Source organism: Mesorhizobium sp. M0659 (assembly GCF_040320605.1).
Lineage (GTDB): Bacteria > Pseudomonadota > Alphaproteobacteria > Rhizobiales > Rhizobiaceae > Mesorhizobium.
The window spans coordinates 165,173-252,503 of the sequence record NZ_JAMYPY010000009.1 but is presented as its reverse complement, the minus strand read 5'-3'; the positions used below and the strand labels follow the sequence as shown (position 1 = coordinate 252,503).

The following is an 87,331-nucleotide window of genomic DNA, read 5'->3' as shown; positions in this document are numbered from 1 at the left end:
CCGCCCGCCCCCCCCCCCGGGGGGGCGGGCGGCGCCCCCCCCGCGCGGCGGCCACCCCCCCCCCCCCGGGGGGGGGGCCCGCGCCCCCCCCCCCCCCCGGGGGGCCTGGGGGGGGGGGGGGGGGCCCGGTGCAGCCTCGCCGACCCCACCCCGTCTCGCAGTCTCCGCTTCGCTTCGACTACTCGCCGACCCTCCCCTCGAGGGGGAGGGTAAGGCGCTGCACTTTAAATCGCAGCCGTAACGATAATCTCGACCACATATTCCGGCCCTGCAAGCTTGGCCTCACCCGTGGCGCGGGCGGGCGTGTTGCCTTGCGGGACCCACTTGTCCCATTCCTTGTTCATCTCGGCGAAGGTGCCCATATCGGCCAGCCAGATGATCGCCTGCAGGATCTTGGTCTTGTCGGTGCCGGCCTTGGCCAGCAGTTCGTCGATAGATGCGAGGATCGACCTGGTCTGTTCGCCAACGCTGGCGCCGGGCGTTCCGACCTGGCCGGCGAGATAGGCGGTGTTGCCGTGGATGACGATCTGGCTCATGCGCGGGCCAACATCGATGCGACGAATGCTCATGGGATGGTTCCTTCGTTTGTCGGTGCGCTTGTTTAGAGTCGCTGCCGGCTTCGGGCAAGGCCAACAGCGCGAAACCTCTTGAGCCTGGGTTGGATCTTAGACCGCAAATGTCTATCTGCGCCGAGGTATTTCTTTCCGGCGCGGATTGCCGACCTCGTGTGAGAGTGGCAGACTTCGCGCCAAACCAGGTTGAGAGGATGAGAGCCATGGAATATCGAGAAATCAGCGAGGACTATTCGGTCTCGGGCCAGATCCAGCCCGAAGATGCCGCCGCCATCAAGGAAGCCGGTTTCAAGAGCGTGATCTGCAACCGGCCGGATGACGAGCAGCCCGACCAGCCTTCGGCCGACAGCGTCAAGGCGGCGGTCGAAGCCGCGGGGCTGGCCTTCCGCTACATCCCGGTAATCAGCGGCCAGATCACAGCCGAGAATGTCGAAGATCAGGCCGAAGCGCTCGACGCGCTCGAAGGCCCGGTATTTGCTTATTGCCGCTCCGGCGCGCGCTGCACCAATCTCTACGGGCTGATTCAGCAGTCCAAGGGGTGAGCATCCTGAGGCGCTGGCGATCCCTCACACCCCCCTCTGTCCTGCCGGACATCTCCCCCGGGGGGAGATCGGATGTCGCCTTCGCTCTTCGCCAATCGCCGACGTTGCAGGATGAGCGCTGGACAAAGCTGCTGATCTCCTCCTTGCGGGGGAGATGGCCGGCAGGCCAGAGAGGGGTGCTGTCCCGCCGACGTATCAACTGAAACTCTCTCAAACTAGATCGGCAGCGCGCCGGTCTCCTTCAGCGTCTCCAACACGATCGCCGTCTTCACATGCTGCACGAATTCGTGCGGCAGGAGCACACCGTTGACGAATTCCGACAATGATTTCAGATCGGGCGTCACCACCTTCAAGATATAATCCATCTCGCCGGTCAGCGCGTGCGCCTCCTGCACCTCCGGCAGCCGCGCCAGCAGCTCGCCGAAGCGCCTGGCATTGTCGCGGTTATGGGTGGCGAGCGTCACCGAGATGACGTTGACCAGCGAGAAGCCGAGCTTGTCGCGGTCGAGCACGGCGCGATAGCCCTTGATGTAGCCGTCTTCCTCCAGCCGCTGGCGGCGGCGTGAGCATTGCGATGCCGACAGGTTCACGCGCTCCGAGAGATCGTTGTTGGTGAGCCGCGCGTCGCCCTGCAAGAGAGCCATTATCTTGCGGTCAAATTGATCGATGCGCGCTTCATTCATCGATTCATCTCCAATCATGCATGAATTACGCACGAGATGATCATTTCGAGCGTTTGAATGCAAGCACCGTGCGGTCACTTCGCACTATCATGAGTCATCTCGTGGTCCGATGCGGCCACCATCCGTTTGGAGGAATGCCATGGGTCCCTTTCCGCACGACGCCCCGCCCGCAAAGATCAGCAAGGAAAACCCCGCCGGCACCGACGGTTTCGAGTTCGTCGAGTTCGCGCATGCGGAGCCGCAGAAGCTAGCAGAACTGTTCACCCGCATGGGCTATGTCGCGATGGCCAAGCACCGCACGAAGGACATCACCGTCTGGCGCCAGGGCGATATCAACTATGTCGTCAATGCCGAACCGGGCTCGCATGCGATGAAGTTCGTCGACAAACACGGCCCTTGCGCCGCCTCGATGGCCTGGCGTGTTGTCGATGCCAAGCACGCATTCGAGCATGCGGTATCGAAAGGCGCCACGCCCTACGACGGCAACGACAAGGCGCTCGACGTGCCGGCCATTGTCGGCATTGGCGGCTCGCTGCTCTATTTCATCGAAGTCTATGGCAAGAAGGGCTCGGCCTATGATGCCGAGTTCGAGTGGCTGGGCGAACGCGACCCGCGGCCGCAAGGCGTCGGCTTCTATTTCCTCGACCACCTCACCCACAATGTCTATCGCGGCCAGATGGACAAATGGTGGGACTTTTATCGCGAGCTGTTCGGCTTCAAGCAGATCCATTTCTTCGACATCGACGGCAAGATCACCGGCCTGGTCAGCCGCGCCATCACCTCGCCCTGCGGCAAGATCCGCATTCCGCTAAATGAATCCAAGGACGACACCAGCCAGATCGCCGAATACCTGAAGAAGTACAATGGCGAAGGCATCCAGCATATCGCCGTCGGCACCGACGACATCTACGCCGCCACCGACAAGCTTGCCGACAACGGGCTGAAGTTCATGCCCGGTCCGCCGGAGACCTACTACGACATGTCGTACAACAGGGTGAACGGGCATGACGAGCCGATCGAGCGGATGAAGAAGCACGGCATCCTGATCGACGGCGAAGGCGTGGTCGACGGCGGCACGACCAAGATCCTGCTGCAGATATTCTCCAAAACCGTGATCGGCCCGATCTTCTTCGAATTCATCCAGAGGAAGGGCGACGAAGGTTTTGGCGAAGGCAATTTCCGCGCGCTGTTCGAGTCGATCGAGCAGGACCAGATCAAGCGCGGCGTAATCAAGGTCGATGGCAAGGCGGCGTGAACCCCCGTTTGCGGCTCGATCGGCCTTGATCTAAGTTTCGATCAAAAGGGTCAAGCCGTGAACGTCTCCATAACCGAAGCAAAGGCCAACTATCGGAACTCGTCGGCCGCGCGGAAGCCGGCGAGGAGATAGTCATCACTCGTCACGGCAAGATCGCGGCGCGGCTCGTGCCACCAGTTCGAGAAGACTTGTTGTCGCGCATAGGTGCCCTGAAGGGCAAGATTTGGATTTCAGACGATTTCGACAAACTCGGCCCTAATGGAACGAGTACACCAGATAAAGGTCAGAGGCCCAACCGCTCGACCTCTTCTTTCCTCACCTTCAAATCATAATCGAGCAAAAACTCGTCCAGCTGCGGCGGCGCGACCGAGCTGCCCGAGAGCATCGCGTGCACCTGGCCGCGATGATGGATGTCGTGCAGGAAGACATGGGCGAGAATGTCGCCGATCTTTTCGGGGATCATGCCGTCCTCGCGCCGGTCCGTGATGACCTGACGGTCGAGATCCGCCGCCGACAGCTTCTCGCAAAAGGCGATTAGGCGTCGATCTGCTGCGACCTGGGCGGCAAACAGCGCCTGCGGCACATCGAACGGCACGTAGTCGTCATAAGCGGCCGCACCGACGCCGCCTTCTTCGAGAAAATCGAGATAGAGATGATCGACCGCGAGGATGTGGTTGAGCGTCGCCTTGATCGACGGGAAGAAGCTTGTGCGCTCGGCTTCGAATTCGCCGGGGTTTAGCTGCAGCACGGCGCGATAGAGCCGGTCGTTCGACCAGAGATTGTTGCCGGCCATGCGGCTGAAATGCTCGAGCAGGGTCACGCGTTCATTCGTCTGATCAGGCCAATGCCAGCCGCCATCACCGCGAAGCCGGCGACAACGATCAGCAGCAGCCGGTTCATGCGCCGCCGCATCGCCTGCGTCTCCTCGTCCCGCGCCACATTGGTGTTGGTGATGGTGTGGAACATCATCGCCTTGCGCGGGTAGCCGCTGCGGTTGGTCAGATCGGGCGAGCGCGCCTCGATGCGGTAGCTCAGCCGGATCGCCTGGATAAAGACCACCAGAATGGCCAACGCCCAGACGCCGGCCAGCAGGTAGAACGCCTCGCCCGTCATTGCATTGCCCCCTCTTATGCCTGGGACTTCTCGACCTTCTGCTCGATGGCGCCGAAGATCGAGTTTCCGCTTTTATTCTTCATCTCGATACGCACCGTATCGCCAAAGCGCAGGAACGGCGTCTTGGGCTCGCCAGACTCAATGGTCTCGATCATGCGCAGTTCAGCGATGCAGGAATAGCCGGCGCCGCCGGCCGCCACCGGTTTGCCCGACCCGCCATCCAGCTTGTTGGAGACGGTGCCGGAGCCGATGATGGTGCCGGCAACCAGCGGCCGTGTCTTTGCGGCATGGGCAATCAGCGCCGGGAAGTCGAAGGTCATGTCGACGCCGGCATTGGCACGGCCGAACGGCTTGCCGTTGACGTCGGCGAGCAGAGGCAGGTTGACCTTGCCGCCATCCCAGGCGTCGCCGAGTTCGTCCGGCGTCACCGCCACCGGCGAAAAAGCCGAGGACGGCTTCGACTGGAAGAAGCCAAACCCCTTGGCGAGCTCGGGTCCGGTGAGCGCGCGCAGCGTCACATCATTGACCAGCATGACCAGCCGGATCGCAGCGCGCGCCTGGTCGAGGCTGGCGCCCATCGGCACATCGTCGACGACGACGGCGACCTCCGCCTCCATGTCGATGCCGAAGGCTTCGTCCGCCGCGCGGATCGGATCGCGCGGCGCGATAAAGGAATCCGAGCCACCCTGATAGATCAGCGGATCGGTCCAGAAGCTTGCCGGCATCTCGGCGCCGCGGGCTTTGCGCACCAGCTCGACGTGGTTCACATAGGCAGAACCATCGGCCCATTGATAGGCGCGCGGCAGCGGCGAATGGGCGTCATGCTCATGGAAGCGTGCCGACGGCACCGCATTGTTCTCCAGCGATTCGGCGATCGTCGCCAGGTGCGGCGAAATCCGCTGCCAGTCGTCGAGTGCGGCCTGCAGCGTGCGCGCCAGGAACGAGGCGTCGGTGAAGCGCGTCAGGTCGCGCGAGACGACGACAAGCTTTCCGTCGCGCGTCCAGTCCCTCAATGTGGCAAGCTTCATGCGGTTTCCTCTCCTGATGCGGCTTTGGCGCCGTCTAAGTTCACAACAAGGCCGTCGCGGGCAATCGTCAAGTCACCCACCCACGATTTCCTGACAGCAGCCTCCCAGTCGGCCTCGCCGATCTCGGGATCATCGGCCGGAATGAGGTGGTTGAGCACCAGCCTCTTCACCCCGGCATCGCTGGCAATGCGGCCTGCCTGCTCGGCAAATGAGTGGCTGGCAAGCAGATGCTCTTTCAGCCGCGCGCCATTGCCGGTCCTGGCGACCAGCCGCTCGATGCCTTCTTCCAGCATGGCCTCATGGACGAGAATGTCGGCATTTCGGGCAAAGCCTGCGAGCGGCGGAAAGAAGGCTGTGTCGGCCGAGAACACGACGCTATTCGCACCATGCTCGAAGCGCAGCGCGAAACAGTCGGTCACCGGCGGATGGTCGACGCGCAGTGCCGAGACCTTCAGGCCGCGCTGCGCAAAAATCTCGCCCTCGCCGAATTCCACGATCGAAACCATTTCGCGAATGTCCGGCCTGCCCTCATCGACGATGCGAATTTCGATGTCGAACTCCATCGCCTGGCAGAAGCGCCGCCAGTAATGGCCGGTGCCGGGCGGTCCGAACAACGTCACCGGATTGGCCAGACCGGCGGTCCAGGCGGTGTGGAGCAGCGCCCCCAGTTCCAGCACATGATCGGAATGCAGATGGGTGACGAAGATCAGGTCGAGCGCCTTCAGGCTGACGCCGGCATCGACCAGGCCACGCGTGACACCCAGCCCGCAATCGACGACGATGGTCCGCCCGCCAAGCTCCAGCAGCGACGAACTCGGCCACGGCCCGCCCGGCCGCAATGCCGGGCCGCCTTTCGAGCCGAGAAGCACCAGCCGGTCGCTCATCGAGCTGATCTCAAGACCAGTCGCCCTCCGGCGTGCCGTTGAAGCGCTTCTTCAGGTCGGCCCAGCAGTCAATGTAATTGTCCTGCCTCGTTTCAAGCTCGGCGCCGTAGCGGGTGAGCATTTGCGGGAATCGGGTCTCGAACATGAAGGCCATGGTGTTGTCGAGCTTGACCGGTTTCAGCTCGGAGCGCGAGGCCTTTTCGAAGCCAGGCGCGTCTGGGCCGTGGGCCAGCATCAGATTGTGCAGGCTGATACCGCCCGGGACAAAACCTTCTTCCTTGGCGTCGTACTGGCCGTGGATCAGGCCCATGAACTCGCTCATGATGTTTCGGTGGTACCAGGGCGGGCGGAACGTATCCTCCGCCACCAGCCAGCGCGGCGGGAAGATGACGAAGTCGATGTTGGCGGTGCCCTCCTCGCCGCTCGGCGCCGTCAGCACGGTGAAGATCGACGGATCGGGATGGTCGAACAGGATGGCGCCAACGGGAGAAAACGTCGCCAGATCATATTTGTAGGGCGCGTAGTTGCCGTGCCAGGCGACGACGTCGAGCGGCGAATGGCCAATCTCGGTGACATGGAAATTGCCGCACCATTTCACCGTCAGCCGGCACGGCGTCTCCTTCTCCTCGAACCAGGCGCAGGGCGTCTTGAAGTCGCGCGGATTGGCGAGGCAATTGGCGCCGATCGGACCGCGGTCGGGCAGCGTCAGCTTGGCACCATAGTTTTCGCAGACATAGCCGCGCACTTCCTTGTCGATGAGCTCGACCTTGAACACCAGCCCGCGCGGCAAAACGGCGATCTCGCCGGGCCGCAGCTCGATGACGCCCATCTCGGTGACGAAGCGCAAGGCGCCGACCTGGGGGACGATCAGCAACTCGCCATCGGCATTGAAGAAATGATCGTCGACCATCGATCGGTTGGCGACATAGACATGCGCGGCCATGCCGCTTTGGCCCAGCACATCTCCGGCGCTGGTGATGGTGCGCATGCCGGCGATGAAGTCGGTCGGCTCACTCGGCATCGGCACCGGGTTCCAGCGATACTGCCCGAGCGCCAGTTCGTGGTCGCCGACATTGGGTGCTGTCTTCCACAAGGGATAGCTCGCTGCCTTGAAGCGGCCGGTGTGTTTTACGCTCGGCCGGATGCGGTAGAGCCAGGAACGCTCATTGGTGCCGCGCGGCGCGGTGAAGGGCGAGCCCGAGAGCTGCTCGGCATAAAGTCCGTAAGCCGGCCGCTGCGGGGAATTGCGCCCTTGCGGCAGCGAGTCGGGCAGCGTTTCGGTCTCAAAATCATTGCCGAAGCCCGGCATGTAGGAAAAGGCCATCCGATCCTCCCTGATCCCGACCGCCGCGAAGCGCGGCCTGCCGGCGATGTTGACCAAACTGGTTTCATTTGTAACCATCGAAAATGTAACTATCAACGGCTGATGCCGCATCCACGGTGCGCATATGGAAACCCTCGAACTCGAAAATTTCCTGCCCTACCGGCTTTACCGGCTGGCCGACGCCGTCAGCCGCGAATTTTCAAAAATCTACCGCGACCGCCACGGCCTGACGCGGCCGGAATGGCGCACTCTTTCGGGGTTGGGCCAGCGCGGCACGATGACGGCGACAGCGCTTGGCGAGCAGTCGGCCATGCACAAGACCAAGGTGTCGCGCGCGGTGGCCGAGCTTGAGCGGCGGCGCTGGCTGGTACGCACAACCGACGAGAATGATCGACGTGTAGAGCATCTGGCGCTGACGAAGGCGGGGCTGGCGGCCTATGGCGAAATGGTGCCGCTGGCGAAGGCGTTTGAACGGGAGTTGCTGGAGAGGCTGAGCACAGAGGAGCGGACAGCGATTGTGAGCGGCGTGGCGGCGCTGGAGGGAGCGTTGGGTGAATAAAGAATCTGCTCCGCCGTGATCCTTCACACCCCCCTCTGTCCTGCCGGACATCTCCCCCGCAAGGGGGGAGATCAGATGTCGCGAAGGCTTTCGCCAATCTCCAATGTTGCAGAGGTTGGCGAGCCGTCAAAGCTGCCAATCTCCCTCCTTGCGGGGGAGATGGCCGGCAGGACAGAGGGGGGTGCTGTCCCGCCGGCTTCTCCAGCTAGAACGTGCCTCTGCGCCTACCAATCCATCACCACCTTACCCGAACTGCCGCTCCTCATCGCATCAAACCCCACCTGAAAATCATCAATCCCGATGCGGTGCGTGATCAGACCCGATACATCCAGCGGCCCCTGCACCAAGGCGATCATCTTGTACCAAGTCTCGAACATCTCGCGGCCGTAGATGCCCTTCAAGTGCAGCATCTTGAAGATGACCTTGTTCCAGTCGATCTCGAAGCCGGTCGGCGCGATGCCGAGAATGGCGATCTTGCCGCCATTGTTCATGGTGTCGATCATGTCGCGGAAGGCGGGCGCGGCGCCCGACATTTCGAGGCCGACGTCAAAACCCTCGGTCATGCCGAGCGCCGGCATGACGTCGCGCAGCTTTTCCTTGGACGCATCGACGACATGCTGGACGCCGAGTTTTTTGGCCAGCGCCAGCCTCGCCGGGATGATGTCGGTGATGACGACTTTTCGCGCACCCACGCATTGGGCAACGAGCGCGCCCATGATGCCGATCGGTCCGGCTCCGGTGACCAACACGTCTTCGCCGACGAGATCGAAGGACAGGGCGGTGTGGACGGCATTGCCGAGCGGATCGAAGATCGCGGCGATTTCGTCGGGCACATCGTCGGGGATCGGCACGACATTGTGCTGCGGGATCACCAGATATTCGCCGAAGGCGCCGGGACGGTTGACGCCGACGCCGAGCGTGTTGCGGCAGAGGTGCCCTCGCCCGGCGCGGCAATTGCGGCAATGGCCGCAGACGATATGGCCTTCGCCCGAAACACGCTGGCCGACCTTGTATTCGGTGACCGCCGAGCCGAAATCGGCAACGGTGCCGACGAATTCATGGCCGGTCACCATCGGCACCGGCACGGTCTTTTGTGCCCACTGATCCCAATTGTAGATATGCACGTCGGTGCCGCAGATCGCGGTCTTCTTGACCTTGATCAGCACATCGTTGGGGCCGATCTCCGGCACCGGCACCTCTTCCATCCAGATGCCCGGTTCGGCCTTGGCCTTCACCAGCGCCTTCATCATGTTCGACATGCTACAACTCCTTACCCTCCCCCTTGTGGGGAGGGTGGCCCGAAGGGCCGGGTGGGGGTCAAAAACTGGCGGAGGTCGTGACCCTGCAGACCCCCACCCCGCCTCCCGCCCGCTTGCTTCGCAAGCGGTCGGAAGTCGACCCTCCCCACAAAGGGGGAGGGTAAAACTCTCAGCCAATCACGCCCAGTTCCTTGCCGACCGCCGCGAACGCTGCCACGGCGCGGTCGATGTCGGCGCTGGAATGCGCCGCCGACATCTGCGTGCGGATGCGCGCCTGGCCTTTCGGCACCACCGGGAAGGAAAAGCCGATGACATAAATGCCGCGCTTCAGCATGCGCGCCGCCATTTCCTGCGCCAGGCTGGCATCGCCCAGCATCACCGGAATGATCGGATGATCGGCGCCGGCCAGCGTGAAGCCGAGCTTGCCCATTTCGGAGCGAAAGCGCGCCGCATTGGCATAGAGGCGTTCGCGCAGGGCGTCGCCATTGCGGATCAGCTCGAACACCTTGATGGAAGCGCCGGCAATCGCCGGCATCAGCGTGTTGGAGAAGAGATAAGGCCGCGAACGCTGGCGCAGCCAGTCGACGACCTGGCTTTTGCCGGAGGTGTAGCCGCCGGAGGCGCCGCCGAGCGCCTTGCCGAGCGTGCCGGTGATGATATCCACCCTGCCCTCGACGCCGCAATGCTCGGCCGAGCCGCGGCCGTTCTTGCCGACGAAGCCGACGGCATGGCTGTCGTCGACCATCACCATGGCGCCGTACTTTTCCGCGAGGTCGCAGACGCCTTTCAGATTGGCGATGATGCCGTCCATGGAGAACACGCCGTCGGTGGCGATCAGGCGGAAGCGGCAGTCTTTCGCCTCTTTCAGCCGCGCTTCGAGGTCGGCCATGTCGTTGTTGGCATAGCGGAAACGCTTGGCCTTCGACAGCCGCACGCCGTCGATGATCGAGGCATGGTTCAGCGCATCGGAGATGATCGCATCCTCCTCGCCGAGCAGCGTTTCGAACAGGCCGCCATTGGCGTCGAAGCAGGAGCCGTAAAGGATGGTGTCGTCCAGGCCGAGGAAGGATGAAATCGTTGATTCAAGCTGCTTGTGCTCTTCCTGCGTGCCGCAGATGAAGCGCACCGAGGCCATGCCGTAACCGTAGCGGTCGAGCGCGCCTTTGGCCGCGGTGCGCAACTCGGCGCTGTCGGCGAGGCCGAGATAGTTGTTGGCGCAGAAGTTCAGCACCTTGTCGCCGCCGACTTCGATCTCAGCCGACTGGGTCGAGGTGATCACCCGCTCGGATTTGTAGAGCCCGGCGGATTTCAGCCCTTGCAGTTCGTTGTCGATATGGGAGAGGAATGCCGCGCTCATGATCAGGTCCTGTTGAGATTGGCGCGACTGTCGCGCTACGCGCACTAAAAATCCATCGCAAAAGCGACCGTTTCGGTGGCACGGCGGGCTCAACCCTGGCGCGATCCGATCGCATGGCCAGCATGCTGGAGTAGCAGGCACGCGAATACGGCCGTGCCGCGAAAGAACATGATAACCATTTCAGCAGCTTTCGTTTACTGCGGAAGCAACAGTTCCGCCGGCTTCCAGACCTGTTAACCCTTTCAAGCCAATGGTCTTCTCGCCACGAATCGGTGGCAGAATCAGTCGACCGAGGGGTCACCTAGAATATGTCGCAGCAGCCGGCGCAAACCGTCTCGGGCAAACTCATCCTGCTGATCAAGAGCGGCTACTGGCTGGCGCTGCTGATCATCGCCGCCATGGTGATGGCTTCCTTCATCCTGCTGCAGCAGATGATGGCGGCGCAACAGCACAACCATACTCTGCTCGACATCGTCAGCACCCAGAAGGCGCTGTCGCAGCGCATCGTCTTTTTGACCAGCGCAACCGGCTCCGCCGCGCGTGACAAGCAGCCGGCCCTGGTTGCCGCGCTGAAACAGGCGACCGCCGAGTTCGAGACCAACTACGACCTGCTCCTCAAACAGACGGGAGCCGACCCGCTGTCGCCGGCATTGTCCGACCCAAAGTCGATCGAGAGCGTCCTTTACGGCAAGCCGTTCCACCTCGACTATTTCTCGGTCGGGCTGGTCGCCAATGGCGAAAGGCTGATCTCGTCCTTCGAATCCCAGCTCTCCGGCAATGCCGCCTACAAGGGCGGCGGCGAGCGCGTCAATCTCGATGCTTCCGTCGCCAATGCGACGCTGTCGGGTTATGCCGCGCTCGGCCAACGCATCGCCGCATTCGCCGACGAGCGGTCGGAAAAGCTCCTCGATCTCCACCGCACCTTGTTCTACGCCACCATCGGCGTCATCGTGCTGGTGGCGCTTTTCATCTTCCGGCCGATGTCGAAGGCGATCCTGCGCAAGACGCACGAGCTTGTCGATGCCCGCAACTCGATGGCCTTCATCGCCGTACATGACGGGCTGACCGGCCTGCACAACCGCACCTTCCTGACCGATCACTTCGAAACGCTGATCAAGGGCGCGCATCGCCGGCGTGAGAGGCTGGCGGTGATCCAGCTCGACCTCGACCGGTTCAAGCAGATCAACGACACACTCGGCCATGCCGCCGGCGACTATGTGCTGGTCGTCACCGCCCAGCGCATGCGCGATTCCTGCCGCGCGTCGGATCTGTGCGCGCGCCTTGGCGGCGACGAATTCGTGATGATCCTCAATGGCGCCGGCGGCCCCGAGGACATCAACATGCTGGCCCGTCGCATCCTGGAGGAGATCAACGAGCCGATTACCTTCCAGGGCACGACCATCCTTCCGGGGGCCAGCGCCGGCATTGCTGTCTATCCCATCGACGCCGACAATGCCGAGGATCTGCTCGTCCACGCCGATCTCGCGCTCTATTCCGCCAAGAAGCTCGGCGGCGGCAGCTTCTCGTTCTTCTCCGAGGAACTCAGGCGCGAGCTAGACTACCGCAAGCAGCTCGAGCACGACATCAAGGTCGCGATTTCGGAGAACGCCTTCCAGGTCTATTTCCAGCCGCAGGTGTCGCTGAGCAACGGCGCCATCAGCGGCATCGAGGCGCTGGTGCGCTGGAAGCATGCCGAGCGCGGCATGATTGCGCCGGGCGAGTTCATTCCGGTCGCCGAAAAATGCGGCTTCATGCCCGAGATCGGCCGCATCGTCTTTACCAAGGCGATCGAGCAAGCAGCCGAATGGGATCGCGCCGGCATTGCCTTCGGCCGGCTCGCCGTCAACGTGTCCGGCACCGAGCTGCGCGAACCCGACTTCGACCGCTTCCTGTTCGCGACGCTGGAAAAGGCCGGCCTGGCGCCGCAGAAACTGTCGCTTGAAATCGTCGAATCCGTCATTCTCGACGACGAGAAGACGGGCATCGCGGCGAAGCTGCGCCACATCCGCGCTGCTGGCGTCCATCTTGAGCTCGACGATTTCGGCACCGGCTATGCCTCGCTCAGCCACGTCAATCCCAACGAGATCGACCGGCTGAAGATCGACCGCCGCTTCGTCCAGAACATCAACGAGAATGGCGACAACACCAAGATCGTGCGCGCCATCACCGAGCTGGCGCGCGGTCTCGGCATTTCGATCGTCGCCGAGGGCGCGGAAACCGAAGCCGAGCTCGATTCGCTGATGGCAATCGGCTGCGACCAGGTGCAGGGCTATTCCATCGCCTTCCCGATGCCGCAGGACAAAGCGCGCGAATGGCTGCTGGCGCGCAGCCCGAAGAAAGCCAAGCTGAAGGTGCTTCAGGGCAATTTAGCCTAGACTATTGCCCACCGGTGCCGGTCATTTGGCCGGCGCGACATTCGCCCGCAATGCCGCCAGCACCTCGGCGAACTCCGCCAGCCTGTCGTCCGGCAATCCCGCGCGCAGCCGCTTGTCGAAGATGAGAGCCGCCGCCCGCAGCTTCAGGAACATCGTTTCGCCCGCCTGCGTCAGCTCGACCAGATGAACCCGGCGGTTGTCCGGATCGCGGCGGCGCGTCAGCAAGCCTTGCGCCTCCATGGCGTTGAGATGGTGGGTGAGCGTGGCGCCCTGGATGCCGATCATGCCGGCAAGTTCGCGCTGGTTGGCAAGCTCGCTCGACTTGACCGAAAGCAAGGTCAGCCACACCGGCAGCGTGCCGCCGGCCTCGACCAAAGCGGCGTCAAAGGCCTGCGCCACCAGCTTGGAGGTGCGCGCGAGATTCATGCCGATTGGCGGACGGTCAAAGGGAGTCATGCGCCGACAGTAGAACAAGGCGCCGAGCGATGGAACGTTCATTATACATTGACATCGAACCATTTGATACCTAACTATCATGCGTGTCGATCTGCCGAGTTCGTATCATCCTGCATTCGACAGGGATCCGGGGACGGGCGGCGGGCAAGGAGGAAGCGGTCATGCAATATGTCTACATCGTCGTTATCGGCCTTCACGTCATGGCCGGTGTGTTCTGGGCCGGCACCACCATACGCTTGCCCGCGACCCCGAGATCAGGGCGGAGCGCTTTATCGGACCGCAAATGGGCTCGGCCGGCATGGTGTTCGTGACCGGCGCCCTGCTCTGGTATTTCTTCCACGGCGCCTATTTCGGCTCGATGGAAATGGTGCTGGCGCTGGGCATCCTGGCCGCCTTCGCCGCTGCCGGCGTTCTCAGCGTCGTCGTCCGCAAGACCAGCCGGCAGCTTGCCGGCGCGGACGCCGCAACGGAAGCGGCGCTGCGCACCAAAATGGCCCGCGGCGAGCGCATCGCCGCCTGGCTTCTGGTACTCACCGTACTTTGCATGGCGACGGCCAGGATGATTTGAGCCCTGCCGCGCGTTGCCTCCCGGTTGAAAAGCATTCCGCATCGTGCGTCGCCTGGCTCTCGGCTGGTGGCGTACGCGGCGCGCAGTTCGGACGGATGTGCAAGGTGGCTCTCCGCACAGAGGTTTGGCTGCGCGCCACCCATCACTTTGATCGATCGAGTTGCGCCCGCCGGAAGGGTGAGATCGAGCTTTGGAACAAACCGTAGGCCGGCTTGTAGGCTCAAACCCGCAAGCCGAACCTGATGCCGTCATAGATGGCGGCATGGATGTTGCGCGAGGCGACTGCATCGCCGATGCGCAACAGCACGAAGCCGCCTTCGGGATTGCGTGAAGGAAAAATATCGCCGCCGCCGACCAGCCGCTCATAGTCGACCGCGCCACCATTCTTCGACAGCGGTTTCAGCTGGAGATAGAGATCGTCGAGCGGCGCCGTGCCGTGCTCGACCACCACCTGGTCGACCCGCCTCTCGCCGCGCCAGCCGTCGGCAAAGTCGGAGGCGAGTTCGGCGACCAGCTGGTTGCCCTCGCGCCGTACCGAGCGCAGCCTGGTGTTGATGGTGATGGTGACGCCCTTCTCCTGGAAGGCGCGCATATAGGGCACGTGGTTCATGCCGCCCATTTCGGGGGCGAAGAAGCGCTCCGGCGAAACCAGCTCCAGCTTCGAACCGGCATTGGCGATCAGCTCCGCCGCGCCCATGCCCTGATGGCCGCCATTGTCGTCGAAGAGCACCACGTTCTCCGCCGGCTTGACGCTGCCGGCCATGATGTCCCAGCTCGACGTGACGAGATTGTCGCCTGATGTCAGCGGCGGGTTCTGCGGCAGGCCGCCGGTGGCGATCACCACCACGTCGGGCGAAAGCGCCAGCACATCGTCCTGCTCGGCCCAGGTGTCGTAGCGGATCCCGACGCCGAGCCGGTCGAGTTCGGCCAGCCGCCAGTCGATGATGCCGATCAACTCCTTGCGGCGCGGGTTCTGCGTCGCCAGCCGAACCTGGCCGCCGGCCTGACCGGAGGCTTCAAGCACCGTGACATGATGGCCGCGTTCGGCCATCACGCGAGCTGCCTCGAGCCCGCCAGCGCCAGCGCCAACGACAACGACGTTCCGCCTGGGCCCTTCGGTCTTCAGGATGATATGCGGAATCTCGGCCTCCCGGCCGGTCGCGGCATTGTGGACGCACAGCGCCTCGCCGCCTTCATAGATACGGTCGAGGCAATAGGTGGCGCCGACGCAAGGCCGGATCTCGTGCTCGCGACCTTCCATGACCTTCTTGATGATGTGCGGGTCGGCGATATGGGCGCGGGTCATGCCGACCATATCGAGCTTGCCGGTCGCGATGGCGTGGCGCGCCGTGGCGACATCGGAAATCCGCGCCGCATGGAAGGTCGGGAACTTCGTCGCCGCCCTCACCTCGCCGGCGAAATCGAGATGCGGGGAAGAGCGCATGCCGGTCACCGGGATAACCTTGGTGAGCGCCGCGTCGCTTTCGATCGAGCCGCGAATGATGTTGAGGAAATCGACCTTGCCGGAACCGGCCAATCGCCGGGCGATCTCAACGCCCTCCTCCTTCGACAGGCCTTTGTCAAAATCCTCATCGGCGACCATACGGATGCCGACGACGAATTTTTCGCCGACGGCAGCCCGCACGGCATCCAGCACCATGTCAGTGAAGCGCAGCCGGTTGTCGAGCGAACCGCCGAACTCGTCGTCGCGATGGTTTGTGGCCGGCGACCAGAAGCCGTCCATCAGATGGCCGTAGGATTCGAACTCGATGCCGTCGAGGCCGGCGGCCTGGCAGCGCTGCGCAGCGGACGCATAGTCGGCGACGATGCGCTCGATATCCCAGTCCTCGATGGTTTTGGGGAACGCGCGGTGCGCCGGCTCACGCACCGGCGAAGCCGACAGCACCGGCAGCCAGTCGGCCTTGTTCCAGCCGGTGCGGCGACCAAGATGGGTGATCTGGATCATCACCTTGCAGTCATGCTCGTGGCAGGCGTCCGCCAGTTCGGCCAGCCACGGCACGATGCGGTCGTCATAGAGATGCAGATTGCCAAAGGCGGCCGGGCTGTCGCGCGAGACGATCGCCGAGCCCGCCGTCATGGTCAGCGCCATGCCGCCCTTGGCCTTTTCGGCGTGGTAGAGCCGGTAGCGCTGTTTCGGCATGCCGTCCTCGGAATAGGCCGGCTCGTGGCTGGTCGACATCACCCTGTTCTTCAGCGTCAGGTGTTTGAGCTGGTAAGGCTGGAGAAGCGGGTCGTTGCTGGTCATCATCTTCCTGCCGATTCCAATTTGTGTCGGAGCAGCGCGTGCTGCTCCAGTTCTTGTCTTAAGCATCGAATTTATTCGAAAATCGCTGCACACTTTTCGGTCCGGTGCTAATGAGCGCGGAAATCCCCAGGAAAACCGCGATGATCGATACCAAAACCCTCACCCAGCTCGGCGCCCACGTCGAGACGCCACAGAGCCCGGAGACTGCGGTCCTGGAGACCGTGCCGTTCCAGCGCGGCGACGGACCGCCGGCGATCGTGCGCTTCACCTGCCCGGAATTCACCTCGCTCTGCCCGGTAACCGGACAGCCGGATTTCGCTCATATCGTCATCGACTACGCACCCGATACCACGCTCGTGGAATCGAAGTCGCTCAAACTGTTCATGACCTCGTTTCGCAACCATGGCGCTTTCCATGAAGACTGCACGGTGATGATCGGCCGCCGCATTGTGGCGGCAACGAAGCCGCTGTGGTTGCGCATAGGCGGCTATTGGTATCCGCGCGGCGGCATTCCGATCGATGTCTTCTGGCAGACCGGCGCTCCGCCCGAAGGCGCCTGGTTGCCCGACACCGGCGTTGCCCCCTATCGCGGAAGGGGCTGAAGCTATTTTGCGGAACTTTAGCGGGACAGCGCCCCCCTCTGTCCTGCCGGACATCTCCCCCACACGGGGGGAGATTGGCCGCTACGCCGGCTTTAGCTAATCTCGAATGATGCGGAGCGGGCGAGACGTTGGAACTGCTGATCTCCCCACCCGTGGGGGAGATGTCCGGCAGGACAGAGAGGGGCGCGAAGGATCGCAGGCGCTGATCCTCAATCAACATTATTCGCACTGGTACTGGCTGAGCGCCCATTCACCGGTCACCGAAAGCAGATCGGATATCTTCCAGTCGCCGTCGACCTTCCTGAACTTCCATTCAAGGCGATGTGGATTGCCGGCGACGACGAAGGCGACAATGACCTTGGCCTGGTCGCCATTGATCGCTTCGAGTGTCTTCAGGCTCTTATCGATCTCGGTCTTGTCATAGTCGGCATTGTCGAGCGCCATGTTGGGGTCGAGACATTCTCCCTGCCCGGATGTGCGCAACGCGTCGCTCTTGTCGAGAACGGTTTTTGCCGGGTCGATGAAGTGGCTGCGCTGCGCCGGATCGATCTCCAGTCCCACCTGATCGTAAAATGGCCGCACCACCGCCGTCGGGGATCCCGGCAGAATGGGTGCGGCCGGTGGGGCGTCGGCCGGCGGCCACCCAACCGGCGGTGTCGCCGGTTCCACCGCTGTCCCGGGTGGATTTGCGGGCGGTGCTGCGCCGGCCGGTGCCGTCACGGCCGGCGCATTGGCTGGCGGCGGGCCCAACAGGCCTTGTGCTGCGGCTGCGCTCATACCCACCGACAGCACGCACATGGGCGACAGCGCCAAGGCAAGACGGCGGAGCACGGGATCACTCCGGCGCTTTGTCGGGCATGCATTCCAGCGCGCTTAGCGTCCAGTTGCTGGTCTTGGAGGTGATGTCGGCGACCTTCCATTTGCCGTCGATTTCCTTCAGCGACCACAGCATTTCGCGTTTAGAATCATCGCCTTCCGCAAAAAGGCTGAAGGTGGCGGTGACTTCGGCCGTATCGCCATTGACGGTCTCGGCCAGCTTCAATGTCTTGGCAATCGACTTCTGGTCGAAATCCTGCGCGTCGAGGCCGGGATCGAAGTCGAGGCAGGCGACTTCGTCGGGCTTGTTCTTCGTGGCCTGGTCGTTGAGATCGAACAGCTTGGTCACCGGCTCGGTGAAGCGGTCGCGGTACTTTGCATCTCCCTCGAATTTCACCTCGGGCACATAAAAGAACTTCACGGCGTTGGAAGCCGGCCCGGCCAGCACCGTCGCTGGCAAGGCAATCGAAAAGACAGCGGCAAGCACTATCGGTTTCATGCAGGATCTCCGGACGGTTCGGCGGCAAGGCGGCAATACCAGACATCCTGCATATCGGCTTTTTTGCGGCTCATGAAGCCCCGGCTTGCACCGTCTCAGCCATCCAGCCAGACGTTCTGCAGGTCCATCTCGAAGGTCTGATGGACGCCGTAGTTTTTCACCTTCTTGTTCATGTGGCTGTAGAGCTTCTGCCAGAAGGGTTGAATGATGACGCCGGAATCCTGCAGGATCTGCTCGACATCCTTCATCACCTCACGCCGTTTCTCCACGTCGATCAGCGACAGCGCCTGCTTCAGCTTGGCGTCGAAGTCCGGGTTGGAATAGGCCGATTCATTCCAGGCTTCGCCGGTGCGATAGCCAAGCGCCAGCACCTGGACGCCAAGCGGGCGCATGTACCAGATGGTCATCGAATAGGGATACTTCGTCCAGTCGTTCCAGAAGGTCGAGCCCGGCAGCACCGTGCGCTTGACCTTGATGCCGGCGTCGCGCAACTGGCCCGCAATCGCGTCGCCGGTGTTCTTCTGCCAATCGTCCTCGACGGTGATCAGCTCGTGCTCGAAATCGGCCTGCCCTGCGTCCGCCATCAGCTTTTTGGCGCCGGCCGCGTCGCGCGTCTTCTTGGGCAGCGCAAAATATTCCGGATGGATCGGGCTGACATGGTGGTTTTCGCCCACCGTCCCTCGCCCGGCATAGCCGAGTTCCAGCACCGCATTGTTGTCGACCGCCATCTGCAGCGCGTTGCGCACCCGCTGGTCGTCATAGGGCTTGTGGGTAACGTTCGTGCGGGCAACCAGCGTGGTTGCCGTCGCAACCTCGGACTTCTCCAGCCCCATCTTATCCAGGATGTCGATGAAGTCGGCCGGCGTCTCGAAATTGAGGTCTATCTCGCCGGATTCGAAGGCGTTGATCGAAGCGTTGAAGTCGGTGCCGTAGTCGATGAACTCGACGCTGTCGAGCGGCGCTTCACCACCCCACCACTTGCCGTTTTCACGACGCTTGACCACCGCCTTCTGGCCGACATCGTAGGAGACCAGTTCGAACGGGCCCGTGCCGATCGGCTTCTTGACCGGGTCGGCGCCTTCGGCGTCGAAATTGCGGTGGACGACGAGCGCGGGATAATCGGTGAGGTTCGGGATCAGCGAAATGTCGGGCGCGCTGAGCGTCAGCTTGACCGTATTGTCGTCGACCTTGGCGATCGCGCCTTCCCTGGCCTTGCCCGAGTTTTCGTCGATCAGCCCGCCGACGCGAGCGGCCATGGAGTTGCCGGCGACCTTCTTCTCGCACCAGCGGGTAACATTGAAGACCACGTCATCGGCGTTGAAAGCATCGCCATTGTTCCAGGTGATGCCCTTGCGCACATGCAACGTGTATTCCGTGGCGTCGTCATTGATGTCCCAGCTTTCGAGCAGCACTGGCTCGAAGGTGAATTCCCTAGTGTAGCGGACCAGCGGCTCCAGCCAGCAGCGCGAGATGTTGGCGAGTTCCACCCAGTCATAGGTGCGCGGATCTTTTTGGGCCTTGACCGACATCGATATGTGCAGCGTGCCGCCCTTCTTCGGCTCCTCGGCAAAAGCCTGTCCCGGCGCGGCAAGGCCGATCATGCCGTAGGCCAGCGCCGTCGATGCGCCGAACGCACTTGCCAATGCAAGAAACTCGCGCCGGTCCATACGGCCAGCACGCGTCTCTTGCGCCATCGCCTCGATGGCCGTTGGCACGCGATCGCCATTGCTTTTGAAAACTGTCATGTCTTTCTCCCTTGCGGTTCCCATCGGGTCTTCGCCCGTTATCAACTCATTCGTCGTTCTCTTAGCTAACGCTGTCGGGCAGCCTCTCTTCGCGCTGCGCGATAAAGTCCCTGAGGCCCTCGGCAATGCCCTCATCGAGTTTCGGCTCTTCATAGTCGGCCAGCATGTTGCGGGCTTTCTCGCGGCCGCGCGTGTCGTGGTCCTTCGCCCCTCCAGCCTTCCATTGTTCGTAGGAGTTGAAATCCATGATGGTGGGCATGAAGAATGCCGACTCGTAATGATCGAGCGTGTGCTGGGTGCCGAGGAAATGGCCCTGCGGCCCGACTTCGCGGATCGCCGCCATGGCCTCCTTGAAATCGTCGAACGGCAGGCCGCCGGCATATTTATACCAGCCGACAAGCTGCTCGCAGTCGGTGGCGAATTTCGAATAGCCGCATGTCAGCCCGGCCTCCAACCAGCCGGCGGAGTGCCAGATATAATTGGCGCCGGCGAGGATGGCGGCATGCATCAGCATGTTGGATTCATAGCCGGCCTGGGCGTCGTTGAGCTTGGAGCCGACATGGAAGCCGGAGGTTCGCCAGGGCAGTTTGTATTTCCGCGCCAGCGCGCCCATCAGATACATCATCTGGGCGGCTTCCGGCGTGCCGCCCATCGGCGCGCCGGTCTTCATGTCGACCGTCACCATGAACTGGCCGTAGATTTGCGGCGAACCCGGGCGCAGCAGCTGGGTGAAAGCGACGCCGGCCAGTGCTTCGGCATTGACCTGCGCCACCGCGCCGACGGCCGAGGCCGAAGTCGATGCGCCGCACAGCGCAAAGGGAGCCAGGATCAGCGGCTGATTGCTGCGCGCATAGACCTTCATCGCGTCCAGCATGGTGGCGTCCCACACCAGCGGCGAGTTGCAGTTGGTAATCGACACCAGCACCGGGTTGTCGCGAACGAAATCTTCGCCAAAGACGATGCCCGCCATCGCCATCGTGTCTTCGGCGCGGTCTTTGGAAGTAACGATGCCCATGAACGGCTTGTCGGAATGCTTCAGCGCCGAATGGATGATGTGGAGATGCCGTTTCGGCACCGCGATCTCCATCGGCTCGCAGATGATCGAACTCGACGAATGCAGCGCCGGGGCCATGTAGGCGAGCTTGTGGAAATTGTTGAGGTCTTCAAGCGTGCCATAACGCCGGTTGTTGTCGAGGTCGCGCACGTAAGGCGCGCCATACATCGGCGCGAAGATGGAGTTCTTGCCGCCGACGCGCACGGTGCGCTCTGGATTACGCGCATTGAGGGTGAATTCGGACGGAACCTTCGCGACCAGTTCCATCAGCAGGCCGCGGTCGATGCGGACGCGTGTCTCGGACACGTCGGCGCCCGCCACCTTCCACATGGCGATCGCCTCGTCGTCGCGGAACTCGCAACCGACCTCTTCGAGGATGGCGAGTGACTCCTGGTGGATCAGTTCCACCGCCTCGTCCGGGACCATCTGGTAGGTGGGGATCTCGCGGACCAGCGTCGGGAACGAGGTGACGGGGGCGCTCCTCAGCGCCTTGCGTCCGAGGCGACCGCCGCCGCGGCGGTGGGTTTGCTCGGTCAGTTCAGCGGCCGGTGCGTTCATGGAGCCTCCTCATTCCGTCCAACCAAGTTAGCGAGAGGAAATATGGATGTGATGCTGGAAAATCCTGATCTCTTGTATAAGCTCAGCTTATGCGAAGCCTGCGCCACCTCCTGCCCTCGGCCGGCAGCCTGATCGTCTTCGAGGCGGCGGGCCGGCTGTCGAGCTTCACCGCTGCCGGGCGCGAGCTCGGCATGACGCAGGCCGCCGTCTCCTATGCGGTGCGCGGGTTGGAGGAACAGCTTAGCGCGCAGCTGTTCCAGCGCCGCCACCGCCAGGTCGTCCTGACAGAAGCGGGCGAACGCTTCCATGCCGACGTCTCGCTCGGTCTGTCGCATATCCGCAAATCGGCCGAGGATCTGCGCCTGCAGGCGAGCGGCGGCCATGTCACGCTGGCGGCGTCGACCGCCTTCGGCTCGTTCTGGATGATGCCGCGCCTGCAGCAGTTCCGCGACGAACTGCCGGGCATCGACTTGCGCATCCAGACCGCCGACCGTGATCTCGACATCATCGCCGAGGGCATCCCGCTCGCCGTTCGCGGCGGCGAACCGCGCGACTGGGCCGATTATCATTCGCTGCCGCTGGCCGACGAGGAGATTTTTCCGGTGGTTGGCGCCAGCTATCTCGCGAAATTCGGCATGCCAAGGAGCGTCGCGGAGCTGGCGACGCATCGCCTGATCCACCTCGAGGAGCCCTACCGCGAGGCGGCTAGCTGGGACGAATGGTTCCAGTCTGCGGGCGGCAGGCTCGACAACACCGCGCGCGGCCTGCGCATCAACGATTACGGCCTCGTGATCCAGGGCGTCATGGAGGGCCAAGGCATCGCGCTCGGCTGGCGGCATCTGGCCGAACGGCTCCTGGCGTCGGGGCTGCTGGTGCCGGTGACCGACCATGTGCTGAGAACCGGCAAGGCGTTCTATGTGGTTTGGCCGAAGAACCGGGAGTTGAGCGAGAATGCGCGGAAAGTCAGGGACTGGCTGGCGGCGCAGGCTTGAAATCGGTTGCAGCGTAGTCACTATCGCGGAGTTCCTTCACACCCCCCTCTGTCCTGCCGGACATCTCCCCCGCAAGGGGGGAGATTGGCAGTTCATATGTCGCGTCACCCTTCAAGCATTGAAGATTGGCGAAAGCCGTCGTGACATCTGATCTCCCTCCTTGCGGGGGAGATGGCCGGCAGGCCAGAGGGGGGTGCTGTCCCGCTGGCGTCTCCAATGTCCGGCATTCATTGAAGCCTTCCGCACACCCTTCGAATCCCCCTATAGTACCCCAATGCCCATTCGTCAGCTTTCCGAAACGATGATCAACCAGATCGCCGCCGGCGAAGTCATCGAGCGTCCGGCGAGCGTGGTGAAGGAACTGGTCGAAAACGCGCTCGACGCCGGCGCCTCCCGCGTCGAGGTCGTCACTGCCGGCGGCGGGCTGAACCTGATCCGCGTCACCGATGACGGCTCCGGTATCCCCGAACAGGAACTGGCGCTGGCCATTGCGCGCCACTGCACCTCGAAACTTGCCGACAACATTCACGATATCCGCTCGCTCGGGTTCCGTGGCGAGGCATTGCCGTCAATTGGTTCGGTGTCGCGACTGTCGGTTCGCTCGCGCACGGCCGCAGGCGACGCTGCAGCCGAGATCGCCATCGAAGGCGGCCGCGTTTCGGCGGTCAAACCGGCGGCGGCCAACCGCGGCACCACGGTCGAGGTGCGCGACCTGTTCTTCGCCACGCCGGCCCGGCTCAAGTTCATGAAGGGCGAGCGCGCCGAAAGCTCCGCCACCAGCGACGTGCTCAAGCGCATCGCCATCGCCTTCCCCGCCGTGCGCTTCACGCTGGCCGGCTCGGACCGCTCGACGCTGGAATTGCCGGCGACCGACGACACGGCGGAAGGCAGCCTGCGCCGCGTCGCGCAAGTCATGGGCGCCGAGTTTCCCGACAATTCCATCGCTATCGACGCCAGCCGTGACGGCGTGCATCTGACCGGCCATGTCTCGATCCCCTCCTTTACCCGCGCCAACGCGCTGCAGCAATATGCCTATGTCAACGGCCGTCCGGTGCGCGACAAGCTGATTGCCGGCGCCATCCGCGGCGCCTTCGCCGATGTGCTGCCGCGCGACCGGCACGCGGTGACCGTGCTGTTCCTGACGCTCGATCCGGCGACCGTCGACGTCAACGTCCACCCAGCCAAGGCCGATGTGCGCTTTCGCGACCCCGGCCTGGTGCGCGGGCTGATCGTCGGCGCCATTCGCGAGGCGCTGGCCAATGCCGGCATCCGCGCCGCCACCAGCGGGGCCGCCGGGATGGTGGCGGCGTTCCGGCCGGGAGCCGCCTCCTACGCCCATGCGGGTCCTGCCAACGGTCATCGCAGTTATGACGCGGCCTACCGGGCCTCGGGCTTTTCGGGCTTTGACCGCTCGCCACAGCGGCCGCTGGATATGGGATTTGACGGCGCCGGCTTCCGCGAAAACGACCAGGCTGCATTCGACGCCGGTCCGCTCGCCAGCGCCGATGCGCGTGCCGGCTTAGCCGAGCCGGCCGAGACGCTGCTCGGCACCGCGCTGGGCGCCGCCCGCGCGCAGGTCCACGAGAACTACATCGTCGCCCAGACCAGGGATTCGCTTGTCATCGTCGACCAGCACGCGGCGCATGAGCGGCTGGTCTACGAGGCGCTGAAGAATGCCCTGCACTCGCGCGCGGTGCCCTCGCAGATGCTGCTTCTGCCGGAGATCGTCGACCTGCCGGAGGAGGACGCCGAGCGGCTGGCCATGCATTCCGAAACGCTGGCCCGGTTCGGCCTCGGCATTGAGCGTTTCGGTCCCGGCGCGGTGGCGGTGCGCGAGACGCCGTCGATGCTCGGCGAAACCAATGTCCAGCAATTGGTGCGTGATCTTGCCGACGAGATCGCCGACAACGACACGATCGAGACGCTGAAGGAACGACTGGACAAGATCGCCGCGACTATGGCCTGCCACGGCTCGGTCCGCTCCGGCCGCCTGCTCAAGCCTGAGGAGATGAACGCGCTGCTGCGCCAGATGGAAGCAACGCCGGGCTCCGGCACCTGCAACCACGGCCGCCCGACCTATATCGAACTCAAGCTCGCCGATATAGAGCGGTTGTTCGGAAGGCGGTGAGCACAAGCCAGGTCAGGGCACACGCTCAATTCACCAACAGGCGATAATCCTTGAACCTATGAGAGAAAACGTAATCCCTTGAGTAACCGGCGCTACCGCCGCGAAAATTCACGGAGATTATCTCGAAGCTTCTCCCAACCTGTTTTTGAACATTCATGTAGATGGGAGTCATCAGCATGCCGGCATCGCAATCGTCGTCATCGAAAGCGATCTCCTGAACGACCTTCTTTTTCTTCTTATCGATGACCCGCAGCTTATTCATGCAGACGAGAAAGCCCGCTTTCTCGTAGACCCCGGCAAATCTGTGGGTGGCTGTCTGCGCCCAGAAGGGAATCTCGACGGTGCCGTCAACCTTCGCCTCACCGGTATCGTCGAGGTTTGCGACCTTCTTCAGCGTGATCGGGAACTTGTCCGAGCCCTTGCTCCAAGTCCCTGTTGCGCCGCTTTCGCCAAGGTCGAGAGAAAACGGACATCCGGTGGTGCCAACGGGCGTTTTCGATCCCATGACCAGCACCCGGTCGAACTCCCTGTCGTCCGCAATCTCGCAAAGGAAGACGCTGGTGCCACTGATCTTGCCGTACACCGCTATCGGGCTTTGCTTCGCGTCGTGGAAATAGCTCCCCTCGACCGTAATCCCGCTGCCGAAACTGTCATATCTCTGCAGCGATAGGTGGACGGGGTTAGGTCCGATGGAGCCTTCGTAGTTTTCGACCTGATACCAGCCCGCGGCGGCTTTCCCGGTCAGCAGCAAAACGCAAAACATTGCCGATATGAACAGTCTTCCCATTCCGTCCCCCAGTGAAGGCAGCGTACCATAGCTGTCCTTCCTCTGGGTGTCTGCATTCTGATGGAAGCGGTTCCCGGTTTGAGTCCGAAAACAGCTCCAATCATTTGTTTTAACGCATCAAATTCACGACGATGACGCCGCCGAGCGCCAGCGCACCGCCGATTATGCCGAGCAGCGTCGGCACTTCGCCCAGCCAGAAGAAGCCGATCAGGGCTGACATGGGCGAGACCAGATAGAGGAAGTTCGAGGCGCGCGCTGCCGGGAGGCGCGACAGTGCGGTTGCCCATGCGGCATAGGCGATCAGGCTGGGCACGATGCCAAGAAAGATCACGGCGCCGATACCGGCCGTGTTGGCGGCAGCGGCCTGCGCAAAGCCGCTTGGCAGAAAGGGTGCCAGGCAAAGCGCGCCAAGGATCATGTTGGAGGCCGAAATGGTCAGCGGGTGATGGCGGGCAAAGAGCGGCTTCTGGACGATCGTGTTGACGGCCGAGCACAGCGCGGAGCCAAGAACCAGCAGCGCGCCGGTGTCGAAACTCAAGCCATTGCCGTCGGCCACGGCGATGATGCCGATGCCGGCGAAAGAAATCGCCGTGCCGAACCAGGCCCAGCTTGAGAAGCGCTCGCCCAGCAATGCCATTGCCATGATGGCGGTGAAGATCGGGCTGACATTGATGATGAAACCGGCGGCACCCGCCGACACGGTCAGTTCGCCGAAATTGAGCATGACAGTGTAGAGCGCGACGAAGATGGCGCCGCCAAAGACCAGGCGCCACACTTCGTCGAGCCTCGGCAGCGCCGGGCGCTTGACGGCAAGAAAGATCGCCGCCGGCACCGCGGCAATGGCAAAGCGCAGCGCACCGAGTTCCAGCGGCCCGAAAGCGGCGAGGCCGGCACGGATCGCGGGAAAGGCCGAGGCCCAGCCGACCACCGTCAACGCCACGGCGATGGCCGCCGTGGTGTCCATCCGCTGTGTCGGATTCGACGTGCTGGTCGTTGCGCTCATCTGCCTGTCCTCGGGTTCCCAGAGTGTTGAAAGGCAGAAAGCGCCTTTTCGGCGCCGTTGACAAACGATCAAATCGAGGATCACCTGTGACTATGGATCACAGCTCAGACACAATGGTGCCGCTCGAGACCCTGCGCGCCTTCGATGCGGCGGCGAGAACGGGGAGCTTTTCGGCCGCGGCCGAGAAGCTCAACATCACCCACGGCGCCGTCAGCCGGCAGATCGCCAAGCTGGAAGACTGGCTGGGCCTGAAAGTGTTCGACCGCGGGGCCCGCGGCGTCTCGCTGACCATCGAGGGCAACCGCCTGCATCTGCGCACGGCGGAAGCCTTTGCGCTGATCTCCAGCCATTCCGACCGCTGGGTCGAGCCGCGCGGCACCGCCGTGGTGCGGCTGACCTCGATACCCTCCGTCAGCGGGCTGTGGCTGATGCCACGCATGGCGGCGCTGGAGAACAATCCCACCAAGCTGCGCATCGTCCTCGACGTCGACATCCGCCAGGCCGACCTTGCCGATGAAGGCATCGACCTGTCGGTCCGCTGCGGCCGCGGCGGCATTCCGGGCCGCATCTCGGTGAAGCTGTTCGAGGAACATGTCTTTCCCGTCGCCGCGCCCGGCCTTGCCCGCGAGATCGGCCGCGGCGACCCGGCCCGGCTGCTGAGGTTTCCACTGATCAACGATTCCGACGCCTCCGGCTGGCGTGCCTGGTTTGCCGCGCAAGGGATGGACTACCGCCCGCGCCCGCAGGACCGCCGCTTCGAGGACTATAATCTGGTGCTCGACGCTGCCGCCTATGGGCTCGGCATCGCGCTGGCGCGGCCGCCATTGACCCGACATCAGCTGGAGGCAGGCCGCATCGTCGCCGTCGACGAGCGCACGGCGCTGAACCCGGTGTCGTACTGGCTGGACCGGCCGCTGGGGCGGCCGCGTACGGCTGCCGCCGAACTTTCACGCCGTATCGCTGTCGAGGCGGGGCTGGCGATGGACAAGATGGAAGCTTTCCTCGAAGCCGAGCGATAGCGGCGATCGTTCGGTGCTCAGCGAAGCACCAGCAGGGCTAGACCGACAATGGCGACGGCCAGAAACCCGGTTGCCAGCGCCATCAGACCGACACGCGTCTGCTGTCGGCCTTCCGGCTGGGCCGCATCATTCGGCCCAGACGTCGCCTGCTCCCGCTTCATTGGCATATCGGTGGTGGCAGCGCGGCGCTGCGGCGAAACCACGGGTGCGAGAAGCGCAAACCAGGGCAGTCCTGCGGGCTTTGCGGCAGCGCCATCTTCGGCCCTTGCCGGCGGCAGCGGCAGACCGCGCTGTGCATCGTCGTTCGCTGGCGTCGCCTTGCCTATCGCAGCGGTTGTCGGCCCGGTATCGTCGGGCGTGGCGTCACTAGGCTCGGCAAGGGCCAGATAGGCCTGGAGGATCTCGGCAGAACCCGTCTGCTGCCCCTTTGCCGTTGCCGCGGACAACAGCGCCTGCAGCGCCGGCGCCGCTGCCGGCTGCAAAGGCGCGCCGGACGGCGTCGGCGGCTGCACCACCGCCTTTATAAGTGCTGCTTTCGCCGGATCGGCCTTCGCCGACGGCAACGCTGCCAACATCATGGCCTCACGCAGCAGCGCGGTCAGGCGGGCGGATGAAATGTCCATACCGGTCCCATAAGAATGGTTTGGAGCGACAATAGCGCCTCAGCATTGCGTCAAGCTTGACCTTGCCGGCAATTTATGGCGATGAAATCAGCATGAACCTTGGCACCACTCCATGATGAACCGCTTCGAAGGCCCCGGCGGCAAGGAAGCCCGTATCCGCTATCTCGACGGCGACTTCCAGGTCACCAGCCCCGGCGCCTTCGTGCGCTGCGCGGTGACCGGCGAGAGCATTCCGCTGGACGAGCTCAAATATTGGAGCGTCGCCAGGCAGGAGCCCTATGTCAGCGCCGCCGCCTCGCTGCGCCGCGAGATCGAGATGCATCCGGACCTGCGCAGCCGGCGCTGACACCATTAGAACCCTAGGCGGGACAACCGGAAAGCATTTCCGGCTAACGTTCTTGTCCGGGCATTAGCCGGCGCTTGTATATCGATACTATTGGTGATTGACTTGTCCCCAGGGCTGAGTGGGGGAAAAATATGCCAAATTTTGCGAAAGACGACATAACCGCCAGTAGCAATCAAAATGGGTCCAAAAGCAACACTGCGCAATCATCACAAAAGCCTAACGGCAAAGTAAGAGAATACACCGCGTCCGAAAAGATTGCCATAGAAGCACTAAATCGGCACGACAAAAATATAGATCACATTGAGCCGTACGATGAGATAGAAAACTTTGGAAATTCGACTCTAGTATTAGCAGAAGTTTTTTGGCCTCCGGCCGTTGGCAAGAAGGATTTTGATGGACCATATGAATATCAGGTTGTGGTGAGGAATGGCAGAGGCTCGGTCTACTCCGACTTCTCTCAAACTGTCCGAGAGGGATCGAAGCAAGCAGAAATAATTTCCAGGCTGGCTTCACCCGACGTGGAGACGGCAATCCTAACGTTTATCCTGGTCCTCGCATACATCTGCCTTGTTGGGTTGAAACTAGCCACACCAGAGGCCTCACAGGCCTTAGGTACAGCGCTATCAACCGTACTAGGGTTTTGGTTTGGCAGACAAACAAAGTCAGTCTAGCCTTCCGCCACCAACTCATTTGCGGATCGAGTCCGATATGGTTTGCTTGTCGAACACCATCAGCCATTCAGCTTGCGCTGTCTCCAGGCATCCAGCGTCTCGTCGATGATGCGCTCCGGCACAGTGTCGAGTTCGAACGTGGCGTCGATCTCCAGCACGGCGAGTTCAGCGAGGAAATTGGCCGGGGCAGCGCCATGGCGCAGCCGGGCGGCGTCCTTGGCGGTGGTGACGAGGCCCAGTCCATCGCGGCGCGCGGTTGCCGCCAGTTCCGCGAGCTCATCAGGGGCATAGAAGTGATGGTCCGGAAACGACCGGGTCAGCGCCACTTCCGCACCGGTGCCGCGCAGCGTCTCGAAGAATTTTTCGGGATGGCCGATGCCGGCAAAGGCGAGGAACCGCCGGCCGGCGAACCGCTCCTTGCCGCCCGGTTCAGCATGCGCCTCGAAGATCGGCCGGCCGGCGCGCGCCGCCTGGCGCACGACCTGGTCGGCGGCGGTGCCCTCGCCCATCTTCAACAGCCCATCGGTGAACACCAGTTGGTCGACGACGTTGGCGCGCAGCGGCCCACCCGGAATGACGCGGCCATTGCCGATGCCGTAGCGGGCGTCGACGACGACCAGCGCATAATCAATATGGATGCGCGCGCTCTGAAAACCGTCATCCATGATCAGGAAATCGCAGCCATGGGCTTCCATGAGCAGCTTGGCGCCGGCGGCGCGGTTCGGGCTTACCGCAACCGGCGCATGCTCGGCCAGAAGCAGCGGCTCGTCGCCGACATGCTTGGCGGCGTCGTGACTGGCATCGACAACATGCGGCTGCGCAAACAAGCCGCCATGGCCGCGCGACAGGAATCCGGGATTGAGCTGCATGCGCCTGGCCTGCTTGGCCAGCGCGATGGCGACCGGCGTCTTGCCGCTGCCGCCGACGGTGAAGTTGCCGACGCAAAGCACTGGTGCGTCGATCTTTTCACGTACCGCCCGGTGCATACGGCGGCCGGCGACCATGCCATAAATCGCTGATAGCGGCGACAGCGCAAAGACCCGCCAGTCCGGCGCTTCCCACCAGAAAGGTGGTGCTTCGGACGCCACCTATCGCCCGTCGGCGCCCTTCAGGCGCGACTTGACGATCAATGGCTGGATATAAGGCTCGAGCGACTTCAGCGTGTGCGCCAGCGCACCGCGCATCTGGTCGACTGTGGCGGCACCGGCCGCCATCATCTCATGGCGCGCAACTTCATTGCTCAGCAGGAAATTGACGGCGCCGGCCAGCATGTCGCGGTCGCGCACCAGCTTGGCGCCGCCGCTGTCGAGCAGGCGCTGATAGGCCTCGCGAAAATTCTGGACGTTGCGGCCGGCCAGCACAGCGGTGTCGAGCATGGCCGGCTCCAGCGGGTTCTGGCCGCCTTCCGAGGTCAGCGAGCGGCCGACAAAGGCGATTTCCGTCAGCCGGAGATAAAGCCCCATCTCGCCGATCGTATCGCCAAGGAGGATATCGGTGTCGGCGGTGATCCGGTCGCCCTTGCTGCGCCGCGCCAGCTTCAGGCCCATGCCGGAAATCTGTGCGGCCAGCGCTTCGGCGCGGTCGGGATGGCGCGGGACGATAATCGTCAGCAGGCCATGGTGGCGCTTGTAGAGCGTGGCGTGGACTTCCGCCGCGACCACCTCCTCGCCGTCATGGGTCGAAATTGCCGCCCAGGTCGGGCGGCCGGCGATCTGGCGCTTCAGCGTCGCCAGCGCCCGTTCGTCGACGGGCGGCGGCAAGGTGTCGACCTTGAGGTTGCCGGACACGGTGACCGGCCGGGCGCCAAGCGCGCGAAACCGTTCGCCGTCGACATCCGACTGGGCAACGACATGTGCAAGGTTCTCGAACAGCGCCTCGGCGATGTTGGCGCGCTTCTTCCAGGATTTGAACGAACGGTCGGAGAGCCGGCCGTTGACCAGCACCTGCGGCACGTGGCGGGCGCCGAGCTCGAGGATCGTCATCGGCCATATCTCGGATTCGGCGATGATAGCCAGGTCCGGCCGCCAGTGATCGAGAAAGCGGCTGACGGCCGGCTTGAGGTCGAGCGGAACATATTGGTGGATGATGCGGTCGCCCAGCCGTTCGTCGGCAACCTGCGCCGAGGTCACTGTTCCCGTCGTCAGCACGATGTTGACACCGTAGTCGAGGATGCTTTGCACCAGCGGCACGACCGCAAGGGTCTCGCCGACGCTTGCCGCATGGATCCAGATCACCGGCCCTTCGGGGCGCGGCCGCCCGGCAACGCCGTAGCGCTCACGGCTGCGGCTGCGGTCTTCCTTGCCCTGCGATGTGCGCCAGGCGACATAGGGACCCATCAGCGGATAGGCGGCTGCACCGGCAAGGCGGTAGGCCGCCAGGAAGGCGCGCGCCCAGCCGACACTCATGGCCTGCCGTCCACGAGCCGATAGGCCTCGGCGGTCGCGGCATTGAGCGCGGCCGTGACTTCCTGGCGCTTGCGCTCCATTTCGGCCTCGTCGGCGTTGGCCGGCACGAAAACCGGCGTTCCGATGACGATCGAGGAGCGGCCGAACGGCAGGTTGATGGTGGTCTTGTCCCAACTCCTTTCCAGCACCTTGCGGCGGCTGGTGGCGATGGCGGCAGGCATGATCGGCCGGCCGGAAAGGCGTGCCAGCAGAACGATACCAAGCCCCGCGTCGCGCGGCGTGCCGTGGGGAATGTCGGCGATCATGGCGACGTTCTTGCCGGCGACGAGTGACTTTTTCAGGGCGATGAGCGCCTTGGCGCCGCCCTTGTCGAGATGCTTCGTGCTTTCACGCCCGCCGGAGCCGCGCACCGCCTCGATGCCGAATTTTTCGATCATCAGCGCGTTGAGTTCGGCGTCGGCGCTGCGCGAGACCATGGCGACCAGCGGCCGTCCCTTGGGATAATAGGCTGGGGTCAGCAGATGCTGGCCATGCCAGAGCGCGATGATGCCGGGTTCGAATTCGGCGTAGTCGCCGCCTGAAAATTTAGCCGAGCCTTCGACCACGCGGTTGGTCAGGCGCACCAGGCGTACGAACTGGGCGAGCAGGCTGACGATCATGCTCTTGACGATTCGCGACTGCGCCAACGGCTCGCGGATCTTGCGCCAGAATGTCTTCGAACTGCCGCCGCGTCTTCTTCGGACCGCGGCGCCGGTGGGCTGCCCTTTCACCGCTTCATGCTCCATCGCTGTCAACCGGCGGCCTTGCTTTCAGGGTCGAGCAGCCGGTGCAGATGGACGACGAAATAGCGCATATGGGCATTGTCCACGCTGGCTTGCGCCTTGGCCTTCCACGCGGTGTGCGCGGTTTGATAGTCCGGATAAACGCCAACGATGTCGAGCGCGTCGAGATCGCGGAACTCGGTGCCTCCCAGCTTCTTCAGCTCGCCGCCGAACACCAGGTGCAAAAGCTGTTTCTTTCCGTCTTCCGCGGCCATTTCGGTCCTTCACATATTGTGAGTTTGCGACAGGTCTAGCCCAAAGCTGCCCACTTTGGAACCTTCGATCACGCTTCCGTATCGGCAATGACGCCGGCAAGCACGGTCAGCAACTGCCCGCTGCCGGCGACCAGCGCGCCGTGACGGATGATCTCCCCGGCATAAAGCGGCGCGCGGCCATGGCCGTCGAGCACGGCGCCGCCAGCCTCGCGCAAGATGAGATCGGCGGCGGCGATATCCCAGTCATGCGCGTTGGGCTTGACGAAGGTGGCGTCGAGCGTGCCGTTGGCGACCATCGCCAGCCGGTAGGCGAGCGAGGGAATGTGCGCCGCCCGCCGCACCCGGCCCTGCCATTGCGGCGGCATCAGGTCGATCAACTGCTTCAGCCCGCCGATCTCGACCGTCTCGCCCAACTGGCGCACGGCAATCGGCTTGCCGTTGCAGAAAGCTCCATGGCCAGGCAACGCCCAATAGGTTTCGCCCTTGGCCGGACATTCGAGCACACCGGTGAGCGTGCGGCCATTCTCGACCACCGCGACGCTGACGCACCACGAGCGCAGGCCTTCGAGGAAGCCGCGGGTGCCGTCTATGGGGTCGACGACAAAGGTGCGCCGCGCCAGAAGCCGCGCCGGATCGTCAGTCGTTTCCTCTGATAGCCAGCCATAGTCCGGCCGCGCCGCAAGCAGGGTCTCGCGCAGATAGGCGTCTGCCGCGTGGTCGGCTTCGCTGACCGGCGAGGTGCCGCCCTTCATCCACACTTGCGGGTTCTTGCCGAAATAGCGCATGGCGATCGCGCCCGCCTCGCGGGCGGCGTCGCGCAGCAGATCGAGGTCGTCCGAGGCCCCGGCCGATATGACCGGGTCACGCTCCGGCAAGGGTCATTCCTTCGATCAGCAGCGTCGGTGCGGCGGTGCCGAAATCGCGGTCAAGATCGCTCGCCGGCACCATGTTGAGGAACATCGTCTTCAAATTGGAGGCGATGGTCACCTCGGCCACCGGATAGGCAAGCTCACCATTGTCGATCCAGAAGCCGGATGCGCCACGGCTGTATTCGCCGGTCACCATGTCGACGCCCTGGCCGAACACTTCGGTGACATAAAAGCCGGATTTCAGCGACCTGATCAGGTCTTCCGGCGTCCTGTCGCCCGGCTCGATGGCGAGATTGGTCGAAGACGGCGATACCGACGAGCCGCTGCGCGCGCCGCGTCCGTTGGTGGTCAGCCCCAATTCCCGCGCGGCGGACGTCGACAGGAACCAGTGCTTCAGCACGCCGTTCTCGACCATCAACAGCTTTTCGCCCTCGACGCCTTCGCCGTCGAACGGGCGCGAGGCCTGGCCGCGACGCCGTAGCGGCTCGTCGGTGACGGTGATGGCAGCCGACGCAACCTGCTTGCCCATCATCTCGCGCAAGAAACTGGTCTTGCGCGCCACCGAAGCGCCGTTGATGGCGCCGGCGAGATGGCCGGCAATGCCGCGCGCGACGCGCGGATCGAACACAACGTTGACCGGACCGGTCGCCGCCTTGCGGGCGCCGAGGCGGCGCACGGCGCGCTCGCCGGCCTTGCGGCCGATCAGCTCCGGCGCGTCGAGATCGGAAAAATGCTGGTTCGAGGAGTATTCGTAGTCGCGCTCCATGCCGGTGCCTTCGCCCGCAATAACGCTGGCCGAACGCGAAAAGCGCGATGCGACATAGTGGCCGACGAAGCCGTTCGACGTGGCCAGCACCAGCCCGCCGAGGCCGGCGCTGGCGCCGCTGCCGGCCGAATTGGTGACGCCCTTGACTGCAAGGGCCGCTTCCTCGGCGGCAAGGGCCGCTTCCTTCAACTGATCGGCCGAAACCTCGGTGGCGTCGAACAGATCGAGGTCGCGCACCTTGCCGACCAGCAAAGCCGGATCGGCGAGACCCTGATAGGGGTCCTCGGGCGAGACTTTGGCCATGGCCACGGCGCGTTCAGCCAGCGCCTTGGGGTCCGATGCCGCCGTCGCCGAGACGCTCGCCACCCGGTTGCCGACGAAGACGCGCAGCGAGACATCGTCGCCCTCGGACGCCTCAGTGTTCTCGACCTTTCCCAGCCGCACCGACACGCCGATCGAGCGGCCGCGCACGGCAACCGCGTCGGCGGCGTCGGCGCCGGCCCGCTTGGCAGCCTCGACCAGTGCCGCGACGCGGTCGGTCAATTTCGCTGCCTCTGATGTATCGGTCATGCGCGTGGTCCTGGCTGAAGCCGCGCCGGGCGGTAGCGGCTGCTGCACCATCTATTGTCCCAATGCGGCTTGTGCAATGGCGCACGGGCAATTGTCCCGCTGCGGCATAGCGCCCAAGCGGCCCGCAAAGCCCATCCGCGGCGGCGCCACAGACGCGCGGCTTGACCGGTTTGTGAGTTTAACCGAGGCCGATTTCCGTCAAGGAGTGGCGGCTGGCGTCCAGATCACGTCATCGATCCTCGTCGCGCCCGTTGCCAGCATCACCAGCCGGTCGAAGCCAAGCGCCGAGCCGCTGGCTTGCGGCATGATGGCGAGGGCGGCGAGAAAATCCTCATCCAGCGGATAGCGCTCGCCATAGACGCGCTCCTTCTCGTCCATCTCGGCGGCAAAGCGCCGGCGCTGCTCGGCCGGATCGGTCAGTTCGCCAAAAGCATTGGCGAGCTCGACGCCGCAGCAATAGAGCTCGAAGCGCTCGGCCACGCGTTGGTCCTCCGCACTCGGCCGGGCCAAGGCGGCCTCGGAGATCGGATAGCCATAGAGGATTGTGGCCCGCCCCTGCCCCAGCATCGGTTCGACCTTCTCGACCATCACGCGGCTGAACAAATCGGCCCAGTTGTCATCGTCGGCCGTGCGCAGGCCGGCCTTGACCAGAGCATCATGAAGTGCGGCGCGGTCTGTGCCGCCATCGGCAGAAACGGTGGCAAGAAGATCGATGCCGGCGTAACGCGCAAAAGCTTCCGCCACGCTCACGCGTTCCGGCTCGGCGAACGGATCGGCCTCGCGGCCGCGAAAGCGGAAGGTTTTGGCGCCGGCCCGCTCAGCCGCGAGCTTCAGCAGTTCGGCGCAATCGGCCATCAGGCTCTCATAGGTTTCGCCGACCCGGTACCATTCGAGCATGGTGAACTCCGGGTGATGCAAAGGACCGCGCTCGCGGTTGCGCCAGACGGCGCCCAGGCTGAAGATGCGCCGTTCGCCGGCGGCCAGCAGCTTCTTGCAGGCGAACTCCGGCGAGGTGTGGAGATAAAGCGGCCGGCGCGCGCCGCCGGCGCCGATCGCCTCGGTGGCGAAGGCTGAGAGATGCGCCTCGTTGCCGGGCGAAATCTGCAATGCCGCCGTCTCGACCTCGATGAAGTCGCGCTCGCCAAACCAGCCGCGCATGGCGGCAGCTATGGCGTTGCGGGCCATCAGCCGCGGCCGGCGGTCGGCGTGAACATCCGGCGTCCACCAGGGCGAAGCGCCAGTCATGGGTTTGCAGGGCAACGGAATTGCTGACAGGGCTGGCGGTTCGGGCCAAGATGCGCTACGGCGACGGCTCTCGCAGCCGATTTGCGCCGAACGATCGTTTCAGGCCAACGAAGTCTAGGATTGAAAACCGTGGTGAAGGTCATCGCCAGTTCGCTCCGTAAAGGCAATGTCGTCGACAAAGACGGCAAGCTTTACGTCATCCTCTTTGCCGAAAACATCCACCCTGGCAAGGGTACGCCGGTCACCCAGCTCGACATGCGCCGCATCTCCGACGGGGTGAAGGTTTCGGAGCGCTACCGCACCACCGAGCAGGTCGAGCGCGCCTATGTCGAGGAGCGCGAGCACACCTTCCTCTACGCCGACGCCGAGGGCTATCACTTCATGAACCCGGAAAGCTACGACCAGGTCGCGGTGCCGGAAAGCGTGGTCGGCGACATGGCGCCCTACCTGCTCGAAGGCATGGCGGTGCAGATCTCGCAGTTCAACGGCATCGCCATAGCCCTGGTGCTGCCGCAGCGCGCTACTTTCGAAGTGGTCGAGACGGAGCCGACGACCAAAGGCCAGACGGCGTCCTCGTCCTACAAGCCGGCCGTGCTTTCCAACGGCGTGCGCACGCTGGTGCCGCCGCACATCGCGCCGGGCACCCGCGTGGTGGTGATGACGGCTGACGGTGCTTATGTGGAGCGGGCGAAGGACTGACGCGCGAGCGCTTCCGTCCTGGTTGATCCGTTGCATTGCCTTCTGCGGCCGCTGGCTCGATAGTCCTGCCGATGTGGCAGACCTTTGTGACCTACTGGCCTCTGATCCTTGTGATCATTCCGATGCTGATGGCCGCCATCGGCATCGTCCACGCAATCATGACCAAGGAAGACGTGCGCGCCGCCACCGGCTGGGTCGGCGTGATGATCTTGTCGCCATTCCTTGGCGCGATCATCTATGCCATTGCCGGCATCAACCGCATCCGCCGCGCCACGATCAGCGCCATGCGGCCCGTCGCCGGTGAAGCCGAGACAGCCAAACACGACCACGACATTGCGCTCGAAACACTCATCTCAGCCGAATTCGGCCAGCGCTTTGCCGGCCTGAAGACGCTAGGCGACAGGGTGGCGCGGCGCGCACTGACGTCGGCAAACGCGATCACGATCCTCAGGACCGGCGACGAAGCTTACGCAGCAATGTGCCGGGCGATAGACAGTGCACAGCGCAGCATTCTGCTCGAGACCTACATCTTCGACAATGACGAGATCGGACGACGTTTTGTCGGATCGCTGGCCGGCGCGGTCCGGCGCGGTGTGACGGTTCGCGTGCTGATCGATGCGGTCGGCGTGCGCTATTCCGTGCCCAGCATCCTTGGGACACTCCGGGAAGCCGGCGTCACCGTCGATCTCTTCAACGGCAACATCGTCATGGGCCTGAGACTTCCCTATGCGAATTTGAGGACGCACAGGAAAATCCTGATCGTCGACGGTGTGGTGGCGTTCACGGGAGGCATGAACATCCGCAAGGGATTTTCGGCCGAATTCGCCGGCAGCGCCAGTTCGGCGGATACGCATTTCCAGGTCACGGGGCCGGTCGTGGCCGACCTGTTCGCGGTTGCCGCCGAAGACTGGCGTTTTGCCGGCAACGAGGCCCTCAAGGACGAGGTCTGGCACGTGGAAAAGCCCTCGCCGCCTCCCGGTCAGCCGATCCTGGTGCGGGCGGTGGCGTCGGGGCCGGACGCCAGCATCGAAACCAACCACAAATTGCTGACGGGGGCATTTTCCGTCGCCCGCAAATCGATCCGCATCATGTCGCCCTATTTCCTGCCGGACCGGGAATTTGTCAGCGCGCTGGTCACGGCTGCCCGGCGCGGCGTCGAGATCGACATCGTCGTGCCCGCGGTCAACAATCTCTTCCTGGTCGGCCGCGCCATGACGGCGCAGTACGACCAGGTGCTGAAGCACTATTGCCGCGTCTGGCGTCATGAAGGGTCATTCGACCATTCGAAGCTGTTGTCGGTCGATGGCGTCTGGGCCTATGTCGGCTCTTCCAACCTCGACGCCCGGTCGCTGCGGCTGAATTTCGAAATCGACCTGGAGGTGCTGGATACCGGCTTTGCCGCCGAGATCGAAGGGCGCATCGGAGCGGCAATCGCTTCCGCCAAACCCGTCACGCTCGCAACCTTGAAAGCGCGGCCATTTCTCATCCGGGTTTTTGACCGGTTGTTATGGCTGGGATCGCCCTATCTCTAATGCATACCGCCTCGAAGTGGTCCCGGTTGTGAGAGAACGATATGCATAGAACAAAGAATCAGGACATCGAATAGTAGGCCTATGGACATAAACGGACGCAGCCTTCCTGAAACCGTGCTCCTGTCGATCCGCGGCAGGAAAGCGCGCAATGCGAACGCGACGCCGCGCAAGCACATTGAAGGGGCCCAGATGGTGGTCGCCTCCTACAACGTCCACAAATGCATCGGCACCGACCGCAGGTTCGACCCCGAACGGACCGCCCGCGTCATCCGCGAGATCGGCCCCGACGTCATCGCGCTGCAGGAAGCCGACAACCGATTCGGCGACCGCGCCGGGCTGCTCGATCTTGCCCGGATCGAACACGAAACCGGGCTGGTGCCGGTGCCGGTTTCCGGAAGCGGCAAGGGCCATGGCTGGCGCGGCAACGTGCTTTTGTTCAAGCGCGGCACGGTGCGCGACGTCCATCAGATCAAGCTTCCGGGACTGGAGCCCCGCGGCGCGCTGGTTGCCGAGATCGACCTCGACGAAACGCGCACTCTGCGCGTCATCGCCGCGCATCTCGGCCTGTTGCGCCGCTCGCGCTCGGAGCAGGCCCGCGTCGTGCTCGACATCATGAGCAACCAGGATGAAAGGCCGACCTTGCTGCTCGGCGACCTCAACGAATGGCGGCTGGGCAACCGCTCGGCGCTCAAGACGCTGCACGCCACCTTTGGTTTCACGCCGGCGGCGGTGCCGACTTTCCCCTCAGGCCTGCCGGTACTGGCGCTCGACCGGATCATGGCCAACCGGCACGGCATGGTCTCGTCGGTGGAAGCTCATGATACGCCGCTGTCGCGGGTTGCGTCGGATCATTTGCCGCTGACGGCGTTTGTCAGCCTCTAACTCATCCGTCCCGCAGCCATACCAGCATCTCACCGGGTTCACGGTTGTCCCAGGCAAAGTACGGGACGGCGGTGATTTTCGTTTCGCTCACCGCGGGCGGATCGGTGCGATAGAGCCCGGTTTCCCAGTTTTCCTGGGCTTCCTTGCTGGCAAGTGCCGAAAGCGTGACGATGCCGCCGAGCAGGTTCGGCTCGGCATGCGCCTCGATTTTTGCCGTTCGCGGCAGAGCGATCCGATGCAACTGGCCGGGATTGTCGGTCTCCTCGACGCAATAGATCAGCGGACCGCGCGCAAGTGCGACGCGGCCGATGTCCTGACGCACCTCCGGATTGGCGAACAGACGGGCGATCGACATTTCGAGATCGAGTTCGACCCGGTCGCCCTGGCGCCACTCGCGCCGGATCGCGGCATAGCCGTCGCTGGTGATGCCGTCCAGATCGACCGCGGCGCCGTTGATCTTGAGCGCCGCCTTGCCGCACCAGGAGGGGACGCGCAGGTGCAAGGTGAACTCGACCGGCGCTTCGGCTTCGATCCGGATCGAGACCGCGCCATCCCAAGGATAATTGCTGGTCTGAATCAGACTGACCGCCCGGTTCGATATATCGAAGCGCGCGGTGCTGTCGCCGTAGAGATGAACGGCCAGCGCATCATCCGACAGGGAGTAGAAATAGCTGCCGATGGAGGCGACCATGCGGCCGATATTGGGCGGGCAACAGGGGCAGCGATGCCATTTCCAGCGATTGTGCCTGCCCCGGCTCTCCAACGGGTTCTCGTAGAAGAACAGCGAGCCGTCGAGCGACAGGCCGGAGATCGAGCCGTTGTAGAGTGCCCGCTCCATCATGTCGGCGTAGCGGGCGTTGGGACCCATGCCGAGCATGCGGCTGGCCCAGAACACGAGGCCGACCGAGGCACAGGTCTCGGCATAGGCGGTTTCGTTGGGCAGGTCGTAGTCGCTGGTAAAGCCCTCATTGTGCGCCGATGGCCCGAGGCCGCCGGTGACATAGAGGTTCTTGGTGGTGAGATCGTTCCAGAGCCGGTCGAGCGCTACCCTGAGCGTATCGTCGCCATATTCGGTGGCGATGTCGGCCATGCCGGAATAGAGGTACATCGCCCTGACCGCATGGCCGACGACCTTGTCCTGCTCGCGCACCGGCTTGTGCGACTGGTTGTACTCATAAGTCTTGAAATGATAGGCCTTCGGGTCGGCGCCGCGCGCACGCGCCTCCTCGTCGAAATAATGCGGCTGTTGCCCGCGCTGGTCGATGAAATACCTGGCCAGGTCCATGTATTTCTGCTCGCCGGTCGCCCGCGCCAGCTTGACCAGCGCCAGCTCGATCTCCTCATGGCCGCAATAGCCCTTCTTCTTGCCCGGCTCCGGACCGAAGGTGTCGGCGATATGGTCGACATAGCGGCACATGATATCCAGCAGCTTGCGCTTGCCGGTGGCCTGGTAGTAGGCGACCGCGCCTTCGATCAGATGGCCGGCGCAATAGAGCTCGTGGCAATCGCGCAGATTGGTCCAGCGCTTCCCGGGCTGGATGCGCTGGTACCAGCTGGAGAGATAACCGTCTTCCTGCTGCAGTCTGCCGTAGAGGTCGATGACGGCATCGATCTTCGTCTCGAGTGCCGCGTTCTTGCGCCGGTAGAGCGAATAGGCCGCGGTCTCGATGGTCTTGCCCCAATCGGAGTCCCAGAACATCTGCGTCGTCACCGTCGAGCCGGTGAAGCCGGGGCTGGCCGCCTCGTCGGGCGACGGCGAATGGAACGGAATGACGACGCCCGGCGAGGGCCGGTCCGGGTCGATCTGCTCCAGCATGCGCGCCTCGACGCAGCGCTCGTACAGGATGTCGGCGGTGCGCGACGCCACGGCATCGACGCGGTCGCCCCAGAAGCCGCGGACATCGACCTGCGGCACCGGCAGTGGGCGGAAGGCGAGTTTGCCGGGCTTGGCGGATGGTTTGGCGGTCATCGTGTCACTCCGTTGGATATTGGTCATTTCACGGCGGGTCATTTCACCGCGCCGGCCATCAGGCCGCGGATGTAGAAGCGCTGCAGCAAGAGGAAGAGCACCAGGCACGGCACCATCATCACGGTGACGCCCGCCTGCACGGCGCCCCAGTCGATGGCGCCGAAGCGGCCCGACTGCAGCGCGGTCATCATGATCGGCAGCGTGAATTTGGACTGGTCGGTCATCAGCACCAGTGCGGCCAGGAATTCGTTCCAGGCGCCGAGGAAGGCGAACAGCGCGATGGTGACGATGCCCGGCCAGACCAGCGGCAGCATCACCTTCAGCAGCATGGTGACGTTGTTGGCGCCGTCCATGCGCGCGGCTTCCTCGATCTCGCGCGGCACCGCGTCGAAGGCGTTGCGCATCATGAAGATCGAGAACGGCAATTGCAGCGTGGTGTAGACCAGGACCAGCCCGGTCAGCGTGTTGTGCAGGCCGACCTTGGTCAGCACCAGGAAGATCGGCGTCAGGATCGACTGGAAGGGGATCATGATCGTCGACAGGATCACGATGAAGAGCACATCCTTCATGGGAAACCGAAAGCGCGAAAAGCCGTAGCCGGCCAGCACGCTGACGACGACCGACAGGATCACCGTCATCGAGGCGACATAGAGGCTGTTTTGCGCCGGCAGCCAGAGGCCGTCGCCAAAGGTGTCGAGCGTGCGGTAGTTCTCGACCGAAAAGCCTGTCGTCGGCCATGGCGGCAGCGGCGGCTGGCGCGCCTCCTGCGCCGGCTTGAAGGTCGACAGCACGGCCCAGACGATCGGCGCGATGAACAGCACTGAGGCGATCATGCCGGTCGAATGCTCGGCGATCCTGAGCCAGAGGCGGCTGCTGCGGCTTCTTGCCTGCGCCATCAGTCGATGCCCTCCGGCTTGCGCAGCAGCCACAGCTGGACCAGGCTGAGCGCCACCAATATGGCCAGCAGGATCATCGACAAAGCGGCGCCATAGCCGAGCTTGAACGAGACGAAGGACTGGTTGAAGATCCAGTAGACGGCGGTCAGCGTCTGGTTGCGCGGGCCGCCGCGCAGGATGATGTAGAACTGGTCGAAGGCGAGGATCGAGCCGGCGATCGACAGGATCAGCGCCAGCGCCAGCGTGCGGCGCATCAGCGGCAGGGTGATGGCGCGAAAGCGCGCGAACGGCCCTGCCCCGTCGATCATCGCGGCTTCCTGCAGATCGGTCGGGATCGACTGCAGGCCGGTCATCAGGATGATCATGGTGAAGCCCGCTACCTTCCAGACGACCATAGCGATGATCGACCAGAAGGCCGGCTGGAACGTCGCCAGCAGGTTGAACTTTTTCGCCGTCAGGCCGAAATCGTAGGCGGCCGGGCTGAACAGGCCGGAATCGACATTGAGCAGCCACGACCACAGCAGGCTGGCCGAGGCGAAGCCGACGACCGCCGGCATGAAGAAGGACGTCCGGTAAAAGCCGGTCAGCTGCCTGGGCTTTTCGATGAACAGCGCCAGCGGAAAGGCGACGGCGAAGATCACGATGGTGACGATCACGGTGTAGTAGGCGGTGAAGCTCAGCGCGTTCCAGAAGCGATTGTCGCGCAGGATCGCCCGGTAATTGTCGAAGCCGATGTAAAAATGCTCGCCCATCAGCGGCCAGTTGTGCAGCGACATCCACGCCGTCATGCCGAGTGGGATGATGAAGAATACGACGACCAGCGCCACTGCCGGCGCAACATAGAGCAGGCCGATCCACTGCCGGCGGCCGGCGCCGACCAGTTTTCTGGCGCGTGGCGGGGTGGTGGTGATGGCGGTCATACGTGGGCTCCGGGTGCGGTGATCTCCCTCCCCCTCGAGGGGAGGGTCCGGCCGCAGGCCGGGGTGGGGTCCTCCGCGCAGTGCGCCGACGAAAAAGAACGTCGAGCACTGCCGGAACGACCCCACCCGGACCTGTGGTCCGACCTCCCCTCGAGGGGGAGGTAGGGGCGGCGCTTACTTTTGCGGCGCCTGGTCGATGATCGACTGCATGGTCTCTTGTGCATTGGCGATGGCGCCATCGACGTCGTCGCCGAAGACGACCTCGTTGATCATCTGCGTCCACGGACCGTTGGCCGAGTTGATCAAATCGTTGAACACCACGGAATAGGGCGTGCGGCCCTTGGCCATGGCTTCGGCGGCGATCTGGTAGCGCGGATCGAGATCTTTCAGCGCCTCCTTGGCGATGTCGCCGCGCACCGGCAGGCTGCCGTATTTGGCCAGGATGGTCTGGCCTTCGAGCGAATAGGCGAAGTCGAGAAACTCCTTCACCACGGCGAGCTTCTTGGTGCCCTTGGTGACGACGAAATTGTCGCCGCCGGCAAACGAAGACCAGCCGCTGTCCTTGCCCGGCAGGAAGGTGACGCCATAGTCGATATCCGGATACTGCGTGTTGAGCGCGCCGATGGCGAAGGCGCCGGACGGCGAAATGCCGATATTGCCGGTGGCGAAGGCGGCAAAGAAATTGGCGCCGGTGTCGGTCTGCGCGCCGGCCGGCACCAGATCCTTCTTGACCATCGAGCGGTAGAGGTCGATGGCGCCACGCAGCTGCGGGCTGTCCAGCGTCGCCTTGGAGCCGTCCTCGCTCAAAATGTCGCCGCCAGAGGCCCAGATCAGCGGCGTGAAGGTGAAGATGTTGCAGCCGCCGCAATTGCCGGAGAAATAAAAGCCCTTGATGTCGCCGCCGAGCGCGTTGACCTTTTCGGCATCGGCCTCGATCTCGGCCCAGTTGGCCGGCCCCTTGTCGGGATCGAGCCCCGCCTGCTTGAACAGCTTCTTGTTCCAGATCAGCACCGAGGCGTCGGCCGAGAACGGCAGCCCGTAAATGTGGTCCTTGTAGGTGCCGGTCTTGACATGCGCCGGCGACAGGCTGGCGAAATAGGGCAGCGATTTCGCCCAGTCGGTGATGTCTTCGAGCTGGCCGGCGGCGGCAAAGGATGGCGTGTAGATCAGGTCGAGCGACAGTGCGTCGGGCGCCGTGCCGCCGGCGGCGGCGGCGCCATATTTCGGGATGATCTCGGCATTGGGAATGATGTCCAGCTTGACCTGGTTCTCATGGCCCTTGTTGAAGGCATCGACGATGCGCGGCATGAAGTTCGAGCCGTCGGCGCGAACCCAGATGTTGGCGGTGTCGGCAGCCATTGCAGGCAAGGCAATGATGCTCGCCGCGAGCGCGAACCCGGTAATCATGGTCTTCATGGTTTTCCTCCTCATGGTTTTTCTCCTCCTCCCTGTTGCGGCGCTCTTGGATCGCGCCGCGCGTTCTCCTAGCCGTCCGGTGGACGGCCGCATGACTGACGCACCACCAGCCGGCACGGCAGTTTTCGAATGCCCGGCGCGGCGGCTTGGCCGCCGACGAGCGATAGCAGTGTGAGGCCGGCCTCGCGGCCGAGCGCTGCCAGGTTCATGTCGACCGAGGTCAGCGGCGGGCGGGTTGCCTCCGCCACGATCTCCCAATTGTCGAAGCCGATGACGCCGACATCGCCGGGCACGCCAAGGCCGCGCTCGCGCAGCGCATCGATGACGCCGCGCGCGATCTGGTCGTTGCCGCAGAACACCGCATCGGGTTTCTCTCCCTTGTTGTTGAAGAGCGTTGGGCCGTCGAACAGCTTTCCGACGGCTTCATGCCCCCAGGCTTCCGACCACGAGCCGAGCAAGGGCTCGGTGACCGGCAGGCCGTGCGCGGCCAGCACATCGCGAAAAGCCTGTGCCCGCTCATTCACCACGGCAAAACTTTCGGGACCGCTGACATGGGCGATGCGCCGCCGCCCGAGCCGGCAAAGATGCTCGACCGCCAGCCGCGCGCCGCCGGCATCGTCGGAGACGAAGGCGATGGCATCGGGATCGGGCTGGCTGAAGGCGTAGATGACGGGCACGCCGAGATTGGCGAGGTCGACCGGCAGATGGCGGTCGATGCGCTTGCCGCTGGCGATGATGCCATCGATGCGCTTGTCCAGCATCGCCTCGACATGCAGCTGCGCCAGCCGCGGATCGTCCTCGACATTGCACATGAACACCGAAACGCCGGCATCGACCAGCGCATCGGAAATGCCCGACATGACCGGCAGCGAAAAGCGGCCATAGGTGTCGTTGGTCAACAGCCCGACGGTGAAGGAACGCCGCCGCAGCAGGCTCTGCGCCAGGCTGTTGGGGCGAAAACCGAGCCGCTGCGCCGTCTCGCGAATGCGCTGCCGCGTCTCGGCCGTCATCCGCCCCTGCCCGTTCAGCGCCTTCGAGGCGGTGGCCACACTGACACCAGCCATCGCCGCGACTTCACGCAGGGTGACGGGTTGTTTGGCGGCTGGTGGCGTGTCGGAGGGCATGGGTCGGGTGTCGGTCCTCGGTTTGGGAAAAGGTTTTCTCTTACTGGCCTTTGGCGTGTCGATATGGGTAGGTCGCGGATGCTGCGCGGGCTGGGAAAAGGTTTTCTCAAGGCGAGATTAGGATGAGAATTTGAGGATGGCAAGGGGGTGCGGCGGGTGGGCGACGATCAACGCGGTTGTTCGTCACAGCCGCTTTGCGCCAGAGGCTGTCATTGACGACCAGACGTTCTTGGGCTCCTCCATTCGCATCGCTGGTTCATTCTTTGTTCTTTGCCCAACGCGCGTAAGACGCTAAGGTCCGCGGATGAGCGTCATGCCGAAACCACCTGCCAAGAAAACCAGAGCAATAGTGTCGTCAAGCGCAAGCCAGCGCGACAATTTCGCTGAGCCGACCAAGCGCCTGATGGCCCAACGTGTTGGCTGGCTATGCTCCAATCCGGATTGCAGGAAACCTACAGTGGGACCGCAAAAAGGTGGTCCTGGCACCATGAACCTGGGAATCGCTGCGCACATAACGGCCGCGTCAGAGGGATTTGCACGTTACGACGCGCGTCTGACACGGGAAGAACGAAAAGCGCCGGAGAACGGAATTTGGCTATGCAGTGACCATGCCCACCAGATTGACCACGACGAAAAAGCGTTTCCTGTTGAATTGCTCCACAAATGGAAGCAGGAGGCGGAGGACCGGGCTTTTGAACAGCTGCTAACGGGTGGTCGCGCCCGTGTTGAGCCTATGGGCGGAGAACTCGCGGAGGCCCTTCAGTATCTTCGCCGGCATCTTGGTATTCCGCAGGGTGAGGACCTGACCTCCTCGATGGACAGGGCGCGTTCTGCCGCTGAACGTCACATTGAGACCTTTTCTCACCAGGGTCCCGCGCACGCCGTATCGCTTTCTTTGACGGCGGCCTCATCACGAGGAAAATCGTTCACCCACGTCGAAATGGCCGCAGCGCTACGGTCCTGTGGCATTTTGGACCTTGTAGGCGAACCGGGTCAGGGCAAGTCGACCACCTTAATCCAGCTCGGTTTCGAGCTACTGGAAAGCGGTCCCGTTCCGCTCTTGGTCCCGCTTGCCGAAGTCGGCCCGAGTGTGGACGACCTCTTTTCGTGGATGGCTAGTCGCCAGGCCTTTGCAGGCGTGCGATCCGAGGACCTGAAGTTTCTCGCAGCGCACGGCGAGTTGGCATTCCTATTGGATGGCTGGAACGAGGTGACACCGGCTGCCCGGCTGGCTCTCATGAAAACCCTTCGAGCCCTTCGCCGCGAATTCCCGCTTGTGGTCATTTGCATAACCACGCGCCCTCAGGCCGTGGCGGTGCCGTTTGTGGCGCGGACAATTCACATTGAAACCCTGTCCGACGATCAGCAGGAAGAGCTGGCCTCCCGACATGGAAGCGTTGGGCAGGATTTGCTTGACCGCGTCCGAAGAACTTCGGGCGTTCGGGACCTTGCCCGAGTGCCTTTTTATCTTCAGGCTCTCCTACAGGTGGGAGACACCGGTACCCTGACTACCACCAAAGAAGGCACGATTTCGCTGCTGGTGGCACAGCACGAGGGCATTCCCGAACGCGCGGAGCAGCTACGACAAGGCATGCTGGGGCAACACCGGCGCTATCTGGGTGATTTGGCCGTCTCCATGATGCGGGCGCGGACGACGGCGTTGGATGAGACCGAAGCCCGACAGTCACTCCGGGCAACCAATACGAACCTGTTGACTGAGGGGCTGGTTCAGACCGCTCCGGAACCCGTCAACATCCTGGACACACTCGTCGCTACGCACGTGCTTGTTCATGGCGAAGGAGACAAGTACTCATTCCAGCATCAGCAATTTCGAGAGTGGTATGCCGCTGGGCATGTCGTGGCAATGACGCGTGGGCTTCCCAAGGAAGCCGGCCTCGAAAGCACCTTTGCCCAAGAAATTCTGAACGACCGCATGTGGGAAGAGGCAATTCTTTTCGCCTGTGAGCGACTGGCCGTGGATGCACCCGGTATCGCCGTCGTCGGACAGGTGGTGAGGCTCGCGATGTCTGTGGGACCGATGCTTGCGGCTGAAATTGTGTACCGAGCAGGAGATGACGTTTGGAACTTGGTGGCGCCCGACGTGGAAGCTTTTGCACGTGCATGGCACCAACCTGATCAGGTGGATTTGGCTGTCGCATTCATGATGAAGACTGGCCGGGCTGTCTTCGCCGGTCTGGTTTGGCCACTGGTTTCCAACTCAACCGACCAGATTCAAAGCGAGGCCCTGAACTTGGGCGATCGTATCCGGCCGTCTGTCTTCGGGACCCACCTGCGGGACGATTACGAGCATCTGGAGGAGCGGGTGCGGGAAAGGCTGGTTTCCGGCCTTATCTTCGGCGGGGGCATCGAAGGTCTGGAAGCCGCGTTCGACCTCGCAAAGAAGGACCCCAGCGTCACTGTCAAGTCAGAAGCGGTTGAAGCCCTGCTTTTCCGTGGCGCTCCAAGACAGGCGACAGCGGTGCTCGATGGTGCGGATGATGAAGTTTGGCGCCGCGTTGCCGACCGGGATTATTTCGACGGGCTGACTGCCCCCCATGTCCTGAGCCGCTTGATAGGGCTCCAGGAAGACGACTTGAAGGCCAACCCCAGCCCAGCCCGTAATCTCAATCGCATTGCCCACAGGGCACAGCTTTCGGGGGATGTCACGAACCTCGCCGCGATCCTTGGCAACGAAAAGTTGGACCTCCGCGCAGACTATACCGCGGCCGCATTTCATCAGGCGAATAGCGTGTTTCCGGAAGTCGTTGCAGCGGCGATGAAGGAACGGATTTTGGCCGGCCTGTCGTTGCCCTTTCGGGTCCAAGGATATCTTTCGCCGCAACCTGTGAGTGAGGAAGCGGCCTTGTCGAGGATCGTCGCTGACAGTCAAGACATCGACGAGCAGACGAGCGGTGCTCTCTTCCTAGCCGGAGCCGGTATTGTTACCGGAATGATTGGCGACTTTCTGGCGCTGAAGCCGAAGGTCTATGCGAACGGGATGCCCACTGCGGTCGACTACGCACCTCTTGGGCTACTTCGGGACAAAATCTCGAGAACGCGCCCAGAAGCGTTCGTCGAAGCAGTCGTGTCGTTCTCCGCCGCCCAGGAACATCGCGACATTGAAGCCCTCGCCGACCTCATCACCTGCCACGGCAAACACGGAACAAACGAGAAAATGGACGACGTTTCGGCCGAAAGCCGTCGCAAGCTCGTTGAAGCGCTGAATGGGTGGGCCGCTCGCCTTCTGAGTCCAGGCCCGCCATCGCGGCATGATATGGCCGAGGTTGTAGATGCCATGCGGCGAGTCCCGGACCCATCCCAGATGAAGTGGGTCTCAGTCTTCCTGCAGGAAGACCTTCAGCAGCGGGACGCTCTCAAGGAATTGGCCAAGGCTGGTCGCGACCAAGCGGCGCTGAATGAGTGGCGCACCAGCCATACCCTCTCGTATCGGCAGGCGCTCTACGAGATTGGTACCGGCGAGGCGTACGAGATCGCAAAGTCGCTCCTGCGGCATCCGGAGTTTGGCCATGACGCAGCGATTGCACTGCGGCTCATCGCGATGCCTGCCCTCTTGGAGAAGAGAACGAACGTCTGGCCTGATCTGGATCGTGCTCAGGCCGCACTTGAAAGGCGGTCGAGCCAGCCCGACCTGTCGCTTGATGCCGCAGAAAGCATACTGGACGTAGCGGAAGAGCTGGCCGCCGGCGAACCGCCGTATGGTCGTGCTGTAGCGCTGGCCGCGATCGCGGTGGTGATGCCACACATAGCTCGACCAGAACTGACGGCGAAACTTGCCGGGTTCGAGTTCAGGTCACACAACAAGCTCGACCTCTTCAACGGCATGATTGTCGGCGGACTTGTCCCTTCAGCCGATTTGGTCCTTGGGGAATTCCGCAAGGTCTTGGCTGAAAAGGAGAACGGGTGGTGGGATGACCAAACCTCCTACGCGATGTTCAACTGGCTGAAAGTATTTCCGAACACCGATCGTCCGGCCTCCGTTTTTGACGCCTTGTCTCTGATTCCCGAAAAGAATGTTTCGAGATGGCAGATCAGGGATATCCTGCCTCAACTGAGGCTGCTCGACGATGAAACCAGAGCGAGCATGTTGCGTGAGTTTGCCCTGATATCTCCCGATATGCTGTCGGAACACGAGTGGTTCGACCAAGTACGAAAGCTAGGCTTCCGCACGGCAATGGACTTGCTTCTGCAGGGGGCCGAAGGTGATTTAGGTAAGGGCTTCGACCTCAAGGCCGGTCATTTCCTGCTACCAGAGCAGCTCGCATACGCGATGGGTGACGACGATCTGCCCTACGCTTTCGAGAAGCTGGCTGCAGCGCGATCCGAGGGCGCAAAAGCGCTGGTTTTCTCGGTTATTTTGAAGGCCTCTTCGTTAGAAGGTCTGCTCGCCGCCACAGAGTCCCCGGTGGGACGGCAGACCCTACGCCGACAAGGAGAGCCCGGCGTACAAGGCATGATTTATACCAAAGAGCTACACAGCCCTGACGGCACGTCCTACGAGCTCAGACCGCGCAATGCTTCTGAGCTTAGGAAGCGACTGTTTGCGCTGACGATCTCACCCGACCAAGATCAGGCGGCGTTTGCCGTGGAATATCTCAGTCGCATCGACGCGCTTCGGCAGGCCGATGGCGCAGCTGAGGATGAGCCTAGGCATCCTGATATCGAGAGTGGACGGCCGTGGCCCCTACACCGAAATGACCGCCCGTGGTTGCCGTGACTTATGTCAACTTTCGGGCGAACGCAAAGGGATGTGGAATGGCCGAAATAGGGCGCAAAGCGGTCATGTGCGCCCTCACCTGTGCGAGTCTGCTTTAGGTCAGAAGCGGCCGTTTTAGCTCAGTTGGCCACCCGCTTCCTTCATGAGAGCGAGCACGCGGTATTCGTCGCCAGACACCGTATCACCCCGACTGGCGCCACCTTGCCGCCAGCCTCCAGCCAGGGCGCCAATGGAAGGCGCTCATCAGCAAGTGCATCGGCACCATGCCGTCGAGTTGTGAAGCAGCCTGCCCGCCCATGCTCAGCATGGCTGCATCGCGCCATGAGCGCGAAGGCTTCCCAGGCACATTCCAGAAACAAAATTCAACAGTTCGGAAAAACCGGCGAAAAGATCGGGTGGCATAGGCTTCCCAGTCGGGATTCCAGGTTCTTCCTTTTGGAAGCCCTCCACCAACAAAATCGCGGCGACGGCGCAGCGCCTGCTCCAGCGGCGGCATGAACAGCCGGGCAATGCCCAGGTAGAACCTGCCAATTACCAAGCTCAGCTTCATGATCCAAACAGTCTCGGGTCAGATGCGATGGCGGAGCGCGTCGATGATCACCGCCATCGCAGGGGAGAGCTGTCGCCTGCTCGGATAGTAGAGGTGATAGCCCGCAAATGGCGGGCTCCAGTCGTCGAGCACGAGCCTGAGGCGTCCGTCGGCGATGTGGTGGCTGACGAGGTTTTCCGGGACATAGGCGATCCCGAAACCGCTTGTCGCAGCCTCGATCATGGGAATGGACGAGTTGAAGGTGAGCTGGCCTTCCACCCGCACACGAAGGTCGCGGCCATCCCTGGCGAATTCCCAGGCATACAATCCGCCGAACGTCGCCTGCCGCATATTGATGCAGTCGTGATCGACCAGGTCCTGGGGCGCGGTCGGAACCGGATGGCGGGAAAAGTAGTCCGGCGAAGCCACGGCCACGAGCCTCCAATCCGGCCCGATGCGCACTGCGATCATATCCCTGTCGATGCTCTCGCCAAGCCGCACGCCTGCGTCGAAGCGCTCCTCCACAATGTTCTTCATGCCGTTGTCGCTGTAGAGCTCGACGCGCACGTCGGGATTGTCGTTGAGCAAGGGCTCGAGCTTCGGCCAGACGGTCGTCTGGAGCGCATGGTCGGACAGGGTGATGCGGACCGTTCCGGAGGGCTTGTCGCGAAACGCCACCAGGCTTGCAAGGTCGGATTCGATTTCCTCGAAGCGGGGAACGAGAGATTGGAATAGTCGCTCGCCGGCCTCGGTCGGAGAGACGCTCCGCGTCGTACGCGTCAGCAGGCGGACGCCAAGGCGAGCTTCAAGCTCCTTGATTGTCGAACTCAGGGTCGACTGCGAGGTTCCGAGCTTTGCCGCCGCCCTGGTGAAACTGCGCTCCCTGGCGACCGCCACGAACCAGAGCAGATCCTTCATGCCGTCGCGCTGCATAGGGCACCTCCCGCCGGACATTCATATCATGAGCAGATAAGTCCATGCGGATTACTTAGTCTACTTAAATGGGTTCCCCTGCAATATCTTCTGGCAGCGACGGCGGCTGATCCGTCCGGCCGCTTTGCCAGGATGCCAATCATGGAAACCACATACGACACAAGGCTTGTTGAAAACCGCGCCGCATGGGGCGCGGTGTTGTCGATGGCGCTGTGTGTTTTCGTGCTCATCGCGTCGGAATTCATGCCGATCAGCCTGCTGTCGCCGCTAGCGGCCGATCTCGGCATCACCGAGGGCCGCGCGGGACAGGCGATCTCGATTTCGGGCGCTTTCGCCGTGGTGACCAGCCTGCTGGTCGCCGGCCTCACGCGCCACATCGACCGCCGACTGGTCGTGACCGGCTTCACCCTCCTCCTCATCGTGTCCGGTCTGGCTGTCACCTTCGCGCCGAACTACGCGTTGCTCATGGTCGGCCGGGCGCTGCTCGGCATCGCGATCGGCGGGTTCTGGTCGATGTCGACCGCGATCGTCATGCGCCTCGTGCCGCAAGACATGGTTCCGAAGGGTCTCGCCATGCTGAACGCCGGCAATGCCATTGCGGCCACCATCGCGGCGCCGCTGGGCAGTTTTCTTGGCGCCTATGTCGGCTGGCGCGGCGCTTTCTTCCTCGTCGTGCCGTTTGGCCTCCTGGCGCTGGCCTGGCAGTGGACAAGCCTGCCGGCGCTGCCGCCGCGCCGCAGGAATCGTGCCGGCAATCCGCTGGCGCTGCTCGGCCGTCTTCCTGTCGCTACCGGCATGGCGTCGATCATGATGCTGTTCATGGGCCAGTTCGCGCTCTTCACCTATCTGCGGCCCTTCCTCGAGAACGTCACGCGGCTCGACATCGCCGCCCTCTCGGCGGTCCTGCTGGCGATGGGGCTGGCCGGGGTGCTCGGCACATGGTGCGTCGGCCGGCTTTTGCGCACGCGTCTGTTCAGCATTCTCACCGTCATCCCGCTGGTCATGGCTGCGCTGGCCGCTGCGCTCATCGCCCTCGGTGCACTCCCGGGTCCCACAGCGCTGCTGCTCGTTGCCTGGGGCTTCTTCGGCATGGCCGCGCCGGTTGGTTGGGGCACGTGGCTCAGCCGAACGTTGCCGAACGACGCAGAGGCCGGCGGCGGGTTGCAGGTAGCCGTCATCCAGCTCGCCATCACCGGCGGCGCTGCGATCGGCGGCACGCTGTTCGATACGGTCGGCTGGTGGGGACCGTTCACTCTGGGCGCGGTGCTGCTCTGCGGATCGGCGCTCGCCGCCCTTGCCGCAGCGCATATGGCCCGGAGGTCTTTGCCGTGACGATCGAACATGCGCCGCTCAGCCGCCGGACATTGCTCGGCGTCGCGCTCGCGGTGGCGGCCCTGCCTCGCACAGCCGCCGGCCAGGAAAGCCAATCTCCCGTCAGCCAGGAGCCCACCGACATGAAGATCAGGATGGTTTTCAACGGCCGCACCATGACCGCCACGCTCTACGACAATCCCTCGGCGCGCGACTTCTTCTCCATGCTGCCGCTCGACCTCGAGATCGAGGACTACGCCCACAACGAGAAGATCGCCTATCTGCCACGCAAGCTGACGCAGGAGGGAAGCGGTCCGTTCGCCGACGAGCAGCCCTATGACCTGTGCTATTTCATGCCCTGGGGCAACCTGGCCATGTTCTACGCCGACTACCGCCATCCCGGGCTGATCAGGCTTGGCCGCTTCGACGAGGGCGAGCAGGCCCTGCACGTTCGCGGCAAATTCCCGCTTCGCATCGAACGCATTTGAGATCGCAAAGGAGATCACCATGGACATTCTTCGCGCCGGCACCAGGCCTTCCGGCAAGGGACCACCTGACTGGTTCACCGGAACGGTGCGGATCGATCCGCTCTTCAATCCCTTCGACGCCGAGCGGGTTCAAGGCGCACAGGTGACCTTCGAGCCCGGCGCCCGCACCGCCTGGCACACGCATCCGCTCGGCCAGACGCTGATCGTCGTCTCCGGCCTCGGCCGAGTTCAGCGCCAGGGTGGCCCGGTCGAGGAAATCCGTCCGGGCGACGTCGTCTGGTTCGCGCCCGGCGAAAAGCACTGGCACGGCGCGTCGCCTCGGACCGCCATGACCCACATTGCCCTCCAGGAGGTCAAGGACGGCAAGGTCGTGGACTGGCTGGAACATGTCAGCGACGCCGACTACGGCGCCTGATCTCTCCTCGAAAGGAACCAAAATGCTTGCAACCGTTCTTCACAAACCGGGCGACATACGCTGCGAGGAAATCGCCGATCCGAAAATCATGCGGCCGACGGACGCCATCATCAAACTGTCGGCAAGCTGCATCTGCGGCTCGGACCTGTGGCCCTATCGCGGGCTGCAGCCGGTCGCCGGGCCGATGCATATGGGCCACGAATATTGCGGCATCGTCGTCGAGGTCGGCGCAGAGGTGCGCACGGTCCGCCCCGGCCAGTTCGTCGTCGGGTCGTTCTGCCTCTCCGACAATACCTGCCCGCATTGCCGCTTCGGCTTCCAGTCGTCTTGCGTGCAGCGCGAGTTCATGTCGGGCGCGCAGGCGCCTTACGCCCGCGTGCCCCTGGCCGATGGCACACTGGTCGCCACCGCCGAGGTGCCGCCGGTCGACCTCATCCCTGACCTGCTGGCTGTGTCCGATGTGCTCGGCACCGGCTGGTACGCGGCCGACGCAGCCGAGGTCCGCGAAGGATCGACGGTGGTGGTGGTCGGCGACGGTGCGGTAGGCCTGATGGGCGTGCTTGCGGCCAAGGAGATGGGCGCCGAGCGCATCATCGCCATGAGCCGGCACGCCAGCCGCCAAAAACTCGCCCGCGAGTTCGGCGCGACCGACATCGTCGCTGAGCGCGGCGAGGAAGGCGTGGCCCGCATCAAGGAACTCACCAAGGGCGTCGGCGCGGACTCCGTGCTGGAATGCGTCGGCACGGGAGAATCCTTCGACCAGGCGCTGGCCTGCTCCCGCCCCGGCGGCACCATCGGCTATGTCGGCGTGCCGCACGGCGTGAACTTCGACGGCCAAAAACTATTCTTCGGCCAGAAACGCATGCTGGGCGGCCCGGCGCCGGTGCGCCGTTTCCTGCCCGACCTGATGGACCGTGTGCTGCAAGGTCGGATCAAGCCCGGCAAGGTCTTCGACCTCAAGCTGCCGTTGGCCGAGGTCGCTGAAGGCTATCGCGCCATGGACGAGCGTCGCGCCATCAAGGTCATGCTTTCGGTGTGAGCAGCAATCGGGCGGACGGCCTGTGCGCACCAAAACTCAGAAAAGGAACAACATATGACGATGAGATTGAAGATTGCCGCCCTTGCGCTTGCGCTTTCGGTCGCCACGCCGGCTTTCTCGCAAGAGTCCGCGATCATCGGCGCATGGCGCATGATTTCGCTCGAGGCCGGCGCCGAGGGAAACCTCAAGCCCGTGCCATATTCCGGCCAGGTCATCTTCACCGAGGCCGGCACCCTCTCGGTGCAGGCGCAGAACCCCGACCCCAAGGCGCCGGACACGCCTTACACGGCGAATGGCTACGAAGCCTATTACGGGCCGGTCGCCATCAACGACAAGGACAAGACCTTCGTCATCACGATCGAGTCCTCCCTGGTCCGCAACCTTGTCGGCAAGAGCATGAAACGCAAATTCGAGGTCTCGGACAACAAACTGGTCCTCACGCCTGACAACCCGGCCGAAGGCTGGCGCGTGACCTACGAACGCTACTGATCCGAACAGTTGGATTACCGATTGACCAAAATGGCGCGGATATCAGACCGAAATGGCGTCATGGCGGAACTGACGCCGATCATGGCGGCTGTCTTCGCCGGCTTCCTGCTGATCGGCCTGGCGCTACCCGTCCTGCCGCTGCATCTTCACCAGCAGCTTGGCTTCGGCCCCTTCGCAGTGGGACTGGTGACGGGCAGCCAGTTCGTCGCCTCGATGCTGTCGCGCATCGGGGCTGGCAACTATGCCGATGGGCGCGGCGGCAAGCGCGCCGTCGTCGTCGGCCTCATTGCCGCTACCCTTGCCGGGCTATTTTACCTCGGCTCGCTGGCATTGCTCGACCGGCCGGTAGCGTCCGCATCGGCGCTGTTCGCCGGACGGGCGGTGCTGGGCGCGTCCGAGAGCTTCATCATCACCGGCGGCGTCGCCTGGGGCCTCTCCGTTGCGGGCGGACAGAACTCCGGAAAAGTCATAGCCTGGGTGGGCACGGCGATGTTTGCGGCGCTCGCGCTGGGGGCGCCGGTCGGATCTGCGCTTTATGCGGCGAGCGGTTTCACCGCGATCGCGCTCGCGACGATCATCCTGCCGCTGGCGACGCTGCTTGCCATCCTGCCGATGCGCGGCACCAGCGCCGCCTCGGGCAGCGTGCCGCAGTCATGGAGGAGCGTGGCGAAAGCGGTCTGGCTTCCTGGCGTCGGAGCTGCTTTCAGCAGCCTCGGCTATGGTGCTATTCTGGGCTTCGGCGCCCTGCTCTTCGCCGAGCGGGGCTGGCAGCCGGTATGGCTTCCTTTCACGGCCTATGCTGCGTCTCTGATTGTGGCAAGGCTGTGCTTCGGCCACCTGCCCGACAGGCTTGGAGGCGCACGCGTCGCCGTGATCTTCGTCGCGGTCGAGGCGGCAGGGCTGATGCTGATCTGGCTTGCGACCGGGCCTGTTGTCGCCGCAATCGGAGCGGGTCTGACTGGCCTCGGCTACTCGCTGGTCTATCCCGGCCTCGGCGCCGAGGCCGTAGGCCGTCTTCCGTCGCGCAGCCGCGGCCTGGCCATGGGACTCTACACCGTCTTCCTCGACGTGGCGCTCGGCTTCGGCAGTCCGGCGCTCGGCCTGGTCGCTGCGTCGACCGGGCTGCAATTCGTCTTCTTCGCCGTCGCGGCGGCGACGCTTCCCGCGTTGGGCATAGCTCTGCTGCTGGGTCGCCGCCGTAGCGCTCCATTATAGACAGCTCGCCGGCGCCGTCCGCATGAGGTTCGCTCATAGTCTCTTTCCGGGTCGCCACTGAGGCTGAACCCCTGCCCCGCAAGGGTCGACGAGGCCCGGCAAATTCCCGCCCAGACACACTCCAGAAACAAAATTCAACAGTTCGGAAAAACCGGCGAAAAGATCGGGTGGCATAAGCTCCCCGGTCGAGATTCCGGGCTCTTCCTTTTTGGAAGCCCTCCACCAACAAAATCGCAGCGGCGGCGCAGTGCCTCCTCCAGCGGCGGCATGAACAGCCGGGCAATGCCCGGCGAGGACGAGAAAGTATGGACATGGACTACGATATCGCCGAACTGGACGGCGACGCGGCAACGGCGATCGGCAGCCTGGCAAGCATCGATGCGCTGGCAAGGATCGCTCGCGGCCCGGCAAGGGACGGCCAGGTCCTGACGGGCGCCGACTTTGCCCTGCAGCCGGGTGAGCGGCTCGATACGGTCTTCGAGCAGCTCGCCGTAACGTTTGCCGCACTGCCGGCGGTGATCTCCGAAGAGCGCGTGTGGACCTATCAGGAGCTGAACAGCCGTGCCAACCAGTTCGCCCGCATGCTGATCAAGCACGGCGTGCGGCCGGGCCACCGGGTCGGGCTCATTCTCGACCGGTCGGCGGAGACCTATGTCGCGTTGCTGGCGGTGATGAAGGCGGGGGCTGCCTTCGTGCCGCTGGCCACCGCGTTTCCGCAGGAGCGGATGGCGCTGATCATCGAAGACGCCGCCGTCAGCATGATCGTCACCATCGCCGCCTATGCGTCGCGCGCCGGTCAACTGCCCGTTCCCCATGTGCTGATCGACAGCGCCGCCGCCGAGATTTCCGCGCAGTCGCCCGCGCCGCTGAAGCCGCAGGCGGCCGACGACATTTGCTACATCCTCTATACCTCGGGCACCACTGGCAAGCCCAAGGGCGTGGTCATCACGCACCAGAGCTTCGTCAATTTCATACACGTCGCCGCTTCCTCCTACGGCTACCGGCCGGGCGACCGGGTCTATCAGGGCATGACCATTGCCTTCGACTTTTCCTCCGAAGAGATCTGGGTGCCGTTCGTCGCCGGCGCGACGGTGGTGCCGGCACCTGGCCAGATGCCGCTGGTGGGCGAGGAACTGGCGGATTTCCTGCGCCTCCATGACATCACCTGCATGGCCTGCAGCCCGACATTGTTGTCATCGATGACATCGGACGTTCCCAGCCTGCGCACGCTTCTGGTGGGCGGCGAGGCCTGCCCGCACAATCTGGTGGTGCGCTGGTCGAAGCCGGGCCGGCAGATCCTCAATACCTACGGGCCGACCGAGGCGACCGTCACCGCGACGATGGGGGCGCTGACGCCGGACAGTCCCGTCACGATCGGCGCGCCGTTGCCGACTTACTCCATCGTCATTCTCGACGCTTCGCTGCCGCAACTTGCCGAGCCCGGTGAACTGGGCGAGATCGGCATTGCCGGCATCGGGCTCGCCGTCGGTTATCTGAACCGGCCGGACCTGACCGACCAGAAATTCATCGCCGATTTCGTCGGCCTGCCGAACAACCCGTCGCAGCGCATCTACCGCACCGGCGATCTTGGCCGGATCAACGATAGCGGCGAGATCGAGTATGCCGGGCGCATCGACACGCAGGTGAAGATTCGCGGATATCGCATCGAACTCGGCGAGATCGAGGCGGTGCTGCTCGACCAGCCCGAGATCGCCCAGGCCGCCGTGACCACCTGGGAGATCGAGCCCGGCCGCGTCGAACTCGTTGCCTATTACGCGCTTAAAACCGGCGTAGCGGCGGTTTCCCGTGCGGATCTCGCCCAGACGATGAAGCGGCGGCTGCCCGACTACATGGTGCCCGCCTATCTGGAGGAACTGCCTGCCATCCCGATGACCGTCTCCAACAAGGTAGACCTGCGCCAGCTGCCGAAGCCGACGAGCATCCGGCTTTCGGCCGATCGCACGATGGTGCCGCCCGCCAATGAGGACGAGCGTTTCCTGGCGGAAGCGCTGGCCACGGTGCTGAAATTCGACGCGGTGTCGGTCGAGGATCACTTCTTCGACGATCTCGGCGCCAACTCCTTGCTGATGGCGCATTTCTGCGCGCGCGTGCGCACCAGGAAGGAATGGGCGACGACGTCGATGCGCGACATCTATCTCTATCCCACAGTGGCGCGCCTGGCGCTGCATCTGGGGGTAGCGGAGGAGATGACGACGGCAACCAACGAGCCGGTCCTCACCCGCCGGGCCTCGAATTTCGCCTACTGGACCTGCGGCGCGGCGCAGCTTTCGTTCTACGGCCTCTACAGCTACGTGGCGCTCTGGGCGATCAATGACGGCCTCAACTGGATGTATGACGCGCTCGACGATCCGCTGCAGCTCTATATCCGGTGCGTGGCGCTCTCGGCCGCCGTGTTCTTCGGCATGTCGGGCTTTGCAGTCCTGGCGAAATGGGTGCTCATCGGCCGCTGGAAGGCCGAGGCGTTTCCGATCTGGGGCGTGCGCTACTTCCGCTTCTGGGTGGTCAAGACGTTGATCCGCACCGCACCCGTCGTGCTGTTCCGCGGCAGCCCGCTCTACAGCCTCTATCTGCAGCTGCTCGGCACCAAACTCGGGAAAAACGCCGTCATCGAATCGAAGTCCGTGCCCGTCTGCACGGATCTTATTTCCATCGGCGCCAACACCATCCTGCGCAAGGAATCGATGATCCTCGGCTTCAGGGCCCAGTCCGGTTATATCCACACCGGGCCGCTGACCATCGGCCGCGATGCCTTCGTCGGCGTCGGCTCCACGCTCGACATCGACACCAGGATCGGCAACGGCGCCCAGCTCGGCCATTCGTCCTCGCTGCATCGCGGGCAAAGCATTCCCGACGGCGAGCACTGGCATGGATCGCCGGCGGTGCCGACCACGGCGGACTATTGCAAGGTGCGCAATGTCAATCCTTACCAGGTCCGGCGCTTCCTCTATGAAGCGCTGCAGCTGGTCGGCCTGTTTGGCCTCGTCACCCCGCTGCCGCTCCTGTTCCACAGCTACTGGGAATATGTCGGCGACGACTATCAGGAGACGATCGGCCTTGTCGCAATCGGCACCACGGTCACGCTTTTCGGCTATATCGCGGCGGCTTTCCTGGCAGCGACGCTGGTGCCGCGCCTGACGAGCCTGATCTTGAAGCCGGGCCGCACCTACACGCTTTACGGTTTCCGCTACTGGCTGCAGACCGTCGCCGAATTCGCCAGCAATTCCCGCGTGCTCGGGCTCCTGGCCGGCGACAGCTCGGCGATCGTGCACTACATGCGCGCCATCGGCTGGAACCTCAACAGAGTGGTGCAGACCGGTTCCAATTTCGGCTCCAACCAGCAGCACGAAAACCCGCTTCTGTGCGAGATCGGCACCGAGACCATGGTGTCGGACGGGCTGTTCATGATCAACATGCACAAGTCCGCCTCGGCCTTCAGGCTCGAGCCGACGCGCATCGGCGAGCGCAACTATCTCGGCAACAACATCTATTATCCGCCGGACGGGCGCACGGGCGACAACGTCCTGCTCGGCACCAAGGTGATGATCCCCATCGACGGGCCGTTGCGCGAGAATGTCGGCCTTCTCGGTTCGCCCGCCTTTGAAATCCCGCGCATGGTGAACCGCGACAAGGAGCTTATCGCGGGCGTCGACGAGGCAGACCGGCGCCGGCGCATCCCGTTCAAGAACCGCCACAACCTGGTGACCATTCTTCTGTTCCTGGCAACGCAATGGGTCATGCTGTTCGTCACGCTGGCGATCTGGGACCGGGCGCTGAACTACTATACGGAATGGGCGGAGGTGGCGCTGTTCGCCGCCGTCATCTTGACCTCGGCGATCACCATTCCGTTCTACATTCTGGTCGAGCGGGCAAGTCTTGGTTTCCGCGGCTTGAAGCCGCAGATGACGACCATCTACGACGTCGCCTTCTGGCGCCACGAGCGCCACTGGAAGCTGGCGGATTCGCCCATCGTGCGCCTGTTCGCCGGCACGCCGTTCCGGCCGATGATCCTGCGCCTGCTCGGCGTCAAGGTCGGCAGCCGGGTCTATGACGGCGGCAGCAATTTGACCGAGCGTTCGCTGGTCGAGATCGGCGACGACGTCACGCTCAACGAGGGCTGCGTGATCCAGGCCCATTCGCTGGAAGAAGGCGCGTTCAAGTCCGATTTCATCCGCATCTGCGATGGCTGCACGCTCGGGCCTTCCGCCTTTGTCCACTACGGCGTGGTGATGGGCAAAGGCTCGATGGTCGATGCGGACTCCTTCGTGATGAAGGGCGAAGAGCTGGAGCCCAACTCGATCTGGCGGGGCAACCCGGCCAAGCTGCATCGCTTCGTCACGCCGGTGCCGGAGGATAGCGTCAAGGCAACGGCTTGATGAGCGCAGACATCCGCCTCGTTTCGGTGACCGGGGCCAACCGGGCTCTGGTCGCGGCTCTGGAACTGGCTGCGGATCAGATGGATTTCGTCGCCAGCAATGCGGAGTCGCTGGACGAAGCCGAAAGCGACGGGGACGCTCGGCCGCGCGTCGTCATGGCAGGGGATCGCGTCGTCGGTTTCCTGATGTACGAGGCGCCGCAGGACGACGACGAGGCGCGGATCTACCGCTTCATGATCGATCGCGTCCATCAGGGCCAAGGCTACGGCAAGGCCGCTTTGCGCGAAGTGCTGGATGAAATCATGCGGCTCGGCCACATCAGCCACGTTTCGATCTGCTACGAACCTGGGAATGAAGCGGCACGCCGCCTCTATCGCGCTGCCGGTTTCGTCGAAGAAGGGCCCGACGAGGACGGGGAAATGATCGCCGACCTCGCTCTGCGGGGCGAACAGCCATGACGCGCCGGCTCGATGCCGGTGCCAGCCTGTCGGCGCAGTTGCTGGCGGCGATGGCCGCCATGGCACCGGCCGGCGTTCGGATCGGATGCCGCACGATCCGCGAAGGCGATGAGAACCATTTGCTGCCGCAGGAAGCACGCTCCATCCCGTCACGCCTGCCGCTGATGCGGCGGGCGAGTGGCGCGGCGCGGTGGATCGCGCACGAGCTGCTGGCGGATATGGGCTTGAACGGCGTCGCTATCCTCCGCGGCTCCTCCGGCGCACCGGTATGGCCTCATGGAGTAACGGGGTCGCTGGCTCACGACGACGAGATAGCCGTGGCGGCCGTCGCGCCGCTCTCCCACGTCGCCTCGCTCGGCATCGATATCGAGCCCGCTTTGCCCCTGCCCGACGACATCTTCGCGCTGGTTGCAGTCCCCGCTGACCGGATCGACGCAACCGACTTGTGTCTTGCCGGTCGCATCCTTTTTGCCGCCAAGGAAGCTGTCTACAAGGCCGCCTACCCGCTTGATCGCGAAGTGCTGGGCTATGAGGACATCACCGTCGATCTCGACGCGGGCGACGCTGTGACGAAGACGGGCCGCAGAGCGAGACTGGTTTACTGCGTTGCTCCGTGTGTGGTCGTTCTGGCGTTTGTCGATGGTGTCCGAAGCGCCCCCCTTTAAGCGCGAATGGACCAGCGCCCGACAACTGCTCAACAAAGCGCTTTTTTTTCGCAGAGCGGTCGCAAAAGGCTCACACGGTTTGTCCTTTGACAGAAGAAGGAGAGCGCCATGAGAAACCTTATTATCACCGAGTTCATCAGCATCGATGGCATCGCCGAGGTCGAGAAGCTGCCCAGCGTGACCTGGAACGATGAGATGCAAAGGTTCAAGGAGGACGAGCTTGCCGACAGCGGGGCCATGCTTCTGGGGCGCACGACCTACGAGATTTTTGCCGGCTCTTGGCCCAAGGAAACCGGAGACTTCGCCGACCGGTTCAATGCGCTGCCGAAATATGTCGCGTCGACAAGCCCGAAGGCACTCGACTGGAAACCGGCCGAGTTGCTGAAGGGTGTGTTGCCGGAAGCGGTTCGGGCGCTGAAGCAAGGCAGCGGCGGCAACATCTATGTGCATGGCAGCCTGAGCGTCGCGCGGGAATTGCTGCGCCATGGTCTGGTCGATCGCGTCAGGCTGCTGAGCTACCCTGGCTCCGTCGGGGAGGGCAAGAAGCTGTTCCCGCCCGATATGCCGGTGGCGTTGCAGCCGATCTCGACCGTACAGTTCAGCAATGGCGTGGTGGCGCTGGAATATGCGGCTGGGAGGGTGTGAGACGCTGGTGGGTAATCTCCCCTTGAGGGGAGATGTCGCCGAAGGCGACAGAGGCGGTCGGTCCGTCCTGACGCAACCTCCTATCGACCGTAGGAGGTCGAGCTTCACGCGAGACGACCCCCTCTGGCCTGCCGGCCATCTCCCCCTCGAGGGGGGAGATCGGCAGCTCACCCTGCTTTCTTCCCCCGCTTGCCCTTGGCATGCGCCTCGACCACTCTTTCCACCTCGCGCTTCAGTTCGTCCTTGACCTCCTGCGTCTCGGCCAGCAGCGTGTCGATCTTCATGAAATCGAGCACGCGGTATTTTGACACTGGCGGGCGGATCAGTATGTCGGGGGGGCGCTGGTTCAGCTTGTGGGCGATGATCGACTGCATCATCAATTGCGTGGCGCCGTACATCAGATCGACGGTGGTCGGGTGCTTGCGCTCGGCCTCGCTCGGCGCACCGACGACGTCGATCGCGATGATGATGTCGGCGGCGTCTTCGATGAGGTCGAACGGCACCGGATTGTAGATGCCGCCGTCGATCAGCACGCGGTCGTCGCGCGTCACCGGGCGGAACACGGCGGGAATGGCAGCCGAGGCGGCGAGCGCCGAATGCAGGTCGCCCTCGTCGAAGACGGCCAGCTTGTGACCGAAATAGTCCGTCGCCGTCACCTTGAGCGGGATCATCAGCTCGGCGAAGGTTTCCGGGATGGCTTCCGGCAGGAACGCCTTCAAGATGCGCTCTATGTTGAACTGGCTGACGCGGATGCCGCCCTGCATCGCCTCGGCGATGGTGCCGGGACGCGAGCGCCACATGCGCGCCGCCACCTCGGCGCGGCGGCCGAGGATCGAGCGGGCGTAGTCCTCGATGTCCTTTCCGCTCATGCCCGAGGCCATGCCGGCGCCCATGATGGCGCCGATCGAGGAGCCGGCGATGGCCACGGGCTTGATGCCGAGCTCGTCCAGCGCCTCGACGATGTGGATATGGGCGAGGCCGCGCGCGCCGCCGCCGCCAAAGGCGATACCGAAAGTCGGACCTGTCATTTGGCCTCCAGCTTCGGCCCGATGCTCATGATCGCGGGCGCCTGCGTCAGCAGCTTCTTCGCCGCTGCCTTGACCTGATCGAGCGTCACGCCGTTGATGAGCGCCGCGCGGCGCTGCACGTAGTCGATGCCGAGATTGTCGAGCTGCAATTCCACCAGGGTCGCGGCAATGGCGCTGGAAGAATCCAGATTGCTGATAGCATAGGAGCCGACCATGTATTTCTTGGTCGCGTCCAGCTCGGCCTCGGTCGGCCCCTCCTGCGCCATCTTCTTGACCACCTCCTTGACGATGGCGAGCGTCTCGGCGGCGCGGTCGGAACGCGTCGCCGTGGTGATGATCAGCGCATTGGAATGCTGGTGGTCGACCAGGTTGGAATCGACGGAATAGGCCAGGCCGCGCTTTTCCCGCACCTCGTCATAGAGGCGCGAGGTGAAGGTGCCGCCGCCGAGAATCTGGTTCATCAGCACCGCGGGGAAGAAATCCGGCGCATCGCGCTTCACACCGGGATAGGCAAACTGCAGCGAGGTCTGCGGCAGGTCGTAGTCGACCTCGAGCTGCTGGCCGAGCTTCAGCTCGGTATCGGCAACCGGTTGCAGCACCTGCTTTTCCGGCAGATCGCCGAAGACCTCATCGAGCTTCCGCTTCAGCGTCGCGGCGTCGATGTCGCCGACCACCGCGACATGCAGGCCGCTGAGGGCGAAATTGGCCTTGTGGAAGGCCGCCAGATCCGCCGCCGTGATAGTGGCAATGCTGTCCTTGGTGCCCTGGTCGGGCCTGGAATACGGATGGTCGCCATAGATGGCGCGCAGCCATTTGGTTTGCGCGACGGTGTTGGGGTCACGCTCATTGGCGATGATGCCGGACAGGATCTGGGCGCGGATGCGGTCGATCGGCGCCTGGTCGAAGCGCGGGCTGGTGACCGCCAGCCTGAGCAGGTCGAAGGCCGCATCCTTCTGCTCGGCCAGCATCCGCATCGCGCCATAGGTGCCGTCGCGCGCCGCTTCGAAGCCCATCTCTGCGCCGGCATCGTCAAGCTTGATCTGGAAGGCCTCGCTGTCGAGGTCGCCGGCGCCCTCGTCGAACAGGCCGGTCATCAGATTGACCAACCCTTCCCGCCCCGCCGGATCCTGCGTCGAGCCGCCATCGAAGACGAAGCGGATGGCGACGATCGGAATGGAGTGGTCCTCGACCAGCCAGGCATTGACGCCCTTTGACGAGGTCACCGGTTGGATGTCCATCGCGTGCGCGGCAAGCGCCGGCAGGATGAGGAAGAAGATGCCGAGGAACAGTGTGGCGAGGGCGTGGAGAACCGCGATGCGCCTATGAGCAATCGCATAAGGCCATTGATCGCCAAGGTCAGCTCCGCCCCTCATCGCGCTGCCGGGCACTTCTCCCCGTATAGTGACGGGGAGAAGGGGTCTCGCCGCGACGCTGGCGCTCTTCTTACGACGCTGATGGTTGGCGAAATCGGCGATGACAGCGCCCCTCTCCCCGTCACTATACGGGGAGAGGATGCCGGCAGGCAGGTGAGGGGCAGCGCTAACGCTCAATCTCGTCATCATCAATTCCCCGCCTGTTGCTGCGGCAAGAGATAGCCGGTCGTCGTACGATCGAGCAGCAGATAGCGTGCGGCGACCGCCTTGATCTCATCGGCGGTGACCTTGCGAATGCGGTCCGGCCATTCCTCGATATCCCTGACGTTGCCGCCGGTGGCGAGCTCGGCGCCGTAGAGATTGGCCATCTCGTCCTGCTTGTCGCGGGCGAAGATCATGGCCCTGATATAGCGGGCCTTGGCCTTCTCCAGCTCATCGGCGGTGACGCCGTCCTTGACGATGCGGGCGATCTCGGCGTCGACGGCCGCCTCGACGTCGCTCAGCTTGGCGTCGCCGCGCGGCGCGCCATAGACGGTGAAATTGGTGGCGTCGAGCATCGTACCCTGGAAGAAGGCGCCGGTCGCCGATGCGATGCCTTGCTTGACCACGAGCTGCTGGTAGAGCCGGCTGCGGCTGCCGCCGCCAAGGATCTCTCCCAGCAGGTCGAGCGCCTCGGCCTCGCCGGGTTTTGCCGTGTGGTAGGACGGAACCACCCATTGCGTCGAAAAGCTCGGCACCGAAACGCGCCCATCGGTGAGCGTCACCGTCCGCTTGGTGTTCTGCTCCGGCTCGACCGGGCGGATGCGCGGGGGCAGATCCGGGCCGCGCGCGACCTTGCCATAGGTTTTTTCGGCCAGCGCCTTCACGACCTCCGGCTCGACATCGCCGGCCACGATCAGCACCGCATTGTTGGGGCGGTAGTATTTGTCATAGAAGGCAACCGCATCGGTGCGGTTCAACTGCTCCATCTCCTGCATCCAGCCGATCACCGGAATGCGGTAGGGCTGGTTCTGCCAGAGCGTCGCGTCGACCTCTTCGTCGAGCACCGCCTGCGGATTGCTGTCGATGCGCGCGCGGCGCTCTTCCAGGATCACGTCGCGCTCGGTCTTGATGACCTCGTCGGTCAAGATGAGGTTGCGCATGCGATCGGCCTCGAAGCTCATCATCTCACCAAGTGCCGAGGGCGCCACCGTCTCGTGGAAGGCAGTGTAGTCATAGGAGGTGAAGGCGTTGTTGGAGCCGCCGATGGCCGATATGGCGCGGTCGAACTCGCCCGCGGCGTGGTTGGTCGTGGCCTTGAACATCAGGTGTTCGAAGAAGTGCGCTATGCCGGACTTGCCTGGCGGCTCGTCGGCGCTGCCGATCTTGTACCACACCATATGGGTTACGATGGGGGCGCGATGATCGGGAATGACCACCACCTCCATGCCATTGTCGAGCAGGAAGTTGGCCACCTTGCCATCATCCGCGGCCAGGGCCGGGCCGGCCATGGTCAGCGCGGTGGCGAGCAAGGCTCTCCGCAGCCATTCAGTATGAAATGTCATTGATGGCTCCGGTTGTTATCGCGCGACGATAGGCAAGGTTAGCCGCGGAGGCAAAGTGAATTGTGCGTCATTTTGAAGGCGCCGGTCGCTCCACCCTTACGCAAGCTCGATGAACCGGACCACCGTCTCGCCGTAGTTTCGTTCATCAACCACCGAGAATTCCGGCCCAATCTCGAAGGGCGCCGAGGCGGCTTCCTCGACCACGCAGAGCGCGCCGGGCAGCAACCAGCCGCCATCCCTGGCCGAGCGCAGGGCGCGCTCGCCAAGGCCCTTGCCATAGGGCGGATCGGCGAAGACCAGGCCGAATGCCGCAAGCGTACCGGCCTCACCCAGGGCGGTCGCGTCGCGGCGGAAGATCTTGGTGCGGCCGGTAAGGCCAAAAGCTTCGACATTGGTGCGGATCAGGCCGCGTCCTTCGGCCGATTCTTCGATAAAGACGCCATAGGAAGCGCCGCGCGACAGCGCTTCGAGGCCGAGAGCGCCGGTGCCGGCGAAAAGGTCGAGCACACGCGCGCCGTCGAGCTTGTCGGCAAAGCGGTGCGCCAGCACGTTGAAGACGGCCTCGCGGGCGCGGTCGGTCGTCGGGCGGATGGCATGGTCGCGCGGCGTCGCCAGCGGACGCCCGCGAAATTGGCCGCCGACGATTCTCATTTATGCCCGGGTCTCATTTAAGGCCGGATCTCATTTAAGTCCCGGCATCATCTGGTCCTCGGGCCCTTGGGACCGTTGCGTGGCCGCTCGCCGCCCCGACCGCCATCCGGACGCTCGCCACCCGGCTTGCCGAACGGCTTGGCTCCGCCCGGCTTGCCATAGGCCGGCTTGCCATAGGACGGCTTGCCATAGGACGGCTTGAACGACGCCTTGCGCGCCTTGGCCTCAGCCGCCTTGGCGGCATCGGCTTCCGCCCTGCCCTTGCCGATCGGACGCGCGCCCGGCGCCATCCAGACATTAGCCTTGCGCTGGCCCGGCGGATCGATCGGCCGCTGCTCGCGCTCGGGCTTCTTGCCGCCGCGCGGTTTGTCACCAAAGGCGCCGCGCGGCTTGTCGCCGAAGCCTCCACGGGGCTTGTCGCCAAAATCGCCGCGCGGCTTTTCGCGAAACTCGCTGCGCGGCTTGTCCGAAAACTCGCTGCGCTCGGGTCTCGGGCCGCGTTCGCCAAAGCTCTTTTCCGGCCTCGCGCCCCTTTCGGGACTGGTCGACAGCTTGCCGAGCGCTTCGTCGCGGCTGCCTTCGCGGCGCTTGCGGTTCTTGATAAGACCGCCCTCGCCGATCGGCCGATGGTCACCCTCGCGGGTGACTTTCGGCCGTTCCGGCTCCGCGTCACGCTCTCGCCGCACCGGCTGGTTGGAAAACGGCTTGATGATCTCGGCGTCGAAATTGGCGCCGGATTCCTCGACCAGTCGCTCGCCGAGCTGGTCGCGCAAGACGCGGCCCTTGATCTCCAGCACATGGCCTTCGGCGAGATCGTCGAGCTGGAACGGTCCGTAGGAGATACGGATCAGCCGCGTCACGTCGAGGCCGAGCGATCCAAGGATGTTCTTCACTTCGCGGTTCTTGCCTTCGCGCAGGCCGATCGTCAGCCAGGCGTTGGTGCCTTGTTCACGATCGAGCGTCGCCTCGATGGCGCCGTAGAAGACGCCGTCGACGGCAATGCCTTCACGCAGGCCTGCGAGCATGCTTTCCTCGACCTTGCCATGAACGCGCACGCGGTAACGGCGCAGCCAGCCAGTGGCAGGCAGTTCGAGCACGCGCGACAGACCGCCATCATTGGTGAGCAGCAGCAGGCCTTCGGTGTTGATGTCGAGGCGGCCGATGGTCATCAGCCGTGGCAATTCGGCCGGCAGCACGTCGAACACGGTCTTGCGGCCCTCGGGGTCGCGGTTGGTGGTAACGACGCCGGCCGGCTTGTGAAACAGGAACAGGCGGGTGCGCTCGATCGGCGGGATCTCCATGCCGTCGAGATGGATGATGTCGCCCGGCATGACGTTGAAGGCCGGCGAGGTCAAAGCCCGGTTGTTGACCTTGACACGGCCCGCCGCGATCAGGTCTTCGGCGTCGCGGCGCGACGCCAGGCCGGCGCGGGCCAACCGCTTGGCGATACGCTCGCCGGCTTCTTCCGCATCTGCCGGACGCGGGCGCGGCTTGAAGGCGCCGCCAGATGCTTGCGGCCGGTCACCACCGAAATCGCGCTTGGGGCGATCGCTGAAGTCACGCTTGGGACGATCGCTGAAGTCACGCTTGGGACGATCTCCGGCGTCTCGCTGCGCGCGATCGCCCAAATCGCGCTTTGGTCGGTCGAAACGCTTTTCGCCTTCGGCAGCCACCGGCCGGTCGCCGCGTGGTGCGTAAGGCTTGCGTGGCCCTTCGCGCTTTTCGAAAGGCTTGCCTTCGGGACGCGGCCCCTTGCTGAATGGCCGATCGCCGCCCTTGAAATCGCGCTTTGGCCGCTCGCCATCGGCCGCAACCGGCCGATCGCCGCGCGGTGCATAAGGCTTGCGCGGCCCCTCGCGCTTTTCATACGGCTTGCGTTCACCCTCGGCCGCCATAGGGCGATCCCCACGCGGCGCATAGGGTTTGCGCGGCCCTTCGCGCTTTTCATACGGCTTGCGCTCGCCTTCGGCTGCCATCGGTCGGTCACCGCGTGGTGCATATGGCTTGCGCGGTCCCTCGCGCTTTTCGAAAGGCTTGCCTTCGGAACGCGGACCTTTGCTGAATGGCCGGTCGCCACTTTTGAAATCGCGCTTGGGCCGCTCGCCCTCAGCCGCTGCGGGCCGGGCGCCTCGCGGTGAATAGGGTTTCTTGGCCCCGAAGGAGGGTTTGCCGCTTTTGCCGGCGGCGCCATCGCGGCGCGGCCCCGCGGCTCCAGGGCCGCTTTTGCCCGGGCCTTTGTGGCGCGGAGATTTCTTGTCGTTGTCGTCCATGTGGCCTTTGCCTTGTTGCGCTGCTACAGCGTGGCGCATCCTTTCGGACGCGCAAAGGACGCTATAGCACTTTGATTTGGCGCATGATCATTTCCGAAAATCTGTTCCGATATTCGGGTTGACGCGCTCCATAACAGGATCACCGCCAAGTGGCGAGGAGATAATCGGAATGGAAACCGCTTGAAGCGGCCGGATTTCATGGCGCTGGCGCTGAAAGAGGCGCAAGCCGCCGCCTTGCGCGGAGAAGTTCCGGTTGGCGCCGTCATCGCCAGCGGCGACACGGTGGTGGCATCCGCCGGTAACCGCACTCGCGAACTTGCCGATCCGACGGCGCATGCCGAAATGCTGGCCATCCGCGCGGCCTGCCAAACGCTCTCTAGCGAGCGGCTGACCGGCCACGACCTCTATGTGACGCTGGAACCCTGCGCCATGTGCGCAGGCGCCATTTCCTTCGCCAGGCTGCGCCGGCTCTATTTCGGCGCGGCCGACGAGAAGGGCGGCGCGGTGGTCAACGGCGTGCGCTTCTTCGCCTCGCCGACTTGCCACCATAAGCCCGACATCTATCCGGGCATGGCCGAGGCCGACGCGGCGCTGCTGCTCAGGGAATTCTTTCGGGAAAGACGCGAAACGTAGAGCCTTCAGCTACCGAAGGCGACGGTTCCTACCAGGAGGGCAGCCAGTCGAAGAGCCCGCCGCTCTTGCCCTTGGCGGCCGCTTCCTTCTTGAGGCGGCGTTCCTTCTTGTATTCATCCTCGCCGAGTTCGCCCTGCGGCGCCGTGTCGGAGGCAGCCCGATAGGCCAGAGGCGGCTCGCTCAGGTATCTGCGAGTGTTGGGATCGCCCTGCTTTTGCTCTGCGGTGCGGCGCTGGATCTCGGCGGCGCGGCCCTTGTCTGAATCCTTCGGCGACCAGGCCGGGGGGTGGCTTGAGCCCGAATCCGCCAGCGCCTTCTTCACGGAAGCCGGATCGGTCTGCACGTCGTCGACGATCCCCGACTGATAGGACGGGTCGTCCTGGTGGGCAGTGGCGTCGGCACGCAGGCGGGCGCGGCGCTGCTCGGGCGATTCGGGCCAATCGGTGCTCGCCGTCTCGATGCTTTCCTGAGGCGGCGGCAGCACTTCCTTCTGCCCCGGCGCCGGCTTTACCAGCTCCGGACGCGGCCTGTAGTCGATCTGTTCCTTGTGCTTGGGCGTGATCGCGAAGGCGCCGGAAAGGTCGCCCGCAAGCTGCTCGCCAGCCGTCTTGTCGGTGCCGTAGGTCGGCGAACCCATGCAGCCGGACAGAGCGAGGCCGGACGCGACAAGCGGCGCCAGCAGCGCAACGCGCACGGAAGTTCTGTCGATCATGCCAAAAAGTCCCACTCTAGACAGCCTCTCGATCGTCACCGGCCGAAGGCCCGGTCCCCATCGTCCACGCTCTTGCGACGGAATTCCGGCGACAATTTGTCTTCCGGAGTTTCGCGTGTTTATCTCAACCACTCGTTAAGGGCAACGCGCGGGCGCTTTTCACCCGCCCGCCGTGGCATTTGTGCACCGGCTTTGAGCACTCACAAACGTCCCAGAGCCTTGAGTTCATGCAGCACGCCGGCATCGCGGGCAGACACGTCGGGGAATTCCACGTCCTGCCCGACATCGGCGGTATAGCGCCACGAACGCGCGCATTTGACCAAGCCGCGGTCCTCGGCCTTTTCGACCACCACCGCGACACCTTTGACATCGTCGAGCGCAAAGGCGCCTTCCGGCGCCTTACCGTGGGCGATGACGAGACCGCTGGTGATCGCCATTTCGGCCATGTCGACATCGGCGATCGCGGCTTCAAGCGCGGCATCGTCGAGGGTCACGACCGGCACGGCTTCCAGCGAGGCACCGATGACCTTCTGAGCGCGTGCGATCTCGAGCGCGCCGGTGACGACTCGGCGGACCTGCCGCACCTTGCGCCATTTTTCCGCCAGTGCCTCGTTCTTCCACTCGGCCGGAATCTCGGGGAACTGGTCGAGATGCAGCGAGACAGCATCCGGATGACGGTCGAGCCAGGCTTCTTCCGTGGTGAAGGGCAGCATCGGCGCCAGCCATTTCACCAGGCAGTCGAAGAGGTGGCGCACCACTTGCACCGAGGCCTTGCGCTTCACGCTGCCGGGCCCCTCGCAATAGAGCGCGTCCTTCCTGATGTCGAAATAGAAGGCCGACAGCTCGACCACCATAAAGTCCAGCAAAGTGCGGGTGATGCGTTTGAACTCGAACGCGTCGTAGCCCGAGCGCACGACCTCATCGAGCTCGGCCAGCCGATGCAGCATCAGCCGCTCCAGCTCCGGCATCTTTTCGAGCGGCACTTCCTCGCCATCGTCATGGGCGAGCGTGCCCAGCATCCAGCGGATGGTGTTCCTGAGCTTGCGATAGGCATCGATGTTGGTCTGCAGCACGTTCTTGCCGAGACGCTGGTCTTCCCAATAGTCCGTCGTCACCACCCACAAACGCAGAATGTCGGCGCCGGACTGCTTGATGACGTCCTGCGGCACGACGGTGTTGCCGAGCGATTTCGACATCTTTCGCCCCTCTTCATCCATGGTGAAGCCATGGGTGACGACGGTGTCGTAGGGCGCCCTGCCCCTGGTGCCGCAGCTTTCGAGCAGCGAGGAGTGGAACCAGCCGCGATGCTGGTCGGAGCCTTCGAGATAGACGTCGGCCGGCCATTTCAGGTCCGGACGGTCTTCTAGCGTGAAGACATGCGTCGAGCCCGAATCGAACCAGACGTCGAGGATGTCCATCACCTGCTTCCATTTGGAGGCATCATGATTGCCGAGGAAACGCTCCTTGGCGCCGGCAGCGAACCAGGCGTCGGCGCCTTCCTGTTCGAAAGCATCCATGATGCGCTGGTTGACGGCTTCGTCCTTCAGCACGTTGCCATCCTCATCGGCAAAGACGGCGATCGGCACGCCCCAGGCGCGCTGGCGCGACAAGACCCAATCCGGGCGTTCCTCGATCATGGCGCGGATACGGTTCTGGCCGGCCGCCGGCACGAAGCGTGTGTCGTCGATCGCCTTCAGCGCACGGCTGCGCAACGTCGTGCCGTCGCCGAGGTCCTTGTCCATATAGACGAACCATTGCGGCGTGTTGCGGAAGATGATCGGCTTCTTCGACCGCCAGGAATGCGGGTAGGAATGCTTCAGCCGGCCGCGCGCGAACAGCGCGTTGCGCTTGATCAGTTCGTCGATGACCGCCTGATTGGCATTGCCCTTCTTGCCGTTGTCGTCGATGACGCGCGCGGCGCCACCTTCACGGTCCGGGCCGAAGCCTGGCGCGTCTCTGGTGAAGAAGCCGGCGTCGTCTACAGTGAAGGGGATGGCAGGGTCGATGCCACGTGCGCGCAAATCCGATGCTGCATCCATCCAGGCATCAAAGTCCTCGCGGCCATGGCCGGGCGCGGTGTGGACGAAGCCGGTGCCGGCGTCGTCGGTGACATGATCGCCGGCCAGCATCGGCACGGCGAATTCGTAGCCGCCGCCGAGACCTTTGAAGGGATGTGAAAGTGTAAGGCTTCCAAGCTCTTCGACCGAAACGCTGCGAAGCCGATTCAAGGTGACCTTGGCCTTGGCCGAGGAGTCTTCGGCAAGCGCATCTGCAAAGATCAGCTTTTCACCGGGCTGTGGACCGAACGAATTTTCGGCTGCTGTAACTTTATAAAGGCCGTAGCCGATCCGTGACGAATAGTTGACGGCACGGTTGCCGGGGATCGTCCACGGGGTTGTCGTCCAGATGACGACGTGGGCGTTGTCCAAAAGTGCAACGCTTTCCGGAACGCGCATGGACGGTGCAGCGTCTGATGCAAAGTGCTCAACGCTCCAAAATCCTGACACAACTGGAAACTTCACCCAGATCGTGTCGGACTCATAGTCCTGGTATTCGATCTCGGCCTCGGCCAGTGCGGTGCGCTCGACCACGCTCCACATCACCGGCTTGGAGCCGCGATAGAGCTGGCCGGACATGGCGAACTTCAACAACTCCCCGGCGATGCGCGACTCCGAGTGGAAAGCCATCGTCGTATAGGGGTTCTTGAAATCGCCGACGACGCCGAGCCGCTGGAACTCGCCGCCCTGCACCGTGATCCAGTTCGCGGCGAAGTCGCGGCATTCCTTGCGGAACTCGTTGACCGGCACCTCGTCCTTGTTCTTGCCCTTGGCGCGGTACTGTTCCTCGATCTTCCATTCGATCGGCAGGCCGTGGCAGTCCCAGCCGGGCACGTAATTGGAGTCATAGCCGCGCATCTGGAACGAACGGGTGATGACGTCCTTGAGGATCTTGTTCAGCGCGTGGCCGATATGGATGTTGCCATTGGCGTAGGGCGGGCCGTCATGCAGCACGTATTTTTCGCGGCCGGCGGCCGCCTCGCGCAGCTTGGCGTAAAGGTCCATATCCTGCCAGCGCTTGACCAGCAGCGGCTCTTTTTCAGGCAAGCCGGCGCGCATCGGGAAATCCGTCTGCGGCAGATAAAGCGTCTTGGAATAGTCGATCGTTTCAACAGTGTCGGTCATTGGTCTGCCATATGCATTGCCCGGCGGGCGTAAAAGCTCGGGCGTGAACTATCATGATTGGAAAAGCGCGAGGGGGCGCGCAAAACTCCCGGCGGCTCCGGCGGCGCTCAGGCCGCCCGGAACACCGGGCCTGTAATTCGTATCGTCAGCGCGCGAACGCGTGAAAAGCTCGTCATTCCCGGGCTTTTAGCGGAGAAAGCCGTAGGAATAAAGCGTCTCTTGTTCGATTCACTTACATCGCGAAGTCGAAGCGATAGGTGGTCGAGACGCCGACCGTGAACTGGTTACGGTCGCCGCGCTCCTTGACCAGGCTGGAATCGGCGGCCGGGCCTATCAGGCGCGCATATTCGCCGAACAGGCTGGCGGTCATCGGGTCGGTGACCTTCCAGGTGATGGCGCCGCCGAGTCCGGTCGATTTCAGGCCGCCGCCAGGATGGTATTCGCTCAGGCCCGAGGCCACAGCCTCCTTGGCGTTGACGCCATAATAGGAGTGGAAATAGCTCGATGAGGCAAAGGACACGCGCGGGCCTCCCGAAATCCTGACCGTCGGCGTGATATCGTAGAAGGCATCGGCGGCGATGTCGGCGACAAAGCCATTATGGGCACGAATGCCGTGGCGCAATTCGGCGCGGGCGCGCAACCAATCCGTCGGGTAGAATTCGAAGAAGCCGCCGACCTCACCGCCCCAGCGCACCGGGCCGAGGCCCTTGAGTTCATCCTTGCTGTCGCGTGAAAACAGGAACTTTCCGGTCAGGCCGGCGCGGACGCCGCCATCGTCGACCAGCGCCAGCGAGATGTTGTCGTTGCGCGAGGTAAAGCGCGCGGCCGGGCCGGCCTTGCCCAGCGAGATGATCGGCGATGCGCTGAGCAGATAGCTGTTGGAGCCCTCGAATTTCGGCGCGACCATACCGGTGGCGCCAAGCGTCAGGTACCAGTCGCCCGAGAGCCAGCCGGAAGTACCCTCGCCCGCATTTGCCACAGTGGGCGCACCCAGCATGATCGCCGCCACAACCGCAGACATTTTCCTGACCGGACTCATGGTCACTCCACTAACACAACACAGCCGCGCCCTGCCCCAGCTTTGACGGCCGTTTGGTAAAATTTGATTTAAATCCGAGACAGAGATCGCGGCTTGGGAGCTGCCCGGCATCGCTGGACGGGTGCCGACGCCGGGATTAACCTCAGCGACGGCGACAAGCCAGGCGATCTTTGATGCAAGTGACTTTGAGGAGATGCGGCTATGACCCTGCACGGTGACACCCTGAAAGACGCGATCGGCCGGACACGAGACAAATGGGGATGGTTCGTCGCGCTCGGCGTGCTGCTGCTCATCTTCGGCGGCATTGCCTTCGGCAATCTGTTCATCGCCACCGTCGCCTCGGTCTATGTCGTGGGATGGCTGATGCTGATGGCCGGCATCATCGAGATCGTGCATGCCTTCGGCGTGAAAAGCTGGAGCCGCTTCTTCTATTGGCTGCTCAGCGGCCTACTTTATGCCGTTGCCGGTTTCTTTGCCTTCGACAATCCGCTTCTGGCCTCGACGGTGCTGACCTTGCTGCTGGCGGTGGCGCTGGTCGCTTCAGGCGCGCTCAGGGCCTGGGTCGGCTATAGCCACCGACCGGAAAAGGGCTGGGGCTGGGTCGTCGCGGCGGGCCTGATCAGCGTGCTGGCGGGGCTGACCATCGCCATGGGCTGGCCGGTCAACAGCCTGTGGGTGCTCGGCCTGTTCCTGGCCATCGACCTGATCTTCCAGGGCTGGAGCTTCATCGCTCTCGGACTGGCGTTGAAGAAGTAGGGGCTTGAAGAGGTAAGCGGCCGGAAGGCTCAAAAAGCGATGGCGCCGTCCAGATCCGAAAGCGGCCTGACGCCGGCCAGCAGCGCGCGCGCCTCCGCCTCGTCGCGCTTCATTTGTGCCACTAGCGCATCGAGCCCATCGAACTTCACCTCGGGGCGCAAAAAGCCGAAGAACGATACGTCGCAGATCTCACCATAGAGATCGCCGGCAAAGTCGAAGACGAAGGTTTCGAGCAGCGGCGCGCCATTGTCGTCGACAGTCGGGCGACGCCCGAAGCTGGCGACACCATCATAGAGCGTGCCGTCGGCGCGGCGAAAGCGGACGGCATAAATCCCTTCCTTCAGAGTCGTTTCCGGCGAAAGCCTCATGTTGGCTGTCGGGAAGCAGAGCGTGCGGCCGAGCTGCTGGCCGCCGATCACTTCGCTTTCGACGGTGAAGCGGTAGCCGAGCAGGCCTGCTGCCTCGGCGACCTCTCCCTCGCAGAGCAGCTCGCGGATACGGCTCGACGACACCACCTCGGCGCCCTCGTCGCGAAAGGCGTCGACCAGGGTGACGCCGAAACCATGGCGCTCGCCTGCCGCCATCAGAAACGCAGGACCGCCCTGCCGGTCCTTGCCGAAGTGAAAATCGAAGCCGGTGACGGCATGGGTGATGCCGAGGTTCGTCTCCAGCACATCGGTCACGAAAGCCTCGGCCGACAGGCCGGCAAAGGCGCGCGTGAACGGCTGTTCGACGAGTGCGGCAAAGCCCAGATGCGACAGCAGCCGCGCCTTCATCGGCGGCGGCGTCAATACGAACAGCGGCATATCGGGCCTGAACACTTTTCGCGGATGCGGCTCGAAGGTCAGCACCAGCGCCGGCACGCCGCGCCGCCCGGCTTCGGCAAGCGCGCGATCGAGCACCGCCTGGTGGCCGCGATGGACGCCGTCGAAATTGCCGATCGCCACCACGCCGCCGCGCAAATGCGGCGGCAGCGGCGCGGTTGCTGAAATGTGTTCGAAAGCTGCGCTCATGCAGCAACCCTACCGCAGTCTCGGAATGACGGCGACCGGCCGGTAGCCGTGCTTTTGCAGAAAGGCTGCAAGCCTGGCGGGGTCCGGCTGCATGGGATCGCCATAGTCGCGCGCGTGAATGCCGCCCGAGACGTAAAGCACGTCGATGCCGTTGTCGGCGGCGCCCTTGACGTCGGTCATCATGCCGTCGCCGATGGCCAGCACCTCGGAGCGCTCGACGTCGCGGCCGAGAAGCACGGCAACCTCCCGCAGCGCCACGTCATAGACCGGCGCATAGGGTTTTCCGGCGATCAGCGTGCGGCCGCCAAGCTGGGCATAGTCGCGCGCCAATGCGCCGGCGCACCAGATCATGCGCTCGCCGCGTTCGACCACGATGTCGGGATTGGCGCAGATGAAAGGCAGGTTCCTGGCGCGCAGCCGGCGCAGCAGATCGGCGTAATCCTCAGGCGTTTCCACCTCGTCGTCGAACAGCCCGGTGCAGACCGCGCCGGAGGCCTCGAACTCCTCGACGAGCTCGACGTCCAGACCGTCATAGAGGGTGAAATCGCGGTCGGCGCCGATATGGAAGATTTTTCGTGGGCCTTCGGCGATAAGGTCGCGGGTCACATCGCCTGAGGTCACGACGCGGTCGTAGGCGGCGGCGGGAACGCCGATCGCATTCATCTGCGCCACCACATCGGCATTGCGGCGCGGCGAGTTGGTGATCAGGACGACCGGGACCTTCGCCGCACGCGCGGCGGCAAGCGCTTCGGCAGCCGCCGGAAAATGCCATTCGCCATTGTGGATCACCCCCCAGACATCGCACAGGATGGCCGAGTAGGCGCCCGACAAATCCGCGAGCGAGCCGATGATGTCAGGCGAATCCGCCATGCCGTTTTCCTGCTGTGACGATCATTGCGAGAGCTGCAGCCGACGGTCCGCCGCAACCGGCCCCGCATTAACCGAAGCGTTTCATCCTGTCACCAGCTTTTCGGCACTTGCGAGGCTGTTGCGCAACGGGCTGATCGAAGGTTGCAACAGGCAGGAACCACCCTTCTCCGAGCTTCGGTCGATCGAAACAATGTCGCACCGCTGATCACCAGGGCCGAGTGGTTAACGAGCCTTGAAAAGATGGGCCGATGTTGAATGTATTTCAGCAACCTGAAATTTAACGATTTTGTGGGCATCTTCGGACCGATATTGGGTCCTGGCAGGGGTGCTGAAGGCATGATCCGCAGATTTCTGAACGACAGACGCGGCAACTATGCCTTGATGACAGTGATCACCATGGTGCCCTTGATGGGCGCGCTGGCGCTTGCAATCGACTACACCGATCTCCTGCGCCAGAAGCAGAACATGCTGAACGCGCTGGATGCCGCCGGGATTGCCACGGCACAGCAGATCGTCACCGGGGCGACCGACACGGCAGTCAAGGCCTATGCGAAGGATTTCTTCGAAGCCAATCTCGGAAAGGTCAGCTCGGCCAATACGGCCCTGACGGTGACGCTGCCCAACAACAACGCAGGTGGCGGCACGCTGAAGCTGTGCGCCAGTTTGACGTTCCACCCCTATTTCCTGCCGGTGGCGGCCATGCTGATCGGAAGAACGTCCACCGATGCCAAAACCTCCGCGTGCTCCGAGATCCGCCTCAAGAACACGCTGGAAGTGTCTCTCGTGCTCGACAATTCCGGCTCCATGAGCATCAACGGCTCCGGCACCGGCCAGCCGCGAATAGATTTGCTCAAAAAGGCCGCTACCGAGCTTGTCAATACGATGGCGCTCCAGGCCGCACAAATGAGGCAGGTCACCAGGCCGGTGCAGTTCTCGCTGGTCCCGTTTTCCGCCTCGGTCAATGTTGGCCCAGCCAACAAGGACGCAACCTGGATGGATACGACCGGCATTTCGCCAATCCATCACGAGAACTTTGATTGGCAGTTCATGTACAAGAACGCGTCGTCTGGTTATGACTCGAATAAATACATTGAAAAGGTCGGCAGTGCTTACTGGAAGCGCGGCAGTGGCTGGGGCACCGGGCAATACGGCCAAAATACCACGGCGACGCGGTTCAGTCTCTTTGCAAACGACATGAAGGCCACGACCTGTACGAAAAAGAACTCGAACGGCAGTTGCAAGACCTCTGTGACCGCCCAATACGAAGCCTGGAAGGGCTGCGTGGAGGCGAGGCCGTATCCCTATAACGACGACGACACGTCGCCGACCACTGGCACGCCCGCCACCATGTTCGTGCCGATGTTCGCGCCGGACGAAGCTGGCAATTTCTGGACCGACACCACTCGCACCAGCACATCGACCTGGGGTTACGCCAACAATTGGTGGATCGATTATTCCGACACGCTGACTGTCACCAAACGCCAGGCGGATATGCGAAAGTATTTTCTGACAAAGCCCTGGGACGCATCGAGTACTGCGGCCGATGATGGGCCCAATTCGGCATGCACGACCGCCGCGATCACGCCGTTGCAGGACATAACCACCACCGAAGGCAAGAAAATCCTGACGGATGCCATCAATGCCATGGCCCCGACGGGCAACACCAACGTGCCGGAAGGGCTGGCCTGGGGCTGGCGGACGGTGTCGAGCAACGAGCCATTCACAGAAGGCCGGCCGAACACTGAAAGGGGCAACGACAAAGTCGTCATCGTGCTGACCGACGGGGCCAACACCTACAGCATCGGCCCCACAAACGACATGACCAGCAGCTATGCTAAGGACGGATCGACCTACGCCGCCTATGGTTATACCGGCCCGAAAACGGGGGAAACCGCGACCCGCCTTTTCGTCAACACGACCGTCCCCAAGACAACTTATACGGCGGCCAACTACACAACCGCGCTTGACCAGCAGATGCAAACGCTTTGCACCAATGCGAAGAATTCGAACATTCTCTTGATGACGGTCTCGCTTGACCTGGTTACCACCAAGCCGGCGGAAAAGACTGCCATAGACGCGCTCAAGAAATGCTCCTCGGATTCGCGCTTCCGCAAGGATCCGACCGACCCGAGCAAACCGGCGAAGCTGTACTGGAACGCGACCGGCGCCACCTTGTCGCAAAGTTTCAAGGAAATCGCCGACGAACTGTCGAACCTGCGCATCGTCAGCTGATCGGCGCGATCTTTTGAACACGGCGCTCCGCCTCGGCGGGGCGTTTTGTTGCGGCGTTGCTCACGTGTCCGTGCATTTGGTTAGCGCCTGGTGAAGCGCTATCCGCGCAATCGAGCAGTTTCCCAAACCCATCCTTCAACGTTTTGTGAAACTGTGGCGGCATTGAAGAATCCGCAGGCGGGGCCGCTTACATCACATGCGTGAACTCTGGCGCACATTCCGGCGTGACTTCTGGCGTGACCGCCGCGGCAATTACGCTCTGATGACCGTTGTGGCGATGGTGCCACTGATGGGCGGCGTGGCCATGGCCGTCGACTACACCGGCGTGGTCAGCGAGAAGCAGAGGGTGGTCAACGCACTCGACGCCGCCAACTTCGCCACCGCGCGCCGGCTGGTGGAAGGCGCCACCGACGACCAGTTGCGGGCCTATGCGCTCGACTTCTTCAAGGCAAACCTCAACGACGTCGATCCCGCCGACACGACGCTCAGCGTTACGCTGCCCAGCAGCACGACCGGCGGCGGCATCGTCAAGCTGTGCGCCAGCCTGGTCTACAAGCCCTATTTTCTGCCGGCAGCGGCGATGCTGATCGGCAGGACGTCGGAAAACGTCACGTACTCCGTGTGTTCGCAAGTCCGGCTGAAGAACACGCTGGAAGTGGCCATGGTGCTCGACAATTCGGGGTCGATGTCGAACACGGGCACGGGTGCCGGACAAAAGCGCATCGACCTTCTCAAGCAAGCCGCCAAGCAGCTCGTCGACACGCTTGCGTTGCAGGCCGCGATGATCAAGCAGATCGACAAGCCGGTCCAGTTCAGCCTGGTGCCGTTCGCCGCCTCGGTCAATGTCGGCGCCAGCAACGACAACGCGTCATGGATCGACGCCTACGGGCTGTCGCCCATCCACAACGAGAATTTCGCCTGGTCGACGCTTAACGCAGCCGACAAATATGCCCAGAAGATCGGCGGCATCTGGTACAAGAAAGGAACTGGCTGGGGTGAGCAGGAGGGGCAGATGCTGACCCGCTTCTCGCTCTACCGCGACATGAAGGTGGTCACCAGCCACGAGCGCATCGTCGGCAGCAAACGCGTGGTCTGCGACAAATATCGTGCCAATCATACATGCTCGGACAGCCACAACGAATACGACTACAACGACACATACGGACCGTTCGCCAGCTGGCAGGGCTGCGTCGAGGTCCGTCCCTACCCCTATAATGTCACCGACGCGCCGGCCTCCGGCGGACCGAACAACACCGGCACCGGCGTCGGCGATCCCGCGACCATGTTCGTGCCGATGTTCGCGCCGGACGAGCCGGGCAATCATTGGTACATAACGCAGGACCCCGACGAGGTGGCCCCTAAGACCTATGGCGCGGCCAACAGCTGGTGGAACGACGATCCGGCGAGCACCACCGGCAAGACCAGGCAATCCAACATGGCCAAATATTTCCAGCCACGGCCGATGAACGCGCCGGTGCTGGGGACGGGTGCCGGTCCGAATTACAGCTGCACCACCACGCCGATCACACCGCTGACCGACGTCGCCAACGCCGCCGGGCTGACCAAGATCAAGGCCGCAATCGACCTGATGGCCCCCAACGGCAACACCAATGTGCCGGAAGGCATGGCCTGGGGCTGGCGCACCGTCTCCAGCACCGAGCCCTTCACCGAGGGCCGCCCGGAGACCGAGCGCGGCAACGACAAGGTGGTCATCGTGCTCACCGACGGCGAGAACACCTATTCGACGGTGAACAGCGACCCGGCCGGCAACAAGTCGACCTATGCCGGCTATGGCTATACCGGCGTCGGCTACAACGGCACTGCGGTCACCCGCCTGTTTGGCGGCACGTCGAGCGCCATCGGCCAGCTCAACTATTCGTCGAGCAACTACACCGCTGCCCTTAACGAGCAGATGGCGACGCTGTGCAACAACGCCAAGGCGGCCAACATCATGGTGATGACGGTAGCGCTCGACATGTCGACGACCGACGCCGGCGACAAGAGCGCGATGGAGGCACTGAAGACGTGCTCGTCGGACTCGCGCTTCCGCAAGGATCCGACCAACCCGAGCAAGCCTGCAAAACTGTTCTGGAACGCGACCGGCGCCACGCTGTCCGACAATTTCAAGGAAATCGCCAACGAGCTCTCGAACCTGCGCGTGGTGAGCTGAGGGTTGAAGCTGCTGATCTTCCCCACCTTGCGGGGGAAATTTGGCGGCTTCGCCGCTTTCGTCATTTTCGACGCTGGCGCAAAGGCTCCGGCCATCATGCTCTTGCGGTGAGTCAAAACGCGTGATGGGTATCGTCACCGCTTCCCGGAGATCGCTCGTGCCCGAAACCGCCAACCATCTCGCCTTCGCGCTGGTCTGCCTGGGCATGGTGCTGACGCCCGGGCCGAACATGATCTACCTGATCTCGCGCTCGCTGTCGCAAGGCCCCAAGGCCGGGCTGATCTCGCTCGGCGGCGTGGCGGTCGGCTTTCTGTTCTATGTCGTATCGGCTGCGCTGGGCATCACCGCGCTGCTGCTTGCCGTGCCGTTTGCCTATGACGCACTGCGCATTGCCGGCGCGCTCTATCTACTATGGCTCGCCTGGCAAGCGGTGCGGCCCGGCGGGCGCTCGCCGTTCCAGGTGCGCGAACTGCCGAGGGACAGGCCGCGCAAGCTGTTCGCGATGGGCCTGATGACCAATCTCCTCAACCCCAAGGTGGCGGTGCTTTATCTGTCGCTGCTGCCGCAATTCATCTCGCTGGGCAAGGGCCATGTGCTGTCGCAGCTTCTGGTGCTCGGCGCCACGCAGATCTCGATCAGCCTGACCGTCAATGCCATCATCGCGGTAACGGCCGGTTCGATCGCCACCTTTCTTGCCGGACGGCCGCTATGGATGGTCATCCAGCGCTGGATGATGGGGACGGTGCTCGCCGCGCTGGCGCTTAAAATGGCGACCGACGCGCAACGCTGATCGGACGCAACGCGCCGAGACTACATCGGCCGCCAACCTTCCCATTCGAATCGGCCGGCCGAACCTGCACGGAGGCCCGCGATTGAGATTTTCGCGGCCCTGCCCGGCAAAAGCCATGATCGCCGCTAAGTCAGGCAGGCATGACAATGATCTGCACCACCAATCACCCGCTCGCGCAAACCCGCTCTGGCGCAGCAAGTCCAAAACCAAACAGGCGCCTACTGCTGATCGGCCTTGCAGCCATGGCCGGCCTCGCTGCTTGCAGCACGGTCTCGGTGCCGACCGGCGAAGGCGCCGGTGTCTCGTCCTCCGCCACCGCGACGCTGGCCGGCATCCGAGCTTCGGCCGGACTGCCGGCGCTGGTGCCGGACGCCCAGCTCGAGCAGGCCGCTCGGCAGCAGGCCGGCTATATGGCCTCACGCGAACGCATGAGCCACACGACTGGCTGGGGAAAGGATTTCGCGTCGCGGATGAAGGACAATGGCGTGCGGGGCGCCGCCGCCGAGAACATCGCGGAGGGCCGCTTCGACCAGCAGAAACTGTTCGACATCTGGATGCATTCGGCCGGCCACCGCCGCAACATGCTCGATCCGGATTTCAGCCGCTTCGGCCTCGCCTATGTACGCGACGGACGCGACAGCGCCATCCGCTACTGGAGCCTGGTGCTCGGAAAATAGCAGCCAGCGGTTACGGCGCGAGCCAGCCGTCAGCCTTTCGCGATCAGCTCGCCGATATCCCCGGCCGACAGCGGTTCGCTGAAATAATTGCCCTGCACCTCGTCACAATTGTTCTTGCGCAGGAAGGCGACCTGGTCTTCCGTTTCGACACCTTCGGCCAGCACCCGAAGGTTCAACTTCTGCCCCAGGGAAATCACGGCGCCGGTGACCGCCTGATCGTTCTCGTCGGTCGCGAGATCGTTGATGAAGGACTTGTCGATCTTCAGCCGCGCCACCGGAAACGTCTTGAGGGCGCTGAGACTGGAATAGCCTGTTCCGAAATCGTCGATCGATATCTGCACGCCGAGCCTTTGCAGTCCGTTCATCGTTGCGACCGCCAGCTCGAAATCCTGCATGATCAGGCTTTCCGTCACTTCGAGCTCGAGATACCTCGCCTCCAGGCCGCTTTCCTTCAATGCGTTGACGACGCGGTCGATCAGGTTCTTCTCCCGGAACTGCCGCGCCGACACGTTGACGCAGACGGTTACGGGCGACAGACCGGCGCGCTGCCAGGCTTTGTTCTGCCGGCAGGCTTCGTGCAGGATCCAGTCGCCGAGCGGCACGATCAGCCCGGTCTCCTCGGCGGTCGGGATGAACATCGCCGGCGAAACCAGGCCTCGCGTCGGGTGGTTCCAGCGCACCAGCGCTTCGACGGCGAAAACCTGCCCCGATCGCAGATCCACCTGTGGCTGATAATGCAGAGCGAATTCCGACCGGGCGAGCGCGTTTCGCAATTCCTCCTGAAGCAGGAATTTTTCATGTGCCGTTGAGTTGAACTCCGGGGCATAGAACTGGAAATTGTCGCGGCCGAATTCCTTGGCGCGATACATGGCGGCGTCGGCATTGGCCAACAGCGTATCCGGGCTGGTCCCGTCCTTCGGGTAATTTGCGATGCCGATGCTGGCCGTCGTTCTCAGCCGATGCTCTCCGACAAGAACCGGTTCCGCGATCGCATCCCTGATCGTCTGCAGGGTTTCCGAGACCACATCGACATTGGTGGTTTGGTCGAACAGGACGATGACAAATTCGTCGCCGCCAAGCCGCACGACGGTGTCGGTGGCCTTCACGCATCCAACCAAACGGCTGGCGACGGTCTTGAGGAGTTCGTCGCCGGCATTGTGGCCAAGCGTATCGTTCACCAGTTTGAAATTGTCGAGATCGATGAACACCACCGTCATCCAGCGATTGTATCGCTGCGCGTAGAGGACCGCCTGGGAAAGCCGATCCTCCAGCAAAGCGCGATTGGGCAGGCCGGTCAGCGCATCATGGTTGGCCATGAAGTGGATCTGGTCTTCCGCCAGTTTGCGCTCGATCGCGATGCCGGCAATGTGGGTGGTGAATTCGATCAGGCGGGTCTCGGCATGGGTGGGTTCGCGCACGGTCATCGAATACATGGCAAAGGCGCCCAACACGACGCCCCGATGCGACAGGATCGGGGTTGACCAGCACGAACGATAGCCATGGGGCGCCGCCAGTTCGCGGTAATCGTCCCAAAGCGGATCCTGCAGAATATCGGTAACAATGACCGGTTCCCGCCGGTAGATGGCGGTTCCGCAGGATCCCACCTTGGGGCCGATGGCCGCCCCATCGATGGCGCTCGTATAGGCTTTCGCCAGGCCCGGCGCCGCACCGTGACGCAAATGAATGCCGTCCTTGTCGAGCAGCAGGACGGAACCGAATATCCCCTTCAACTGAGCCTCGACGAAGCGCATGAGGCGGTCGAGCACGTCCTCCAACGGCGCGCTCGTGGCAATCATTTCGAGGATCTGCGCCTGCCCGCTGCGAAGGACATCCGCCTGTTTGCGGGCGGTGATGTCGTGGGCGATGCCAACCAGGCCGAAGATTTCATTTTGGCGATTGCGCAACGGCACCTTCGTCGACGAAAGCCATTTGCCGTTCCCCGACGCATCGACGACGAACTCTTCCGCGTCGATCATCGGTTGTCCGCTCTTGAGCAGGCGCTCCTCGACCAGGCGAAATTTCCGCGCAACTTCCGGGGGGTGGAGATCAAAATCGGTCAAACCGATCATGTCGCTGGTCTTGTTGCGGCCACTATCGGTCGCAAGGGCGCTGTTGACCACGACGAAACGGCTTTGCGTATCCTTGACCCAGAGATAATCGGGCACCCAGTCGATCAGCGCCTGCAGCGAAATGCGCTCGTCGACGATCTGCCGATTGGCGAGGAGTTCAGTGATGTCCTCATGCGTGGCGATCCAACTGCCATCGGGCATGGGCTGGTTACGGATCTGGATTGTGCGACCATCGACAAGTTTGGCGGTCCAGAGCCGCGAAGCCTTGCCCGAATTGATCGAGCGAGCCGTTGCGAGATAGGTGTCGGCAGCCGTCGCCGCCGTGCCCGCGGGGACCCGGGGTTGGGCTATTTCGCGCAGTGTCACGCCAGGCCGCAATTCCTCGGGCGCAATGCGGTAGATTTCCGCATAGCGCCGGTTGCTCAGGATCAGCCGTTCATCGGCATCGAAAAAGCAGATGCCTTGCGAAATATTCTCGATCGCAGTCTCGAAGCGCAGGGTCTGCCCTTCGAGAGCCGCAATGGTCGTGCGAAGTTCTCCCTCGAGCGTATCGTAGGAAACGTCAGCCAGTCTTGCCAATGCGGCTACGCCCACCGGCCCGCGCGCCCCGACGGATCTTCTGGATGACTTCGTGACCAAACAGACCTCCTCCGGTTTGGCACCTGAAACAAGAAAGGGCCTCTGTCGTGCCAGACGAAAGTCGACTGACAATGTTACAGATGTGCTAATTCAAGATGAACTGTAACGGAATTGGAGGCGTCAGCAACCAGATACCAAAGGTGCAAATGTCATTTCAAATCAACTTCCAACGGCTCATTATCGATATTCTTTTGCACACGCGGGTTTTGACGATCATCCGAGCAACAAATCATCAGGGGCAACCAGCTTGCTGCCAGCGCTACCGGCGCCCGCCTCAATCCATATGCGCGGCAGGAGCGGCCGCGCCGGCCGGAGCGGTCTTCGGCTTGCGCAACAGGAAGACAAACGGAATGGCAACCAGCGTCATCACCATCAGCAGTTTGAAGTCGTTGACGTAGGAGATCATCATCGCCTGGATGTTGACCATGCGGTCCACCTGCGAAAGTGCCGTCGGATCGCCGCCTGCTGCCGCCGGCGAGGCCGCCCACAAATTGGGGTTGAACGGATTGATGAAAGCCGACAGTTCGGTGTGATTGACCTGCGTGTTGCGCACCATGAGAACCGTCACCACCGACACGCCGATCGATGAACCGAGATTTCGAACCAGGCTGAACAGAGCCGTGGCGTCGGTGCGAAAGCGCACGTCGAGCGTGGCGAAGGCCACCGTGGACAGCGGCACGAACACCATGCCCATGCCCAGGCCCTGGATGACGCCGGAGCTGAGGATCAGCCAATTGTCCATTTGCGGCGTGAAGGAGGACATGGTGTAGAGCGACTGCGCGGTGAGCAGAAAGCCGATGACGACGAGGATGCGGGCGTCGATCCTGCTCATGAGCCGCCCAACGACAAGCATCGAAATCATCGTGCCGACACCGCGCGGCCCCAGGACGACGCCGATGGTGACGGTCGGATAGCCGAAGATGGTCGACAGCATCGGCGGCAGCAGCGACATCG

General features: G+C 63.3%; 75 protein-coding genes and 1 pseudogene (1 of these 76 only partly in view). 32 read left to right on the top strand and 44 right to left on the bottom strand.

Features of this window, described 5'->3' with window-relative positions; translation table 11 throughout:
* Window positions 1–224: 224 nt before the first annotated feature.
* Window positions 225–569 carry a RidA family protein gene (locus NKI31_RS17320; protein ID WP_352652169.1) on the bottom strand — a complete coding sequence of 115 codons (345 nt, stop codon included), beginning with the start codon at window positions 567–569 and terminating at the stop codon, window positions 225–227.
* A 206-nt stretch (window positions 570–775) separates the two neighbouring features.
* On the opposite strand from NKI31_RS17320, the gene NKI31_RS17315 reads away from it, so the two are divergent.
* Window positions 776–1,114, top strand: a complete 339-nt coding sequence (locus NKI31_RS17315) for a protein tyrosine phosphatase family protein (protein WP_023672907.1) — start codon at window positions 776–778, stop codon at window positions 1,112–1,114.
* Window positions 1,115–1,329: 215 nt separating this feature from the next.
* Here the strand turns inward: NKI31_RS17315 and NKI31_RS17310 are convergent, their stop codons facing one another.
* A complete protein-coding gene (locus NKI31_RS17310) occupies window positions 1,330–1,797 on the bottom strand; it encodes an Lrp/AsnC family transcriptional regulator (protein ID WP_352652168.1) in 468 nt (155 codons plus the stop codon).
* A gap of 139 nt (window positions 1,798–1,936) precedes the next feature.
* On the opposite strand from NKI31_RS17310, the gene hppD reads away from it, so the two are divergent.
* On the top strand, window positions 1,937–3,052 hold the full coding sequence (gene hppD, locus NKI31_RS17305; protein ID WP_352652166.1) for a 4-hydroxyphenylpyruvate dioxygenase: 1,116 nt from the start codon (window positions 1,937–1,939) through the stop codon (window positions 3,050–3,052).
* A 122-nt stretch (window positions 3,053–3,174) separates the two neighbouring features.
* Window positions 3,175–3,384 (top strand): annotated as a pseudogene (locus NKI31_RS17300) (type II toxin-antitoxin system Phd/YefM family antitoxin); the annotation flags it as partial.
* Here NKI31_RS17300 and NKI31_RS17295 read toward each other — a convergent pair.
* The 5 genes from NKI31_RS17295 to hmgA are packed head-to-tail and all read right to left on the bottom strand — an operon-like array spanning window position 3,336 to window position 7,401.
* Window positions 3,336–3,872, bottom strand: a complete 537-nt coding sequence (locus tag NKI31_RS17295; RefSeq protein ID WP_352652165.1) for a DinB family protein — start codon at window positions 3,870–3,872, stop codon at window positions 3,336–3,338. The pseudogene NKI31_RS17300 and the gene NKI31_RS17295 overlap by 49 nt on opposite strands.
* A complete protein-coding gene (locus tag NKI31_RS17290; RefSeq protein ID WP_023694415.1) occupies window positions 3,869–4,165 on the bottom strand; it encodes a hypothetical protein in 297 nt (98 codons plus the stop codon). Before NKI31_RS17290 ends, NKI31_RS17295 begins: the two co-directional genes overlap by 4 nt.
* A 14-nt stretch (window positions 4,166–4,179) precedes the next feature.
* On the bottom strand, window positions 4,180–5,193 hold the full coding sequence (locus NKI31_RS17285) for a fumarylacetoacetate hydrolase family protein (RefSeq protein ID WP_352652164.1): 1,014 nt from the start codon (window positions 5,191–5,193) through the stop codon (window positions 4,180–4,182).
* Window positions 5,190–6,077, bottom strand: coding sequence for an MBL fold metallo-hydrolase (locus NKI31_RS17280; protein ID WP_352652162.1), 888 nt, complete (start codon window positions 6,075–6,077; stop codon window positions 5,190–5,192). The genes NKI31_RS17285 and NKI31_RS17280 overlap by 4 nt, the downstream gene beginning before the upstream one ends.
* A 10-nt stretch (window positions 6,078–6,087) precedes the next feature.
* Window positions 6,088–7,401 carry a homogentisate 1,2-dioxygenase gene (gene hmgA / locus NKI31_RS17275; RefSeq protein WP_352652160.1) on the bottom strand — a complete coding sequence of 438 codons (1,314 nt, stop codon included), beginning with the start codon at window positions 7,399–7,401 and terminating at the stop codon, window positions 6,088–6,090.
* A 124-nt stretch (window positions 7,402–7,525) separates the two neighbouring features.
* Here hmgA and NKI31_RS17270 point away from each other — a divergent pair, with 124 nt between their 5' ends.
* On the top strand, window positions 7,526–7,960 hold the full coding sequence (locus tag NKI31_RS17270) for a MarR family winged helix-turn-helix transcriptional regulator (protein WP_352652159.1): 435 nt from the start codon (window positions 7,526–7,528) through the stop codon (window positions 7,958–7,960).
* Between the two features lie 224 nt (window positions 7,961–8,184).
* Here the strand turns inward: NKI31_RS17270 and tdh are convergent, their stop codons facing one another.
* Complete coding sequence (gene tdh, locus NKI31_RS17265) at window positions 8,185–9,219, bottom strand: L-threonine 3-dehydrogenase (protein WP_352652158.1); 1,035 nt, start codon at window positions 9,217–9,219, stop codon at window positions 8,185–8,187.
* A 169-nt stretch (window positions 9,220–9,388) separates the two neighbouring features.
* A complete protein-coding gene (locus tag NKI31_RS17260) occupies window positions 9,389–10,576 on the bottom strand; it encodes a glycine C-acetyltransferase (protein ID WP_023715232.1) in 1,188 nt (395 codons plus the stop codon).
* 308 nt (window positions 10,577–10,884) lie between these two features.
* On the opposite strand from NKI31_RS17260, the gene NKI31_RS17255 reads away from it, so the two are divergent.
* Window positions 10,885–12,951: a putative bifunctional diguanylate cyclase/phosphodiesterase gene (locus NKI31_RS17255; RefSeq protein WP_023672920.1), complete on the top strand. Its 2,067-nt coding sequence runs from the start codon at window positions 10,885–10,887 to the stop codon at window positions 12,949–12,951.
* A gap of 21 nt (window positions 12,952–12,972) precedes the next feature.
* Here the strand turns inward: NKI31_RS17255 and NKI31_RS17250 are convergent, their stop codons facing one another.
* Window positions 12,973–13,377: a MarR family winged helix-turn-helix transcriptional regulator gene (locus NKI31_RS17250; protein ID WP_023672921.1), complete on the bottom strand. Its 405-nt coding sequence runs from the start codon at window positions 13,375–13,377 to the stop codon at window positions 12,973–12,975.
* 313 nt (window positions 13,378–13,690) lie between these two features.
* Between NKI31_RS17250 and NKI31_RS17245 the strand changes: the two genes are divergently transcribed.
* Window positions 13,691–13,975 (top strand): hypothetical protein, encoded by a 285-nt coding sequence (locus NKI31_RS17245; RefSeq protein WP_352652156.1) that lies wholly within the window; start codon window positions 13,691–13,693, stop codon window positions 13,973–13,975.
* 220 nt (window positions 13,976–14,195) lie between these two features.
* Here the strand turns inward: NKI31_RS17245 and NKI31_RS17240 are convergent, their stop codons facing one another.
* Window positions 14,196–16,241, bottom strand: coding sequence for an oxidoreductase (locus NKI31_RS17240; protein ID WP_352652155.1), 2,046 nt, complete (start codon window positions 16,239–16,241; stop codon window positions 14,196–14,198).
* Between the two features lie 140 nt (window positions 16,242–16,381).
* Between NKI31_RS17240 and queF the strand changes: the two genes are divergently transcribed.
* Complete coding sequence (gene queF, locus NKI31_RS17235; protein ID WP_023672924.1) at window positions 16,382–16,843, top strand: preQ(1) synthase; 462 nt, start codon at window positions 16,382–16,384, stop codon at window positions 16,841–16,843.
* A gap of 219 nt (window positions 16,844–17,062) precedes the next feature.
* Here the strand turns inward: queF and NKI31_RS17230 are convergent, their stop codons facing one another.
* From NKI31_RS17230 to NKI31_RS17215, 4 genes are all read right to left on the bottom strand, one after another.
* Complete coding sequence (locus NKI31_RS17230) at window positions 17,063–17,674, bottom strand: hypothetical protein (RefSeq protein WP_023682932.1); 612 nt, start codon at window positions 17,672–17,674, stop codon at window positions 17,063–17,065.
* 4 nt (window positions 17,675–17,678) lie between these two features.
* Complete coding sequence (locus NKI31_RS17225) at window positions 17,679–18,158, bottom strand: DUF3828 domain-containing protein (protein ID WP_352652154.1); 480 nt, start codon at window positions 18,156–18,158, stop codon at window positions 17,679–17,681.
* A 95-nt stretch (window positions 18,159–18,253) separates the two neighbouring features.
* Window positions 18,254–19,903: an ABC transporter substrate-binding protein gene (locus NKI31_RS17220; RefSeq protein ID WP_352652153.1), complete on the bottom strand. Its 1,650-nt coding sequence runs from the start codon at window positions 19,901–19,903 to the stop codon at window positions 18,254–18,256.
* 61 nt (window positions 19,904–19,964) lie between these two features.
* Complete coding sequence (locus NKI31_RS17215) at window positions 19,965–21,515, bottom strand: trimethylamine methyltransferase family protein (RefSeq protein ID WP_023816270.1); 1,551 nt, start codon at window positions 21,513–21,515, stop codon at window positions 19,965–19,967.
* 89 nt (window positions 21,516–21,604) lie between these two features.
* Here NKI31_RS17215 and NKI31_RS17210 point away from each other — a divergent pair, with 89 nt between their 5' ends.
* Both NKI31_RS17210 and mutL read left to right on the top strand, forming a co-directional pair.
* Window positions 21,605–22,507 carry a LysR substrate-binding domain-containing protein gene (locus NKI31_RS17210; RefSeq protein ID WP_023671586.1) on the top strand — a complete coding sequence of 301 codons (903 nt, stop codon included), beginning with the start codon at window positions 21,605–21,607 and terminating at the stop codon, window positions 22,505–22,507.
* Between the two features lie 274 nt (window positions 22,508–22,781).
* Window positions 22,782–24,635 (top strand): DNA mismatch repair endonuclease MutL, encoded by a 1,854-nt coding sequence (mutL, locus tag NKI31_RS17205; RefSeq protein WP_352652152.1) that lies wholly within the window; start codon window positions 22,782–22,784, stop codon window positions 24,633–24,635.
* A 25-nt stretch (window positions 24,636–24,660) separates the two neighbouring features.
* Here the strand turns inward: mutL and NKI31_RS17200 are convergent, their stop codons facing one another.
* On the bottom strand, window positions 24,661–25,422 hold the full coding sequence (locus NKI31_RS17200; protein WP_352652151.1) for a hypothetical protein: 762 nt from the start codon (window positions 25,420–25,422) through the stop codon (window positions 24,661–24,663).
* 109 nt (window positions 25,423–25,531) lie between these two features.
* On the bottom strand, window positions 25,532–26,425 hold the full coding sequence (locus NKI31_RS17195; RefSeq protein ID WP_023694431.1) for a DMT family transporter: 894 nt from the start codon (window positions 26,423–26,425) through the stop codon (window positions 25,532–25,534).
* A 92-nt stretch (window positions 26,426–26,517) separates the two neighbouring features.
* Between NKI31_RS17195 and NKI31_RS17190 the strand changes: the two genes are divergently transcribed.
* Window positions 26,518–27,444: a LysR substrate-binding domain-containing protein gene (locus NKI31_RS17190; RefSeq protein ID WP_031208791.1), complete on the top strand. Its 927-nt coding sequence runs from the start codon at window positions 26,518–26,520 to the stop codon at window positions 27,442–27,444.
* A gap of 17 nt (window positions 27,445–27,461) precedes the next feature.
* Here the strand turns inward: NKI31_RS17190 and NKI31_RS17185 are convergent, their stop codons facing one another.
* Window positions 27,462–28,067 carry a hypothetical protein gene (locus NKI31_RS17185; RefSeq protein WP_023694433.1) on the bottom strand — a complete coding sequence of 202 codons (606 nt, stop codon included), beginning with the start codon at window positions 28,065–28,067 and terminating at the stop codon, window positions 27,462–27,464.
* Between the two features lie 112 nt (window positions 28,068–28,179).
* On the opposite strand from NKI31_RS17185, the gene NKI31_RS17180 reads away from it, so the two are divergent.
* Window positions 28,180–28,413 carry a DUF2093 domain-containing protein gene (locus tag NKI31_RS17180; RefSeq protein ID WP_352497300.1) on the top strand — a complete coding sequence of 78 codons (234 nt, stop codon included), beginning with the start codon at window positions 28,180–28,182 and terminating at the stop codon, window positions 28,411–28,413.
* Between the two features lie 131 nt (window positions 28,414–28,544).
* Window positions 28,545–29,084, top strand: coding sequence for a hypothetical protein (locus tag NKI31_RS17175; RefSeq protein ID WP_352652150.1), 540 nt, complete (start codon window positions 28,545–28,547; stop codon window positions 29,082–29,084).
* 59 nt (window positions 29,085–29,143) lie between these two features.
* Here the strand turns inward: NKI31_RS17175 and lpxK are convergent, their stop codons facing one another.
* The 7 genes from lpxK to epmA all read right to left on the bottom strand — a co-directional run bounded on the left by lpxK (window position 29,144) and on the right by epmA (window position 35,975).
* Complete coding sequence (gene lpxK, locus NKI31_RS17170; RefSeq protein ID WP_352497298.1) at window positions 29,144–30,172, bottom strand: tetraacyldisaccharide 4'-kinase; 1,029 nt, start codon at window positions 30,170–30,172, stop codon at window positions 29,144–29,146.
* Complete coding sequence (waaA, locus tag NKI31_RS17165; RefSeq protein WP_023671577.1) at window positions 30,173–31,489, bottom strand: lipid IV(A) 3-deoxy-D-manno-octulosonic acid transferase; 1,317 nt, start codon at window positions 31,487–31,489, stop codon at window positions 30,173–30,175.
* Window positions 31,486–32,274, bottom strand: coding sequence for a lysophospholipid acyltransferase family protein (locus NKI31_RS17160; RefSeq protein WP_023682942.1), 789 nt, complete (start codon window positions 32,272–32,274; stop codon window positions 31,486–31,488). Before NKI31_RS17160 ends, waaA begins: the two co-directional genes overlap by 4 nt.
* A 5-nt stretch (window positions 32,275–32,279) precedes the next feature.
* Window positions 32,280–32,525, bottom strand: a complete 246-nt coding sequence (locus NKI31_RS17155; RefSeq protein ID WP_023682943.1) for a DUF4170 domain-containing protein — start codon at window positions 32,523–32,525, stop codon at window positions 32,280–32,282.
* A 68-nt stretch (window positions 32,526–32,593) separates the two neighbouring features.
* Window positions 32,594–33,400: a 3'(2'),5'-bisphosphate nucleotidase CysQ gene (locus NKI31_RS17150; RefSeq protein WP_352652149.1), complete on the bottom strand. Its 807-nt coding sequence runs from the start codon at window positions 33,398–33,400 to the stop codon at window positions 32,594–32,596.
* On the bottom strand, window positions 33,387–34,730 hold the full coding sequence (locus NKI31_RS17145) for a TldD/PmbA family protein (protein ID WP_023709712.1): 1,344 nt from the start codon (window positions 34,728–34,730) through the stop codon (window positions 33,387–33,389). Before NKI31_RS17145 ends, NKI31_RS17150 begins: the two co-directional genes overlap by 14 nt.
* A gap of 198 nt (window positions 34,731–34,928) precedes the next feature.
* Window positions 34,929–35,975, bottom strand: a complete 1,047-nt coding sequence (gene epmA, locus NKI31_RS17140) for an EF-P lysine aminoacylase EpmA (RefSeq protein ID WP_352652148.1) — start codon at window positions 35,973–35,975, stop codon at window positions 34,929–34,931.
* A 129-nt stretch (window positions 35,976–36,104) separates the two neighbouring features.
* Between epmA and efp the strand changes: the two genes are divergently transcribed.
* The 3 genes from efp to NKI31_RS17125 all read left to right on the top strand — a co-directional run bounded on the left by efp (window position 36,105) and on the right by NKI31_RS17125 (window position 39,088).
* Window positions 36,105–36,674, top strand: coding sequence for an elongation factor P (gene efp, locus NKI31_RS17135; RefSeq protein ID WP_023682947.1), 570 nt, complete (start codon window positions 36,105–36,107; stop codon window positions 36,672–36,674).
* A 71-nt stretch (window positions 36,675–36,745) separates the two neighbouring features.
* Window positions 36,746–38,206 (top strand): phospholipase D-like domain-containing protein, encoded by a 1,461-nt coding sequence (locus tag NKI31_RS17130; protein WP_352652146.1) that lies wholly within the window; start codon window positions 36,746–36,748, stop codon window positions 38,204–38,206.
* Window positions 38,207–38,287: 81 nt separating this feature from the next.
* A complete protein-coding gene (locus tag NKI31_RS17125; protein WP_352652145.1) occupies window positions 38,288–39,088 on the top strand; it encodes an endonuclease/exonuclease/phosphatase family protein in 801 nt (266 codons plus the stop codon).
* Window position 39,089: 1 nt separating this feature from the next.
* Here the strand turns inward: NKI31_RS17125 and NKI31_RS17120 are convergent, their stop codons facing one another.
* The 5 genes from NKI31_RS17120 to NKI31_RS17100 form a co-directional block, all read right to left on the bottom strand.
* Window positions 39,090–41,057 (bottom strand): glycoside hydrolase family 127 protein, encoded by a 1,968-nt coding sequence (locus NKI31_RS17120; protein WP_352652144.1) that lies wholly within the window; start codon window positions 41,055–41,057, stop codon window positions 39,090–39,092.
* A 38-nt stretch (window positions 41,058–41,095) separates the two neighbouring features.
* Window positions 41,096–41,953: a carbohydrate ABC transporter permease gene (locus NKI31_RS17115; protein WP_023682951.1), complete on the bottom strand. Its 858-nt coding sequence runs from the start codon at window positions 41,951–41,953 to the stop codon at window positions 41,096–41,098.
* Complete coding sequence (locus NKI31_RS17110) at window positions 41,953–42,873, bottom strand: carbohydrate ABC transporter permease (protein WP_023730481.1); 921 nt, start codon at window positions 42,871–42,873, stop codon at window positions 41,953–41,955. Before NKI31_RS17110 ends, NKI31_RS17115 begins: the two co-directional genes overlap by 1 nt.
* 174 nt (window positions 42,874–43,047) lie before the next feature.
* On the bottom strand, window positions 43,048–44,289 hold the full coding sequence (locus NKI31_RS17105; protein WP_352537609.1) for an ABC transporter substrate-binding protein: 1,242 nt from the start codon (window positions 44,287–44,289) through the stop codon (window positions 43,048–43,050).
* Window positions 44,290–44,357: 68 nt separating this feature from the next.
* A complete protein-coding gene (locus NKI31_RS17100; RefSeq protein WP_023753743.1) occupies window positions 44,358–45,413 on the bottom strand; it encodes a LacI family DNA-binding transcriptional regulator in 1,056 nt (351 codons plus the stop codon).
* Between the two features lie 487 nt (window positions 45,414–45,900).
* Here NKI31_RS17100 and NKI31_RS17095 point away from each other — a divergent pair, with 487 nt between their 5' ends.
* Window positions 45,901–50,148 (top strand): NACHT domain-containing protein, encoded by a 4,248-nt coding sequence (locus NKI31_RS17095; RefSeq protein WP_023715222.1) that lies wholly within the window; start codon window positions 45,901–45,903, stop codon window positions 50,146–50,148.
* 181 nt (window positions 50,149–50,329) lie between these two features.
* Here NKI31_RS17095 and NKI31_RS17090 read toward each other — a convergent pair whose 3' ends face one another.
* Both NKI31_RS17090 and NKI31_RS17085 read right to left on the bottom strand, forming a co-directional pair.
* The gene (locus NKI31_RS17090) at window positions 50,330–50,698 is read right to left on the bottom strand and encodes a hypothetical protein (protein ID WP_023753746.1); all 369 of its coding nucleotides are present in this window, start codon (window positions 50,696–50,698) and stop codon (window positions 50,330–50,332) included.
* An 18-nt stretch (window positions 50,699–50,716) separates the two neighbouring features.
* Complete coding sequence (locus tag NKI31_RS17085) at window positions 50,717–51,610, bottom strand: LysR family transcriptional regulator (RefSeq protein WP_023745477.1); 894 nt, start codon at window positions 51,608–51,610, stop codon at window positions 50,717–50,719.
* A 141-nt stretch (window positions 51,611–51,751) separates the two neighbouring features.
* Here NKI31_RS17085 and NKI31_RS17080 point away from each other — a divergent pair, with 141 nt between their 5' ends.
* From NKI31_RS17080 to NKI31_RS17035, 10 genes are all read left to right on the top strand, one after another.
* Complete coding sequence (locus NKI31_RS17080) at window positions 51,752–52,942, top strand: MFS transporter (RefSeq protein ID WP_031244612.1); 1,191 nt, start codon at window positions 51,752–51,754, stop codon at window positions 52,940–52,942.
* Window positions 52,939–53,409 (top strand): cyclophilin-like fold protein, encoded by a 471-nt coding sequence (locus NKI31_RS17075; RefSeq protein ID WP_023753749.1) that lies wholly within the window; start codon window positions 52,939–52,941, stop codon window positions 53,407–53,409. Before NKI31_RS17080 ends, NKI31_RS17075 begins: the two co-directional genes overlap by 4 nt.
* A 19-nt stretch (window positions 53,410–53,428) precedes the next feature.
* Window positions 53,429–53,824, top strand: coding sequence for a (R)-mandelonitrile lyase (locus tag NKI31_RS17070; RefSeq protein WP_023753750.1), 396 nt, complete (start codon window positions 53,429–53,431; stop codon window positions 53,822–53,824).
* Between the two features lie 22 nt (window positions 53,825–53,846).
* On the top strand, window positions 53,847–54,863 hold the full coding sequence (locus NKI31_RS17065; protein WP_352652143.1) for a zinc-dependent alcohol dehydrogenase family protein: 1,017 nt from the start codon (window positions 53,847–53,849) through the stop codon (window positions 54,861–54,863).
* Between the two features lie 54 nt (window positions 54,864–54,917).
* Entirely contained in the window at window positions 54,918–55,352 is a 435-nt protein-coding gene (locus NKI31_RS17060) for a lipocalin-like domain-containing protein (protein ID WP_023753752.1), read from the top strand.
* A 30-nt stretch (window positions 55,353–55,382) separates the two neighbouring features.
* The gene (locus tag NKI31_RS17055) at window positions 55,383–56,567 is read left to right on the top strand and encodes an arabinose transporter (protein ID WP_352652171.1); all 1,185 of its coding nucleotides are present in this window, start codon (window positions 55,383–55,385) and stop codon (window positions 56,565–56,567) included.
* Window positions 56,568–56,872: 305 nt separating this feature from the next.
* Window positions 56,873–60,961: a Pls/PosA family non-ribosomal peptide synthetase gene (locus NKI31_RS17050; RefSeq protein ID WP_352652142.1), complete on the top strand. Its 4,089-nt coding sequence runs from the start codon at window positions 56,873–56,875 to the stop codon at window positions 60,959–60,961.
* Window positions 60,961–61,419: a GNAT family N-acetyltransferase gene (locus tag NKI31_RS17045; RefSeq protein ID WP_023697683.1), complete on the top strand. Its 459-nt coding sequence runs from the start codon at window positions 60,961–60,963 to the stop codon at window positions 61,417–61,419. Before NKI31_RS17050 ends, NKI31_RS17045 begins: the two co-directional genes overlap by 1 nt.
* Entirely contained in the window at window positions 61,416–62,084 is a 669-nt protein-coding gene (locus NKI31_RS17040) for a 4'-phosphopantetheinyl transferase family protein (protein WP_352652141.1), read from the top strand. The genes NKI31_RS17045 and NKI31_RS17040 overlap by 4 nt, the downstream gene beginning before the upstream one ends.
* Window positions 62,085–62,192: 108 nt before the next feature.
* The gene (locus NKI31_RS17035) at window positions 62,193–62,729 is read left to right on the top strand and encodes a dihydrofolate reductase family protein (protein ID WP_352652140.1); all 537 of its coding nucleotides are present in this window, start codon (window positions 62,193–62,195) and stop codon (window positions 62,727–62,729) included.
* A gap of 167 nt (window positions 62,730–62,896) precedes the next feature.
* Here NKI31_RS17035 and NKI31_RS17030 read toward each other — a convergent pair whose 3' ends face one another.
* The 5 genes from NKI31_RS17030 to NKI31_RS17010 form a co-directional block, all read right to left on the bottom strand.
* Window positions 62,897–63,757, bottom strand: coding sequence for a patatin-like phospholipase family protein (locus tag NKI31_RS17030; protein ID WP_023694766.1), 861 nt, complete (start codon window positions 63,755–63,757; stop codon window positions 62,897–62,899).
* Entirely contained in the window at window positions 63,754–65,130 is a 1,377-nt protein-coding gene (locus tag NKI31_RS17025; protein ID WP_352652139.1) for a M16 family metallopeptidase, read from the bottom strand. The genes NKI31_RS17030 and NKI31_RS17025 overlap by 4 nt, the downstream gene beginning before the upstream one ends.
* Before the next feature lie 188 nt (window positions 65,131–65,318).
* Window positions 65,319–66,674, bottom strand: a complete 1,356-nt coding sequence (locus tag NKI31_RS17020; protein WP_031209167.1) for a M16 family metallopeptidase — start codon at window positions 66,672–66,674, stop codon at window positions 65,319–65,321.
* Between the two features lie 96 nt (window positions 66,675–66,770).
* Window positions 66,771–67,325 (bottom strand): 16S rRNA (guanine(966)-N(2))-methyltransferase RsmD, encoded by a 555-nt coding sequence (gene rsmD / locus NKI31_RS17015; RefSeq protein ID WP_023671544.1) that lies wholly within the window; start codon window positions 67,323–67,325, stop codon window positions 66,771–66,773.
* Window positions 67,326–67,372: 47 nt separating this feature from the next.
* Window positions 67,373–69,595: a pseudouridine synthase gene (locus NKI31_RS17010; protein ID WP_023682971.1), complete on the bottom strand. Its 2,223-nt coding sequence runs from the start codon at window positions 69,593–69,595 to the stop codon at window positions 67,373–67,375.
* A gap of 180 nt (window positions 69,596–69,775) precedes the next feature.
* Here NKI31_RS17010 and NKI31_RS17005 point away from each other — a divergent pair, with 180 nt between their 5' ends.
* Window positions 69,776–70,228 (top strand): nucleoside deaminase, encoded by a 453-nt coding sequence (locus tag NKI31_RS17005; protein WP_023682972.1) that lies wholly within the window; start codon window positions 69,776–69,778, stop codon window positions 70,226–70,228.
* A 28-nt stretch (window positions 70,229–70,256) separates the two neighbouring features.
* On the opposite strand, the gene NKI31_RS17000 is transcribed toward NKI31_RS17005, so the two are convergent.
* From NKI31_RS17000 to NKI31_RS16990, 3 genes are all read right to left on the bottom strand, one after another.
* Window positions 70,257–70,940, bottom strand: coding sequence for a hypothetical protein (locus NKI31_RS17000; protein WP_023682973.1), 684 nt, complete (start codon window positions 70,938–70,940; stop codon window positions 70,257–70,259).
* 200 nt (window positions 70,941–71,140) lie between these two features.
* A complete protein-coding gene (ileS, locus tag NKI31_RS16995) occupies window positions 71,141–74,122 on the bottom strand; it encodes an isoleucine--tRNA ligase (protein ID WP_023682974.1) in 2,982 nt (993 codons plus the stop codon).
* A gap of 232 nt (window positions 74,123–74,354) precedes the next feature.
* A complete protein-coding gene (locus NKI31_RS16990; RefSeq protein WP_023682975.1) occupies window positions 74,355–75,161 on the bottom strand; it encodes a MipA/OmpV family protein in 807 nt (268 codons plus the stop codon).
* Between the two features lie 201 nt (window positions 75,162–75,362).
* Here NKI31_RS16990 and NKI31_RS16985 point away from each other — a divergent pair, with 201 nt between their 5' ends.
* Window positions 75,363–75,917, top strand: a complete 555-nt coding sequence (locus NKI31_RS16985) for an HdeD family acid-resistance protein (protein WP_023715211.1) — start codon at window positions 75,363–75,365, stop codon at window positions 75,915–75,917.
* Window positions 75,918–75,946: 29 nt separating this feature from the next.
* Here NKI31_RS16985 and NKI31_RS16980 read toward each other — a convergent pair whose 3' ends face one another.
* Both NKI31_RS16980 and NKI31_RS16975 read right to left on the bottom strand, forming a co-directional pair.
* Complete coding sequence (locus NKI31_RS16980) at window positions 75,947–76,930, bottom strand: bifunctional riboflavin kinase/FAD synthetase (RefSeq protein WP_023752077.1); 984 nt, start codon at window positions 76,928–76,930, stop codon at window positions 75,947–75,949.
* A gap of 9 nt (window positions 76,931–76,939) precedes the next feature.
* On the bottom strand, window positions 76,940–77,800 hold the full coding sequence (locus NKI31_RS16975; RefSeq protein ID WP_352652138.1) for a TIGR01459 family HAD-type hydrolase: 861 nt from the start codon (window positions 77,798–77,800) through the stop codon (window positions 76,940–76,942).
* 336 nt (window positions 77,801–78,136) lie between these two features.
* On the opposite strand from NKI31_RS16975, the gene NKI31_RS16970 reads away from it, so the two are divergent.
* The 4 genes from NKI31_RS16970 (at window position 78,137) to NKI31_RS16955 (ending at window position 83,669) form a co-directional block, all read left to right on the top strand.
* Window positions 78,137–80,032, top strand: coding sequence for a TadE/TadG family type IV pilus assembly protein (locus NKI31_RS16970; RefSeq protein ID WP_023682977.1), 1,896 nt, complete (start codon window positions 78,137–78,139; stop codon window positions 80,030–80,032).
* Window positions 80,033–80,228: 196 nt separating this feature from the next.
* Complete coding sequence (locus NKI31_RS16965) at window positions 80,229–82,202, top strand: pilus assembly protein TadG-related protein (RefSeq protein WP_352652137.1); 1,974 nt, start codon at window positions 80,229–80,231, stop codon at window positions 82,200–82,202.
* A 157-nt stretch (window positions 82,203–82,359) separates the two neighbouring features.
* On the top strand, window positions 82,360–82,992 hold the full coding sequence (locus tag NKI31_RS16960) for a LysE family translocator (RefSeq protein WP_352537586.1): 633 nt from the start codon (window positions 82,360–82,362) through the stop codon (window positions 82,990–82,992).
* A 242-nt stretch (window positions 82,993–83,234) separates the two neighbouring features.
* A complete protein-coding gene (locus NKI31_RS16955; protein WP_023700638.1) occupies window positions 83,235–83,669 on the top strand; it encodes a CAP domain-containing protein in 435 nt (144 codons plus the stop codon).
* 29 nt (window positions 83,670–83,698) lie between these two features.
* Here the strand turns inward: NKI31_RS16955 and NKI31_RS16950 are convergent, their stop codons facing one another.
* Together NKI31_RS16950 and NKI31_RS16945 are read right to left on the bottom strand one after the other, a co-directional pair.
* Window positions 83,699–86,317: an EAL domain-containing protein gene (locus NKI31_RS16950; RefSeq protein ID WP_352652136.1), complete on the bottom strand. Its 2,619-nt coding sequence runs from the start codon at window positions 86,315–86,317 to the stop codon at window positions 83,699–83,701.
* 334 nt (window positions 86,318–86,651) lie between these two features.
* A protein-coding gene (locus NKI31_RS16945) for a DHA2 family efflux MFS transporter permease subunit (protein WP_023671527.1) crosses the window boundary here: on the bottom strand, window positions 86,652–87,331 show its end. It continues 856 nt past the right edge of the window; 680 of the gene's 1,536 nt are visible here — the last part of the coding sequence; the start codon falls outside the window, past its right edge; it ends in the stop codon at window positions 86,652–86,654.

Coding starts and splice junctions, on each gene's coding strand:
- NKI31_RS17055 (WP_352652171.1), top strand. CDS start 55,383: ATGGCGCGGATATCAGACCGAAATGGCGTCATGGCGGAACTGACGCCG.
- NKI31_RS17060 (WP_023753752.1), top strand. CDS start 54,918: ATGACGATGAGATTGAAGATTGCCGCCCTTGCGCTTGCGCTTTCGGTC.
- epmA (WP_352652148.1), bottom strand. CDS start 35,975: ATGACTGGCGCTTCGCCCTGGTGGACGCCGGATGTTCACGCCGACCGC.
- NKI31_RS17175 (WP_352652150.1), top strand. CDS start 28,545: ATGCCAAATTTTGCGAAAGACGACATAACCGCCAGTAGCAATCAAAAT.
- NKI31_RS17100 (WP_023753743.1), bottom strand. CDS start 45,413: ATGCCCTCCGACACGCCACCAGCCGCCAAACAACCCGTCACCCTGCGT.
- NKI31_RS17220 (WP_352652153.1), bottom strand. CDS start 19,903: ATGACAGTTTTCAAAAGCAATGGCGATCGCGTGCCAACGGCCATCGAG.
- NKI31_RS17120 (WP_352652144.1), bottom strand. CDS start 41,057: ATGACCGCCAAACCATCCGCCAAGCCCGGCAAACTCGCCTTCCGCCCA.
- NKI31_RS17095 (WP_023715222.1), top strand. CDS start 45,901: ATGAACCTGGGAATCGCTGCGCACATAACGGCCGCGTCAGAGGGATTT.
- NKI31_RS16980 (WP_023752077.1), bottom strand. CDS start 76,930: ATGAGCGCAGCTTTCGAACACATTTCAGCAACCGCGCCGCTGCCGCCG.
- NKI31_RS17090 (WP_023753746.1), bottom strand. CDS start 50,698: ATGAAGCTGAGCTTGGTAATTGGCAGGTTCTACCTGGGCATTGCCCGG.
- NKI31_RS17030 (WP_023694766.1), bottom strand. CDS start 63,757: ATGACAGGTCCGACTTTCGGTATCGCCTTTGGCGGCGGCGGCGCGCGC.
- NKI31_RS17315 (WP_023672907.1), top strand. CDS start 776: ATGGAATATCGAGAAATCAGCGAGGACTATTCGGTCTCGGGCCAGATC.
- NKI31_RS17320 (WP_352652169.1), bottom strand. CDS start 569: ATGAGCATTCGTCGCATCGATGTTGGCCCGCGCATGAGCCAGATCGTC.
- NKI31_RS17040 (WP_352652141.1), top strand. CDS start 61,416: ATGACGCGCCGGCTCGATGCCGGTGCCAGCCTGTCGGCGCAGTTGCTG.
- NKI31_RS17065 (WP_352652143.1), top strand. CDS start 53,847: ATGCTTGCAACCGTTCTTCACAAACCGGGCGACATACGCTGCGAGGAA.
- NKI31_RS17200 (WP_352652151.1), bottom strand. CDS start 25,422: ATGGGAAGACTGTTCATATCGGCAATGTTTTGCGTTTTGCTGCTGACC.
- NKI31_RS17280 (WP_352652162.1), bottom strand. CDS start 6,077: ATGAGCGACCGGCTGGTGCTTCTCGGCTCGAAAGGCGGCCCGGCATTG.
- NKI31_RS17160 (WP_023682942.1), bottom strand. CDS start 32,274: ATGGAGCATGAAGCGGTGAAAGGGCAGCCCACCGGCGCCGCGGTCCGA.
- hmgA (WP_352652160.1), bottom strand. CDS start 7,401: ATGGCCTTTTCCTACATGCCGGGCTTCGGCAATGATTTTGAGACCGAA.
- ileS (WP_023682974.1), bottom strand. CDS start 74,122: ATGACCGACACTGTTGAAACGATCGACTATTCCAAGACGCTTTATCTG.
- NKI31_RS17085 (WP_023745477.1), bottom strand. CDS start 51,610: ATGCAGCGCGACGGCATGAAGGATCTGCTCTGGTTCGTGGCGGTCGCC.
- NKI31_RS16985 (WP_023715211.1), top strand. CDS start 75,363: ATGACCCTGCACGGTGACACCCTGAAAGACGCGATCGGCCGGACACGA.
- rsmD (WP_023671544.1), bottom strand. CDS start 67,325: ATGAGAATCGTCGGCGGCCAATTTCGCGGGCGTCCGCTGGCGACGCCG.
- NKI31_RS16990 (WP_023682975.1), bottom strand. CDS start 75,161: ATGAGTCCGGTCAGGAAAATGTCTGCGGTTGTGGCGGCGATCATGCTG.
- NKI31_RS17245 (WP_352652156.1), top strand. CDS start 13,691: ATGGGCTCGGCCGGCATGGTGTTCGTGACCGGCGCCCTGCTCTGGTAT.
- NKI31_RS17285 (WP_352652164.1), bottom strand. CDS start 5,193: ATGAAGCTTGCCACATTGAGGGACTGGACGCGCGACGGAAAGCTTGTC.
- NKI31_RS17190 (WP_031208791.1), top strand. CDS start 26,518: ATGGATCACAGCTCAGACACAATGGTGCCGCTCGAGACCCTGCGCGCC.
- NKI31_RS17225 (WP_352652154.1), bottom strand. CDS start 18,158: ATGAAACCGATAGTGCTTGCCGCTGTCTTTTCGATTGCCTTGCCAGCG.
- NKI31_RS17000 (WP_023682973.1), bottom strand. CDS start 70,940: ATGATCGACAGAACTTCCGTGCGCGTTGCGCTGCTGGCGCCGCTTGTC.
- NKI31_RS17195 (WP_023694431.1), bottom strand. CDS start 26,425: ATGAGCGCAACGACCAGCACGTCGAATCCGACACAGCGGATGGACACC.
- NKI31_RS17260 (WP_023715232.1), bottom strand. CDS start 10,576: ATGAGCGCGGCATTCCTCTCCCATATCGACAACGAACTGCAAGGGCTG.
- waaA (WP_023671577.1), bottom strand. CDS start 31,489: ATGAGTGTCGGCTGGGCGCGCGCCTTCCTGGCGGCCTACCGCCTTGCC.
- tdh (WP_352652158.1), bottom strand. CDS start 9,219: ATGTCGAACATGATGAAGGCGCTGGTGAAGGCCAAGGCCGAACCGGGC.
- NKI31_RS17020 (WP_031209167.1), bottom strand. CDS start 66,674: ATGACATTTCATACTGAATGGCTGCGGAGAGCCTTGCTCGCCACCGCG.
- mutL (WP_352652152.1), top strand. CDS start 22,782: ATGCCCATTCGTCAGCTTTCCGAAACGATGATCAACCAGATCGCCGCC.
- queF (WP_023672924.1), top strand. CDS start 16,382: ATGATCGATACCAAAACCCTCACCCAGCTCGGCGCCCACGTCGAGACG.
- NKI31_RS17310 (WP_352652168.1), bottom strand. CDS start 1,797: ATGAATGAAGCGCGCATCGATCAATTTGACCGCAAGATAATGGCTCTC.
- NKI31_RS17155 (WP_023682943.1), bottom strand. CDS start 32,525: ATGGCCGCGGAAGACGGAAAGAAACAGCTTTTGCACCTGGTGTTCGGC.
- NKI31_RS17185 (WP_023694433.1), bottom strand. CDS start 28,067: ATGGACATTTCATCCGCCCGCCTGACCGCGCTGCTGCGTGAGGCCATG.
- NKI31_RS17255 (WP_023672920.1), top strand. CDS start 10,885: ATGTCGCAGCAGCCGGCGCAAACCGTCTCGGGCAAACTCATCCTGCTG.
- NKI31_RS17070 (WP_023753750.1), top strand. CDS start 53,429: ATGGACATTCTTCGCGCCGGCACCAGGCCTTCCGGCAAGGGACCACCT.
- NKI31_RS17110 (WP_023730481.1), bottom strand. CDS start 42,873: ATGACCGCCATCACCACCACCCCGCCACGCGCCAGAAAACTGGTCGGC.
- hppD (WP_352652166.1), top strand. CDS start 1,937: ATGGGTCCCTTTCCGCACGACGCCCCGCCCGCAAAGATCAGCAAGGAA.
- NKI31_RS17250 (WP_023672921.1), bottom strand. CDS start 13,377: ATGAATCTCGCGCGCACCTCCAAGCTGGTGGCGCAGGCCTTTGACGCC.
- NKI31_RS17105 (WP_352537609.1), bottom strand. CDS start 44,289: ATGAAGACCATGATTACCGGGTTCGCGCTCGCGGCGAGCATCATTGCC.
- NKI31_RS17215 (WP_023816270.1), bottom strand. CDS start 21,515: ATGAACGCACCGGCCGCTGAACTGACCGAGCAAACCCACCGCCGCGGC.
- NKI31_RS17115 (WP_023682951.1), bottom strand. CDS start 41,953: ATGGCGCAGGCAAGAAGCCGCAGCAGCCGCCTCTGGCTCAGGATCGCC.
- NKI31_RS17035 (WP_352652140.1), top strand. CDS start 62,193: ATGAGAAACCTTATTATCACCGAGTTCATCAGCATCGATGGCATCGCC.
- NKI31_RS16970 (WP_023682977.1), top strand. CDS start 78,137: ATGATCCGCAGATTTCTGAACGACAGACGCGGCAACTATGCCTTGATG.
- NKI31_RS17145 (WP_023709712.1), bottom strand. CDS start 34,730: ATGACCGATACATCAGAGGCAGCGAAATTGACCGACCGCGTCGCGGCA.
- NKI31_RS17210 (WP_023671586.1), top strand. CDS start 21,605: ATGCGAAGCCTGCGCCACCTCCTGCCCTCGGCCGGCAGCCTGATCGTC.
- NKI31_RS17180 (WP_352497300.1), top strand. CDS start 28,180: ATGATGAACCGCTTCGAAGGCCCCGGCGGCAAGGAAGCCCGTATCCGC.
- NKI31_RS16975 (WP_352652138.1), bottom strand. CDS start 77,800: ATGGCGGATTCGCCTGACATCATCGGCTCGCTCGCGGATTTGTCGGGC.
- NKI31_RS17270 (WP_352652159.1), top strand. CDS start 7,526: ATGGAAACCCTCGAACTCGAAAATTTCCTGCCCTACCGGCTTTACCGG.
- NKI31_RS16955 (WP_023700638.1), top strand. CDS start 83,235: ATGGCCGGCCTCGCTGCTTGCAGCACGGTCTCGGTGCCGACCGGCGAA.
- NKI31_RS17080 (WP_031244612.1), top strand. CDS start 51,752: ATGGAAACCACATACGACACAAGGCTTGTTGAAAACCGCGCCGCATGG.
- NKI31_RS17010 (WP_023682971.1), bottom strand. CDS start 69,595: ATGGACGACAACGACAAGAAATCTCCGCGCCACAAAGGCCCGGGCAAA.
- NKI31_RS17045 (WP_023697683.1), top strand. CDS start 60,961: ATGAGCGCAGACATCCGCCTCGTTTCGGTGACCGGGGCCAACCGGGCT.
- NKI31_RS16965 (WP_352652137.1), top strand. CDS start 80,229: ATGCGTGAACTCTGGCGCACATTCCGGCGTGACTTCTGGCGTGACCGC.
- NKI31_RS17050 (WP_352652142.1), top strand. CDS start 56,873: ATGGACATGGACTACGATATCGCCGAACTGGACGGCGACGCGGCAACG.
- NKI31_RS17025 (WP_352652139.1), bottom strand. CDS start 65,130: ATGAGGGGCGGAGCTGACCTTGGCGATCAATGGCCTTATGCGATTGCT.
- NKI31_RS17130 (WP_352652146.1), top strand. CDS start 36,746: ATGTGGCAGACCTTTGTGACCTACTGGCCTCTGATCCTTGTGATCATT.
- NKI31_RS17125 (WP_352652145.1), top strand. CDS start 38,288: ATGGACATAAACGGACGCAGCCTTCCTGAAACCGTGCTCCTGTCGATC.
- NKI31_RS17290 (WP_023694415.1), bottom strand. CDS start 4,165: ATGACGGGCGAGGCGTTCTACCTGCTGGCCGGCGTCTGGGCGTTGGCC.
- NKI31_RS17240 (WP_352652155.1), bottom strand. CDS start 16,241: ATGACCAGCAACGACCCGCTTCTCCAGCCTTACCAGCTCAAACACCTG.